The 113,917-nt window shown below is 56.6% G+C and carries 113 protein-coding genes and 5 pseudogenes (1 of these 118 cut by a window edge); 46 read left to right on the top strand and 72 right to left on the bottom strand.

The genetic code is table 11. The annotated features are described in order from the left end of the window. Nucleotides 1–708 precede the first annotated feature (708 nt). Nucleotides 709–1,134 carry a hypothetical protein gene (locus tag IGW04_RS10385; protein WP_194713009.1) on the bottom strand — a complete coding sequence of 142 codons (426 nt, stop codon included), beginning with the start codon at nt 1,132–1,134 and terminating at the stop codon, nt 709–711. A gap of 1,188 nt (nt 1,135–2,322) precedes the next feature. On the opposite strand from IGW04_RS10385, the gene IGW04_RS10390 reads away from it, so the two are divergent. From IGW04_RS10390 to IGW04_RS10405, 4 genes are all read left to right on the top strand, one after another. Next, nucleotides 2,323–4,431 (top strand): TonB-dependent receptor, encoded by a 2,109-nt coding sequence (locus IGW04_RS10390; RefSeq protein WP_194713010.1) that lies wholly within the window; start codon nt 2,323–2,325, stop codon nt 4,429–4,431. A gap of 22 nt (nt 4,432–4,453) precedes the next feature. Continuing rightward, nucleotides 4,454–5,182 carry a hypothetical protein gene (locus tag IGW04_RS10395; RefSeq protein ID WP_194713011.1) on the top strand — a complete coding sequence of 243 codons (729 nt, stop codon included), beginning with the start codon at nt 4,454–4,456 and terminating at the stop codon, nt 5,180–5,182. Between the two features lie 2 nt (nt 5,183–5,184). Next, complete coding sequence (locus IGW04_RS10400; protein WP_194713012.1) at nt 5,185–5,892, top strand: PepSY-associated TM helix domain-containing protein; 708 nt, start codon at nt 5,185–5,187, stop codon at nt 5,890–5,892. A gap of 1,021 nt (nt 5,893–6,913) precedes the next feature. Continuing rightward, nucleotides 6,914–8,593, top strand: a complete 1,680-nt coding sequence (locus tag IGW04_RS10405; RefSeq protein ID WP_194713013.1) for an L-lactate permease — start codon at nt 6,914–6,916, stop codon at nt 8,591–8,593. 164 nt (nt 8,594–8,757) lie between these two features. On the opposite strand, the gene bfr (IGW04_RS10410) is transcribed toward IGW04_RS10405, so the two are convergent. From bfr (IGW04_RS10410) to IGW04_RS25655, 3 genes and pseudogenes are all read right to left on the bottom strand, one after another. Then, nucleotides 8,758–9,237: a bacterioferritin gene (bfr, locus tag IGW04_RS10410; protein ID WP_194713014.1), complete on the bottom strand. Its 480-nt coding sequence runs from the start codon at nt 9,235–9,237 to the stop codon at nt 8,758–8,760. Nucleotides 9,238–9,252: 15 nt separating this feature from the next. After that, nucleotides 9,253–9,738, bottom strand: coding sequence for a bacterioferritin (bfr, locus tag IGW04_RS10415; RefSeq protein ID WP_194713015.1), 486 nt, complete (start codon nt 9,736–9,738; stop codon nt 9,253–9,255). A 127-nt stretch (nt 9,739–9,865) separates the two neighbouring features. Further along, a pseudogene (locus IGW04_RS25655) lies at nt 9,866–10,612 on the bottom strand (IS30 family transposase); the annotation flags it as partial. Between the two features lie 247 nt (nt 10,613–10,859). Between IGW04_RS25655 and IGW04_RS10420 the strand changes: the two are divergent. Next, the gene (locus IGW04_RS10420; protein WP_194713016.1) at nt 10,860–12,113 is read left to right on the top strand and encodes a PQQ-dependent sugar dehydrogenase; all 1,254 of its coding nucleotides are present in this window, start codon (nt 10,860–10,862) and stop codon (nt 12,111–12,113) included. After that, nucleotides 12,100–12,432 (top strand): c-type cytochrome, encoded by a 333-nt coding sequence (locus IGW04_RS10425; RefSeq protein WP_194713017.1) that lies wholly within the window; start codon nt 12,100–12,102, stop codon nt 12,430–12,432. The genes IGW04_RS10420 and IGW04_RS10425 overlap by 14 nt, the downstream gene beginning before the upstream one ends. Before the next feature lie 127 nt (nt 12,433–12,559). Here the strand turns inward: IGW04_RS10425 and IGW04_RS10430 are convergent. The 3 genes and pseudogenes from IGW04_RS10430 to merR form a co-directional block, all read right to left on the bottom strand. Continuing rightward, nucleotides 12,560–13,141, bottom strand: a pseudogene (locus IGW04_RS10430) (IS701 family transposase); the annotation flags it as partial. A gap of 54 nt (nt 13,142–13,195) precedes the next feature. Then, nucleotides 13,196–14,509, bottom strand: a complete 1,314-nt coding sequence (locus IGW04_RS10435; protein ID WP_407672095.1) for an IS701 family transposase — start codon at nt 14,507–14,509, stop codon at nt 13,196–13,198. A gap of 154 nt (nt 14,510–14,663) precedes the next feature. Next, nucleotides 14,664–15,062 (bottom strand): Hg(II)-responsive transcriptional regulator, encoded by a 399-nt coding sequence (gene merR, locus IGW04_RS10440; protein WP_194713020.1) that lies wholly within the window; start codon nt 15,060–15,062, stop codon nt 14,664–14,666. A gap of 77 nt (nt 15,063–15,139) precedes the next feature. Between merR and merT the strand changes: the two genes are divergently transcribed. From merT to IGW04_RS10490, 10 genes are all read left to right on the top strand, one after another. Beyond that, entirely contained in the window at nt 15,140–15,496 is a 357-nt protein-coding gene (gene merT, locus IGW04_RS10445; protein WP_194713021.1) for a mercuric ion transporter MerT, read from the top strand. 141 nt (nt 15,497–15,637) lie between these two features. Beyond that, entirely contained in the window at nt 15,638–15,931 is a 294-nt protein-coding gene (gene merP / locus IGW04_RS10450; RefSeq protein WP_194713022.1) for a mercury resistance system periplasmic binding protein MerP, read from the top strand. 1 nt (nt 15,932) lies between these two features. Then, on the top strand, nt 15,933–17,567 hold the full coding sequence (gene merA / locus IGW04_RS10455; protein WP_194713023.1) for a mercury(II) reductase: 1,635 nt from the start codon (nt 15,933–15,935) through the stop codon (nt 17,565–17,567). Between the two features lie 12 nt (nt 17,568–17,579). Next, a complete protein-coding gene (locus IGW04_RS10460; protein ID WP_228526989.1) occupies nt 17,580–18,227 on the top strand; it encodes a tetratricopeptide repeat protein in 648 nt (215 codons plus the stop codon). Between the two features lie 36 nt (nt 18,228–18,263). Further along, entirely contained in the window at nt 18,264–18,653 is a 390-nt protein-coding gene (locus IGW04_RS10465) for a MerC domain-containing protein (protein ID WP_194713024.1), read from the top strand. Nucleotides 18,654–18,726: 73 nt separating this feature from the next. Then, complete coding sequence (locus IGW04_RS10470; protein WP_194713025.1) at nt 18,727–18,963, top strand: hypothetical protein; 237 nt, start codon at nt 18,727–18,729, stop codon at nt 18,961–18,963. A gap of 135 nt (nt 18,964–19,098) precedes the next feature. Further along, nucleotides 19,099–20,445: a dihydrolipoyl dehydrogenase family protein gene (locus IGW04_RS10475; RefSeq protein WP_194713026.1), complete on the top strand. Its 1,347-nt coding sequence runs from the start codon at nt 19,099–19,101 to the stop codon at nt 20,443–20,445. A gap of 66 nt (nt 20,446–20,511) precedes the next feature. Continuing rightward, entirely contained in the window at nt 20,512–21,015 is a 504-nt protein-coding gene (locus tag IGW04_RS10480) for a protein-disulfide reductase DsbD N-terminal domain-containing protein (RefSeq protein WP_194713027.1), read from the top strand. Nucleotides 21,016–21,241: 226 nt separating this feature from the next. Beyond that, nucleotides 21,242–22,117, top strand: a complete 876-nt coding sequence (locus IGW04_RS10485; protein ID WP_194713028.1) for a tyrosine-type recombinase/integrase — start codon at nt 21,242–21,244, stop codon at nt 22,115–22,117. Nucleotides 22,118–22,126: 9 nt separating this feature from the next. Further along, a complete protein-coding gene (locus tag IGW04_RS10490; protein WP_194713029.1) occupies nt 22,127–23,320 on the top strand; it encodes an IS91 family transposase in 1,194 nt (397 codons plus the stop codon). A 497-nt stretch (nt 23,321–23,817) separates the two neighbouring features. Here IGW04_RS10490 and IGW04_RS25660 read toward each other — a convergent pair whose 3' ends face one another. From IGW04_RS25660 to IGW04_RS10500, 3 genes are read right to left on the bottom strand one after another with little or no spacing between them, the layout of a single operon-like run. Beyond that, the gene (locus tag IGW04_RS25660; RefSeq protein ID WP_228526990.1) at nt 23,818–24,393 is read right to left on the bottom strand and encodes a DinB/UmuC family translesion DNA polymerase; all 576 of its coding nucleotides are present in this window, start codon (nt 24,391–24,393) and stop codon (nt 23,818–23,820) included. A gap of 38 nt (nt 24,394–24,431) precedes the next feature. Beyond that, nucleotides 24,432–25,127, bottom strand: a complete 696-nt coding sequence (locus IGW04_RS25665) for a Y-family DNA polymerase (RefSeq protein WP_228526991.1) — start codon at nt 25,125–25,127, stop codon at nt 24,432–24,434. Continuing rightward, nucleotides 25,124–25,591 carry a LexA family protein gene (locus IGW04_RS10500; protein ID WP_228526992.1) on the bottom strand — a complete coding sequence of 156 codons (468 nt, stop codon included), beginning with the start codon at nt 25,589–25,591 and terminating at the stop codon, nt 25,124–25,126. The genes IGW04_RS25665 and IGW04_RS10500 overlap by 4 nt, the downstream gene beginning before the upstream one ends. 242 nt (nt 25,592–25,833) lie before the next feature. Here IGW04_RS10500 and IGW04_RS10505 point away from each other — a divergent pair, with 242 nt between their 5' ends. Then, complete coding sequence (locus IGW04_RS10505) at nt 25,834–26,349, top strand: M50 family metallopeptidase (protein ID WP_194713030.1); 516 nt, start codon at nt 25,834–25,836, stop codon at nt 26,347–26,349. Between the two features lie 132 nt (nt 26,350–26,481). Next, nucleotides 26,482–26,691, top strand: coding sequence for a hypothetical protein (locus IGW04_RS10510; RefSeq protein WP_194713031.1), 210 nt, complete (start codon nt 26,482–26,484; stop codon nt 26,689–26,691). A gap of 83 nt (nt 26,692–26,774) precedes the next feature. On the opposite strand, the gene IGW04_RS10515 is transcribed toward IGW04_RS10510, so the two are convergent. The 8 genes from IGW04_RS10515 to IGW04_RS25670 form a co-directional block, all read right to left on the bottom strand. Then, nucleotides 26,775–28,505, bottom strand: a complete 1,731-nt coding sequence (locus IGW04_RS10515; RefSeq protein WP_194713032.1) for a methyl-accepting chemotaxis protein — start codon at nt 28,503–28,505, stop codon at nt 26,775–26,777. Nucleotides 28,506–28,824: 319 nt separating this feature from the next. Beyond that, entirely contained in the window at nt 28,825–29,178 is a 354-nt protein-coding gene (locus IGW04_RS10520; protein ID WP_194713033.1) for a hypothetical protein, read from the bottom strand. Between the two features lie 152 nt (nt 29,179–29,330). Next, nucleotides 29,331–30,194, bottom strand: coding sequence for a hypothetical protein (locus IGW04_RS10525; protein ID WP_194713034.1), 864 nt, complete (start codon nt 30,192–30,194; stop codon nt 29,331–29,333). Nucleotides 30,195–30,271: 77 nt separating this feature from the next. Continuing rightward, the gene (locus IGW04_RS10530) at nt 30,272–31,708 is read right to left on the bottom strand and encodes an IS1182 family transposase (RefSeq protein WP_194713035.1); all 1,437 of its coding nucleotides are present in this window, start codon (nt 31,706–31,708) and stop codon (nt 30,272–30,274) included. A 75-nt stretch (nt 31,709–31,783) separates the two neighbouring features. Continuing rightward, nucleotides 31,784–32,785, bottom strand: a complete 1,002-nt coding sequence (locus IGW04_RS10535) for a phosphoadenosine phosphosulfate reductase domain-containing protein (protein ID WP_194713036.1) — start codon at nt 32,783–32,785, stop codon at nt 31,784–31,786. 166 nt (nt 32,786–32,951) lie between these two features. Beyond that, entirely contained in the window at nt 32,952–33,320 is a 369-nt protein-coding gene (locus IGW04_RS10540) for a hypothetical protein (protein WP_194713037.1), read from the bottom strand. Between the two features lie 106 nt (nt 33,321–33,426). Further along, the gene (locus IGW04_RS10545) at nt 33,427–34,980 is read right to left on the bottom strand and encodes a class I SAM-dependent methyltransferase (protein WP_228526993.1); all 1,554 of its coding nucleotides are present in this window, start codon (nt 34,978–34,980) and stop codon (nt 33,427–33,429) included. A 179-nt stretch (nt 34,981–35,159) separates the two neighbouring features. Next, entirely contained in the window at nt 35,160–35,807 is a 648-nt protein-coding gene (locus IGW04_RS25670) for a hypothetical protein (RefSeq protein ID WP_228526994.1), read from the bottom strand. Nucleotides 35,808–35,954: 147 nt separating this feature from the next. Between IGW04_RS25670 and IGW04_RS10555 the strand changes: the two genes are divergently transcribed. Beyond that, a complete protein-coding gene (locus tag IGW04_RS10555; protein WP_194713038.1) occupies nt 35,955–36,449 on the top strand; it encodes a hypothetical protein in 495 nt (164 codons plus the stop codon). Between the two features lie 30 nt (nt 36,450–36,479). Here the strand turns inward: IGW04_RS10555 and IGW04_RS10560 are convergent, their stop codons facing one another. The 4 genes from IGW04_RS10560 to IGW04_RS10575 all read right to left on the bottom strand — a co-directional run bounded on the left by IGW04_RS10560 (nt 36,480) and on the right by IGW04_RS10575 (nt 39,647). Beyond that, nucleotides 36,480–36,908: a response regulator gene (locus IGW04_RS10560; protein ID WP_228526995.1), complete on the bottom strand. Its 429-nt coding sequence runs from the start codon at nt 36,906–36,908 to the stop codon at nt 36,480–36,482. Between the two features lie 223 nt (nt 36,909–37,131). Next, nucleotides 37,132–37,572, bottom strand: coding sequence for a hypothetical protein (locus IGW04_RS25675; RefSeq protein WP_228526996.1), 441 nt, complete (start codon nt 37,570–37,572; stop codon nt 37,132–37,134). Nucleotides 37,573–37,715: 143 nt separating this feature from the next. Further along, on the bottom strand, nt 37,716–38,399 hold the full coding sequence (locus tag IGW04_RS10570; protein ID WP_194713040.1) for a DUF6884 domain-containing protein: 684 nt from the start codon (nt 38,397–38,399) through the stop codon (nt 37,716–37,718). Nucleotides 38,400–38,408: 9 nt separating this feature from the next. Further along, nucleotides 38,409–39,647, bottom strand: a complete 1,239-nt coding sequence (locus IGW04_RS10575; protein ID WP_194713041.1) for a hypothetical protein — start codon at nt 39,645–39,647, stop codon at nt 38,409–38,411. 325 nt (nt 39,648–39,972) lie between these two features. Between IGW04_RS10575 and IGW04_RS10580 the strand changes: the two genes are divergently transcribed. Beyond that, nucleotides 39,973–40,287 (top strand): hypothetical protein, encoded by a 315-nt coding sequence (locus IGW04_RS10580; protein WP_228526997.1) that lies wholly within the window; start codon nt 39,973–39,975, stop codon nt 40,285–40,287. Beyond that, nucleotides 40,284–41,189: a Mom family adenine methylcarbamoylation protein gene (locus IGW04_RS10585; RefSeq protein WP_194713042.1), complete on the top strand. Its 906-nt coding sequence runs from the start codon at nt 40,284–40,286 to the stop codon at nt 41,187–41,189. The genes IGW04_RS10580 and IGW04_RS10585 overlap by 4 nt, the downstream gene beginning before the upstream one ends. A gap of 659 nt (nt 41,190–41,848) precedes the next feature. On the opposite strand, the gene IGW04_RS10590 is transcribed toward IGW04_RS10585, so the two are convergent. From IGW04_RS10590 to IGW04_RS10615, 6 genes are all read right to left on the bottom strand, one after another. Then, on the bottom strand, nt 41,849–42,343 hold the full coding sequence (locus tag IGW04_RS10590) for a hypothetical protein (RefSeq protein ID WP_194713043.1): 495 nt from the start codon (nt 42,341–42,343) through the stop codon (nt 41,849–41,851). A gap of 192 nt (nt 42,344–42,535) precedes the next feature. Next, a complete protein-coding gene (locus IGW04_RS10595) occupies nt 42,536–43,384 on the bottom strand; it encodes a PRTRC system ThiF family protein (RefSeq protein WP_194713044.1) in 849 nt (282 codons plus the stop codon). After that, a complete protein-coding gene (locus IGW04_RS10600) occupies nt 43,384–43,986 on the bottom strand; it encodes a PRTRC system protein A (protein WP_194713045.1) in 603 nt (200 codons plus the stop codon). Before IGW04_RS10600 ends, IGW04_RS10595 begins: the two co-directional genes overlap by 1 nt. A 12-nt stretch (nt 43,987–43,998) precedes the next feature. Beyond that, complete coding sequence (locus IGW04_RS10605; RefSeq protein WP_194713046.1) at nt 43,999–44,712, bottom strand: PRTRC system protein B; 714 nt, start codon at nt 44,710–44,712, stop codon at nt 43,999–44,001. Between the two features lie 280 nt (nt 44,713–44,992). Next, on the bottom strand, nt 44,993–45,511 hold the full coding sequence (locus IGW04_RS10610) for a hypothetical protein (RefSeq protein ID WP_194713047.1): 519 nt from the start codon (nt 45,509–45,511) through the stop codon (nt 44,993–44,995). Nucleotides 45,512–45,590: 79 nt separating this feature from the next. After that, entirely contained in the window at nt 45,591–46,217 is a 627-nt protein-coding gene (locus IGW04_RS10615) for a hypothetical protein (RefSeq protein WP_194713048.1), read from the bottom strand. A 389-nt stretch (nt 46,218–46,606) separates the two neighbouring features. Here IGW04_RS10615 and IGW04_RS10620 point away from each other — a divergent pair, with 389 nt between their 5' ends. Further along, nucleotides 46,607–47,722, top strand: coding sequence for a nuclease-related domain-containing protein (locus IGW04_RS10620; protein WP_194713049.1), 1,116 nt, complete (start codon nt 46,607–46,609; stop codon nt 47,720–47,722). 96 nt (nt 47,723–47,818) lie between these two features. Here the strand turns inward: IGW04_RS10620 and IGW04_RS10625 are convergent, their stop codons facing one another. The 4 genes from IGW04_RS10625 to IGW04_RS10640 form a co-directional block, all read right to left on the bottom strand. Continuing rightward, a complete protein-coding gene (locus IGW04_RS10625; RefSeq protein WP_194713050.1) occupies nt 47,819–48,910 on the bottom strand; it encodes a PRTRC system protein F in 1,092 nt (363 codons plus the stop codon). Nucleotides 48,911–49,022: 112 nt separating this feature from the next. After that, nucleotides 49,023–49,232 (bottom strand): PRTRC system protein C, encoded by a 210-nt coding sequence (locus IGW04_RS10630; RefSeq protein WP_194713051.1) that lies wholly within the window; start codon nt 49,230–49,232, stop codon nt 49,023–49,025. An 18-nt stretch (nt 49,233–49,250) separates the two neighbouring features. Continuing rightward, nucleotides 49,251–49,703, bottom strand: a complete 453-nt coding sequence (locus IGW04_RS10635) for a PRTRC system protein E (RefSeq protein WP_194713052.1) — start codon at nt 49,701–49,703, stop codon at nt 49,251–49,253. A gap of 78 nt (nt 49,704–49,781) precedes the next feature. Continuing rightward, nucleotides 49,782–51,458: a PRTRC system ParB family protein gene (locus tag IGW04_RS10640; protein ID WP_194713053.1), complete on the bottom strand. Its 1,677-nt coding sequence runs from the start codon at nt 51,456–51,458 to the stop codon at nt 49,782–49,784. Between the two features lie 277 nt (nt 51,459–51,735). Here IGW04_RS10640 and IGW04_RS10645 point away from each other — a divergent pair, with 277 nt between their 5' ends. Further along, on the top strand, nt 51,736–52,023 hold the full coding sequence (locus tag IGW04_RS10645) for a hypothetical protein (RefSeq protein ID WP_194713054.1): 288 nt from the start codon (nt 51,736–51,738) through the stop codon (nt 52,021–52,023). Between the two features lie 245 nt (nt 52,024–52,268). Here IGW04_RS10645 and IGW04_RS10650 read toward each other — a convergent pair whose 3' ends face one another. The 4 genes from IGW04_RS10650 to IGW04_RS25680 form a co-directional block, all read right to left on the bottom strand. Continuing rightward, nucleotides 52,269–53,783, bottom strand: coding sequence for an ATP-binding response regulator (locus IGW04_RS10650; RefSeq protein ID WP_194713055.1), 1,515 nt, complete (start codon nt 53,781–53,783; stop codon nt 52,269–52,271). Nucleotides 53,784–53,947: 164 nt separating this feature from the next. Then, nucleotides 53,948–54,244: a hypothetical protein gene (locus IGW04_RS10655; protein ID WP_194713056.1), complete on the bottom strand. Its 297-nt coding sequence runs from the start codon at nt 54,242–54,244 to the stop codon at nt 53,948–53,950. A gap of 210 nt (nt 54,245–54,454) precedes the next feature. After that, a complete protein-coding gene (locus IGW04_RS10660) occupies nt 54,455–55,084 on the bottom strand; it encodes a vWA domain-containing protein (RefSeq protein WP_194713057.1) in 630 nt (209 codons plus the stop codon). Then, nucleotides 55,081–55,878 (bottom strand): J domain-containing protein, encoded by a 798-nt coding sequence (locus tag IGW04_RS25680; protein ID WP_323744841.1) that lies wholly within the window; start codon nt 55,876–55,878, stop codon nt 55,081–55,083. Before IGW04_RS25680 ends, IGW04_RS10660 begins: the two co-directional genes overlap by 4 nt. A 349-nt stretch (nt 55,879–56,227) precedes the next feature. Here IGW04_RS25680 and IGW04_RS10670 point away from each other — a divergent pair. The 6 genes and pseudogenes from IGW04_RS10670 to IGW04_RS10695 form a co-directional block, all read left to right on the top strand. Then, nucleotides 56,228–56,485, top strand: a pseudogene (locus IGW04_RS10670) (DUF3703 domain-containing protein); the annotation flags it as partial. Between the two features lie 365 nt (nt 56,486–56,850). After that, nucleotides 56,851–57,231: a hypothetical protein gene (locus IGW04_RS10675; RefSeq protein WP_194713058.1), complete on the top strand. Its 381-nt coding sequence runs from the start codon at nt 56,851–56,853 to the stop codon at nt 57,229–57,231. A gap of 70 nt (nt 57,232–57,301) precedes the next feature. After that, nucleotides 57,302–58,618, top strand: coding sequence for a TolC family protein (locus IGW04_RS10680; RefSeq protein WP_194713059.1), 1,317 nt, complete (start codon nt 57,302–57,304; stop codon nt 58,616–58,618). After that, nucleotides 58,615–60,153, top strand: a complete 1,539-nt coding sequence (locus IGW04_RS10685; RefSeq protein ID WP_194713060.1) for an efflux RND transporter periplasmic adaptor subunit — start codon at nt 58,615–58,617, stop codon at nt 60,151–60,153. The genes IGW04_RS10680 and IGW04_RS10685 overlap by 4 nt, the downstream gene beginning before the upstream one ends. Then, nucleotides 60,150–63,336 (top strand): annotated as a pseudogene (locus tag IGW04_RS10690) (efflux RND transporter permease subunit). Before IGW04_RS10685 ends, IGW04_RS10690 begins: the two are co-directional and overlap by 4 nt. Next, nucleotides 63,333–63,695, top strand: a complete 363-nt coding sequence (locus IGW04_RS10695; protein WP_194713061.1) for a copper-binding protein — start codon at nt 63,333–63,335, stop codon at nt 63,693–63,695. The pseudogene IGW04_RS10690 and the gene IGW04_RS10695 overlap by 4 nt, the downstream one beginning before the upstream one ends. Nucleotides 63,696–64,036: 341 nt before the next feature. Here the strand turns inward: IGW04_RS10695 and IGW04_RS26120 are convergent, their stop codons facing one another. The 7 genes from IGW04_RS26120 to IGW04_RS10725 form a co-directional block, all read right to left on the bottom strand. Next, the gene (locus IGW04_RS26120) at nt 64,037–64,243 is read right to left on the bottom strand and encodes a BPSL0761 family protein (protein WP_323744842.1); all 207 of its coding nucleotides are present in this window, start codon (nt 64,241–64,243) and stop codon (nt 64,037–64,039) included. A 19-nt stretch (nt 64,244–64,262) separates the two neighbouring features. Next, a complete protein-coding gene (locus tag IGW04_RS10700; RefSeq protein WP_194713062.1) occupies nt 64,263–64,553 on the bottom strand; it encodes a hypothetical protein in 291 nt (96 codons plus the stop codon). Nucleotides 64,554–64,907: 354 nt separating this feature from the next. Continuing rightward, on the bottom strand, nt 64,908–65,177 hold the full coding sequence (locus tag IGW04_RS10705; protein ID WP_194713063.1) for a hypothetical protein: 270 nt from the start codon (nt 65,175–65,177) through the stop codon (nt 64,908–64,910). Between the two features lie 149 nt (nt 65,178–65,326). Beyond that, nucleotides 65,327–65,599, bottom strand: coding sequence for a hypothetical protein (locus IGW04_RS10710; RefSeq protein ID WP_194713064.1), 273 nt, complete (start codon nt 65,597–65,599; stop codon nt 65,327–65,329). Between the two features lie 157 nt (nt 65,600–65,756). Then, nucleotides 65,757–66,134 carry a hypothetical protein gene (locus IGW04_RS10715; RefSeq protein WP_194713065.1) on the bottom strand — a complete coding sequence of 126 codons (378 nt, stop codon included), beginning with the start codon at nt 66,132–66,134 and terminating at the stop codon, nt 65,757–65,759. A gap of 205 nt (nt 66,135–66,339) precedes the next feature. Then, complete coding sequence (locus IGW04_RS10720; RefSeq protein WP_194713066.1) at nt 66,340–67,164, bottom strand: hypothetical protein; 825 nt, start codon at nt 67,162–67,164, stop codon at nt 66,340–66,342. A 174-nt stretch (nt 67,165–67,338) separates the two neighbouring features. Then, nucleotides 67,339–67,941: a hypothetical protein gene (locus IGW04_RS10725; protein ID WP_194713067.1), complete on the bottom strand. Its 603-nt coding sequence runs from the start codon at nt 67,939–67,941 to the stop codon at nt 67,339–67,341. Nucleotides 67,942–68,221: 280 nt separating this feature from the next. Here IGW04_RS10725 and IGW04_RS10730 point away from each other — a divergent pair, with 280 nt between their 5' ends. Then, on the top strand, nt 68,222–68,503 hold the full coding sequence (locus IGW04_RS10730) for an H-NS histone family protein (RefSeq protein ID WP_194713068.1): 282 nt from the start codon (nt 68,222–68,224) through the stop codon (nt 68,501–68,503). 22 nt (nt 68,504–68,525) lie between these two features. On the opposite strand, the gene IGW04_RS10735 is transcribed toward IGW04_RS10730, so the two are convergent. From IGW04_RS10735 to IGW04_RS10760, 7 genes are all read right to left on the bottom strand, one after another. Then, complete coding sequence (locus tag IGW04_RS10735) at nt 68,526–71,093, bottom strand: bifunctional diguanylate cyclase/phosphodiesterase (RefSeq protein WP_194713069.1); 2,568 nt, start codon at nt 71,091–71,093, stop codon at nt 68,526–68,528. A gap of 395 nt (nt 71,094–71,488) precedes the next feature. After that, nucleotides 71,489–73,237, bottom strand: a complete 1,749-nt coding sequence (locus IGW04_RS10740) for a methyl-accepting chemotaxis protein (RefSeq protein ID WP_194713070.1) — start codon at nt 73,235–73,237, stop codon at nt 71,489–71,491. Nucleotides 73,238–73,284: 47 nt separating this feature from the next. Then, entirely contained in the window at nt 73,285–73,761 is a 477-nt protein-coding gene (locus IGW04_RS10745) for a chemotaxis protein CheW (protein ID WP_194713071.1), read from the bottom strand. A gap of 546 nt (nt 73,762–74,307) precedes the next feature. Beyond that, entirely contained in the window at nt 74,308–75,819 is a 1,512-nt protein-coding gene (gene tnpC, locus IGW04_RS10750) for an IS66 family transposase (RefSeq protein ID WP_194713072.1), read from the bottom strand. 59 nt (nt 75,820–75,878) lie between these two features. Beyond that, entirely contained in the window at nt 75,879–76,214 is a 336-nt protein-coding gene (tnpB, locus tag IGW04_RS10755; RefSeq protein WP_194713073.1) for an IS66 family insertion sequence element accessory protein TnpB, read from the bottom strand. After that, complete coding sequence (locus tag IGW04_RS25695) at nt 76,211–76,516, bottom strand: transposase (RefSeq protein WP_323744845.1); 306 nt, start codon at nt 76,514–76,516, stop codon at nt 76,211–76,213. The genes tnpB (IGW04_RS10755) and IGW04_RS25695 overlap by 4 nt, the downstream gene beginning before the upstream one ends. Further along, nucleotides 76,422–78,107 carry a methyl-accepting chemotaxis protein gene (locus IGW04_RS10760; protein WP_323744843.1) on the bottom strand — a complete coding sequence of 562 codons (1,686 nt, stop codon included), beginning with the start codon at nt 78,105–78,107 and terminating at the stop codon, nt 76,422–76,424. Before IGW04_RS10760 ends, IGW04_RS25695 begins: the two co-directional genes overlap by 95 nt. Nucleotides 78,108–78,183: 76 nt before the next feature. Between IGW04_RS10760 and IGW04_RS10765 the strand changes: the two genes are divergently transcribed. Beyond that, nucleotides 78,184–79,065, top strand: coding sequence for an AraC family transcriptional regulator (locus IGW04_RS10765; RefSeq protein WP_194713074.1), 882 nt, complete (start codon nt 78,184–78,186; stop codon nt 79,063–79,065). 5 nt (nt 79,066–79,070) lie between these two features. Here IGW04_RS10765 and IGW04_RS10770 read toward each other — a convergent pair whose 3' ends face one another. Further along, complete coding sequence (locus IGW04_RS10770) at nt 79,071–79,952, bottom strand: hypothetical protein (RefSeq protein ID WP_194713075.1); 882 nt, start codon at nt 79,950–79,952, stop codon at nt 79,071–79,073. Nucleotides 79,953–80,213: 261 nt separating this feature from the next. On the opposite strand from IGW04_RS10770, the gene IGW04_RS10775 reads away from it, so the two are divergent. Then, nucleotides 80,214–80,774 (top strand): hypothetical protein, encoded by a 561-nt coding sequence (locus tag IGW04_RS10775; protein WP_194713076.1) that lies wholly within the window; start codon nt 80,214–80,216, stop codon nt 80,772–80,774. A 1,051-nt stretch (nt 80,775–81,825) separates the two neighbouring features. On the opposite strand, the gene tnpC (IGW04_RS10780) is transcribed toward IGW04_RS10775, so the two are convergent. The 3 genes from tnpC (IGW04_RS10780) to tnpA are packed head-to-tail and all read right to left on the bottom strand — an operon-like array spanning nt 81,826 to nt 84,082. Beyond that, the gene (gene tnpC, locus IGW04_RS10780; RefSeq protein WP_194713077.1) at nt 81,826–83,334 is read right to left on the bottom strand and encodes an IS66 family transposase; all 1,509 of its coding nucleotides are present in this window, start codon (nt 83,332–83,334) and stop codon (nt 81,826–81,828) included. Nucleotides 83,335–83,393: 59 nt separating this feature from the next. Further along, a complete protein-coding gene (gene tnpB, locus IGW04_RS10785) occupies nt 83,394–83,729 on the bottom strand; it encodes an IS66 family insertion sequence element accessory protein TnpB (RefSeq protein WP_194713078.1) in 336 nt (111 codons plus the stop codon). Next, the gene (tnpA, locus tag IGW04_RS10790) at nt 83,726–84,082 is read right to left on the bottom strand and encodes an IS66-like element accessory protein TnpA (protein ID WP_194713079.1); all 357 of its coding nucleotides are present in this window, start codon (nt 84,080–84,082) and stop codon (nt 83,726–83,728) included. Before tnpA ends, tnpB (IGW04_RS10785) begins: the two co-directional genes overlap by 4 nt. A gap of 839 nt (nt 84,083–84,921) precedes the next feature. Between tnpA and IGW04_RS10795 the strand changes: the two genes are divergently transcribed. Together IGW04_RS10795 and IGW04_RS10800 are read left to right on the top strand one after the other, a co-directional pair. Next, nucleotides 84,922–85,653: a response regulator transcription factor gene (locus tag IGW04_RS10795; protein ID WP_194713080.1), complete on the top strand. Its 732-nt coding sequence runs from the start codon at nt 84,922–84,924 to the stop codon at nt 85,651–85,653. Nucleotides 85,654–85,956: 303 nt separating this feature from the next. After that, the gene (locus IGW04_RS10800; RefSeq protein WP_194713081.1) at nt 85,957–87,252 is read left to right on the top strand and encodes a cation:proton antiporter; all 1,296 of its coding nucleotides are present in this window, start codon (nt 85,957–85,959) and stop codon (nt 87,250–87,252) included. 326 nt (nt 87,253–87,578) lie between these two features. On the opposite strand, the gene IGW04_RS10805 is transcribed toward IGW04_RS10800, so the two are convergent. Next, on the bottom strand, nt 87,579–87,830 hold the full coding sequence (locus tag IGW04_RS10805; RefSeq protein ID WP_194713082.1) for a hypothetical protein: 252 nt from the start codon (nt 87,828–87,830) through the stop codon (nt 87,579–87,581). A gap of 12 nt (nt 87,831–87,842) precedes the next feature. Continuing rightward, entirely contained in the window at nt 87,843–89,342 is a 1,500-nt protein-coding gene (locus IGW04_RS10810; RefSeq protein ID WP_194713083.1) for a DUF4331 domain-containing protein, read from the bottom strand. A gap of 470 nt (nt 89,343–89,812) precedes the next feature. Between IGW04_RS10810 and IGW04_RS10815 the strand changes: the two genes are divergently transcribed. Then, the gene (locus IGW04_RS10815; RefSeq protein WP_194713084.1) at nt 89,813–89,986 is read left to right on the top strand and encodes a hypothetical protein; all 174 of its coding nucleotides are present in this window, start codon (nt 89,813–89,815) and stop codon (nt 89,984–89,986) included. Between the two features lie 260 nt (nt 89,987–90,246). Then, nucleotides 90,247–91,317, top strand: a complete 1,071-nt coding sequence (locus IGW04_RS10820; RefSeq protein ID WP_194713085.1) for a flavodoxin family protein — start codon at nt 90,247–90,249, stop codon at nt 91,315–91,317. 43 nt (nt 91,318–91,360) lie between these two features. Here IGW04_RS10820 and IGW04_RS10825 read toward each other — a convergent pair whose 3' ends face one another. The 15 genes and pseudogenes from IGW04_RS10825 to IGW04_RS10895 form a co-directional block, all read right to left on the bottom strand. Beyond that, nucleotides 91,361–91,759 carry a hypothetical protein gene (locus IGW04_RS10825; protein ID WP_194713086.1) on the bottom strand — a complete coding sequence of 133 codons (399 nt, stop codon included), beginning with the start codon at nt 91,757–91,759 and terminating at the stop codon, nt 91,361–91,363. Between the two features lie 912 nt (nt 91,760–92,671). Beyond that, nucleotides 92,672–93,013: a hypothetical protein gene (locus IGW04_RS10830; protein ID WP_194713087.1), complete on the bottom strand. Its 342-nt coding sequence runs from the start codon at nt 93,011–93,013 to the stop codon at nt 92,672–92,674. A 177-nt stretch (nt 93,014–93,190) separates the two neighbouring features. Then, nucleotides 93,191–93,667, bottom strand: coding sequence for a hypothetical protein (locus tag IGW04_RS10835; RefSeq protein WP_194713088.1), 477 nt, complete (start codon nt 93,665–93,667; stop codon nt 93,191–93,193). Between the two features lie 171 nt (nt 93,668–93,838). Further along, complete coding sequence (locus IGW04_RS10840; RefSeq protein ID WP_194713089.1) at nt 93,839–94,984, bottom strand: hypothetical protein; 1,146 nt, start codon at nt 94,982–94,984, stop codon at nt 93,839–93,841. 90 nt (nt 94,985–95,074) lie between these two features. Beyond that, the gene (locus IGW04_RS10845) at nt 95,075–95,383 is read right to left on the bottom strand and encodes a helix-turn-helix domain-containing protein (RefSeq protein ID WP_194713090.1); all 309 of its coding nucleotides are present in this window, start codon (nt 95,381–95,383) and stop codon (nt 95,075–95,077) included. Nucleotides 95,384–95,412: 29 nt separating this feature from the next. After that, the gene (locus IGW04_RS10850) at nt 95,413–95,805 is read right to left on the bottom strand and encodes a hypothetical protein (RefSeq protein WP_194713091.1); all 393 of its coding nucleotides are present in this window, start codon (nt 95,803–95,805) and stop codon (nt 95,413–95,415) included. Continuing rightward, on the bottom strand, nt 95,802–95,993 hold the full coding sequence (locus IGW04_RS10855; RefSeq protein WP_194713092.1) for a hypothetical protein: 192 nt from the start codon (nt 95,991–95,993) through the stop codon (nt 95,802–95,804). Before IGW04_RS10855 ends, IGW04_RS10850 begins: the two co-directional genes overlap by 4 nt. Before the next feature lies 1 nt (nt 95,994). Further along, nucleotides 95,995–96,906 (bottom strand): annotated as a pseudogene (locus IGW04_RS10860) (recombination-associated protein RdgC). Nucleotides 96,907–97,059: 153 nt separating this feature from the next. Beyond that, nucleotides 97,060–97,608 (bottom strand): hypothetical protein, encoded by a 549-nt coding sequence (locus tag IGW04_RS10865; protein ID WP_194713093.1) that lies wholly within the window; start codon nt 97,606–97,608, stop codon nt 97,060–97,062. Between the two features lie 589 nt (nt 97,609–98,197). After that, nucleotides 98,198–98,476, bottom strand: coding sequence for a hypothetical protein (locus IGW04_RS10870; RefSeq protein ID WP_194713094.1), 279 nt, complete (start codon nt 98,474–98,476; stop codon nt 98,198–98,200). A 50-nt stretch (nt 98,477–98,526) separates the two neighbouring features. Continuing rightward, a complete protein-coding gene (locus tag IGW04_RS10875) occupies nt 98,527–98,745 on the bottom strand; it encodes a hypothetical protein (protein ID WP_194713095.1) in 219 nt (72 codons plus the stop codon). Further along, nucleotides 98,729–98,965, bottom strand: a complete 237-nt coding sequence (locus IGW04_RS10880; RefSeq protein WP_194713096.1) for a hypothetical protein — start codon at nt 98,963–98,965, stop codon at nt 98,729–98,731. The genes IGW04_RS10875 and IGW04_RS10880 overlap by 17 nt, the downstream gene beginning before the upstream one ends. Beyond that, nucleotides 98,962–99,306: a hypothetical protein gene (locus IGW04_RS10885; RefSeq protein ID WP_194713097.1), complete on the bottom strand. Its 345-nt coding sequence runs from the start codon at nt 99,304–99,306 to the stop codon at nt 98,962–98,964. Before IGW04_RS10885 ends, IGW04_RS10880 begins: the two co-directional genes overlap by 4 nt. After that, the gene (locus IGW04_RS10890) at nt 99,293–101,074 is read right to left on the bottom strand and encodes a UvrD-helicase domain-containing protein (RefSeq protein ID WP_194713098.1); all 1,782 of its coding nucleotides are present in this window, start codon (nt 101,072–101,074) and stop codon (nt 99,293–99,295) included. Before IGW04_RS10890 ends, IGW04_RS10885 begins: the two co-directional genes overlap by 14 nt. A gap of 2,472 nt (nt 101,075–103,546) precedes the next feature. Next, nucleotides 103,547–104,074: a hypothetical protein gene (locus IGW04_RS10895; RefSeq protein WP_194713099.1), complete on the bottom strand. Its 528-nt coding sequence runs from the start codon at nt 104,072–104,074 to the stop codon at nt 103,547–103,549. A 310-nt stretch (nt 104,075–104,384) separates the two neighbouring features. Here IGW04_RS10895 and IGW04_RS10900 point away from each other — a divergent pair, with 310 nt between their 5' ends. The 8 genes from IGW04_RS10900 to IGW04_RS10935 all read left to right on the top strand — a co-directional run bounded on the left by IGW04_RS10900 (nt 104,385) and on the right by IGW04_RS10935 (nt 111,362). Then, nucleotides 104,385–105,416, top strand: coding sequence for a ParM/StbA family protein (locus IGW04_RS10900; RefSeq protein WP_194713100.1), 1,032 nt, complete (start codon nt 104,385–104,387; stop codon nt 105,414–105,416). Between the two features lie 46 nt (nt 105,417–105,462). Next, nucleotides 105,463–105,810, top strand: a complete 348-nt coding sequence (locus IGW04_RS10905; protein ID WP_194713101.1) for a hypothetical protein — start codon at nt 105,463–105,465, stop codon at nt 105,808–105,810. A gap of 10 nt (nt 105,811–105,820) precedes the next feature. Continuing rightward, nucleotides 105,821–106,432, top strand: coding sequence for a hypothetical protein (locus IGW04_RS10910; protein ID WP_194713102.1), 612 nt, complete (start codon nt 105,821–105,823; stop codon nt 106,430–106,432). A 173-nt stretch (nt 106,433–106,605) separates the two neighbouring features. Beyond that, nucleotides 106,606–107,229 (top strand): phospholipase D family nuclease, encoded by a 624-nt coding sequence (locus tag IGW04_RS10915; protein ID WP_194713103.1) that lies wholly within the window; start codon nt 106,606–106,608, stop codon nt 107,227–107,229. Between the two features lie 144 nt (nt 107,230–107,373). Then, nucleotides 107,374–107,526 (top strand): hypothetical protein, encoded by a 153-nt coding sequence (locus IGW04_RS10920; protein WP_194713104.1) that lies wholly within the window; start codon nt 107,374–107,376, stop codon nt 107,524–107,526. 6 nt (nt 107,527–107,532) lie between these two features. After that, the gene (locus tag IGW04_RS10925) at nt 107,533–108,501 is read left to right on the top strand and encodes a DNA methyltransferase family protein (protein ID WP_194713105.1); all 969 of its coding nucleotides are present in this window, start codon (nt 107,533–107,535) and stop codon (nt 108,499–108,501) included. A gap of 162 nt (nt 108,502–108,663) precedes the next feature. After that, on the top strand, nt 108,664–109,656 hold the full coding sequence (locus tag IGW04_RS10930; RefSeq protein ID WP_194713106.1) for a lambda-exonuclease family protein: 993 nt from the start codon (nt 108,664–108,666) through the stop codon (nt 109,654–109,656). Nucleotides 109,657–109,778: 122 nt separating this feature from the next. Continuing rightward, the gene (locus IGW04_RS10935; RefSeq protein ID WP_194713107.1) at nt 109,779–111,362 is read left to right on the top strand and encodes an ATP-binding protein; all 1,584 of its coding nucleotides are present in this window, start codon (nt 109,779–109,781) and stop codon (nt 111,360–111,362) included. 101 nt (nt 111,363–111,463) lie between these two features. On the opposite strand, the gene IGW04_RS10940 is transcribed toward IGW04_RS10935, so the two are convergent. After that, nucleotides 111,464–111,685: a hypothetical protein gene (locus IGW04_RS10940; RefSeq protein ID WP_228527002.1), complete on the bottom strand. Its 222-nt coding sequence runs from the start codon at nt 111,683–111,685 to the stop codon at nt 111,464–111,466. Between the two features lie 224 nt (nt 111,686–111,909). Between IGW04_RS10940 and IGW04_RS10945 the strand changes: the two genes are divergently transcribed. After that, nucleotides 111,910–112,560, top strand: a complete 651-nt coding sequence (locus tag IGW04_RS10945; RefSeq protein WP_194713109.1) for a response regulator — start codon at nt 111,910–111,912, stop codon at nt 112,558–112,560. Between the two features lie 76 nt (nt 112,561–112,636). Then, nucleotides 112,637–113,917 carry the 5' portion of an ATP-binding protein gene (locus IGW04_RS10950; protein ID WP_194713110.1) on the top strand. It continues 585 nt past the right edge of the window, so only the first 1,281 of its 1,866 coding nucleotides appear in the window; it begins with the start codon at nt 112,637–112,639; its stop codon lies off the right edge, out of view.

The raw sequence follows: 113,917 nt of genomic DNA on the forward strand, positions 1-113,917 counted from the left end.
CCGTTAGACTGTCCATGAGCGCCTCCTGCTTCGTGGCGATTGATCGGTGTGCAAACCCAATCTTACGAAGCGCAACGGAGGCGCTCAATCATGTCTACAAAGAAAATCCTTATCCCGAACTGAGGTTGTATTAGGATGCTGACCTATTCGAAAATAGCAACGCTAAGCCAACCGTGTGGGTCACCACTTCAATGTTGGCAAAGCGGCGCAGGGTGGCGCGGTCATACAGCGCTTCCTCGCGCGTCAGCTCAACCAGATTGAATCAGTGTTGCAGGGAATGCGCCGCATGCGCTCCAGCCCGGTCGGCAGCCGCCCATTTTCCCTTCTAATGATAATGGCTCTGCGCCCCAAAGTGCGTAGCAGGGACGACCCGGTTTATCGTCTCCAAAAACGCATCGCGCCGGGTCGGTTTGCGATGCCGTTCAAAAACCTGATCTGCTGCCATTGCCAAAGTTTCCTGCTTCACCGTTAGCGGCCTCGGTCGTTGTTATTGCTCTTATCATGGCAATACGGTATCAACCGTACACGGATACAGCGAAGCGTTAAGCGCTTCGGGGGAGTGGCACTTGGAACAGCGCTGTTTCTCAATTGAAAGGGAATGTTACTGTAAAACTTACGACATCTCAGCCGGTTAATACTGAGCCTTATAAGCTTTGTTGGTACCGGCAGTTTACCTATTCGTCTTTGAGTTGCTCATCGGCGCAAACTTTATTGAACGCATAGTGCCGGGTGTAACTGCGTGGCAACGACCACTTCCCGGCCAAATGTATCAACCTCGATGTCACTAAAGTTACCGGTGAGAGAATCGATGATAGCTGCTTGGCACCCCCCATCAGAGGCGAGAACGTTCGCCACTTGGCCATGAAAAGCGCCATAGCTCACGACATTCCTGCCAGGCGCCAAACAGAACGCTGTATTTTCCTGTTTAGTTTGGAAGTTGTATAAACAGCCGGTGTCGTCAAAAAAGGCGAACAAATGTCCCGCACCGTCAATCACACGGTCACCTCCGCTGCTATTGGCCCAGACAATAAATTGAGGCGCCGCTACGCTAACTTCGGCAGCGCCAGAGCCCCCGCCACATCCGCTAACGACCAGGGCAATCACAGTGATAAAGGCAACGCTTAGGTTTTTCATGGTTTATCCCAGAAGTACTACGGCAGGTGAAAAAACAGCCAATTGCGCTTGGTAAAAGAATAACATCAGCGTGGTGGTATAGGTTGGTCATAAACAAGGTGTCGGAACTTCCTCAAACTTCACCCACCCTCCAAGCGGAGCAACAGATTCTGGCACTATGTCATGGCCGTATTGATCTTAGTCTTGCGACCTTCACTATGACTGCTGTAGGCAGTTCCTGTACTGTTTCATAAGTCACCAGTGGAGTCGCCCGTCCGGAGCGTTGATTTTGCAGTTCAGCGTATTCCGTGCTTTTATTAATTCGGGATTTCCATTTGCCGCAGCGCTGAGTTAGAACCATCGCCCTGCACCATGCCAGAACTATTAGGTAACTTGCGGTCAAGGATGAAGGGGCTCATTCTTCTGTGAAGACAACGCTGCTCATTGTTGCCTACTGTCTCAAGGTGGGCTTAGGATTGACGACCTCGGGCTACGGCAGCAGGCTGTTTTTGCACGCCCCTGTACAGAGGAAAATCTTGGCCTTGATATCGGAAGCAAGCAGTTAATGCATATCTGAACAAGCAGCGATATACTATAAAAAGTCGTTATTTATACCTGGGGTAAGTAATGACGAGATGCCAATGGTGCTGGTACACCATTGGCATCGCTTTGCTCTCCTTTGTGCTAGCCATTCTCTTGCACTTCCTCTTTCTGAACTTCAGCATCGAGCTAGTCTAATTTTTTGATTCCATTGATTACGCACGCCGCGCATTCATACCCACATTAGAGAATAAATGGCGAGGTCAAGTGTCAGCGACGGCGATCCTTCGCCTGGAAACAGAAACGTGAACTTGGGAGACTTGCTTCCCCTTTGCCATAAATTGCAGCCGCGCTGCCACAGCGTGGCTGCAGTTCTCAGCTATGCAGCAACGGCATATGAACCTGCAGAACCGTTGGCCACGACTTTAACGTCGATCCGAACCTGAAAAAACCAGGGTGTATTGCGAAAATGCAGTTTTGCCTTTTAACAAGCAGTAGCTCTTTGGTGCAGCTTGTTAAGAATCCATCAAAAACGATTGCGAATCATTCTCATTCGCAATACAATTCTGACATATTATAGATACATTCCAGTGGTTCACAATCTTTTGAAAGCCAGCCAGAGGATTAGCCCTTAGCCAGCCATCGCACCTCACCAAATAAGGGCTTTTTATGGTATTTACTAAAACCCGGCTGGCATGCCTGGTAGCGCTGGCTGTGCAGCAACTTTCAATTCACGCTCAAGCGCAAACCGCGTCTTCCGCAGAACTTCCGGAAATCAAGGTTCAGGGTGCACGCGAGTTGCCGCCGAGTTACAACGCACCCACTGCTACCACGGCTACCAAAGTGGAAGCCCCCTTGCGCGACATTCCGCAAACAGTCAATGTGGTGCCCCAGCAGTTGCTGCAGGATCAGGCCGTGCGCTCAATGGAGGGGGCATTGAAATGGGTGCCGGGCATTGGCCTGTCGCATGGCGACGGCCAGCGTGACCAAGTTACCATCCGCGGCTTCACGGCCATTGCCGACCAGTTCGTTGACGGATTGCGGGACGACGCACTCTATTTTCGCGACCTGTCCAATATCGAGCAGGTTGAAGTCATCAAGGGACCAGCTTCAGTCCTGTACGGACGTGGCTCATCTGGCGGGCTGATCAATCGCATTACAAAAAAGCCTGGCATCGACAAGACGGAAGTGGTGGCCACCGTTGGCAGCTGGAACCAGCGACGCGGGGAGTTTGATCTGGCCCGCAATTTCGGGGAAAGCGGTGTTTCCTTTCGGGTCACCGGTGCAGTCGAGCGCGCTGACAGCTACCGGGACCAGCAGTTTTTAAGGCGGGAAGCGCTGGCGCCTTCATTGATGTTCAAGTTCAGCTCGGATACCAGCCTGCTGCTGCAGGCGGACTATTTGTCAGACCGCCGGGTGACGGACTTCGGCATCCCGGCTTACCGCGGCCGGCCAGTTGATGTTCCCGCGCGCACCTACTATGGCGCAGCCAATGCAAGGAATACGGATTTCTCGGAGTCGAATGTCACCTCCCTGGGCTTCACGCTGAACCACCGCTTCAATGACCAGTTCTCCATCCGCAATGCCTTCCGCCGATATGACTATTCGCTGGACCGCAACAACACGCTGGTCGGTTCTGTCAACGAAGCGACGCTGCGCGCTTCCCTGAACCGCAGCAATGTCAAACGGGATGAAGACGGCTACTTCAACCAGACGGAACTCACGCAGAAACTGGACACGGCAGGGATAAAACACCAGATCCTGTATGGAGTCGAGCTGGGCAAACAAAACAAGGACCAGTTGTTCCGTACCCGAAACAACATCGCGACGGTGGCACTGTTCAGCCCGGTTCCTCCCGTCGTGCCATTCCGTGTTACTGCTGCGCCTTCGACCGATAACTTGGGCATCATGAAGACAGCCAGCTTCTATATGCAAGACTTGGTGACCGTCTCGGAGCAGTGGAAGGCATTGGCCGGCGTCCGTTATGACCGATTTGAGCAAGAAACGGATGAACGGCGGCCTGGACAGCGTGACCTGAATCGGACTGACCGGGCATGGAGCCCGCGCGTGGGCTTGGTCTATCAACCAACGCTGACCCAATCCTACTATGCGTCGGTGAGTAAATCGTTCCAGCCGTCTGGTGAAAGCTTTCCGTTGGCGTCCAACAATGCTGATATTGCGCCGGAAAAGACGACCAACCAGGAAATCGGTGCAAAGTTCGATCTGTTTGAAGGCAAAGCGTCGGCGACTGCATCGTTGTTCCGGCTGGAGCGCACCAATATCAAGGCAACCGACCCGGTCACCAACCGACTTATCCCGATCGGTGTGCAGCGCACCGATGGCCTGGAACTAACCTTCAGCGGCGAGTTGCCAAGCGGCTGGCAGATTTGGTCCGGCTATGCCTACCTTGACGCTGCTATTACGTCGTCCATCGCCAGGGATGCGGGCCAGCCTGTGGAAGGCAAGCGTGCCACGCTGACGCCCAAGCATACCGCCAACCTGTGGCTTACAAAGAACCTGGGGCACGGCTTGCGGGCTGGTGCGGGCGTCAATTATGTCGCCGACCGCTTTGCCAATCCCGGCAATACCGTTGTCTTGCCAAGCTATACGACGGTCGACGCAATGGTTGCCTACAGAGTCGCCAAATGGGATCTGCAGTTGAACATCAATAACTTGTTCAACCGCGATTACATCCTGTCCGGCCATGGAACGTCGCCCAACCTGAACCTTCCGGGCGCACCTCGTAATGTGCAGATGACCGCCCGCTACGCATTCTAACTGACCCGGGAGAATTATGCGTATGAAATCGATGGCAAGTATTGCAGCGGCAATTGTGTTGGTGTCTTCAACGAACGCCCATGCCCACTACCTTTGGATTGAAAAGGGCAGTACAGGGCATCGGCTGCATTTCGGTGAAGCGCAAATGCTTTTGAAGGAAAAAAGCCCCGGCCGACTCGATACTTTTCAGGAGCCCCGTGCCCTTGCCGCCGATTCAGGAAGCACAACATTCAATACCGTTCCGGTGACGCGCGTCGGAGACCATTTTGCGCTTCGGACAAAGCCGCATGCACGAGCCGTCGTGGTATCGGAAGAATCCATGCCGGTGCGCGACCTCACCAAAAACGGCTTGGGTGTTGCAAAAACAAATTACTACGCGCGCTATGCGCCGTCAGTTATCGTCAAGAGTGATGACTTTCATCTTCCCGTTGACGTCGCTACAGTCGGCAAGTCAGACGCCAGAGTGCTGACCATTCTCTACCGTGGGCAGCCAATCAAGGGAGCAAAGGTACAAGTAATTGCTCCGAATACATGGATGCAGGAGCATGAGGCGCAAGCCGACGGGACAGTGCAAATCAATACGCCATGGCGTGGCCAGTACGTCGTGCATGTTTTGCATGTGGACAAAACGCCGGGGGAGTACGGTGGCCAGAAGTACGATACGGTACGTAATCATTACACCCTAACGTTTGTGCAGGACAATGGGACTCGTGCTGGTCCGACAATCCCGCCCAAGCAGACGATGGAATAAGCATGCACATCAGTGCCGACCGAAGCGTCTCGGAGCAAGCCGTCACGCACTTGCTGAATAAGCCGTTGTTGCGGCCGCTAAAGCGGCAACGCAGCAGGCGGGCCATTTTTCTGACATGGCTGCGCAAAATTCATTTGTATGTAGGTTTATGGGGCGCTGTACTAGGCTTGCTATTCGGCGTTACCGGCATTCTGCTGAACCACCGGGCAATTCTGAAGATTCCGGTCGAAAAAACCGTGCAGCGGACGGCACAGCTTGCATTGCGGGAAAAGACGCTTAATTCTCCGGAGGAGATGGCTGCTTGGCTCAAGACCGAACTTCGTTTTTCGTCGGCGCAAGCGGTCCAAGTAAAACGTCAGCCTGCGCAAGAAGTAATTTGGGCAGACCGGCCGCTCATGCAACCGGAACGCTGGACAGTGGCTTTACATAGCCCGCACCGCGCTGTGACTGCGGAATACTTTGTCGGGAACCGTGTCATCAAACTGGAGCATTTAGACGCCACGCCTGTCGGTACCCTTACTCGTCTCCACATGTCGGTCGGCGTCAGCGCATTCTGGGTGCTGCTGGCAGATACGATTGCCGGCAGCCTGATCCTATTGTCGCTCACCGGCCTGCTGTTGTGGACACAATTGCACACTATACGTACGATCGCCGTGTCAACCACCATGGGGGCGCTCACTGCCGCGGTGTGGTTAACTTGGGCTATCTAATATGACCAGTGGACTGCCACCTCTGGGTAGCGCTCTAATAATTTCGGGTTGCCATGAGCGCTCCTGCGAAAAGTAGCTATTTCGCAGCAAAACTTGGTGCAGACGGTAGAAATTACCACTTGAAAGCACTGCTTGGTTCATTTAGGCATTCCTTATCGGAGATAGAAATTGAAAAGAGACCGTAATAAAAATACGGCCCCCCCAAAGACTATTCTTGTGCCATTAATCCTGACCTGCTTACTAGGTTGCGAAGAGTCTGCGCAACAGGAAAATGTGCGTTTTGCTAAGAATCGGGTTGACTTATGTATGGACTCCGTAAGAAAGGAGAGTAACGAAGAAGTCCAAAAACTAGTGAGTTCCGCATGTGAAATATTGCAGACTGAATTAGATAAATTAAAAAATGAAAATTGAAGAAAGAGCATTGCACTTTATATTTAAAGCCGCCGAGCTTATTCGTTTGTTAGAAAAATAAATACTAGCTGTGTATCCCATGCGGCGGTAAAGTTTTCCTTGGTTGATTCACCATCTGTGCCGTCACAAGCCCGGCATATGCGCGGCTTTCTAAGGCAAGGAATACGGGGAAAAGTGGCGATCCTAAGCAAAAAGCACGTTCGCTGGAACACATTTGATAACAATCTTCTAAAACTTGAATCTGGGTGAAAAATATTCATCTTTTTGATGATTAATCTTCATCGCTTTTTTAGTGCTCAGAGACAATTTATGCATTGCGCTTTAGCGAAGTTCCAGAAGACAATCGGTCCGCTATAAAACTGAAGCGTTTAAAATTGTTAGTTCACTATTGCCGCGCCTTACGAAACTAATGTTATAAGCATCCATGACACCTGCTTGACCATCGCGCATTTTGAGGCAGTATAAATCTGTAATTAGTCAGCTAAGGAATGGCTATACGATCAGCATCATTATACTGCGCTACTAATGACGCGATGGCTCATGTCAAACAGTAGCAGCACAATTCAGAAATTGGCGTCCGTTTGAATAAAAAAATTGAAGGAGACAATCGATGTGGCAGCAAGTATATGACCCCTTGGGCAGTTTTGCCCTGTCCACCATCGCGGCCGGCATACCGGTCGCGGTACTGCTGGCGGCGCTGGCGTTTTTCCATATGAAAGCCCATCTTGCTGCCGGCCTGGCGCTGCTGGTGGGTATCGGCATTGCCGGATTCGTGTTCGGCATGCCGGTGGCGATGGCAGGCAAGGCTGCTGGCTATGGCGTCGCAGCCGGTCTGTTTCCGATTGGCTGGATCGTACTGAACATCATCTTTCTTCATCGCCTGACAACCCTGAACGGTTACTTCAAGGCGCTGCAGAACAGCATCAGCGGGGTGACCGAAGACCGTCGCCTGCAGTTGCTGCTGGTTGCCTTCTGCTTCGGCGCCTTTTTTGAAGGCGCCGCCGGCTTCGGCACGCCGGTGGCAGTGACCGGCGCCATCCTGATCGGCCTGGGCTTCTCGCCGCTGGCTGCATCCGGCCTGGCACTGATCGCCAACACCGCACCCGTGGCCTATGGCGCGCTCGGCGCACCGGTGCTGGCGCTGTCGGCCGTGACCGGCCTGGACCTGCTGCAATTGTCCGCGATGATCGGCCGCCAGCTGCCGTTCTTCTCGGTGCTGGTGCCGTTCTGGCTGATCTGGGCCTTCGCCGGCTTCCGCGGCATGCGCGAAATCTGGCCAGCCATCCTGGTTGCCGGCGTTTCCTTCGCGGTCCCGCAATTCATCGTGTCGAACTATCACGGCCCGTGGCTGGTGGACGTGATCGCTTCCATCGTGTCGATGGGTACCCTGACGCTGTTCCTGAAAGTCTGGAAGCCGAAGAAAATCTGGACCTCCACCGCCATCGTCAATCGTCATGACACCTCGATGGACGACATCGCCGCCAGCGGCATGGCTGCCGGCGCCGTGGAAGCCGGCGGTGCTGCGCACATCAGCATGGTGCGCGCCTGGGCGCCGTGGGTAATCCTGTCGGTGTTCGTGTTCATCTGGGGTACGCCCGCGTTCAAGAAGATCATGGACGGCCTGTGGGCATGGAAATTCGCCATTCCCGGCCTCGATCAGATGGTTGTCAAGATGCCGCCTGTGGTCAGCAAGCCTTCGCCGGAAGCTGCGGTGTTCAACTTCAATGTGCTGTCGATGGCTGGTACCGGCATTCTGGTGTCGGCGCTGACCGCCGGCCTGATGATGGGCTACTCGTTCACCCGCCTGCTGAAGGAATATTGGGAAACCATCAAGCTGGTCCGTTATTCCCTGCTGACCATCTGCGCGATGTTCGGCGTTGGCTACTTGACCAAGTACTCCGGTCTGGATGCAACGCTAGGCCTGGCATTTGCCCATACCGGCATGTTCTATCCGATGTTCGGCACACTGCTTGGCTGGCTGGGCGTGGCGCTGACCGGTTCCGATACCGCCGCCAACGTGCTGTTCGGCAGCCTGCAGCGCACCACCGCCGAGCAGTTGGGCCTGCCGCCGGTACTGATGGCCGCCGCCAACAGCTCGGGCGGCGTGATGGGCAAGATGATCGACGCGCAATCCATCGTGGTAGCCTCCACCGCCACCAAGTGGTACGGCCATGAGGGCGATATCCTGCGCTATGTGTTCTTCCACTCAATCGCGCTGGCCATCCTGGTTGGCTTCCTGGTGACGCTGCAAGCGTATGTCGCGCCATTCACACACATGGTGATTCGTTAATCCGTTAGGCACAGTGGTCTGGAAAGACTGAACCGCCCCGGGGCGGTTCAGACCGGGGTATTACATGCAGCCGGCTTTCGCTGGGTTGCCGCGCGCACTTGGTGTGAGTCTGATACGCACGTTGCCGGCGCCACTCATGCGGCGTCGGCAAGATAAGTATCAGATCAGTCTTCCTTCTCGCCCATCTGCGATTGCAGGTAATTCTGCAGCCCAATGTCCTGCATCAGGCGTTCCTGGGTTTCCAGCCAGTCGATCGAATATTCGCAGTGTTCCAGCAGTTCTTCCAGCAGGTCGCGGGTCACGTAGTCCTGGGTGGATTCGCACAGCGCGATCGCCTGGGTCAGCACCGGATGGAAGCTGCGCTCGTATTGCAGGTCGCAATTGAGGCATTCGGCCGGGTCCTCGCCGATCAGCAGTTTGCCCAGGTCCTGCAGGTTGGGCAGGCCATCGAGGAACAGGATGCGCTCGATGAGCTTGTCGGCTTCCTTCATCACCCGGATCGACTGCTTGTATTCATACTTGTCCAGCCGCTCCAGTCCCCAGTTGCGGAACATGCGCGCATGCAGGAAGTACTGGTTGATCGCGGTGAGTTCGTTCTTGAGGACCTGGTTGAGTGTGCTCAGGACCTGAGGATTGCCTTTCATATTCTTTTCTCCTGTTTAAGTGGGGGAGGACGCATCCATCTGGCTCTGCTGATAATTCTGCAGGCCAACCAGTCTGATCAGTTCCATATGCTGTTCCAGCCAGTAGGCATGATCCATCTCGGTGTCTTCGAGCTGCACCAGAAGCATGTCGCGGGTCACGTAGTCCTTCACCCTCTCGCAGGCGGCGATTGCCTTCCTCAGTGCGTCGGCGACATGGTATTCCAGGTCGAGATCGGCCTGCAGCATGTCGGGTACGGTGCGGCCGATGTTGAGCGGGTCGCGCTTGCTGAGGTCGGGCGTGCCGTTGAGGAACAGGATGCGCTGGATCAGCGCGCGCGCATGCTGGCGTTCATGGTCGGACTCGTGCAGGCTCATGTCGGCCAGACGGTTCAGGCCGAGATGCCGGTAGATCTCGCCATGGATCAGGTATTGGTCGACCGCGGTGAGTTCGCCGGTGAGCAAACTGTTCAGGACACCAATAATTGCTGTATCACCCTGCATAACACTCTCCACCGTGAAATGACAACATTGACATGTTGCAGGCGATCCGGTAATCGGGCAACTTTGGCATTTTAAAGCTCTTAATGGAATAGGCGTATCCTTCCTGAAACGGCATTGAAGGTCGGATTCAACCGGTCATCGCAACACTAGATTGTCGAAAAGATTTTAGGTACTCGTCTAATGCTTCGGCCGGTGTCTTCCAGCCAACCGTTCCTGGGCTGGAATTCAATGTGTTAGCCCCGGCCTCGAGTTCTCGAGCGCTCCAACGAGACAGGGCTGTATCCTTCGGGAAGTATTGCCGCAGGAGGCCGTTCGTTTTCTCGTTCGTGCCGCGCTGCCATGGACTGTGCGGGTCGGTAAAAAACGCTGCATTCCGGACTCGACCGTAAAGCGGGCGTGGTCAGAGAGTTCTTTGCCACGATAACAAGGCGATACTGCCACTACCGGGCAGCATTTCAGCCACGGCCTTCGCGAGCGCGTTGGCCATTGGACGGGCTGTAGCCAGCCAGCGCAGGGCCATTCTTTGTTCTGGGAATCAGCCCGTAACCTGCCTCACGAGGCAGGTGAACAAGCATGGTGAATGGACTTAAGCGATCGAGCAGCCTTCTAGTCGCGGGCCGATCCAGGCGATGATCAGGTCATCCTCCCAATGTCCCGGCAAAGCGCGATCCTGCGCTTCAGAGGGCCGGTTAGAGATGATCACATCCTCGCTAACGTGCGCTCAGGCCTCCGCTTGTGCCCTGGGCTTAGCCGCGTGCAACGCCCGCCAGTGCGCACAGCTAACCAGTTAGCACTTGAACGCCACTAACTCTTGGATATACATGACGGAGTGAATGGTTTCGTGAAAAATGCGTAAGGATTTGTCATCCGGAAAGAGCGAGTGAGTATCTGCTGGGTTGCCCGTATCTGCATGCGTATTCTAGATCCACCATTTGAGAGGACATACAGCAGAATTTTTAGACGTTCAAGCCTCGGCCAGTTTTGTGGCTTGGCTGCGTTATCTGAAATAACAAATAGGAAGAGTTGATTTCCTTCAAACCTTGAACGAGAGAAACAGATTAGGCTTGCTTGCAGTAACGCATAACTTCAACAAAAATACCTAAAACTTTGATGGAGACAAGATGAACTTCAAGGGCCCTATCGTCGCTTCAGTCGTTGCATTTTCTGTACCGCTGGCCGCCATGTCGCAGGACAACATGAAGAAGCTGGAGAACTTCCAGTCCACCGGCGCCAATCTCAATATGGAGACCATTCCCCAGACGGGCGCCAAGGCCGAGGCAATCCGGAACAATCTGAAGAACGTCAAGCTGCCACCGGGCTTCAAGATCGACCTGTATGCCATCGTGCCCGACGCGCGCCACATGGCGGTTGGGCCGTCAACCGGCATCCTGTTCGTTGGCACCCGCAAGACCCAGGTCTGGGCCGTCACCGACCGTGCAAAATCGCGGGTTGCAGACGAAGTGAAACCGTTCTCGCCTTCCATCAGCATGAAGGTGCCCAACGGCGTGTGCTTCTCGCCGGACGGCATTCTGTATGTGGCCGAACATAACCGGGTGCTGGCATTCCCGGCCGCCGAGTTCTTCTATGAGGGGCCGGATGTGGCCGCGGCCACCGTGGTGCCGCAGGGGCAACTGATCCCGGTGGAAGAGGAAAGCTTCAATCACGGCGCTCGCACCTGCCGCATCGGCCCGGATAACAAGCTCTACATCACCATGGGCAATCCGTTCAATGTGCCGGCCAAGGACAAGCTGCCGATCTATGCGAAGACGGGCATGATGGGCATCCTGCGCATGGACCGGGACGGCAAGAACCGCGAGGTGTTTGCGCAGGGCGTGCGCAATTCCGTGGGCCTGGACTTCAATCCCAAGGACAAGACCCTCTGGTTCACCGACAACCAGGTTGACGGCATGGGCGACGACACGCCGCCGGGCGAGATCAATCGGGCGACCAAGGCCGCCCAGCACTTCGGCTTCCCCTGGTATGGCGGCGGCAAGGTCCGCACCGTGGAATACAAGGATGACAACCCGCCGGCCAACGTCGTCTTTCCGCAGGTCGAAACGGCCGCGCATGCAGCCGACCTTGGCATGACGTTCTACCGGGGCTCCATGTTCCCGGCCAAGTACCAGGGCGGCATCTTCAGCGCCCAGCATGGCTCGTGGAACCGCACCACGCCGGTCGGCGCCCGGGTGCTGTTCACCTCGCTGAAGGCTGACGGCACCGCCGACAAGACCGAAGTGTTTGCCGAAGGCTGGCTGACGCCAAACAAGGAGTACCTCGGTCGCCCGGTGGATGTGGCGATGCTGCCGGACGGATCGCTGCTTATTTCCGACGACTATGCCGGCGCGATTTACCGGGTGTCCTATGCGGCGCAATAAGCTGGCGCCTGTTGTGCTGCTGGCGGCCGTGTTTGCTGCCGCCAGCAGCCCGCTTCAGGCCGCGGACATGGCCGCCGCCAAGGGTAAGGCCGGCCAGTGCTTTGTCTGCCATGGCGCCGACGGCCTGGCCAAGGTGCCGGATGCGCCCAATCTGGCAGGTCAGAATGAAGGGTATCTGATCAAGGCGCTGAAGGACTACAAGTCGGGCAAGCGCGAGAATGAAATGATGAACGCCATGGCCAAGAACCTGTCCGATCAGGACATCGCGCTGGTGGCTGCCTACTTCAGCGGCATCGCGATCACGGTCAAAGCACCCTAAAGCGAGGCGCGTATTCAGTGTCTGCAAGCAATGCCGGCTGCGCATGCCGCATGGGGTCGTTCCGCACAGCCGGGCATCATCGCCATATCTTTATGATGTCCCGTAGCATTTGGAAGGCTTGAGACCGTTGCCCGTCATGGGACAGTACATAAGGCAAGCCGCGCCGTGTGAGGGTCAGCGTAAATTCGATATGGTCACCATAAAAGGTATCGGCCACGATGGCCTTGAACCGAATGCCAGCAGTCGGGGCGGACTCGATGAGCGTGATCGCCAGTTGGGGCTTTGTATGGAAGGCCGGATCTTGTTTACTCAGTTCGAAGCGGTCACCCTGCGTATAGGGCAGCGCATGCAATGGGTAGTAATGCTGCTCGTCGGCCCACAAGGTAGTTAGCCCAACAATGCCGTTGTCGAGTTTGCAGACCGAGTCCAGATATTGACGGCCGACATGATCGGTTGCCAATCCCTTCTTGCGGTCGCCGGTGTCGTCCGGCACCAGTACGCCCTTGTTATTGGGGGCGGTTGCCGGTTCATTGCGGATCAATTCCACCGTCCGCGCGGCAAGTGCACTGGCATCCCAGACCGAATCGGATAGAAAGAATTGGAGTTGCTGCACTTTGGCACTTTGCGCCTGCACCCATGGCTCTGCGCCGGCAATGGCCGTTAAGGTCTTCGGTCGGTCGCGTGGTAGCAATAGGCCGGCCAGGTAAGTAGCACTACTCTGCCATGTTATTCAAGCTGATGCAGGTGGATGGTGGCGCCGCAATCAGGACACCGAGCGCAAATGATGGGACGCAGCGCGGCGATAAGGGCGCGGCGTACTGCCGGTAGTGATGGCTGGGGTGGCGGCCCCGGTGTTTTGGATGCTGGTTTTTTCCCCCGCCTGTAAAGCACTGGTTAGACGTCTGTGCTGCAGATAGGTGAACGCAATCATCGTCAATAACGCATGATGGTGTAGTCCCAACCAGGATCTGCCTTCGTAATGGTCCAGCCCAAGTTCGTCCTTGAGTTGCTGATGCGCCTGCTCGCATGCCCAGCGTGCCTTGATTGCGCGTACCAGGGTCCTGCGCGGCGTGTTGGGCGGGTGGTTGGTAAAGTAATATTTGCGCTCGCCGCTGGAGCGCGCTTCGCACACCAGCCATGCAGCCTGCCCAGGAAGATGCTGCCCATGCGATATCAGATCACCATCAGCAACGCGCACCTGCACAGCAGCAAAGCGCGTGCTGAGCATGCCCTTGGTGCCGCGGCGCCAGGAACAGCGCCGCAGTGCCTTGGGGCCCAATGTTTCAATCATCTGCACGACCGATACGCTCGGCATCGAAGGTTTTGCATGCTTGGCTGGGCGCCCCACCGGAGGATTGGCGGGCATATCAAGCGCCACATCAGCCGGGTAGACCTTCTGTGTCGGCTGCACACCCACTGCCCAACGTAGCCCGCGCTGTGTCAGCCCGGCACGGAATTCTGCCGAACTGCCATAGCCGGCATCGGCCAGGACTGTGTCAAAGCGCACACCGTCCGCCAATGCAATATCGATCTGCGCCAGGGCAATATCGCCTTTGGTTTCAAACGAGATCGATTCGGGCACCTTGGTTTCTGCACGCCGCGCTTTATCCTGCGCCCAGTCTTTGGGCAAGTACAGCCGCAAGGCAATCGGTATCGGCACCTCCTGTTGCGCCAAAGTGAGCGAGACCAATACCTGGCAGTTCGCCTGCTTGCCGAGTACGCCGCAGTGCTGCCGCTTGACGCCGACCGAGTGCTTGCCCTGCTTGGGCAGCGCCGTGTCGTCCACGATCAGCACAGCGTCCTCGCCGCCTACCAGGGCGTCAGCCGTCTTACGCAGCACCTGTTCCAAAGGGGCAGTGGACCAGGGCGAAGTCGACACGAAGTGGTGGAGTTGCTGCGTCTGCCCAGGGCACACACGTTCGGCCATTGGCTCGACACTCTTGCGTGCCCCTGGACCTATAAGTCCTTGCAAGTATAAGGGTGCCCAGGAACGTTGCTCGGACCGCTGAAAAACCGCCAGGAATGGTTCAAGCCATTCCTGAAAATCCTCATTCCAATCGGCACTAATCGGAATCACGGTATCCATGAATATTCCTCCAGACCGGCATATCCAGAAATTCTACGCTTTGACATGGCGGAGTAGTGCTATCTAGTGTAATCGATGCCCAGCACACAAAGCTCAACGTAGCCGCGCTGCCGCCTACAGAGTGGCATGTGGTACGGCTTGGCGCTCAGCTATGGCTCAGCGACTCGATAATTGGGCAAGTCACTGCAGTCGGACCAACTTCACACTGTTTGACCAAGATTTTTAATGTCGTACGAATACGATTCAAGTCCTTGATTCTTTCTTCAACGAGTTGCAGCTTGAGCACTGCGGCGTCATGCGTCTGCTTGCATGCATTGGACTGCTGAAGAGCCAGTAATCCAATGACTTCCTCCAGGGAGAAGCCTAATGTTTGCGCCCGTTTGATAAACCGGACGCGCTCGATAGCGGCTTCATCGTAGTACCGGAAGCCTCCTAGTGCTTTGGGTGGTTCGGCCAGCAAACCGCGGCGCTGATAAAACCGGATGGTTTCCACATTCACTTCAGCAGCGGCAGCTACTTTGCCAATAGTAAGTTTATTTTCCATAACTTTTTCTAAAAGGATTGACTCCGTACTATGGTACGGCATCTATAGTATGGTCTCAAACCTTAATTTTGGACCCTATGGATACGGATAAGCTTACAAAAACGACATTGGTCAGCGGTGCGGTCGCTGCACTGGCGGCATCCGCCTGCTGCCTTGGTCCACTGGTGTTGGTTAGCCTAGGCGTTGGTGGTGCCTGGATAGCGAACTTGACCATGCTGGAGCCATTCAGGCCCATCTTTATCGGCATCGCCTTGCTATGTATGGTGCTCGCCTACCGCAAGATTTATCGAGGTCCAGCTGCCGATGACTGTGCCCCTGGTTCAGTCTGCGCTATGCCACAGACCAACACAAAGTACCGGGTACTGTTTTGGGGGGTGTCCCTGCTGGTCCTGGTCGCGTTGGCGTATCCGTATTTCGTCACCTTGCTCGATTGAGGATTACCCCATTTTGAAGTTTCGCTGGATTCTTGGCACGCTGGCAGCCGGCTCGCTTTTTTATGCTGCGATGCTCTTATTTCTGCTGTTCATGCCGCGCATAGGCTGCTGCCCCATCGTTTTTACTCATTAGGAGAAATCATGTTGAAATCCATTCGTATCCTCGCGCTGGTCCTGGCTGCAGCCGGAATGTCATCGACCGCCTTTGCCGCTGTGCAGACCGCAACGCTTGCTGTGCCAGGCATGAACTGTTCGTCATGCCCGATCACCGTCAAAAGGGCGCTGATGAAGGTGGACGGCGTACAGGAAGTCAAAACCAGCTTCGAGCAGCGTGAAGCAGTCGTTACCTTTGACGACAGCAAGACCTCGCTTGAAAAACTCAGCGCGGCATCGACGAATGCCGGTTACCCAGCGACCGTAAAGGCAGCAAACTAAAATGCAAACGCTCAATTTTAAAGTCACGGGCATGACCTGTGACCACTGCGCATCATCGCTGCAGGCAGCCTTGGCCACGGTGCAAGGCATTCACAATGCGGCGGTGTCCTATCCGGAGCGTCATGCGACGGTCGCCGTTGACGCTGGCATCGAAGCCGAGACCGTGATTCACGCAATCCGCGCTAAAGGATATGACGCCCAGCTGAAAGGTAAAACACCAACCGCTCACCCCGGCAAAGGCACGGGATTGAAAGTGGTCATCATTGGCAGCGGCTCGGGGGCGTTTGCCGCGGCATTGCGCGTGGCCGAAGGCGGTGCGATCGTGACGATTGTCGAGGCCGGTACCGTGGGCGGCACTTGCGTCAATGTCGGCTGCGTGCCGTCGAAAATCATGATTCGTGCCGCGCATATCGCCCATCAGCAGGCGCACCACCCATTTCCCGGCGTTCAAAAACATACACCGCAGATCGACCGCGCCGCCTTGGTCATGCAGCAGCAACGTCGTGTCGAGGAACTGCGCCGCGATAAATATGAATCGATTCTGGAATCGAATCCGGGCATCAGCTTGCTGCGCGGCCGAGCTCGCTTTATCGACGCACAGACACTGGAAGTGACGCAGGCCGATGGAACCGTCAAGCATGTTGCCGCAGACCGGATCCTGATTGCAACCGGCCGCTCCCCCAGCATTCCTGACACCCCGGGGTTGGCAGAGACACCCTACTGGACATCTACTACGGCACTCGTGGCAGAGCGGCTGCCCAAGCACCTTCTAGTGTACGGTGCGTCGGTCGTAGCCCTGGAGCTTGCTCAGGCATTCCTGCGGCTCGGTTCTCAGGTAACAGTAGTCGCCCGCTCTACCTTACTCTCTAAGGAAGACCCGGCCATCGGTACAGGGCTGCAGGCTGCGCTCGAAGCCGAAGGCATGCGCATTCTGACGCACACCCGCGTTACTAGCGCCCGCTATGACGGCAGCAATTTTCAACTGAATGTCGGCAGTGAGGTGCTCAGCGGTGACAACCTGCTGGTGGCAACTGGACGACAAGCCAATACTGCCGCACTGAACCTGCAGGCAGCGGGCGTGGCTGTGGATGCAAGCGGCGCAGTCGTTATCGATTCCCACATGCTTACATCGGTGCCGCATATCTATGCGGCTGGCGACTGCACGAATCAGCCGCAGTATGTGTATGTCGCTGCAGTTGCTGGAACCCGCGCCGCACGCAATATGCTGGGAGAAGATGCCGTGCTCGATTTGTCTGCCATGCCAAGCGTGGTGTTTACCGACCCGCAGGTCGCCACAGTGGGAGTCACTGAAGCAGAAGCCCAGGCGCAGCGGCTGGACGTGGATAGCCGCACGCTGTCCTTGGACAACGTGCCTCGGGCTTTGGCCAACTTCGACACGACCGGGTTTATCAAGCTCGTTGCCGATAAAAAGACCGGGCGCCTCCTTGGTGCACAAATCCTGGCAGCGGAAGCCGGCGAGATGATTCAGACCGCTGCGCTGGCGATTCGCAATGGAATGACCGTGCAAGAGCTAGGCGACCAGTTGTTCCCATACCTGACCATGGTCGAGGGCCTGAAGCTGTGCGCACAGACGTTTTTCAAGGACGTTAAGCAACTGTCGTGCTGTGCAGGCTAACGGGACGCTGTCATGAAACACATAAGTAAGCGCCGCGTTATCGCAGTCGCCGGCCGCACGGTTTTAGGTGCAGCCGTCGTCTTGTCGGGTTGGTTGATGCAGCCCGCTTATGCCTACGACTCAGTCAGGTTGGCTGCCGCATTGGACGGATTGAATGCCCAGACGTTTCCAGACTGGGAAAGGCAGGCGCGTGCAGGCGCCCCTGTCGCGCAGAACGTCGTAGGAATGGCGTACAAGTATGGCGACGTTGTACCGCAAAACCATGCGCGGTCATTGCACTGGTTTGAACAGGCTGCACAGCAAGGCGATGCGGACGCGCAGTTCAACCTCGGGCGGATCTATGGCAAGGCAACAGGCTCCGTCTATGGAAAGCAGCGGGCCGTACCACGCGATGATGCTACCGCCGCGTTTTGGTATCGCAAGGCGGCTGAGCAAAACTATCCACTGGCCCAGCTCAATCTGGGGCAGATGTATGCCGAGGGTGGCCCGTCTTTCCCGCGTGATTTAGGCCAGGCATATTTCTGGACGCAGCTCGGCGCCGTTGACGGTGACCAGGCTGCTGCAGCTCAGCTGGCCGGTTACCTGAGCGAGATGCGCCCAGCCGACAAGAGCCGCGCACAGCAGTTAGCGGCCGAATGGAAGCAGCGTCAGCCGCAGTAAAGCGGCATACCAACCGATTTTATCAAGGACAACTCAATGCCTTCCTTACCCAACCGACCATCATTTTGGCAACGCAATCTCGACAAGATTGGTATTGGCGGCGCCGCTTTTGCCGCCCTATGTTGCATCGGTTTACCTGCCTTGCTGTCCATCGTATCCGCCATTGGCCTTGGCTTTTTGGTCAACGACGCTGTTCTGCTACCTCTCTTAATTGCGTCATTGGCGATTGCGTTATGGGGACTGTACAGCGGCACCCGCCATCACCATCAGTGGCGTGCCTTTGCGATTGGAGTTGTGGGCGCGATATTGATGGGGCTGTCGATGTGGCGCGGCAACGGTACCTATGCCGCCTTCGGTATTGGAGCCTTGGTTCTGGCAAGTCTCTTGAACATCGTTTTGCGGGTGCGGTCAGCGCAACGTATCTAATCCTGGCGCGGGTGGCGTTGCAGAACAACCGCCCAGCGTGTCTCGCTGTACAACTAAGGAAAGGAAACATCTGATGGAAGATCAAGCAAAAAAATCATGGTCTATGGGCTTTATTTTATTTGCAGGATTGCATCTTCTCTGTTGCGGGCTGCCTCTTTTACTGCTGGCGGGCGTGTCCTTCAAATTCGTCTCGCCAATGTGGCCAGTTGCTGGTGTCGTCCTGGCTTTGCTTGGTATCGGCGGTTTTATCTGGTACGCCAAGCGCGGTTGTGCCACCTGTCCTCGTAATGGAGGCAGCATCAAGCAATGACGGTTGCAATTGTTCTTCGCCTATCATGAAATAAAGTTGCACATTTAACAGATCAATTCATGGTCATCGTTCGCGCCCTGTCATTCAAGAATGATGCATTGCCAGGGTTCTACACCACAGAATAGGAAAACTACTATGGCAAAGCAGTATGACTTAGTCGTCATCGGTGCCGGTACGGCTGCGATGACGGGAGCAATGCGGGTTCGCGCTGCGGGCAAGCAAGTGGCCGTGATCGACTATCGTCCTTTTGGTGGCACCTGCGCACTGCGCGGCTGTGATCCAAAGAAGATGCTTATCAGCGGCGCGGCGGCGGTCGACTATGCAAGACGAATGGCAACCCATGGTGTTGAAGGTAGTGTCGAAATCGCTTGGCCGGCATTAATGGCCTTCAAGCGTACCTTCACCGACCCTGTGCCCGAAAAGATGGAGCAGCGGTATCAAGATAAAGGAATCGACACCTTTCATGGCAAGGCGCGATTTACCGGCAGGAACACGCTAGAGGTTGCCGGAGAGATCCTTGAAGCCAAACATATCCTGATTGCCTCGGGTGCCGAGCCAGCCAAACTTGGCATTCCTGGAGAGGAGCACCTGATGGATAACGAAGGCTTCCTCGCATTGGAGACGCTGCCACAGCGCATTGTGCTAGTCGGGGGTGGCTACATTGCTGCCGAGTTTTCGCATATTGCATCCCGGGCGGGGGCAAAGGTAACGATTTTGCAGCATGGAGATCGCATCCTCAAAGAGTTCGATACCGATCTAGTAGGGTGGCTCATGGTGTCCTTTACTGCTTTGGGTATTGATGTCCGCACGAAGACTTCAGTCGAACGCATCGAAAAGGTCCTCAACGGCTACCAGGTTTTTTCCTCGAGCAGTGGGACGCAGTCAATGATTGAGGCAGACCTCGTCGTGCATGCAGCCGGGCGGGTGCCTGACTTTGAACCGCTCGACCTGGCCGCCGGTGGCGTGGAGGTGGACAACGGCAGACTGAAGCTCAATGAGTATCTGCAGAGTACGTCCAATCCATCGGTCTACGCGGCCGGTGATGCTGCCCGTATGGGCCCGCCGCTTACCCCGGTATCCAGCCATGATGCGAAGGTCGTTGCTGCGAACATCCTGAACGGAAATCAGAAGACACCTAACTACCAGGGTGTGCCAAGCGTCGCATTCACCATCCCGCCGATTGCATCAGTCGGCCTGACAGAAGCCAAAGCACGGGAAAAAGGCGTGAAGTTCCGGATGCAAAGCCAAAGTACGCCAACCTGGTTTACTGCCCGGCAGCAGGCCGAGCCGGTCTACGGATTCAAGGTGCTGGTGGACGAAGTTAGCGACCACATCCTCGGAGCGCACTTGGTTGGACCGCATGTGGACGAGGTCATCAATATATTTGCACTAGCTATGCGCCATGGTTTGACGACGAAAGACTTAAAGACCACCATGTTCGCCTATCCGACGGGAGCGTCCGATATCGGCTCTATGTTGTAAGTTCTATTGTGAAAAATCGCTTCAGCATCACGCGCACTAAGGCAACATTGTTTATGGGGAATAAATATGCTTAATATTCAGCGGTTATGCAGCATGGCGGGAGTCGTGCTGTTGTTCAGTATGCTGTCGCATAGCTATGCACAGCAGTCTTCGCCTAGCAGTTCCTCTAAAGGGTCGACCAGTCTTTTCGCCAGCAGCAAAGAGGAGGAACTGCTGGATCCAGACGTGGCGTTCAAACTCAAGATAAGTGTAAAAGGACCAACCACAATACTGGCTGAACTGACCCCGGCAACCGGGTATTACATGTACAAAGACCGGATTCACTTTGCGGTCAAAGATGCCAGTGGTGTCAAGATTAAAGCGGTGAAGCTTCCTGTAGGTGATATCAAGACAGACCAGTTCTTCGGCAAGATGGAGACCTACAAGAAACCGGTTCAAGCAGAGATCACAGTAGACTGGCCTAGCCAAGTCAAGAACTTTGCCTTGATAGCAAGTTATCAAGGATGTCATGAAAAGCTGGGGGTATGTTATGCGCCTATCGATAAGAGTGTCACTTTAACGCTGCCGTGATCATGGATGCAAACTGCAGCCATAGCCGAAGCAGCAATGACCGCTTACCGCTTCATGTCAGACATTGGACAACCATGGATGAGGGACTGCAAAGGGTCGGAGGACTAAACCGCTCGCGCGGTAGGAGGCTGCGCGCCGGCGCCGGTGGTTGAGATAGAAGCACAGCGTGGCTGTTTCCTATGCTGGGAACGAGGCAATCCGCCTCGTTTCCGACAGGAGCAGAGCCATGACCCCCTCGACTCAAGCCATTTCGCCGCTGCGCCAGCGCATGATCGACGACATGCGGATGCGCAAACTCTCCCCCAAGACCCAGACTCACTACCTTCGCGCCGTACGGCAATTTGCCGGCTATCTGGGGCGGTCGCCTGACACGGCCACCGTCGAGGATTTGCGGCGCTATCAATTGCACCTGGTCGACCATGGCGTCTCGCCGATCTCGCTCAATGCGGCGATCACGGGACTGAAGTTCTTCTTCACCATCACGGCCGACCAGGCCGGGCTGATGGCCAGGATGCAGCCGGTGCGGGTGCCGCGGACTCTGCCGGTGGTACTCAGCCGTGAGGAAGTGGGCCGTCTGATCGTTGCCGCCGGCAACCTCAAGCATCAGACGGCACTCTCGGTCGCCTACGGTGCCGGGTTGCGCGCCAGCGAAGTCATTTCACTCAAGGTCAGTGACATCGACAGTCAGCGCATGACCCTGCGCATCGAACAGGGCAAGGGCCACAAGGATCGCTATGCGATGCTGCCGCCGGTGCTGCTCGAGCGCCTGCGCGTTTGGTGGCGCGTGGCCCGCGCACAGGGCAAGATGCTTGATGCCGGCTGGCTGTTTCCCGGCATGAACCCGATCGAGCCGCTCACTACCCGTCAGCTCAACCGCGCTATCCATGCCGCTGCAGAAGCTGCCCGGATCGACAAGCGGGTCTCGATGCACACGCTACGCCACAGTTTTGCAACGCACCTGCTGGAGCAGAAGGTCGATATCCGTGTCATCCAGGTCCTGCTTGGGCACAAGAAGCTCGAGACCACGGCGCTGTATGCCCAGGTCGCCACCGACATTCTGCGCGAAGTCGTCAGTCCGCTGGAGGCCGTGCGGCCCGGATAGGGCCCGGCCATGGGAGCGCCTGGCCTAGAGGTCGCGGATATCTTCCGCGTCCACGGGCCGGCCTGGCGCCAGGATCAGCACGCTCACCTGAGCCTGGGTCAGCGCAAGGTCATGTCGGCCATCGAACAGTGCCGCACCGCGGCGCTGGGCGGCCATGTGCTGCGCTGTGACGCCTGCGAGCAGGTCGAGATCGCCTACAACTCCTGCCGCAACCGGCACTGCCCGAAGTGCCAGGCCACTGCCGCACGGCGCTGGCTCGAAGCCCGTCAGGCCGACTTGCTGCCGGTGGCGTATTACCACGTGGTGTTCACCTTGCCGGCCCCGATCGGCGCGATTGCCTATGCCAACAAGGCGGTGATGTACGGCCTGCTGTTCGATATTGCTGCCGAAACCCTGCGCACCATTGCCGCCGATCCGCGGCACCTGGGTGCACAGATCGGTGCCACCCTGGTGCTGCACACCTGGGGCTCGGCGCTGACGCACCATCCCCACGTCCATGGCATCGTCCCCGGCGGCGGGCTGTCGTCGGACGCGGAGCGTTGGGTCGCCTGCAGGCCGGGCTTCTTCCTGCCGGTGCGCGTGCTCTCGCGGCTGTTCCGCAGGCGCTTCCTTGAGGAACTCGGCCGGGCGCATGACAGCGGCCAGCTGCAGTTCTTCGGTGAACACGCCGCGCTGGCCGATGCGGCGGCCTTCGCCGACTGGCTCGCGCCGCTGCGCCAGTGCGAGTGGGTGGTCTATGCCAAACGCCCGTTCGCCGGGCCGGCGGCGGTACTGGCCTATCTGTCGCGCTATACGCATCGGGTGGCCATTTCCAATGGCCGACTGGTTGCCATGGACGAGCACGGCGTCACGTTCCGCTGGAAGGATTACCGCGCCAAGGGCAAGACGCGTAACAAGACCATGACGCTGGAGGCGCATGAGTTCATGCGCCGGTTCCTTCTCCACGTCCTGCCTGGGGGCTTTCACCGCATTCGTCACTACGGCCTGTTTGCCAATGCCGGACGCCGGGCGAACCTTGCGCGGGTGCGCGCGTTGCTGGGATGCGAAGCGTCCGAGGCCACACAAGCGCCGCAGGCGGCGCCGGCTGAATCAATCCGGCCGACATTCGTCTGCCCGTGCTGCGGTGGAGCGATGCGCATCATCGAGACCTTCCTGTGCCACCAGCCGATCCGTGCGCAAGCCCGGTCGCGAGGTCCGCCATGACCGAAGGCATCTGTTCCTGCCCAACCCGCTCGTTGCTGCTTCATCGGCTACCGTCGATAGGGCAAGGCGTTGCCGTACGCCGCGAAAGCACCGTTTCCGGCCGCGCCCAGCGCCAAATAATGCAGCGGCGTCATTCAGTCACCGGACATGGGTGTGATCGCGCTGCGCAATGTGCCTGCCGGATCGTCGCGCTCAACCCGACTCCGCGCATCCAAACCCCATAACGACCGCCGCTAACCCGACCGTGCCGGAGCATTCCGCGGTTTCCTCCCCCGAGGGTTGTACGACGCCTGCCCGCTCGGCTTCGCTGTGCCTCGCCCGTCCTACGTTAAGGGCAGGCATCGTACAACCCTAAACAACAGCCGGCATCCGCAGATGCTCTTGCTATGACCGGTAGCCGCCCGCTAGCAGACCTTACTGAAGATACCAATGGTCCGGGTCCGAAATCGAAAGGGTCGCTAATAACGAATTCGACATGCAAGGGAAAACCGATCCTGTCAGTTTGCTATCGCCTTCGGCAATTCCGTCCACCTGGTCGTGAAGCACTGGGACTTGTTTTCGGCGCGTGCTATCCAGCGCTGCGCAGTCCCCGCGGCAGCCACCTTTACCGTGTCGCGGCCAAAACGGGTGTTGAGCCCATCGAGAACCGACATGATGACCGCCGAATGCCTTGTGTTCTCTTCTACCGCGTCAAATAGGGACCGTTGGATTGTGCCGGCCGGCGATATGTCGAGCAGCATCACGCCACACTTCTTGTATAGAAATCCATTCTTGAAAATCGCACTCAAACCCATCGCCGCAGCAGAGGCAAGCTCGCGCGTGTCCGATGTGGGGTAAGGCAAGGGGATAGTGACGGCATTGCTGTACTGCGGATCGTTTGGACGAAACTGGTTTGTGTGGATGAAAACCTGCAGCACCCCGCACACGGAATGCTGCGCACGGAGCTTCTCTGCCGCCCGGCTTACGTAGGTCGCCAAAGCCTCCATCAGTTCCTCTTGTGTGGCAACCGTCGCGCCGAAGCTCTTCGATGAGATGAATTGCTTTTTGGCGGGCGCCACTTCCTTAAGGTCCATACAGGGAGTACCTTGCAGCTCAGTGACCGTACGCTCCATCACGACCGAGAAATGCGCTCGGATCGTCTTTGGCGAAGTACGGCGCAAATCCTGAACCGTATGGATGCCCATGCCATGCAGCTTCTCTGCAATACGACGTCCAACCCCCAAACCTCGCCGACATCGATGGAAGACAGAAGGAGGTCGAGGTCGGCAGGGGGGTAGGCGGTCAGGTCAAATACACCGCCGAACTGGGGATTCTTCTTTGCGATGTGGTTCGACAATTTGGCCAGGGTGCGGGTCGGCGCCATGCCGACACATACCGGGATGCCGGTCCATTGCCTGACACGCATTCTGATGGCCTTTCCCATGGCAGTAAAACTCGGCCATAGAAGCCGCATTTGATCGACGCGCAGGAAGGACTCGTCAATGCTGTATACCTCATAGTCCGGCGAGAACTGGCTGAGTACTTGCACGACCCGGGCGCTCATATCGCCATAAAGCGTGTAATTGCTGGAGAGGCCAACAAGCCGATGCCGGCGTACCAGATCCTGCAACTGAAACCATGGCGTGCCCATCTTGACGCCTAAATCCTTCGCCTCCTGGCTGCGCGCTACGGCACATCCGTCGTTGTTGGAAAGTACGACAAGCGGGCGGCCTTCCAGGCGGGGATTAAAAACACGCTCACAGCTGCAGTAGTAATTGTTGCAGTCGACAAGCGCATAAAGTGCTCCGCTTGTGCGTTGCGTGGTCATGTCAGCTTGCGAACGACGCCAACGACTACCCCAAAGACAATCAGCTCTTCAGCCTCTCCCAACAGAATCGTCTGATACAAATGATTTTCCGGACGCAGTTCGATGCCATCCGAGGTGATATGCACCCGCTTGACGGTGTGTTCCCCGTTGAGGATGGCGACGATGATGTCGCCACTTTTGGCTTCGACCGCCCGATCGACGACAATCTTGTCGCCATCAAAAATCCCGGCGTTTTTCATCGAGTCGCCGCAGACGTCGAAAATGAATGTTGCAGCCCGATGCTTGACCAGGTACTCATGCAAGTCCAGACCGCTTTCGCAATAGTCTGCCGCTAGCGACGGAAAACCGGCCGGGCATTTGACCCTGAAGGCCGGAATCATTGAGTAACCGGTGGGCTTCAGAGGCCAGATAACAGGCACGAGCGTATGCAGCTCGGCCAGATTGACGAGATCGCGATTGGACATTGAGTTTGGGAAACAACTGTACTTTTGTCCAGTATAGGGAGCCAAAGTGTTTCCCGCAAGGCGCGATGTTGCTTCCTATTGATCTGTTACTACTGCCGAACACGAAAAGACACATTAATCTCGGGAAATAAAGTTGTTTCTCCTATAGTATGTTGCTAATCGTATAACGCTCACGCAAACCGAGGATGGCCGTGCACGATCATGAAGAGAATGCCTGGAGCGTCTGAGAGGGTCGGGAAAAAATGATGATTTTGAAATTGGTATTGGGCTTGGCGCTGATCTGGTTCATCCTTACCTTCCTCCTGGTCATCCATGAGTACGGGCATGCGTGGGTCATGCGTCGGCTTGGCATGCGGGTCGACAAGGTCGTCATTGGTGCGGGGCCGCTTCTTTTCGCAACCGCACAAGAAGAAATCCGCCTGCTGCCTTTCATCGGCATGGCCATCAGCGACGACTATGCGAAGGCTTCGGTGCGGGACCGGGCGATTGCCGCGGCCGCCGGACCGGCATCCTCCCTTCTTCTCGGCCTGTTGCTGCTGCTGGCCAACTGGATCGTGCCTTCCTGGGCGACGCTGATCGCCGCCAAAGGCTCGTTCCTGCTGGCCGCGATCAACATGATCCCGCTGCCGCCATTCGACGGTTTCACCGTCGTGGAAGCGTTTCTGGCCAGGCGCGGCGTGCAGATCAATGAGGGCCAGCGGCGCCAGCTTTTCACAATCGGCATTGGCACCATGGTTGTACTGACTCTGGTGCTGTAACCCCCTAGCAAGTACGAACCACGCAAACAGACAAGGCTGTCAGCATTGCGCTGACGATCAGTTCTGCTATCTTTGCCTGCTCCATTAACTTTGCATCCCCGTTCGCCATAGCGCGAACGCTCTTTCCTATCCATGGCAACCGAAACTGTTAGCGAACAGGCAAAGCGGCTGGCGCGTGAATGGACCCCTTTCAATCTTCGCGCCAACAAGAAAATTCTCGACGCCTGGGGCGACCCGGCCGAACCGCCCGTTCTGGTCCGGGAAATCCATGCCGAGATCTCCCGGGCCGATCCAGTCAAGGGGCAGCGGTTCTACCGGGAGTTTCTTCGTCCGTTTGATTAACCGACGAAGCGCGCAATATAAAGCCCTCGTATCCATGTCGGACCGAGGGCTTTGCATTGAGGAGGCCAGCGACTGGCCAGAAGTTAGAACTCTTCCCAATCCCCGCCAGACGTTGCCGGCGCAATGGCCTGCTTCGGGCGCGAGACCGGGGCTGCTACCGCCCGTCCCGAGGACGGCGTGATGCGGACGGCCGAGGCAGTCGGCTCCACTCTGCGCGGCGCCAGCCGGGCTGTCGAGGCCAGGACCGGGCCACCGACCACTGCATTCTGCTGTCCAGCGTTAAGCTTGAACGCCGAAACGGTTTTGACGAGGCTGCTGGCCTGGTCACGCATGCTTTCAGCCGCCGCCGCAGCTTCCTCGACCAGTGCAGCATTCTGTTGCGTTGCTTCGTCCATTAACGCGACTGCCTGGTTCACCTGTTCGATACCCATGCTCTGCTCCTGGCTGGCGGCAGTGATTTCGGCCATGATGTCGGTGACCCGTTTGACGCTTTCCACCACTTCATCCATCGTTGCGCCGGCCTGATCGACCAGTTTGGTACCGACGTTCACATTGGTGACCGACGTATCGATCAGGCCCTTGATTTCTTTTGCCGCGGCCGCGCTGCGCTGCGCCAGACTACGCACTTCCGAGGCAACCACGGCGAAGCCACGTCCCTGCTCGCCAGCACGCGCGGCTTCCACGGCCGCATTCAATGCCAGGATGTTGGTCTGAAAGGCGATGCCGTCGATGACAGAAATAATATCGACGATCTTCTTTGACGAAGCATCGATTGCGCCCATTGTCTCCACAACCTGCGCCACAGCAGCGCCGCCGCGTAACGCAATGTCGGACGCCACGACCACAAGCTGGTTGGCCTGGCGCGCGTTGTCGGCATTCTGCTTGACGGTCGACGTCAATTCTTCCATGGAAGCGGCAGTTTCCTCCAGCGAGCTTGCCTGTTGCTCGGTGCGGGAAGACAGGTCCTGGTTTCCAGAAGAAATCTGTCCGGAAGCGGTGGCAATGGCATCGGTGCCGGTTCGTACTTCGCTGACGATCAGGGTCAGCTTGTCGCGCATCGCCTTGATCGCAGCCATGAGGCTGTGTTCGTCGCCAGCGCGAAGCGGAATGTCTGTCGTGAGATCGCCGGTAGCAATCCGTGCTGCCGCCTCTGCAGCATGGCTTGGCTCACCGCCGATGGCGCGTTCAACACTGCGAAGGATCGACCAGCTAATGGCGGCCAAGGCGACACCAATTGCGAACAGCAGCCCGATTGACTTCAACAGATCGGTTTTGAATACCGCGTCGAGATCATCCATATAGACGCCGGTCATGAACGTCCAGTCCCATGGTTTATAGGTGCTGTTGTACGCCAGCTTGGATATCGGTTCCTTTTCGCCCGGCTTGGCCCACAGATACGTGGTGAATCCGCCGCCCGCTTGCGTGGCCTTCAGCGCATCGAGGTAGACCGCCGTGCCGTTTGGGTCCTTGAAGGTCGCCACAGCCGTACCAATCAGCTCGTTCTTGATCGGATGCATCAGCACTGTCTGGGAATCGATGACCGTGAAATAGCCGCTGGTGCCATAACGCAGAGCCTTGATCCGGGCGAGCGCCTGTTTTTTCGCATCATCGACGGCGATTTTTCCGGAAGTCGCCAGTTCACCGTACTCCTTCGCAATCGATACTGCCATGTCGGATACCGCGATCAACTGCGCTTTGCGTTCATCGAGGCGCATCGTGCGAGTCTGAAATATATTGACGCTCATTACAGCGAGAAGGCAAAGCAAGCTCAGGCACAGTGGCAAGAAGAGCTTTTGGCGGAAAGTGAGCTTCATTCGTTACATCCTGGGTGGAGATAGGACTTCAGTTAATTTTGTACGCAAATTCAGCGAAACGGCTGTGTAAGTCCGCCGGTTCAACTTTGGCAATATATGGACACTACTTTCAACCGGAGGAGGAATTGAGTGAGCATGCTTGTGAAATAACGCACGCTGCGCAGAGCCATGCGCCAATCTGCATTCGACTTCCTACTGCACCTGGAAGTCACTTCCAGCAGGAAATTTCTTTCTGATACCCCCTGTCGGGATGCCCTTATATCGACACGTGATCAGAATTCTTTAAACGATTTTTCCTCGTCTTCGGGACCGGGAAGGGTTAGACAATCGGTGCTGCATTCATGTGACTGTCGACTACGTTGCGCAGAATGGCGACGAACTTCGCCAGTTCCTCTTCGGAGCGCCCAGTGATGGAAAAGCCGGGGTAGACGGCCCCCCGGCTGCCGCTGCTTGAAGGCAGATGGCGCAGTTCGTGGCCCGCGCTTTTGATCAGCACCTCGGCAGACGCTGCCAACGAAGTGGGGGTGATGTAGAAGTGGTCGTTCTGGACCTTGCCGATCCGGGGCGTGCCGAACTTTGCCCTGAACTCCGGCCGCCTGTCGAAAACGGCCACCCACTTCTCGCGCACCTCGGTCTCGAACTGCGCCTGACTCAATACATGAATGATATCCATCGATGCCCAGAAAGTTGACCATAGGAAAGCATGCGCAGTGTAGCAGCCGATCCTGTGGCAATGCTATCGGGCCGGTAAAAGGAAGAAAGTGGTTGTTTTGCCACGACAAAAAGAAACGCCCTGATCGAAATGATCAGGGCGCGGGTACGACATTAAGCAGCGAGTGGTAGCTCCGTTTGTGCGGAGTGCGTCGTCGCCTTGTTGGCCCATACTTTCCGGGCCGCTTCGGGCAGCTGGTTGAAAGGGATTGCCTTTTCCAGCAGAGCTTTGATGTCATAGTCCAGGGTTGCGCCCAGACGGTCCTTGAACGCCGTGCGTTTCAGCACTTCGTCATGTTTTGCTACCTGGGCATGGGACAGCGTGATGACCCCATACTGCACATAGAACTTGTAGGCCTGTGTGATACCTCCCCTGTTATAGGAAGCGTCATACATGGCCAGCATGTTCTCCAGCTCGAAGTCGAGAAGCATTGCCGCGGATTCCTGATCGACCGTGAACGACTGTTCGGTCTCCAGATCCCACGCCGCTGTTCCGTCCTTCAGGATGCGCAGGTCCGGCGTACAGCCGCTTCCTTCGGTCAGCGCTTCGACATAAGCATCCCGCATCCCCGTCCAGGCAGAGTCAGGGGCACTGGTGTCCCAGTCCTTGCCCACATGCAGGAACTTCGCATCAGGCATAGGCGTTTCCTTGAACGGTACGACATCGGGAATGTCGAACCGTATGCCCTTGTCGTAGATCGAGCGGTAATCGTCCCAAATGGCAAAGGGACGGGCTATGCCGTTCAGGCTTTGTAATGCATCGATGGCAATCATCATTTCCAGAGGAAGCAGCGTGAACTTCCTCTTCTCCCCGGCACGACGGGCTCGCACCCCCTCATCATGGTCTAGCTGCAGCATATACCGGGTGATATTGCGGATCTCACGCGGATGCAGCGTATCGGGTTGAATGATGATGTGGCCTTCTTCGATCGTGCGACCGACCCAGGCCGTGTAAAAACGGCATCCACAAGGGTGCATGCGTCGATAGCAAGAATTGGTTGTCGATTCAGATGGTTCTGTGGATAGAGAAGCAGCGTGTTGCTGCCGAAGGCCCGTCAGGCCTTGGCCGGTATCATCATTAACTCATTGCCCATGATGCTGAGGAGCCGCTTAAAGTTATAAGCAAGTACATGCAGGCTCATTTCCGTGCTGACCCCGGCAAGGGTCTTTGTCAGGAAATGCGTGGCACCCATCCATGATTTGAGGGTGCCAAAGGGATGCTCCACCGTTTGCCGTCGCAAACGCATTTGCTCAGGGGCTTTGCTGAGCCGTTCCTGCATGGCGTCTATGACGGCTTCATGCTCCCAGCGTCTAATGCGGCGCTCCGGGCCGGTTGTACAGTCGGGCTTGAGCAGGCAGCCTCTACACGCCGGCGTCGCGTACACATTCATGATCAAACCTTTGTCCAATGTGTCGAAGCGGCGGGTCATTGTATGCCCGGCCGGACAGCGGTACTCGTCCCGGTCTGGCATGTAGACGAAGTCTTGCTTGCCGAAGCGGCCGTCCGCCTTGGCGCCTGATGTGAGGGGCTTCGGAACGTAGGTAGCGACGCCAGCCTGGTCACAGGCGAGGATTTCTTCACCGCTGAAATACCCACGGTCTGCAACGACAGCCAACTTCTCAATACCAGTCGCTTCCCGAGCTTGTTCAGACATGTTCGCCAACTGGCTCCTGTCATTGCCGATGTTGGTGACTTCATGAGCGACGATGAGGTGATGTGTGGTATCGACTGCAGTCTGCACGTTGTAGCCGACCATTCCCGTGCCACGGCCGCTGGTGGCCATGGAGCGGGCATCGGGATCGGTTAGAGATATCTGCCCATCAGGCGCATCCGGAAGGCGTGCCTCAACCTCCTTCAGCGCTTGCATTTGTTCTTTGAGCAGGGTGATCTTGTCTTGCAGTCGGACCGTCTTTGCCGGCGCCTCTGCTGGCTCCGTGCGGTCGATTGTGTCCAGCATGCTGAGGTAGCGCTCGATACTCTCCTCGATCTGCTGCAGGCGTGCCTGCACCTTTGCCTTGGTAAAGTTCCGGTCACGGTTATTGACGGCCTTGAACTTGCTGCCATCAATCGCTACGAGCTGCTGCGTGAACAGGTTCAGATTACGGCACAACAGCACAAACTGCCGACAGACGTTGCGTATGCCGACGCCATTATCCTTGCGAAAGTTGGCAATCGTCTTGAAGTCCGGTGTCAGCCGACCCGTCAGCCACATCAGTTCAATGTTGCGCTGGGCTTCGCGTTCCAGGCGGCGACTCGATTGAATGCGGTTCAGGTAGCCATAAATGTAGAGCTTCAACAGGTCGGCAGGATGGTAGGCAGGACGACCAGTGTCTGCAGGCGTCACACCTTCAAACCCGAGTGTCGCCAGGTCCAGTTCATCGACAAAGACATCAATTACCCTCACTGGGTTCTCGTCTGTCACATAGTCATCCAACTGCGCAGGAAGCAAAATGCCTTGCGCCCGATCGCTGCCTTGGATGAAGCGCTTCATTGGCCACCTCGACACTAGTGAAAGACATCAGTGTGACAGCCCACGGCACAATTCGTTTACTAAAAGCCCGCGTTTTTACACACCCTGGGCCCAATGCCGCCTGCTCCAGTCCTTCTCGATAGCGCGCAGATAGCTGTTCAGGCGATTCAAGCCACGTAAGTACTCGTAACGGGGTTCCAGTGCGATCATGGCTGCCAGCGACATGTCTTCGGCCTTCAAACAGGGAAAACATCCATGCCTGGCGCCACAGCCGCCCTTCTTCTGCTTGCCTTCATAGATACTCTGCGCCACCACCGCACACGACGTTCCCGCCGAGTGCGCATAGATGCGAAGCGTTTCCTTGAAGTCCGAGTACGACTGGCGCAGGCCGGAACTGCACTCGCCCAGATACTCGAATACATCATCTTCCGACCAATAACTCACTGGGCAAAGAACAAGCTCTCCATCCTTGTTGCGTACCGGCGTTTCGGCCCTTGCGCCATTCTGCTTCATCCGCGCTGCCCTGACTTCGGACTCTTGGATGCGCATGCCCAGGCAGGTAACCGGCTCGGGCATTCCCTTCTCTGCAATCGTGCGAAACAGCTTCTTCCGATAAGATTTCTGTGGGGAAATTTTAAGATCAACGGTACAGTCATTTCCCCCTGATGCCCAGCTTGGAATGCCCCGCCCTGACAAGATTTTGACCTGGAAGGTGGAGAGCAGCGGCGGCGTGACGAACTTCCCAAAAAAACGGATGCCGTGCTCTTTTGCGTACGCATGGAGCTTGCCCATTTCCTTCTTGGCCATGGCATGAACTTCAGGATTTTCCACTAAGGTGTCGGCCGATGTCGCTACCACCAGTGGCTTGCCACCGGCCGCGGCGAAGTCCCTTGCGGCATTCATGACGATGGACATGACAGCTGAACTGTCCTTTCCAAAACTTGTTGCGATCACGATGGGCCGGCCTTCTTCGAACAGGTCCATGATGACCCCGGTAGCTGACGCCACCCGGTCATCGAGCGACATGGTGATGTCTTCCATGCGGAAGAGTTGAAGCGTTTGATACTTTGCTGCGTGACTGACTGCGTTGGTATGCATGATCTCTCCTTTGAAAGAAGGCGTTGGTTGCCTTGACAGGAGGGAAATGACTTACACGGCGACGGAAGAAAGGGTGATCAGAAAAACGAAAAGCCGGGCGCGACATGAAAGTCGGCCCGGCCTGCTTACATAGCAATTCAACCACAAGGGAAAGCCCTCGATATTGCTAATCTTGTTGGACAGTGACGAACTCAACCTCCACCATTTCGTCCGCGCCGAAGCTGTCCGGCCCGTTCGGGTCTGATCCGATCGATGCCATTTGTGCATGTGTGGCCGATACCTTCACGAAGTCTTCGCCGCATTGCGGGTCAAAGAACGTGCCGTCGATTGTCACCCGGCAGAAAGGGATCGTTGTCTTCTGGCGGGGAACCACTGCCACCGGGGTATATGCCGCCGCCTTGTCAAACCCTTTCAATAGATTTGCATCAGGGATGGCACTGCTCGTAGGTACGTTTTGCATCAAAAAATCTCCTGTAGAAGTTAAACCACGTTGGCGTGTATTGAAGATGCCAAACGACGTTCTATAAGCTGGCATGCGTTGCTCCGGAAGCGTAAAGAAAAATCCCCGGCCTCTAAAGAGAACCGGGGATGGGTGAGTTAAGAAATGACCTGGCAAGGAAAGGCGTGGAAGCCCTGCCCTGTTAGTCTCGCGTCAGCACAAGGATCACGACAGCGACCTGTGTGCCTTCGAAGCGGTTGTCGAAGACTTCGCTCCATTCGTGTGTCCAGCCTTCCATCAGCGTCTTGTTGCGACGGCTGGCCGGAAGAATGGCGACGATCTTGCCTCCATCAGCTAACAGCGTTGATGCTTTCCTGACGTGCTCAGCATCTCTGCCTTCGCTAAAGGGTGGGTTGAGGCAGATACGGTCGAACTTCGTTGGTGGATTCCACCGCAAAAAGTCCTCGCATACCGTGTTGTACCCCTTGCTCTCCAGGACCTTGCAATGCAGTTTCGAGATCTCCACACAGGTCGTGCGGTCCTTCGGCAAGTGCTCGGCGATGCTGCCAAGGCCTGCGCTGGGTTCCAGCACCGTGTCGTTCTCGCCAATGGCAGCCAGTTCGGCCACCATCGACGCCAGGCATGCCGGCGTTGGGTAGAACTGATGGGTTTTCTGGTCGGGAATCCGGCCGGTCCGCATCAACTCTTCCAGCACCGCCTGGATCGGATAGTCGAAGGACCATTCGCGCATGCTGGCGCTTGGCACACCGCCCAGATACTGCAGAACCGCTACCGTGCGATGGTTTGCCTTGACGTCGTTGCTCCAGAAAGACAGAACCTGCCCTGTCCGGTCAACCCGGCCCCGCGACAATTCTGCCAAAACTTCAAACGGCACCAGGTCATGCACCATCGTGAAGTCCTTTGGCGCCCGTGGCGGTTTCGTTCGGAACTTGCTCGGGATAGCGGTCGGATGCAGCCACGCCAGGACCTGGTTGAGGCGGTAGGCGATGTCGGGATGCACTTCGAGGTGCGCCGTGCCTTTCATATACAGCCGCATGCGAAACGCACCACCATCGAAGCTCTTCCATTCCCCGTACTGGCCGTTGCGGTACATGTTTCTCAAGTCCTCGTCCGTCACGTTGCCAAAAGGCGCATCCCGACCCATGAATTTCGCCATAACTACGCGAAGGTCATGAATGTAGTTTGCCCGGTCGTAGTTCAAGGTGCCGTATGAGGTTCGCAGGTACGCGACTATCATCCGCTTTCCGAAGCCCTCCGGCGCGTTGGTCACATGCTCGCCCGACAAGGCACGAAACAGGCCATCGACGCGCTCGGCAAAGAACTGCGAGCGCTGGGCCAGCAGATCGCCAATGGTCGACTTGACCGAGTCCGGCTCAAACGCCGGCGTCTTATGGCTGCGGATCTGCTCGTTCCATGCATTGCGTTTTTCTGCAGGCATGGTTTCGAGGACATCGGTCAGTGACATTGCCCGCGCCCAGAAGCTCGCATCGAGCGCGCGGACAGCCGGCTCGATAGCAAACAGACTGGCTGCACTGATGCTGCTGATCTGCTGCTCAACCTGTGCGCCGCACATGAAAAACCGCATGACGCCGCCGGTTTCGTTGGCGACATAGGCAGCAATGCGCTCCAGATCAGCGCGGTTCTTGCGATACTCGGATAGAAGCGCATCGATCGGGGTAAAGACGGACAGCTGGTTTTGTTGGCCGGAAAACAGCTCGGGTTCATTCATGTTCATGCTTTTCTCCTGAAGGTGAGGATTTATGTGAAGTGGGAATCACGGCGCCGGCGCTTGCCGGAATTTGCGTTGCAGGAGGAAATGCAGAACAGGAATCAGGAAGGCACGATCGAAGCGGCAAAGAAAAAGCCCGCGTCGATCCTCGAAGAGGAAAGCGCGGGCTGTGGTGGGTTAGTCGGTTATGGCTGTGCAACAAGTGCGTTCCCCAGTGCAAACTCGGCCCTGGCAGCGGCATCCCGGGAGGCAAACGTATAGTCGCCGGGTTCGCCGAGTTCATTACGCCGGCTGTCGCAAGCGATTCGCCACTTCTTGTCAGGATAGTTATTGGTCACGCAGCCACATGCGCCGCTTGGGTAACGAACGTTGTCGACGTACCAGCCGCCATGACGCCAGCGGGAGTACACCGGCATCCATTCCTGCTTGTCGTCGGTACCAGGCGTACTGACCGGGGTCGCGTTGTGGTTCATGTGTTCGTAGGCGGCGCGAACTGCGTCGTCACGGATCGGGTGATCTTCGGATGCGAAGTCATCCTTCTCAAAGTAGTAGCCCATCAGGTCAGAACGCAGGATTTTGTAGTCCTCAGCCCTTGTCTGTCGCTCCATCGTCTCGACGGAAACTTCAGTGATGGCGCATGAGACGGAAGTCCCGGTCACGGCATCGCCCGGCTCGGATTCGGCCAGGTAGGTGCGAAGCGTTGCGAGTGCCGATTGACGTTCTTCCAACTTGATGCTTTCCGCCTCGTTGACTGGAATGGCTGCGACCTGTCCAAGATAGCGAGCGCTCATGTCGAGAAGAATAGCGATAGCATTACGGATAGTTGACTGCATGTTAAAAGTCCTTGTGAAGTTGGATAACGATATGAGCCCTTGCAGACACCAGGGTATTGACCGTGCCTTCAGTGATGGCGCACAAGGAAATGCAAGGAGTTGGCAGGATCGATAGGCACAGGGCGCAGCACCAAGGGGAAATGCAAAATGCGAAGTTGGACAGGGATAGAAATTGCAGCGGAACGTGAACGTCTGGAGCGCGAGGCCGCATCGATCCTGGGGCACATGCTGTTCGAGTACTCCAGGCTGGATATGGATTTGGGTTTGATGCTGGTATGGGCTGACGATGGCAAAAGGCTGGAGAAGTTAACCACCGAGCACAACGAGTCAAATTTCTACTATAAGCTCCGTTTCCTCGAAAAAGAGGCCTCGATCAAATATGCGAATTCGCCCGATGCACTGACGGCTCATGCAGGCTGGCTCGTAGATGCGCATAAAGTACGGGAGTGTCGAAACAAACTTGTTCATGGCCGCTGGGGGATCGAACCGACCAGACGGCAGGTTGTCAACGTCGTGGGATTGCCGACCTCACCGGAACAAACTGCCTACCCTTACACAATCCGAGACCTTCAAGCCGAACTGGATGGCATCAAGGCCTTGCGCGCCAGTTTGGACGCCCTTAGAAAGGCTTGGCCCATCTAGATGTGATGCCACTTTCTTTACGGAGCTGCGCTATCTAGCCAACGAGGCATCGTCTTTGCTCCCGGCCATGATTTTGATGACCTCGGGAGAAAATTCTGAAACGGATAATGGTTTAACCAGGTATTTGGATATGCCCAACAGGTTGCTCCGGTAGACATCCTCCTGTGACCTGGATGCGCTGAGAATGAAGACAGGGATTTCAACAAGCATGGGGGTGCTGCGTATGTGTTTCAGGACTTCAAAACCATCGGTATTGGGCAGCTTCAGGTCCAAGACAATCAGCGATGGGTTTCCAGTCGCCCTTTTTGCATACCGGCCTTCGCAGGCAAGGTATTCCAATGCTTCCTGACCATCTTGTACGACATCGATTGGCCCAGCAAACCCACATTGCTTGAGGACTTTCTGTGTCACATAACTTGCAATGTGGTCGTCTTCAATAAGTAGCAGATGACAGGGCATTTGCTATTTTAACATTATTTTCTTCCCATCAACATAACTGAGTTCGTGGCAATGTTCTGCTTCATTCATCACCGCCGAAGGGTAAGTATTGGCCGAACCCAGATTTGCACCACGATTTTCAACGAAGGCTTCGAGTAACTTCGCTGCATGAAAAAAGAATCGCCCACGATCCGAGGTCGTGGGCGATGGACTACGTTTATGGGCTATGGTACCTCGTGAACGATTATTGGATATATCCTGCTGCGCGAGAGTATCCTGCGTCGCCTGGGCCGAGGTAGATCAGCTCGACGTCTTCCGCGAGACACTGGCCGCCGGCGAAAGTAAACCGCTCGCCTGCCTGGATGGCTTTGACCGCATCTGCCCACTTCTTGAAGACGACAAATCCCCACTTTTCACCCTCCTTCATGGCGAAGCGTGAGAACTGTACTGCGCGCTTGAACTTGATGACCGCGTGCATCATGTCGGCCTCTGTCGTGCGTTGGGACCAGTCGGCCACGACCAGGTCAGCGGCGTCCTCTACCGGAATGACCAGTTGGGCATAGCCGGCGTAGTCCACGAAATGAATCATGTCCATGATCCAGCCTTGACGCGGCGTGCCATAGAACGTGCCGCTGGCCTGAACGCCGTTTGCTTCGATTTCTGCGACGGTATATTGCGTTTTCATACATTCCCTTTTGAGTAGGCAAATTGAGAGGTTTCCGGACGGGCCGGGTTAGCAGTTACCCATTGAAATGCGCAACACCGGCATGCAAGCGGGCAGGCCAAAGAAAAGCCCCCGATCCGGAAAAGATCGGGGGCGATACTGGGTTAGAAAAGTAGCCCAGCGTGTGCCGGCGCCAGTGGTTGCACGAACGCCTGCCGAATCGCTTCAGCGGGTCCGAGACGGACGTTTTCCAGTATTCGGGCGGCGATACTGCCCTTCAGATTGGTCATTGCCGCACCAAACTGCCCGGTGTGGCTTTGCTCGAGCAGCACCAGCTGGAACGCCGGCGAAAACCGTTTGACGGACCCCTTGCCGCACAGTGCCCATGTTGGCGAGTGCAGCTGCGTGACAGAGTCAAACTCGCACGCCTGCAGGTAACGATCGCCCAGAAGAATCAGGGTCATATCCGATGGCGCATCCAGAACTTCAAGGACGCTTTCCTGGATACCCAGCATGGTTGCCCATGCATGGCTTTCCTTCTTCTTCATCGTGTTGAACGTCATTTCGTAGGGAGCGATCAACTGCCCCTCTTCCACGACGCCATATCCGGCGCTCAGAATCGATATGCTGACCTTTGCGCCTTGTTCCCTGGCTGACTGAACGCCCCTCATCAAGCGGACATGCTGCTCGCCGGCGTACAGCATCCCTGCAGGCCGCATGCATTCGGCCAGTTCCGCTTCTCGGCTCCGAACATGGCTTTCGCCTTTTGCAAAGTCCTCCTGAGTGAGCTGGTTTGGGACCGAGACTGTCTTGAAACCGGTGCAGGAAGTGATGATGGAAATCTTCATCGTTCCTCCCTACGCGGCCAGTGCCAGCTCGTCAGCCTCGACGGCGCTGTCTTCGAACACGGTGGCAACTGCAACTGCCCTCATGCGCGCCGACAAGGCCTTCAATGCGGCTTCGCCAAACACCTGATTTAAGCCACAGGTCCAAAGCAAGCCCCATTCCGGATCGACCTCCTCGATGAGTTCCTTCAGACCTTCGTCGCCGGTCCGGTGCTGCCTGACCCATTCCTTCAGCCGTTTGGCATCGGTGACCCCATAGAAGCCCGCGATCGCCTTGACGTAGCGCTCCGACATCCAGCCTTGCCCGCACACCACTTCGGAAATCATCTCGGTCTGGTCGAATGATCCATCCCAAGCCTGATCCGAATGCGCTTCGATCAGCCTGGCATGCTCATGACTGATCGAAGGGGTGTTACTTCTGAGCTGGTTTGCGTCACAACTGACCTGGGCGCCGGGACAGTTTTCCAGGAAAGCGTATGCGATTTTGAACAAGGGCAGCCCCATCGAAGCGCGGCCCAGGATATGAAATCGCCTGAAGCCGCGGATCGTTGCGACGTCAGACAAAGACATCGCCGCTGCTGCGCTTGGAATGCCGAGGGTGATCTCCCGGGTACCAAGGATGCCTGCAACCTTGTCAGCCGTTACGCCGGCTGGCGTCAGCCCCTTTTGCAGCGGGATGATGATGCTGACATTAGCACCGACATAACCAAGGATCTTGCTGCGATGTTCCTGCAGCAGCGCCAGCGACCATTCTGGATGCGCCAACACGTCCGGCATGACCAGATGCAGGTTATGGAGACAGGCGGTCGGTGTCCCTTCCACCAGTTCGTCATAGACGGCAAACACCTTCTGGAAGTCGGCAAGCGGTGTCTCTGCTTTCCCTTCCTTCCACTTGGCGAACCGTCCGTAGGCGCCGCTGTCGACGAAGACTTTTCCTCCGCGTGACAAGTAGCTTTTCAGCAGATCCATGACGCGTGGCCGGACGAGGTCCGCAACGACGCCCACATCCTTTCCCGCCATGGTCAATCCCAAGGCATCAAAGTAAGCGCTTCCGCCCGAATGAAACGTCGCACTGAAGCGCTCGGGACTGATGGAGTCGTTCAGGGCAAACAGGCCGCCCGTGATGACCGGGATGGTTTTCTGCAAGCGCAACGGCACTGCCTTTACTCTGACTCGTTTACTGTCTTCCGACGGTGCGCCGAACATATCCGTTTGCACGTTTATGGTCGCTACTGACTGCATTCCCTTCATGTGTTTCTCCCTGGTCTGGTATGCCCTTGCGAGGGGCGTTCATTGAGCTGATTGCCAAAGCCTGTTTTCCGGTTTCCCGGAGTCGGCCTGGTGCTAGTGATGAGTCACACAGGAATGGAAATGCAGGATGCTGTCAGGGGGCGACAATTTCTTTGCGCAAGGAGACGCTGGTCCAGCCGCACCTGGAGCGCCGGGAGGCACGGTGCGAACGAGAGAAATGCCTAATAACAGTTGTCGCTTAATACCAAACGTATTCATATTGACTGTGTTTGTATTATCGATATACTGAACGCCTCCTTAACTGCATTCAACGGCGTTACTCTCAATGGGCTACCTTAATCCTCTGCTGGACCTTCCTTCTGCAAAAGCACTGCTCGATCGCCCTTTGGATGAGCGGCTGGCTCTTGCAGCGATCTTCCGCGACCTTCGCACGCAAGCGAACGTCGAAGCGGAAAGGTCTTGGGCCAAACGCAAGGGTCCGATGGCGGCTTACTGGCGTTCGGTGTCTACTTATGCGCGGCACACGGCGCACGCTCTTAGCCAATCGAATCCCGCTGCCATTCCTGTGCAAACCACCCGGCCTGCTGAATCGGCGGACAGCCATTGCACATCCGATGCGGCCGCGGAGATCTTCCAATGAATGCCGGTTTCCCCTACGGCCCTGCACAGGCATGCCAGCGCTGGACAAAACGCCGCGTGAGTTTCAGGCCAGCCGGGGAGCTGTTCAACCCGGACAGGCATGAGGTCGTCCTGTTGAATGACACCGACGCGAAGGCGTTCTGTGCCGAGCACCACTACGCTGGAACACTGCCGCCCGCCAGATTGCGTGTCGGCCTCATGCGCAAGATGGCATTTAGCCCGGATGCCCTTGTCGGCCTCGCCGTGTTTAGCGTCCCCATGAAAAATGCAGTGCTGGAAAAGTACCTCAAGGCGGACATGGAAACCGGTGCGGAGCTGGGCCGCTTCGTGTGCACGGAGGCGGTCGAAGGCAATGGCGAATCATGGCTTATCCGCGCGGCCTGCCGCCTGCTGCAAAGGGAAACCAAAATACGGTCCATCGTGAGCTATTGCGATCCGCTGCCACGCACGGATGAGTTCGGCCGCATCACAAAATATGGCCATGTCGGGACAATCTACCAAGCTTCTTCGGCGAAGTTTCTTGGCCGCTCGTCCCCGCGCACGTTGGTTCTTTCGCGCAGTGGGCAAGTGATTAGTGAACGGGCATTGTCAAAGATTCGGGCGGGTGAAAGCGGTGCTGCCTATGCGTATCGCCAGTTGCTGGCCGCCGGCGCACCGGAAAGGGAATGGGGCGAAGAACCGGGCGACTACGTTCGCCGCGCGCTCAGTTCGGGGGCCTTCACCAAATTCCGCCATCCTGGTAATTATGTGTACGGCATAGGATGCGGGAACAAGCTGGAACGCCGTCTTGCCAGTTCACGCCTGGGACCAGGCCTGCCCTATCCCAAGGCTGAGCTGGTATCCATCGCATCACGCAACGACTGGGTACCTTCAAACATGGACTTCAACGTGTTTGCCGCCTAGATCAGGGATTCGCATCTCACTCCGGTCCTGTTACTTGCTTCTCAAGGACAGAAACACCACCACGGCGAAAAACCCGCCGATGAGCAGCAGTATGTAGTCGAGCGGACTCATGATTTCTCCTAATGGATGCATGAGACCTAGTTTAGTCCAAAGACATTTGACTCGCAGAAAAGAAAAAGCCTACCTTTGCGAAAAGGTAGGCTTTGGTATTGCGCTTATAGCGTGTGCTGGCAAGGAGCCAGATTACTTCCCTCTGAGTTTGAAGTAGACGGGAATCAGAAAAAACACGCCAATGCCAATCAGCATATAGTCAAGGGGGCTCATGAGTTCTCCTGTCGGTCGTTGTCAGTGCCGCTTTCGGTGGACACTTCAGTGCTATCTATCGAACACATTGTAACCAAGATAAGTCCCAAAGACACTACCTTCAGTGCATTCGGCCAGTGATTCAAATCGTTTGTAACAATCAAAGCAGCATTGCCGAGTAGTAACGCCCCAGCTGTTCTTCCTGCCGCCATGAAGTTATCAACGCTAAGGTTGTACTTTCGTTTTGGTTGTGACGCCATTAATTTCCCGTTGCGGTTCTAAGTTGCTTAAGATGCAATAAAGCCGGTTTCTCGACGTGTCATTGCAGGCCGGAAATGCCACACACAAGCCGATAATTACGTCGACTGTCGAGGAACGGCAGGGTGCTGGTTAGCCGTTGTAACAGGCCGGATACCTTGCGGCGTGTTGTCTTTCACGATCTGGACAATCTCGTTTCGATACCGGACAGGAAGGACGGCTAAGGCCAGTGCCGCGGCGGACGCCGGATGGCGTTCTGCCTGGTCGACCACGAAACACCATGCCTCGAAGTCGTTTTGAAACACGGCGACCTCATCGCATCGCTGCAGGTCCGGCCGGCCATCCACATCAAAAATGTCCCAGCCTTCCCGGACCGCATCCTCGGCAAACACATTGCGCCAGGCACGGCGAGCTTCCTCTCCGGCCGCCTGATCTGCTTGCTCTGCCGTGGCATAGCCGCCCTCGCTGACGACGCCGGCTGCGTTGCGCCAGTAGAAATACGCTTTGCCGGATTCCGGCGGGTTCGACAGGATCGACCATCCCTTTATGCTACATGGATGCTCTGTCGGTTCCGCAGTCAGTACTGTTGTCACTACTCTCTCCTTTGTTGAATGAAATTCCCTTTGCAGGGGTTAAGGTGCGAGGAGAGATGTCGAACATCGAACACGATGGAAAAGCGTTAATAAACTTTTCCCGATCAGAGGAACGGCAAAGAAAAAACCCTCAGTCGAAAAATCGAACTGAGGGCGTGGGGTTTAGTTAGACCGAGAGAGCTGGCTGAGCAATTACGCCGCAACCGGCTGCTCCTGCGGCTTCTTTTTGGCGCGTGAGGCCCTTGGCTTCTTTACCGGCGCGGGTGCCGAGGGAACGACATAGCCGAACCGCTTCCAGACCTCTTCGCTGACCTGCAGGGGGGAAGTTCTCCCCGACTTCAGGTTCACAAAGATGCCGTGGCAGGCGATCTGTCCATGCTGGAAAAGCTCCGTCAGGATATTGCAGGCAAACATCGCCACCGAGGTGTTGATGAACAGCGACTGCTTTTCGAGTGCGTCAGCCAGAGAGCAGCTGGGCACGTCGTCTGTGGCGTCCTGGGTAGGATCGATCAGTTCCGGGTACAGGTCCGCAGCGTGTGGCAGCCGCGGCACTTTGCGTTCCTTGGCGATCTGTGGGCAGACCTCGCCCAGCACCACCTGACCGTCGCCGAGACGATTGCCGCAATCGAGCCAATACTGCACCCGGTTGCGTTGCGCCGCCTGCAAAATTGCCAGACGTGCCTTGCGGTTGTCCACGCAGCCAATGACGATCTGCGCTTTCAGCACGCTGTTGCTATCTATCCGCTCTACCCGACTCGACCAGTTCAACTGGAAAGCCAGGTTGATGCGATTGATGATCGTTGCCGCCTTTGCCGAACCGATATCGCCCGGATAGAACGACTGCCGGCCGACGTTGGCTTCGCTGACGGTATCGTCATCCCAGAGCGTGACATGCAAGCCGCCAGGATGGCCGAGTGCGATCAACGCCAGATGCAGCCGCACCAGGTTGTTCATCAACTGCGACCCGGTGCCGCCGGCGCCGATGACGGCAACCTGTACCTGCCTGTTGAGAAGCTGGGGATGGATTTGATGGATTGCCATTATTGTCCCTCCCACTTGTTGCCCATGTCGATGTACAGGCCATTGGCGCACAGGCGAAACCTGCACTCGATGTCGCCATCGAGCTTGCCAAACACGCCAGCGACCTTGAACTCGCCACGGTCATCACGGTTGTCTTCGGAAGAGAAGAATGCCGGGAGGCGACCATGGGAATGCAGGTCGACCACCAGGTGCTCGTTGTCAGCCAGCGCGGGCCGGTTAAACGCCACCGATGCGTTGGACACGGACGTTGGGACCATCTTGACCAGCTTGCACTGGTCGGTCTCATCGTTCCAGATGATCCAGGCAGCACATTCGAGCGGACAGACGTCACGGGCGAAAGAGATGAACTCCTCGACCAGACGGCCCGGCACTTTCTGCACCTGCACCACGGGCTCGACCGCGCCGTAAGGCATGGCAACCTGCGCCTGCTTCGCCAGATTCCAGCGAAGATAAAGCCATGCCCTGCGTGCTTCCAGCCAGAGGCCGTCAGCCGCTGCAAGGAAGCGGTGGCCATGACGCGCCATTGGGACAAAGGGTTCATGGCGAGGCACCATGACAGTCGGTGTGGCTGACTGCAAAACAGCATCGATACGGTTAAGCATGGTTAGCATTCCTTATTGGAGTTTATGGATTAATTTTTGGGCGGTGACATTCGTGCTCACCAGGACTTCATTGGGAAAAGTGGTGAACTTCCCGTCGAGCATGTCGCGCCAGAAGGCAAAGCAGCCGTGTTCCCAGAGGACCAACTGGTTCAGTCCGTGGATGTTGGGATGGGTAAAAGCACTTTCGAAGAAGGCCTTCGTCCATGCATCCGGGTTGGTGACGGCTTCCTTGGTTGGCGTGCGCGTGGAGCCGGTACAGATAGCGCCACCGGACCAGACGTTGAAGTACGGCGAAACGTACAGGGCCGTGTCAGCCGTTGGACGTTTGTTCTCTGCGAGCGCAAAGACATACCAGCTTGCCCCCTTCACCACGAACAGCAGCGCGGGATGCGGCACGATGGCTGCGCGCTTTCCCAGTTCCTTGCATTTGAAAGCAATGCGCCGGGACTTGGCTTCTTCCCACCACACCATGCAGTCGTCGGTTAGTGCGATGACGTTCGGGTGCAGCAGTTCGAGCGGCTTGCGCACGGCTTCCTTGACGCATTCCAGCATGTCGAGCAGGCCGGCCTTGGTCGCGCCGCGCCCTTCGCCAATGACTGGACCGGCAGCGGTCTGGACCACGGCATTGATCGTGACCAGGTCGACGCTGTCCGGGTTGGCCCCGTACATCAGAATGGCATGCTGCAGTGAATAGGACGGGGTGGACTGATACAGGTTGACGTTCATGGAAACCTTTCAAAAAGAGGCATTGAGGAGTTCCGCAGGGAGCGCGGATTGGCTATGTGCTGGAGATATGTCGAACGCCGGGAAATAAGCAGGAATACGGGAAATGCCCTTCGGTTGCGCAGCGCAAAAATGTTCATCCTGACAATTTGTTACAACCCGGATAGAACCTTAGGCGGAAGGAGGGACTCAATTGAGGGTGCTTCTGATGAGTACGCAGCTTCAAGAAACACCAACGAACTACAAGGAGAAAATCCATGCGACGCAAAACCGAACGATTCTCTTACCTGATCGCGGCCTTTATCACCGCAGCCTCCGCAACGGCATTTGCCCAGACCAGCACGACGCTGGGCACAGGTGGCAGCACGGCCGGCAACGGCAGCGCCAGCTCCACGCTAGGCACCGGCGCAAGCACCGCGGGTGGTGGCAATTCCGGCAGTTCCAGCACGCTTGGCACAGGCGCAAGTTCGGCCGGCAACGGCTCGACCGGATCAGCGATTGGCACTGGCGGCAGTAATGCTGGTAGCGACCTTTCCTCGGGCAGTTCCAGCACCGTGGGCACTGGCGCAAGCTCCGCAGGCAATGGCTCGACCGGATCGGCCATTGGCACTGGCGGCAGTTCTGCCGGTCGCGACCGTTCCTCGGGCAGTTCCAGCACTCTGGGCACCGGCGCAAGCTCGGCTGGCAACGGTTCGACCGGATCGGCCGTTGGCACTGGCGGCAGCAGCGCAGGCAGGGGATCGACTGGATCGACCGTTGGCACGGGAGGCAGCACCGCAGGGGCCGGTTCCTCGGGGTCCACGGTTGGAACCGGAGGCAGTTCGGCCGGTTATTCCCGCGATAGCGGCGGCATGAACCCGCGTACTTCCGGATCGTCCGCATCAGGCACCACTGCCTCCGGCAGCGCCATGATGGATGACGATCGCGGCGGCAGAAAGGGCCACAAGGAGCACAAGGAGCACAAGGAACACAACGGGAAAAACTGCCCGCCGGGCCTGGAAAAACAGGGCCGCTGCTAACGGCTTGTCGCGTGTTCCGATAGCCTCATCGCCGATGGGGCATTTATGACATGAATCTGCGCCGCACAACGGAAGCTTTCCGTGTGCGGCACAAGGAGAACGAATGATGAAGACCAGACTTGGCATGAGCCTGCTCGCCGGCGCCATGGCGCTTGCGGCTTCTACGACCCTGTACGCGCAGGGAGCCACCTCGGGCAGTACCAGCACCACTGACAGCAGCGGCTTTGCTGCAGGCCGCCATGCGGATGGCGGTACCGGCGTTCGCAAGGCACAGAGCAGCAGCACGACCAGCACGAGCGGCGTGAGTACAGGCGGCTCCAGCAGCGCCGCCGGCAGTTCCAGCACATCCGGCAGCGGCGGCAGCGCAACCGCTGGCAGCGGCGTCAGCGCCTCGACGCTAGGTACGGGCGGCTCGTCGGCCGGAACGCAGAACAGCACGGGCGGCACGGCCACCAGCGCAACCGGCACCGGCAGCAGCGCGACTGCCACGGGCCCTAGCGGCAGGAGCACTTCGAGTTCGTCGGGCAGCAGCGCGGACCCTGCGCCAGGCGCGTCCGGGTATGCGCACGATAAAGCGCATTCCTCGACGCACGGCAAAGACGCTGCACCCGGCCAGCGAATGAAGTAGGCACAGACAGGCTAGGACGGTTCCTAGTCTTCGAGAACGCTCATCACTCTCATCTCTGCACCATGCAGAAATGAAAAGCCCTCAGCAGGACCGGCGCAGGAGGATGGTGCTGTGGCCGACTTGCGCCGAAAAGCAGGATGGCAGAAATTCCAATGAATACCTGTTCAGGCAGATCAGTTCAGACCACGAATTGTTACAATAGAGAAACTTTTATTTGTGGTGCTGTCAAACTGAATGTAGGAGCAAGTGGATGATTTGCAAAAACGCGGACAGCAAAGCCGAGGCCATTGCTACCCTGGAGAGCCTCCTTGCGCGCGCTACCCCTGACAAAAAAGCATTGATAGACCGTGAGTTGCGCATGATGCGCGCCGGCGTAAAAGGGGAGCAGGAGGCTGCATACCTGATCGATTTCCAACTCAAAGAAAGTAAGAACACTGCCGTCGTCCATGATTTGCGAGTGCAGCTTGGTGATGGCCGCGTCGCCCAGATTGACCATTTGCTGATTCATCGGACGCTTCGCTTCTACATCCTGGAGACCAAGCATTTCTCTCATGGTGTAAAGATCACCGATGAAGGCGAATTCCTGCGCTGGAACGACTGGAAGAAGACCTATGAAGGTATACCATCGCCGATCGAGCAAAATGAGCGTCATGCGGCGGTGCTACGTACGCTACTGAGCAAGCTTGGCCTCGGAGAACCAAAGATCGAGTCGATGATTCTGATCGCGCCCCAGGCGCGCATTGACCGTTCCAAGCGGTTCGATAGCGCCAGAGTCGTCAAAGCTGACCAGTTTTTGACCGCGATGCAAAAGAATCTCGACAATACCAACATCTTTGGCCTGCTCGGCGGTCTGGCAAAGGCGTCGTTTTCTGAATCGATCGGTGACATCGCGAAAAAGCTCATCCGCTTGCATCGGCCAATTACCATTGATTATGCGGCCAAGTTTGGCATGGCCAGCAGTTCGAGCGTTCCGGTTACCCCGCCCCTCTCTGCAACCCAATTCGGCCATTCCACACTGGCTCCGGCACCTGCCGCTGCCCAAGTAGCGTCAGCCCCAAGTGTCGCCGGTATGGAGGCACAGTTCGGCCAGTCGGCATCGCCGCTGCCGAACACGACGCCTGCGGCGCAGACTCCAGCCGTTTCCCCAACCGGTTCCTGTCGCAAATGCCAGGGTATGGACGTCTCGGTCCAGTATGGCAAATACGGTTATTACTTTAGATGCGCCAGCTGTGACGGCAATACGCCGATCAAGCTCGATTGCGGCAAGGAAGGACATAAGGAACGGTTGCGCAAAGACGGCCTGCGGTTTTACCGGGAATGTGCGGATTGCCAGAGCAGCGCAATGTTCTTTACCAATCGACAGTAAGCAGAAAGAAAAAAAAGCCCTCAGTTCGGAAACTGAGGGCTTGGTTGGAGTTGAAGAAGAATGCCGGGGCAGGCGTCGCAGGTAGCGCGGCGCCGGCTAGCATCCATGGCGGTAATTGCCGTTACTGAGTTGCAGAAGTAGCGTCTCGATCGTTTTGACCAGCCTGAAGCCGTCCAGGATCCCTTTCCACCATTCCCCAAACGCCTCGGTATCGTCCTGGTAGACGAGCTCAAGATGCGAGGACTGCGTGTAGTTGTCGCTGCAGTTGTTAGCCATCTGGAAGAAGTCATCCAGAATCATCCCCATCTGATCCTCGGAACTGAAGCGGATGACTGCCAGGGTGTAGACCGGTTCGTGTTCGCTGTAGCTGAACTCGCCCAGCTTGTGCGACCCATCCTTGTAGGCTTCGGCAAGCGCCAGCGTTGATTGCAACACCTCCTTTGCCCAATCCGGCGTCGACACCTTGTTGATGATGTCTTCCACCTGCAGCGGCGTGAGTTTCAGTTGCGGGCAACCTGCCCACTTCGGCACCCCTTCCAGCAGCGTTTCCTTGGTCGGCAGGCCTTCGAAGTTCGGGTCTTCCTCTTCGTCGTCCCCGTTTTCGCCCTGCTCGCCTCGTTCGTCAAAGTAGTACATGAACGGAACGTTTTCGAACACATGGTTGAACGTGAACAGGAGCATGCTCGCGTACCCGGCCCATTGCAATGCGGCGCATACCGTTTCTCCCAGCCCTGGACACAGTGCTTCCAGTGCCAGGATGCGTTCGCCGATGAAGACGGTTGGAATGGCGCCGGTATCGACCGTGAAGTGGAATCGGCTGCCGGCCGGTTTCGCTTCATGATCCTCCCGCATTTCCGCATACTCCTGTATATCGCCGTCGTTGATATCGACCGACAGCTCGAACAGGGTCGGCTCGCCAAGAACTTCATCAATCCCGCGGCTGACCGCTTTCTTGATCACGCCCTCGATGGTTTCATCGGCAAGCAGATCGTCTTCCCGAATCACCCCGATACGCCCCAACTGGCTGGCCAGCAGGACGATCGACGCATGGGTGGCCTGAGTGAAGCAATCGGGCACCTGCGGGGCGATCTTGGGGAGGCTTAGAAGAAAGGGGGCAGAAACTGCGGTGCTGGCTGCAGGACCGGCCCCTTGTTGGATGCCAAAACTGTTTTCGTAGCCTTTGAACATAGTGTCATTTCCTTCTGGTCAAATGAAAAAAGGGGGGAAGAATTTCCCCCCTTCGCGTTGTTGGCATCGTCAAGCTTCTGACGAACCCAAGCATCGATGGGGGTCATGTTGCTTACCCTTTGGCGCCGGCCGTCTTGACGAACTTGTAGAGGAGCTTGTCGCCCTTGTCTTCAGGTCCTTCCACGGTGGCGTTGGTCAGTTCGGGAAACGTGGCACTGTAGATGTCACGCACTTCGTCGACGCTGAGGTTGTTACCCGGGCAGGGAAGCTCGGTACCGTTGTAGGCAAAAACCCGGGCCAGACTTTGAACTTGCAGAGCCATTTCGATTTCCTTGGTTGATTAAGCAAAAATGTTGATTGCGGATTGGCCAACATCGGGCGTTGCTGCGGGAGCGCCGTCGTTGCTGGTGCTGCCCGTGGTGCTTTGGCCCTGGTCATCATCGTCGTCGCTGGAAGGCGCCGGCGAGGATGCGGTGCTGAGCTTGCCTGCTTTCTTGATGGCGGCGGTTGCCTTGGATGCGAATTCCTTGCGGCCCGCTTCCAGGACTGCCTTGGTGGCTTCCACTTGTTCCACGACCGAAAGACGCGCGGTCGAGAACTGCGTGAGCGCCTCCACGAAGCCGGCATCAAGTTCCTCGGCAGTGCCGGTGAGCTTCAACGGCTGCGCCAGGGCTGCGGAATCGCCAGCGGTAGGCTTGGGCATCACGACCACGGTCAGGTTGTTGCCTTGTCCGGTAATGCTCATGGACAGGGACGGGCTTTGGGACAGCAGCTGCTGGAGTGCGACGAACATGGAATTTCCTTTGAAGTGGATGGCGCCCGAACGGGCATTGGGAGAAAAGAGGAGAACGGCGGATGCCGTTCCCGGTTGTTACTTCGCGTATTGCATCGAGCGGGGGACGAGTCCCTTGTACTCGAAGCCGTCGACCTTCAGCAGTGCCTTGATGATGTCGTCTTTCTTCTGGCCGAGGATTTTGGAGAATTGCTTTCCAAGCTTGGCTTTGAGTCCGATTTCTTCACACAGCACTTCGATCTCGCTCTTGGTGAGCAGGTCCAGAAACTCGGCGTTCAACTGCCAGTGAGCCTTCAGGTCCAGTTCCAGGAACTGCATGATTTCGATCAGGCGACGTTCTTCGATGGCGTCCATGGCGGAGGTGGTAATCCCCATGGTCATCATCTTGCGATAGTCCTCGGTGAGTTTCCCCGCCGCGTCGATCGCCTTGGTCAGCCCGGTTCCGGTAAAGGTTGCGTTGGTGCCGGACAGCTTGCCCAGTCCTTCGGCGAGCTTGCCGCTGTTGACGTGCCGGAATTCACCGGTCGCCGCCATCGACAACATGACCAGCAGGTTTTTCTCGGGGTTCTGCATCAGCTCCTTCTTAGTGAAGGTGCGCCATTGCTTGACCCGATATTCCTTGACGCGCGTGGAGTCCTGCACCGTGACCGGTGCCGTCGTCTTCGTCGTTGTCGTGGTTGCCGCCTTCGCCGTGGTGCCCGAAGGCTTGGCGCCGGTTGTCGGTTGGGTTTCCTTTGCAGGAGCCGCCGCCGCCTTTTCCGCGCTGATGCGCTTGGCCAACATCTTGCTGTTGCAGGCTGTATCGAAGCACTGGTTCTTGTACATCTTCCCCATGGCGTCCGGTATGGCGCTGACTGCGGCACCGTAGTTCTTGCAGGCGCGGCAGGCATTGGCCTGTTCTTCGCCCACGCCGGTCGCACCTTCTGCCACCAGCTTGATGATCGTGTACTGATCACCTGGTCGAACGATCCTGACTTCAGGGAATTCATCGGCAAGCGACTCCTTCCTCTTCACCAGTTCGGCTTCTGTCTTTTCGGTGTAACAAGCGCCGTTGGTACAGGAGCCGGTTCCAACCGCTTCGCCGAAGAGCGCCTGCTGGTTGTCCGAGTTGTGCCGGCAGCCAGCGCAATCGGTTTTGTCGAAGATCGCCGCAGCCATGCTCTTGGAGATGCTTTGCAGCTGCTGCTTGACCGCGCCGACCGTCAGGTTGTGCTCCAGGATGGCCGACAGCGCCTTGTCCTGAACCGCCTTTTCAGCCGCCGCGAGCAACTCGGCATGACCCAGTTGGATCTTGCGTTCGTTGAGTGCGGTGCGAACCGCTTCCGAACAGTTGGTCAGCGCCAGGCGCTTGACCAGCGTCGCACGCGACCAGCCCAGACGCTTTGCTGCCTCGTCATGGTCACCGGCACAGCTTCCCAACACGCGGGCGGCTGCGACAGCTTCCTCGGTCGGCGACATCTGTGCGCGCTGCACGTTTTCAATCAGGGAGACTTCGTCGGCCTCGGCGTCGGTCATATCCTTGACCAGCACCGGGATTTCATAGTCGTCGCCCTTCACTTTCTTTGCAGCGCGATAGCGGCGTTCGCCAGCCACCAGTTGATAAGCATCCCCGAAAGGACGAATCAAAATGGGCTGGATCACACCTTGCGATGCCACCGAAGCTTCGAGTTCCGCCATTTCTGCCGGGTCGAAGTAGGTGCGGGGATTACGGCCCATGGAAATACGGCCGAGGGACATCAGGGATGGGTGAGTCATTTCAATTCTCCAATCAGTAGTCATTAATGAACAAATACGGTTACCAGCTAATGCCGATTTCTACCTTGCTCATGGGGATGCACTACACGCGGTGATAACCGGGCAGGAAAAGGACTGGCTGATTGGTGCTTCGGGAAAGCTCAGGGTGTTCAACGCGCAGCGGCGGATGGTGAAGCGATGCATCTGCTGCAAGCGCATCTGTTTGCGTCCTGACAACTTCAATGCGCATTAAATGTTTAACATTTAGCAATGTCTACCTATTGATACGGAATGAGTCATGGACCAGAACCGCCCAGTCGAGACGCAGCCGGGATACGACCCTGACAGGTTGCTTGATGCAATGCTAGAAAAACTTCAGTTGAAGAATGACGCGGCCCTGTGCAGGGCACTCGAGGTCGCGCCGCCGGTGATCAGCAAGATCCGGCATCGCCGCTTGCCTGTGGGCGCTTCGCTGTTAATCCGCATGCATGAGGTGACGGATATGTCGGTGGCTCAGTTGCGTGAAATACTGGGGGATCGCCGGCAGAAGTACCGGCTCAGTGATGTGCAGGGCAAGCCAAAATAAGCCTAGGGCATCGCGAAATAAGTAGTGGCTGGTAAGTTATAGATTGCGTGTGCTCGCGTCAGATAAGGTGCAGTGGCTTGGACTTCATCTGACAGCTAGTGTCAGATTTGATCAGGACTTCGATCTGACCAATAGACCTTGGCCCGGTTTATTTTCCCAAGGTTTGTTAGAAAAATGAATTAAAGAAACTCGTGCCGCGAAATTCCCAAGTTCAGCCAAAAAAACGGACATAGAAAATTAATCTATTAGCGAGTTGTCGAAATCTTGCCAAGCACTTCTGCGAGGTGTGTAATATTTACTGGCTTAGCGAAATGGTAGTGGAACCCGGCTTTTTTGGCGAGTTGACTATCGTCGTTTCTTGCATATCCAGTGATCGCAATGAACTTCGCGTTTGAAGCGTGCGGTAATAAGCGTAACAGCCGAAGCAGTTCGTAGCCATCGACTTCGGGCAATCCAATGTCGAGCAGGTACACGTCAAAATCATCAGCATGCGCCAAGTCGAGTGCCTGTTTTGCATGGTAGGCGACGGCAACAGTATGGCCCTCTTGTTCAAGCAGGCTAGCCAATCCCTGTGCGGCGTCGCGGTTGTCGTCGACGATTAAAAGGTGCAGGGATTGAAGGCCTGCCGATTGCTCCGCTGAGGGGTGATCGGTTGGCGCAGGAACAGTTATAGGCCTCTGCGATACGACTGCCTTCTTCCAATGCGGCAGTCGGATGGTAAAGGTGCTGCCTTGGCCCAGCCCTTCACTGTAAGCAGTGACAGTACCACTATGCAAAAGAATGACCTTTTCCACCAACGCCAATCCAAGACCTAGCCCGCCTTCCGCTCGGTCTGAATTTCTTTTGGCCTGCACGAACGGCTCGAACACATGCGGCAACAACTCACGGCTTAGCCCCTTTCCGTTATCCTTGACCCGCAATTCGACATGGCCTGCGTCGATGCGTAGGGTTACGGTAATGAGACCACCTGCAGGTGTGTACTTGGCAGCATTGCCCAGCAAGTTCGCTACGGTTTGTACTAAACGCGTATGGTCGCCGCAGACGCATGCCGGTTCACCAGAGGTTTCGAGAATTAATTGATGCGCCTTCACATCAAACATGCATTGCGTTTGGTCGATTGCGCCATGCAAGATCTCATTCATATCGACCGGCTGCTTATCGATAATAACCAGGCCGCGAGTGAGTCGTGAGACATCGAGCAAGTCATCCACCAGCTCGGTCATGTGCTTGACCTGTCGCATGATGACGTCACTCGCCGCAGACAAGCGTCGCCCATCGAGTTGGGTGAACTTCAGTAATTGCCCAGCCGTACTAATGCCGGCGAGCGGATTTCTTAGCTCATGCGCGAGCATCGCAAGAAATTCATCCTTCCGTTCATTTTCTACCTGTAGCTGCTGCGCCTGCTGTTCTGCCTTGAGCTGTAGGTCCCTAAGCCTTTTCCCAAGCAGGCTCAAAACTAATCCTATACACAAAAAGGTGATGACAATGACAGCGCCGGCACTGTCTTCAATCCGGAAGCTGTAATAGGGGGAAATGAACAGATAAACGCTGATCATCGCACTGGTCACGGTGGCAAAAATGGCAGGCCCAAAGCCACCATAAGATGCGGCTATCACCACTGGGATGGTAAACAGGACAACCGGAATTGAGCTACCGAGTATTGGGTCAAGCCCATAACGCAGCGCCGCAGCGAGGATAACCCCTATCAATGCAATGAGATAGTGCTTCAAAACAATGCCACGCTTCAGTTGGTTTGACATGCTAGTGGCAAGATTGGTGTAGAAGATTGTCAAAAAATTACGAATAGCGTATCAGCGTTCCTGAGTGTCGACAAATATCATCGCTTTTGGAGTCCTGCCAGTTAAGCTCCACGTTAAAACGCACGTAACCTATATGGCTTGACTGTCTCACCGGGGAATACTCATCAACCTTCCTTCGGCTTGCCTTGTACCAGGCTGATCCGGTACTTCTGGCGCCGGTCACCCATCAGGTTACGCAGTTCGCGCACTGGCAGGCCAGACACCTCATGCATGCGGATAAGCAGCGCTGCGCCGACCGGCAATCGCCGGTGCCGGATCTTGCTTAGCAAGGGCGGCGCTATTTCCAGCAAACGTGCCAGGGCCGCGTCATTCTTTAATTCGAGCCTCTCAATAAGCGCGTTGAGCAGATTGTCGGGGTTATAGTTGACAGGATTTGGCTGTGCAGGCGAAGTTTGTTCCATTGGAGGGATAACAGCGGCTCTGAAAGAACCAAATAATATCCCATAGGCAACTTATGAGGCCAAATACTCATCCCGGCTGTATCCTTTGCGCCTCAAGCGACAAAGGGGAGCAGGCGGCGCGCGCGCCGGGTAGTTGTCCCTTTTTCGCCTCCATAGGCTAGAACGGCCACGGCTTCCAGAGTGTCGCGCAAGTCGCCGGGCTTGGCCCCTTTAGAAATCCAGGCATGCGCCGCCCGTACGACGGGCGATCTCTTCAAAGACGTCCCTGGCTTTCTGGTCGCCTGTCGAGGCATCGTGAAAGAGGATGGCCCGGACACCGCGCAGACGAAGCGCGTCGGCCTGTTCAAGGGCCGCGGCAGGCGCTTCCTCGAAACAGTCGCCGATGTAGAGCAGCATCTTGAAGCCGGCGTGGGTGCGCACTTGTTCCATCAGGTTCACCAGCGCGGTCCCGCCTGCCTGGCAGTGCACTGCCGCAGCCTGATCGCGGAACAGGCGCGCATCTGACGAAAATCCGGTGAACGTGTGGACCCGGCCGCCACCATGGACAGCCAGGGCGACATCCAGTTGTCCCGGCAAAGCGGTAAACAGCGCATCGGTGACCTCGCGTGCCGTGTCCCAGGCGGGCTCTCTGGAGGCAGTTGCATCGAACGCAAACACCAGCCGCGGCCGCTGCTGCGGCGCGATCGCAGCGGTCAGCAGGTCAGCGCGTCGGAGACCATCGGCCAGCAGCCTGGCCGGCGTCGCGGCCCGGATAAGGTCCAGTGCCTTGCTTTTCTTTCCGGCGCCAGAGGACTTTCCCACGCGGGCCGGCAGCTTCGGGGAATCGTTCGCGTCAGTCATGCAGTTTCTCCCCGTTCCTGGCGAATCGTGCGATAGGCGGCTGCGGCTACGCGGGCAAACCAGTCGCTGACATTGGCTAGATCCGGATGGACCCATTGCATGATGCGCCTGTATGACTTGACGATGTCGTCCATAGGCGCGTCACGCGGCACGCCGAGGACTTCATAAGGATCTGGCGTAGCGCCCTCGCCGCTCCCGCCCGCAGCCGCATAGGAGGCGCCCTGCTCGCGCCAGTCCGGCGCTGCCGCATCGATATCGAGCCCCTGTGTGCGCAAGGCGCCGAGGATCTCGATCAGCAGTAGGAGGCCAAGCTCCGCCAGATCGGTGCCGCCGCGCACGCCCATGAAGTCCTTTTTCAGTCGCCCGATGACTTCATTGCTTTTATTGACTTCGACCAGGATGAAGTCGCCCTCTTCACCGGCGCTTGGCGGCCTGCCCGGAGGACGGCGGCAGTCGCTGTCCGGATCAACGCCCAGCCAGCTGCAGGCCTGTCGCATGATCAGCCGCTCGACTTCCTGCGACACACTCGACACCGGGCGCAGTCCCGCGGGCCTGGCATCCTCGATGAGGTATCCATTTGCCGCCTCGATGCACTGCCAGAGTGCTTCCGCGCGCTGCAGGTCGGACTCCCACTGTTGCACGGCGAGCTTGGAAATCCAGGTATAGGCGTCAGCCACGCTGCCGCGCATGCCGGCAGCCAGCTTGAACGCCACTTCGCTGAGGGCAACGGTCGTTGCTTTTTCAACCAGTACAAAAGGACCCCTGTCGGACACCACTTTTCCGCCCAAGGCCATGCTGCTCTTTGCCTATCGGAACGGTGACTCCAACATGCGGGCCGTATGGCTCTGCACTCGCAATGACATGATTGGAAACGCAGCAGTGCTCTTAGCAGCCCTTGGCGTATTAGGAGCCGGCTCTGTTTGGCCAGACATTGTCGTGGCGGCTGTGATGGGCGTCTTGGGTGTAACTGCAGCCCGCTCTGTAATTGCGCACGCGCGCAGCGAGATGCAAGCAGCTCCGGCGCCAGTGACAATCGAACTGAAACGGAGGTGAATCATGACTCCTGCACTGAAGGATGCCTTTGAACGCGAAATGACCGAGGCCCGGCGTCTCTATCGGGACGGCTAGCTAGACCAAGCATACAAGCACCTGGAAACCGCCCACGTTCTTGGCCAACGTCATGTCATACCCCATGTCCGTTTGCACTGGCTGATGCTGAAAATCGGCCGGCGCCGGCGTTCCATGGCCGAGGTCTTTGGTCAGGCAATCCGCATTGTCTTCGGCGCGCTGGGTTCCGCCGTCGGCGTGGTCCCGACCGGCAACACCGGCGGCACGAATATCAGCATGTTCAAGCGCGTGCCTATCGCACCGGCCATTGCACGCAAGCTCGACGGCGAGTAGCTTCACGCGATAGCCTTGAAATTCCGCGCTAGCTAGCCATCATGCCCCGGCACATTCCCATCATCGAGGAGAGTAGCCCATGGAGCGAGGAGCCACCCATCATGGCACCGTGCATAGAAAGCATGCCTACCCCGCCTAGCACTACTAGCGCTCCTATCACGGCTAGCGTGATGACCACTATCCGTACTGCCCCTGACCGCATGTCCATTTCCACACTCCTCCGCTTGCCTTGGTTTGGCAGCAAATTCGTTAGGAGGTTCGCTTCCACTAGGTGGCTGCTTGACCTTCCTACCGGAGGAAGGCGTAGAGTATGGGCCGGTTTATAATGTTCTCTACACTATGCACGTTTGAAATTTCCGTAGCCCATGCGCAATCTCTTTCCATCTCTCTGTCGGCTGATAGCCTGCTTCCTGGTCATGACTGTCCTGACCTACGGAATCGCAATGGCTGCCTACGCGTGCCCTCAGCTCGCGCCGGCGCCGGTGGAAGAAATGGTCATGGAAGGGATGCCCTGCGCTGAAATGGACAAGAAAGAACCTGTCCTTTGCGCGGAGGAGCAATCCGGCGTCCAGTTGGCGCTCGAGCACCTGGCCACGACGTCGGCGCTGGGCCCGCTTACCATTACCTCTGTCATACCGGCACCGTCGCCGGTCGTCCCGCCTGTCCTCGCTGCCGCGCAGGGCAACGTTCCTCTTGAGTCTGGAACGGACCCGCCATACCTCCAGACACTGCGACTTCGCATTTAACCTGAGCTTCTGCTGATTCACCGGCCGGCACCTTGCCGTGGCCGGTACACGTCCCATCACAGGAGAATTCATGTTTTTTAGCGTAAAAGCGTCGCCGGCGTCCAATGGCCGCGTGCGCCACCTCTACCACTTGGGCGCCCTCGTGGCGATTGCCATCATTCCGGCGTTCAGCCACGCTCAAAGCTCGGTCCTTACCCTGGACCAAGCGCTTCAACTGGGCGTCCAGCGCTCTGCCTCCAGCCAGGCAGCCGTGGCCTCCGTGCAGGCGAGTCGGGAAATGGCTGCAAAGGCCGACCAGTTGCCTGACCCAATGCTGAAATTCGGCATCGACAACGTGCCGGTCAACGGGCCGGATAAGTTCAGCCTGAGTCGGGACTTCATGACTATGCGCCGCGTGGGCATTGAACAGCAGTGGGTATCCGCCGACAAGCGCACCGCCCGGGCTGAACGTGGCCAACGTGCAGTTGATGCCGAAGAAGCCAGTTACTTGACCAACGTTGCCAAAGTCAGGGAAGAGACGGCCGTTGCCTGGATAAACCTGTTCTTTGCTCAGCGTTCCCTCGCATTACTCAAGGCTTTGGAGTATGAAACGAACCAGGACCTGACGACTGGTCAGGCGGCGCTGCGAGGCGCGAAAACTGGCGCTGCCGATGTCCTTCAAGCCCAGCTGGCTTTGTCGCAGGCGCAGGACCGCACCCGGAAAGGCGAGCAGATGCTCAAAAGTGCCAGGACGGCATTGTCCCGCTGGGTGGCCGTACCCGTGGAGTCCGTGACTGGCTCCCTGCCACCATTGACCTCCCATGTCCCAAATCTGCCGGTCGACGAGTTGGAGAAATACCACCCGATGCTGTTGAGCGCACGTCGCGCCATCACCCTTGCTGATGCAGACACCGCTGTCGCCACGAGAGAACGCAGTCCCGATTGGAGCTTTGAAGCTGGCTATGCGCAGCGGGGCAGCCAGTATTCCAACATGGTCTCAGTCGGCGTGACCATCCCGCTGCCGGTGAACCGGGCACAGCGGCAGGACCGCGATATCGCCGAAAAGTCGGCACTCGGCACCAAAGCCCGGATGCAGTATGAAGAGGCCCTACGCGAGCTGCGGGCAGAAATTCAAGACCAATCCCTGACCCTGTCCAGCCTCCAGGAGCGGGGGGCACAGCTGAAAAAGGAGCTTCTGCCCGCGGCGAACCAGCAGGTCGAGTTGGCCATGGCGGCATACCGGTCGGGTACGGGCAGCTTGGCGGCAGTATTCAATGCAAAACGGATGGCCTTGGACGCCCAGATGCAAGTGCTGGACGTTGAAAAGGAAGCGGCTACCACTTGGGCCAAGCTCGAATACCACGTCATTCCACACAGTCAAGTCGCCACAGGGAGAGCTGAGCAATGAAATCGAATTTCGCATTGAAAGGGCTGGCCTTGGCTCTCGCCGGCGCAGGACTGGCATACGGCGGCTACTGGGCAGGAACTCATCAGCAGGCTCCTGCAACCATGACTTCTACCCCAGCGCCCATTGCCGCGACTGGCGACAAGGTTGACCCAAAGACAGGACGGGCGGTGCTCTACTGGCACGACCCTATGGTGCCTGGGCAAAAATTCGACAAACCGGGACGGTCTCCCTTCATGGACATGGACCTGGTCCCGGTATACGCCGACGAAGCATCTGCAGAGGGCGGCGTAAAAGTCAGCTCAACCCTGCAGCAAAATCTGGGCATTCGCTTCGCCACTGTTCGCAAAGAAGAAACGCGAGAGTCGTTCGACGTGGTTGGCACGACTCAGTTCGACGAAAGCATCTCTGAAGTCGTTCAAAGCCGAGTGACCGGCTACATCGACCGGCTTTATGCTCGCGCGCCCATGCAGCGCGTCAAGCGCGGGGAGCCGGTGGCCTCGCTGTTTGTGCCTGACTGGATTGGCCCCCAGGAGGAATACCTGGCGCTCAAGCGGTCAGGCAACGAGACGCTTGCCGCGGCGGCTCGCCAGCGGATGCAGGCACTTTCAATTCCGTCCGGTCTGATTGCGCAGACGGAGCGTACCGGGCAGGCGCAGAGCCACCTGACGCTGACGTCGCCAGTCACCGGCGTCATCACTGAGTTGGCGGTGCGTGAGGGCGCAATGGTGTCCCCTGGTATGACCGTGGCCAAGGTCGCCGGCCTGAACAAGGTCTGGCTGGTTGCGGAAGTGCCGGAAGCCCTGGCCAGTTCAGCACGGGCTGGAATGTCGGTAGAAGCGGCGCCCGCCGGCGACACAAATCGGAAGTACACCGGTAAGGTGCGCGAAATTCTGCCTGGCGTCAGCACGACCACGCGGACTGTGCAGGCCCGCCTTGAGCTAGACAACCGGGACGGCAGCCTCACGCCGGGAATGCTCATGCGCGTCCGCCTCGGCGCCGACAAGTCGGTTACCCGGCTGCTGGTGCCGACTGAGGCTGTCATCGCTACCGGAAAGCGGTCGGTAGTCCTAGTCGCCGGCGACCATAACAGCATGCAGCCGGTCACCGTCACAACCGGTCGTGACATCGGGGACGATACCGAAGTCCTGAGCGGGTTGGAGGAAGGCCAAAAGGTCGTCGCTTCAGGGCAGTTCCTGATTGATTCAGAAGCCAGCCTCAAGGGCGTCCTCCCGAAGTTAGCCAGCGCAGCGCGAGCACAGGGAAGTTCGGTTTCAGAGCCAACCTCCACAAGCATGTCACCGGTCTACCGCGGTGTCGGCAAGGTCGAGAAGGTGTCCCCGAAAAGTCTCACCTTTTCCCATAAGCCGATTCCCGAGTTGAAATGGCCGGCGATGACCATGGACTTTGCCAAGCCCAGTCCGGACGCGTTTCCCCACGCCCAAGTGGGCCAAGAATTCGAGTTCTCGTTCAAGGAAGGAAAAGATGGCAGCTACCTGCTCGAAACCGTCACACCAGCCGGCGGAGGCAGGAAATGATTGCCCGGATTATTCGAGCGTCCATTGCCAACCGGTTCTGGGTGCTGCTGGCGGCGGTCGCTATCCTGATATTTGGTGCGCGAGCGGCACTTACCGTACCCGTCGACTTTTTGCCGGAGCTTGGAGAGACGCAGGTCATAATCCGGGCGCCGTTCCCCGGCAAATCTCCCCAACTCATAGAGGACCAGGTCACCTACCCGTTGACGACCGCCCTGTTGTCAGTCCCGGGAGTGAAAACGGTTCGAGGGTACTCGTTTTTTGGAGACTCCTTTGTCTACGTAATTTTCCAGGACGATGTTGACCTGTATTGGGCACGGTCCAGGGTGCTGGAATACCTAAGCCAAGTACAAAGCCGGCTGCCACAGGGCGTGCGTGCCGAGTTGGGTCCGGACGGAACCGGGCTAGGCTGGGTCTACGAATACGCTCTGGTTGACCGCACTGGCCAACATGACCTGAGCCAGCTGCGCGCGCTGAATGACTGGTTTCTGAAGTACGAGCTCAAGACCGTTCCGAACGTCGCGGAGGTCGCTAGTATCGGCGGCATGGTCAGGCAGTACCAGGTCGTGCTTGACCCGGATAAGCTGCGGGTCTTCGGCATATCCCACGCCAAAGTGCTGGAAGCACTGGGCAAAGCCAACCAGGAGACTGGCGGCTCGGTTGTCGAAATGGCGGAAACTGAGTACATGGTCCGCTCCCGCGGCTACTTGCGCACTTTGGAGGACTTCCGCAGTGTGCTCCTGAGCACCAGTGGCGCCGGGACGCCGATCACCCTGCGAGACGTTGCCACAGTCCGTCTCGGTCCAGAAATGCGCCGTGGCATTGCCGAACTGAATGGTCAAGGCGAGGTCGCCGGCGGCGTAGTGGTCATGCGCTCTGGGAAAAACGCACTGGAGACCATCGAAGGAGTCAGAGAACGCCTGGAGACGCTAAAAGGCTCGCTTCCCAAGGGCGTTGAAGTCGTGCCGACCTATGACCGGTCGAACCTGATAAACGCCGCCATACACAACCTCAGCAGCAAACTCGTCGAGGAGTTCATCGCAGTCGCCGCCGTCTGCGCCCTGTTTCTGTTCCACTTCCGCAGCTCGCTGGTTGCAATCGTGTCGCTGCCGGTCGCCGTCCTTACCGCTTTTATCGTGATGCGCTATCAGGGCATCAATGCGAATGTCATGTCACTTGCCGGAATAGCAATTGCAATCGGTGCTGCGACGGACGCGTCCGTCGTGCTGGTAGAGAGCGCCCACAAGCACCTGGAAGCCTATGCCCATGCTCACCCGAACCGAAAAATAACGGATAAAGAGCGGTGGGAGATAGTCACGGCAGCCTCAGTGGAAGTAGGGCCTGCCTTGTTCTTTTCGCTACTTATCGTCGCGCTATCGTTCATTCCGGTATTCGCCTTGCAAGGAGAGGAAGTTGTTTGCCGGGCTGGCCTACACCAAGACGTATGCCCTAGCAGCAGCCGCTGGCTTAGCCGTTACCCTGGTTCCTGTGCTAATGGGCTATTTCATCCGCGGGCGGATACCCACCGAGGCGTCGAACCCTGTCAATCGAGGGCTCATTTGGGCATACCGGCCACTACTTGAGGCCAGCATTCGGCATCCATGGTGGACGATTGGTGTGGCTATGGTCGCGCTGGCACTGACCATCATTCCGGTCTCTCAGCTAGGGGGTGAATTCATGCCGGCACTCGATGAGGGAGACCTGCTCTACATGCCGTCGGCGCTCCCGGGCCTCTCTGCGTCTAAAGCCGGCGAGCTTCTGCAGCAGACTGACCGGCTCATCAAGACGGTGCCTGAGGTGGCCACGGTGTTTGGTAAGGCCGGGCGTGCGGAGTCGGCAACAGACCCAGCGCCAATGGAAATGTTCGAGACGACCATCCAGTTCAAGCCACGCGACCAATGGCGCCCGGGGATGACGCCGGAGAAGCTGGTTGAGGAACTGGACCGTGTTGTGAAGGTGCCTGGGCTTGCGAATGTTTTTATTCCGCCAATAAAAAATCGTATCGGAATGGTCTCCACCGGAATTAAAACCCCAGTTGGCGTGAAGGTGACTGGCGCGGAGTTGGCGCAGATTGACCAGATTGCCTCTCAAGTAGAAAAGGCAGTTAAAAACGTACCCGGCGTCACATCCGCTCTGGCAGAGCGGCTCAGCGGCGGCCGGTACATCGATGTCGATGTTGACCGGGCACGGGCAGCACGGTACGGCCTCGCGGTCGCGGATGTGCAGTCGGTCGTCTCGTCGGCAATTGGCGGTGAGAACGTTGGCGAGGTCATTGACGGCCGCCAGCGCTTCCCTATCAACGTGCGCTATCCGCAGGCGTACCGGGATTCGGTGCAGTCGTTACGCGAATTTCCTGTCGTGACCGACAAGGGCGCCCAGATTCGCCTGAGCGATGTGGCCAATATCACTGTCACCGATGGGCCGCCGATGATTCGAAGCGAAAATGCCCGGCTCTCCGGAGTAGTCTATGTCGATGTGCGTGGCACCGACTTGCGCTCGGCGGTCAATGCCATGCAGGCCGCCGTTGCCAAAGAAGTGAAGCTGCCTCCTGGATATTCAATCGCATGGTCGGGTCAATTCGAAAGCATGGAGCGCGCGGCTGAGAGACTGCAAACCGTCATTCCGTTGACGCTAGTGGTCATCTTTCTTCTCCTCTATCTGGCATTCCGGTCTGTGCCTGAAGCCGCCTTGCTCATGCTGACCGTGCCCTTTGCGCTTGTCGGGGGCTTCTGGTTCATCTGGCTCCTAGGCCATGCGGTATCGGTCGCCACAGCCGTTGGCTTCATCGCGCTTGCCGGCCTGGCTGCAGAGTTTGGCGTGGTTATGTTGGTCTATTTGAGGAATTCTCTTCAGCACCGATTGGACGCCGGGCGACCGTTGACCAAGGAACTGATTCTGGAAGCGATACGGGAAGGTGCCGTGCAGCGTGTCCGCCCGAAAGCCATGACAGTGGCCGTCATTCTGGCTGGGCTCATCCCACTGATGGTGGGGCAAGCCGCAGGCCATGAAGCCATGGGAAGACTTGCGGCGCCCATGGTTGGAGGCATGCTCACCGCGCCTCTGCTTTCTCTGTTCGTCATCCCGGCGGCTTGGCGCCTTCTCCAAGAATTCAAGCTGCGTCAAGCGACTCGCCACGCAGCGACCCACCCTGAATTACAACCACAGCCTGAAGGAGTAGAACTATGAAACACCGTTTTTTAAGAGCCGCTGTCGTCCTCGGATTCGCCGTATTTGCCCTCAACGCTCAGGCCCAACAAAGTCATAAAGACATGGAGATGAGCGGCATGAACATGGACTCGCCGAAGCCTGCAAGCCTGGCCATGAATGAGGCAGTAGTACAAGCGATCGATACGGCCGGGAAATCTGTGACAATCAAGCACGGCCAGCTGAAGAGCAAGACGGTCGAGATGCCGCCGATGACAATGACTTTTCCCGTAGAAAACGCGTCTTTGCTTTCGACGGTCAAAACTGGTGACAAGGTCAAAGTGGCTGTTGACAATGTAAAAGACCAGCCGACGGTTACGTCGCTGACCGTGCAGAAGTAGTCTCCCAACTACTCGAGTGTAGGAGGCATCCGTTTATAAACAGATGCCTATACTTGCTTTGGCTTTTTCGAATTTGTTTTTTAGGGAAATTTCGAATGCGTACGATGAGAAAACGCTCGCAGTTATGCACTCGCACGGCAAATCAAGAAGACCAGGTAATCCGCGTCGCTGCAGCGCGCAAAATGCACGACGAAATGGCTTCGCGTGCCGCTGATACGAAGAGTCACGAAGTCGTGCCCAAGGTTTTCAGCTCCATGACAAGGGAAGAAATTATTGCGACAATTCTCGGCAGAGCTTAACTGACGGACCCTTCGCCACCTAGCATCAGTTGGAAATACCCCCTAACCGTCCGGTGGCCCAAACCAGTTTGGAATGGCACCGTGAGCCAAGCTCATGTCTCCAGTGCCGGGGTAGTGGCGAAGCAACGTGACCGCCTGCTGCCGCACGGCTTCTGGCACGCCAGGCGTTCGAGTGGGATGATGTGCCAGCGCGCACAGAAATTCGCGGGTCTTGAGTACGGCGCGGGTGCGTTCGAATGGAGTGGTCATTGCGAGGTCCTTGTCGTGTTTAAGGGATAGGCCGTACGTCGAGTGCCGAGTTAGGGTTGAAGGCAGGCGCGTAGGTAGCCAGCACCTTGGCGTATTCAACGAGGATACGTCTGCGCTCGGCTTCGGTAAGTTTGACGTCAAGAGTGATGCTGACTGAATTTACAATGCCGTCGCCAAGGACATAAGTGTCGTAAGTCCGCCAAGCATGCTGGCGCTTCAGGGCAGCTTGGCTTGCCAAGAAGGTAATCGCCATAACGACCGCGACAATCCCAAGGCTAACGAAAGTCTGGTGCCAAAACTGCTCCCGCATCTGCCTCTCCTATCGGACCGCCGGCCGCCAAGACTGCACTGAAGCTTGGACGTGGTCTGCCAAAAATCCCAGCACCCTGTTTTCCTTAATTTTAAGGATGTTGGCAAAAATTTAATACGAACGGAATTGTTTTAGTTTTGTGCATTGCAGCAACATATCGTCCAAACCTTTGATTTAAAAGGTTTTGGGCCATCTGCTTATTAACACCCGACCGAAAAAGAAAGCCCCCGCTTTCAGGGGAAAGCGAGGGCTGCAGAAGCAAGTTAGGTGGCTTGGGCTGGTGAGACATAGCAGTGCATTCGTGCAGGAAAAAAGAACGTCCCTGAGCGGCCAAAGCGGCACCTAGGGACGAACTCACTTGCAAAGCTTCGCCATCTGCGCATGAACTTCCGTGAGGCTCCAGCGAAATGCGCCGGGATTGCTCATGTCGATGTTCACACGCTTCTGTGGCTCCGCCAGCCAGGCTTCCTGTGCGTTGGCACACTTGACGGTGTCCTGCGGCGGCCTGGGGTCATTCCTCCAGTCCCGGTACTGCGTATCCGCTTCCCACGCAACGGCCAGACCCATCGGGACGGCTGCAAGGACGGCGACACACAGCATGGCAACTACTGGCGAACGTTTCATCGAATAATTCCTTTCTGAGATGGTGTATTGGATTGAGTTGATCAAGCCTTCCTATATGCACCACACGAAATGACAATCGCACCATCCTCCAGCATACAAAAAGACCCGGCACTCAATGAGTAGCCGGGTCGGGTAAGGCAGTCCTGAAGTCACTGCGTCATGGGTTCATGTTGCAACTGGTTGCGCTGATGCACCCTGCGAAAAACTTCCACGGTCTCGCCGGTGCGCGCCTGCCTGATGTCATAGTTCGACTCGATCATGTCCGAGAATTGCTCGAAGCTGCCCCGTTTGAACTGCATGAAGGGACCTGATGCCCTGACAAGATGGCCAAAATCCTGAACCGCGAGGCGAACGACCTGCCCTTCCTCGTCCGTGCCCAGAAACTCGTTAACGCCGATGGTATGTGCATGCGATACGATCATGATGTGCTCCCTGTTGAGTTACATTGATTTTCGGGACAGCCCCGGCATACCGTGCAGAGGAGAGATGCATCACATCCATACACAAGCGCACAAACCGTTTGGGCAAGAAAAAACCCTTGGCGCATGGCACAGGGGTCGGCGGGTTGGTGGCACGGGTTCAGAAAAGTTCTTTTTGTCCCTTGTGCGGATCGGCCGCGGTTGGTTGCTGTACAGGCGTTTGTGCTTGGGGCGAAGCGCGAGCAGCTTCGTCGTCATCCGGCAGATCGGGGAACGACTGCCACGCTTCCTGAGCGGCCCCGTTTTCCTCAAGGTCTGCAACTGGGACCAGCACGTCGTCATGCGCCATATCTTCGGCTGAGCGATCGGGCATGAAGGTACCTGCCGGTCCATTGGTAAAGAGTGCCCACAGCAAGGGAAACAAAACGAAGGTGCACGACACGAAGATGACATAAGCCCAAATGTCCTGGTTGTGCTTCATGAGCCACCACGCGCCGTAATACACCGCTGAAAAAAGAGTTAACAGGAAGATTTTCATAATGTGAATTCCATGTAAGGGGCGAAGTTTCCGCCTTTGTGTTTACGTCCCGAAAGGATGAGACTTGATGTCCGGGATATGTGCCACATGAAAATAGAACGCTGCTAACTTGGTGCCCGCTTGGCCGCTGATATCCAGGCGGCCTGTTTCGTCGGGAAAAGAACACTCCTTGTCGCATAGAGACGACAAGGAGTAGGAACAACGGTTAAGCCAACGAAGACGTGCTTTTCAAACCTGTGCAGACAGATCGGGAAAGTGCAGTCCTGATCACCGCAGCGACCTGTGTGGCCAAGGCGTGGATATCATCAGCGTATAAGAACGACGCCGACTGGTCCAGCAGGCTTTTGCTCATGCCGGCAAACGGCTTGCCCTGCTCAATCCAAAGCATTACGCGGTGCTGATCGTCACCAAACACCTCGGTTTTGCCATTTCTTTGCAAGGTTCGCCGTTGCCAAAAGTACCGGACCTCAATGCCGAACTGGTGGACGTCTTGCTCATTTGCCAGCGTGCGGCCAATGAAGAAGGACGCACCGTTAAGCGTGGAACGAAGCGGATCGCCAGCATTCCACCGTAGCGCCCTTTCTGCCTGTTTCCAGGCATGGCCGGCAGGACAGACAACCAGATCGCGGAGCGAAGCATCCATCTCGGAAAAGCACTGCTCGATATAGGCGTTGAACTGCTGGTGGTCGAGCGGCACATTGCGTGGGTCGGCGGCCTGCTGGCTGCCAACCATGGCGAAGACATCGGGAAATCGCGCTGCCACTTGCGGATAGTCGGCCAGTACGGCAGCCGACGGCATGTCGGCCTTCATCCATTCCGGAGCGTCAGGAGAGTTTGCGTAGAGGGCATTGTTGACTTCGCGCTCATGCACCTGCGCCAGCGCCGTTTCCAGGCTCCCGTCCGCAAAGCCGAGGCTGCAGCCGTGAAGGAATATCTCCCAGTTGCGGCCGTGATTGAGAAGCTGTACTGCCGTTGCTGCCTGGGCGAAATCGCCAAAAGACATTTGCTGCGCGGGGACTGCTGCTGACATGAAAAGCTCCTTGAAGAACGGCCATTTCGGCCGGGATGAACAGGTTTATGGAATTCGCCGTGGTGTGGCGGTTTTGATGTCCAAGGAGATGCTTCACACCAGAACGCAAGAGCGGGAATACCCGGCAGTAGAAAGACAAACGGCCCTCGAAGAATCGAGAGCCGGTGAACTACGTTAAATGCGGAAATTGGAAAGGATTTCGATTTCTGCCGGGCAGGCGCCTATTGCACCGATTAGGCGTTCGTTTAGCGGACGAACGCCAATCGGTCTGATGGGATGGCAATTTAAACTGATGATCCAGCCAATTCCCCTCCTCCCGGTTTCAGGAATAGAAAACCGGCACCAGTCGCCGAATTGAACGACTGCCCCTTTGCGATCAAGAACAGGTGGCAAAAGCGCGGCCGGATCAACGTCATTGCATCGCCATGATTTCGCCTCTCTCAATGCCAGAAGTGTGCTGCGTTCAATGACGTTTTCAATTTTGGCCTGGGCCTCGATGATGATTCGTTCGATTTCGACAGAATGATTCCATGTGATGCGCTGACCGAGTGCGACGTGGCCAAACGTTGCGAACTGAATCGTTCCGGACGAGGGGGCACGAACGTTGAACGCCCCAATCGAGGAAAACGCTCCGAGGCCTGCCTCAACCATCTCGAATGCTACGGCGGTGTGCTGAGGTTCCGTGGCCAGCGTAACGGCGACAGGCAAATCCAGCCCGCCGACCTCGTGGTCTTCGTTGTGATCTTTAATGTGGATGATTTCTGCTGAAAATGCCATGCAATTCTCCTTGTGATGGTATGGAGATATGCACCACGTCAAAAGATATGCGTACTGCCATCGCCAGCAATTAATATCCGCGAAAGGCAAACTATAATGAAATTATGACAACTTCTTAAGCAGATGCTTAAAACGTTTCGATGTATTTACAAACGGTTTAACAAAGACGATTTTGAACAATGAGTCGGATGGATTGCTTTTAATCGCAAGCGCATATGTTATAACCTGCCCTCCCCTATGCAATACAGGGGCTTTTTATAACGGCGAGAAAGGAATCACTATGGCAAGTTTGAAAGAAATTCAGGCGCAGATCGAACAACTCCAGCAGCAGGCTGCGGCGCAACGCGAACAGGAATTGTCTGGGGCCATTCAGCAAATTCGTGGCCTCATGCAGGAATATGGCATTACCGTAGATGACTTGCAGCCGAAAGGCAAAAAAGGCGCGGCAAAGAAATCCGGCACCGTGCAATTCCGCAATCCCGAGACTGGCGACACCTGGAGCGGCCGTGGCCGTATGCCGAATTGGCTGGCTGGCCAGGACAAGGAAAAATTTCGGTTGTGATGCCGGAAGGTCGCTGTGTCACCTATGTGACCCGCTCTGCCTCAGGGAAAAGGTAACGCTTTTCCAACAGCCGCCTTACCTGAGCGGCTGGTACCGGCCGGGATATGTAATAGCCCTGTACCTCGTCGCAGGACAGGGCCTGAAGTGCCGCCAGCTGCTCGGCCGTTTCCACACCCTCGGCCACAACACGCATGTCCAGCGCATGCGCCATCGAGACGATCGCCTCGAAAAGTGCGGCATCCGCGGGGCTGTTGAGCATCTGCGACGTGAAGGCGCGGTCGACCTTCAGCCCATCCATGTCCAGTCGCTTTAACTGCGCCAGGCACGAGTAGCCGGTGCCGAAGTCGTCCACGTACAGTTTGATCCCCATCTTCTGGATGGCTTCCAGTTCTGCCACCGCCTGTCCGTCTTCGGCGATCGTGGCGGACTCGGTAATTTCCACTTCAATCAGACTGGCATCCAGACCGTTGCCCGCCAAGGCGCTATCCAGAATGGCGTTCACGGTGCCGGCGTCGATCTGTTGTGCCGCGACATTGACTGAAACCGGTACGACATCCAATCCTTCTTCCTTCCACAGCGCCAGCTGCATGCAGGCCATGCGGATCACTTCCTCGCCCAGCGCCACGATCAGCCCGGCTTTTTCGGCCATCGGAATGAACTCGACCGGCGGTATCAGGCCTCGTTCCGGGTGATTCCAGCGCACCAGGGCTTCCATGCTGGTGATCTCTCCGGTGTCGCCCCGAACCCTTGGCTGATAGTGCAGCACCAGTTCACCGCGCCCGATCCCGCGCTTCAACTCGGCCTGTCGTGTCAGCTGCATGAACAGGTGGCGCTCCATGTTCGGCTCGAAGAGGCAATACATGCCTTTTCCATTGTCCTTGGCCGCATACATGGCCATATCGGCTTGCCTCAACAACGTTTCGGGATCACTCCCGTGCTCCGGAAACAGACTGATTCCTACTGAGGCCTGCAGAACGTGTTTGCGCTCGCCATTGGCAAGCGCAAACGGCGACCGAAGGGCCTGTATCACCCGCTCGGCCACGGCCAGCACCTCTTCTCGGGTCTGGGCCGATTCGACAACGATGGTGAACTCATCACCGCCAAGGCGGGCAATCCTGTCCTGCGGTCGAATGACGCCTTTCAGGCGCAGGGCGGCGGCTTTGAGCAACTCGTCGCCGGCGGCATGGCCGAGTGTGTCGTTAATGTTCTTGAAGTCGTCCAGATCCACGAACAGGACGGCCAGTATCATGTCTGTGGATCGGGCAGAGTCGACCGCGCCAGGCAGATGATTCATCAGCCAGTGCCGGTTGGGCAGCGAAGTCACCGGGTCGGCATTGGCCATCACAACCAGCGCCTCCTGATGGCTTTTGCTTTCGGTAATATCCCGTAATGTCACGGCCAGTCCCGCGCTGGAGCGAACAATGCGCAGGTAGAGCCATTGGGGTGCACGGGCACCCTCCTGCGATATCTGCACCTCGTCTTCCAGAAAGCCGGTTTTCAACGCTTTGTGCAGGTAGGCCATCATGCGCGGCTGTGCCGTTTTCGAAATGGCTTCGACCACCGTCCTGCCGACCAGCGCTTCCCGGGACAGACCCTTGTATATGGCGCCGCGCTCGTTGCAGTCCTCGATCAGGAAATCAGTGATCTCCCTGTTTTTTCCTTGAAGCGGCCTGAGCATGTAAAAGCCTTCTTTGGCACTCTCGGTAGCAATGCGATAGGCCTCATTGACTTCGCGGTTATATTGGGCCTTCGACACCTTGCTTAACATGTGGCGGGTACCAACTATGGCAATGCCAAGCAATATCAGGGTACCGGCAGCGGCCAGTCCAAGTAATTCATGCCTCCTTGGTTCGTAGTTGGCCAGAAGGGATGCCTCTGCCACGCCCACGACTGCCATGATTGGGTAGCTCGACGCGGTATTCCAGGCGACGATGCGACCCTTTTTGTCGCGATATTGGTCTGCCGACCGATACCGCACGCCGGCGGGGGCTTCAGGCGGCCGCTTTTCAAGAAGGTTCGGAACCTTGTACTGAATCCCCTTCTTCGTCTTGGAGACCAAAAAATCCCCATCTGCGCTGCGAAAAGAGACGAAATCTCCCTCGCCAAAATCGGCTTCATCAATAAACGCGGCAAGGAAAACGGGCTCGATGGCGACCACCATGACGCCGGCAAAAGCCCCATCTGGGGCGTTAAGTCTGCGCGAAAGGAGAATGACATCACGCTCAACCAGAATACTGTGCATTACCTTGGAAATAACCAAAGCTGTGCTGGGGCTGGCCGCATGGCTTTTGAAATAGTCCCGGGTAGCGATTCCCTTTGTCGATTTGATTTGCGGACTGGTTGTCGTGACCGGCCTGCCATCCGGACCGAACAGCGTGACGGAAATCTGCGCCGCTTTGGGTACCAGGCCAGCTTCTTTCTGTTTTTCCAAATTCAGCCGACCGTTATTCTCCTGCCACTGAAACTGCAGACTCTGCATGATGTAGTCAAGATGGCCGATCGTCCGCTCGATCAGTTCGGCCTGCATGCGGGCATTGGTTACCGCTGTCTGCTGGGCGAGTTCCCGCGACTGCTTCTTTTCCTGCTGCATGGTTGTCCATGCCCAGAGCCATATTCCGACAATGAGCAGGCCACAAGCCACTGGCCATACGACCATAGCCTTGGCATTTTCACGGTAAAACCTGAATGTATGGGAGGGGGGTAGACGCGCGGAAATTGTGGTCATAGGGCTTGGCTAGCAAGGATGCATGCGGGAATTTGCTAGGAACAACAGGTTTAGCAATCGGGCCCTATAGGCATGATATGCCAGAGAAAGTATAGAACGGAAATTATCTCAATCTTACTTTAGTTGCAAAAATGAAAGAAATACCTTGATCGACCACGTTTGCCGTGGCGCGAAAACAATAGTAAAAAGCAACGCTTTGCTAAGGGCAGTTTAGGGCAACAGCAACCTGCCGGGCCGCTTCGACCCGGCTTTCATACCGATTAGAACTGTTCCCAGTCGCCGGCTGCGGACGTCTGCGTATCCAGCGCACGAGTCTGGCGTGGCTGTGCCGCCGTGGACCGGCCCGAGGTTGGCAATGCCGGACGCATCGGCTTTAATTCTGGCGCAGTGACTCGCTTAAGAGATGCCATTTTCTGGGGCGCAGGCGCGATTGGCTGACTCTGCACCGTGCCATCGAGCTGGAACACGCTGACCGACTGCGCAAGCGATCCAGCTTGTTCCTGCAGCGAATCGGCAGCGGCTGCAGCTTCTTCCACCAGCGCCGCATTCTGCTGGGTCACTTGGTCCATCTGTGCAATGGCTTGATTGACCTGCTCGATACCTGCGCTTTGCTCCTGGCTGGCCGACGTGATCTCGCCCATGATATCGGTCATACGCTTGACGCTGGTGACGACTTCCTCCATCGTCGTGCCTGCTTCGCCGACCAGTTTCGTGCCAGCCTCGACCTTTTCAACCGAGTCATCGATCAGACCCTTGATTTCTTTGGCCGCGGCGGCGCTGCGCTGCGCCAGACTGCGTACTTCGGTCGCAACCACGGCAAAGCCCCTGCCCTGTTCACCGGCCCGCGCAGCTTCGACTGCCGCATTCAATGCAAGGATATTCGTCTGGAAGGCAATGCCGTCGATCACCCCGATGATATCGACGATCTTTTTGGCTGATGCATTGATCGAATCCATCGTGCTGACCACTTCGGAGACCACGGCACCGCCCTTGATGGCCACATCGGATGCGGACAGCGCGAGCTGGTTTGCTTGCCGCGCATTGTCGGCGTTCTGCCTGACCGTGGAGGTCAGTTCTTCCATGGAAGCCGCAGTTTCTTCCAGCGAGCTGGCCTGCTCTTCCGTACGTGAAGACAAATCGAGATTGCCCGCTGCAATCTGCCGTGATGCCGTGGCGATGGTATCGGTGCCCCCGCGCACTTCGCCCACGATCGTCACCAGGCTTGCATTCATTTCTTTCAACGCTTGCAGCAACTGCCCGGTTTCGTCAGTGCTGGTAACAGAGATATGGCTGGTCAGGTCGCCGGCCGCCACTGTCTTTGCAACGCGCACTGCCTCATTGATCGGCTGGGTAATGCTTCTTGTAATCAGCCACGCGATTAGTGCCCCCAAGGCAACCGCAACCACGCTAATGGCAATCATCAGGTTGCGGGCGCCTTCGTAAGTCCTGTCTGCTTCTGCCGCCGCATCATCGTTGAGCTTATTCTCGAAATCGATCAGTTCCGCCAGTTGCGCCAGCAGCTTGCGTTGTACCGGACGTACATCGCTAATCAACACAGCGGTTGCTTCCTCACTTTTATTGGCCAATCCCAGTTCCACGACCTTGCTCATCGATGGCTTTAGCGCCCGGTCGATTTCATGAACCTTGGCCAGCATGGATTTTTCCTGCTCGGTCGTGCCGGAAAGCGTGCTGAACATCTTGTCGAGCTTCGCATACGCCTCAACAAACTTCTGCTCCTCCTTTGCAATCCGCTCAACTTCTGGACGCATTTCCTCGTCTTTGGTCAGAAGAGCGACATTTCGGATGGCTATCCCACGCTCATAAATAGTGGCGCGCATAACCAATGCTAGCTTTGATTCGACGTTGTTGACGTCGGTAATTTCTCTGAGATTTCCCTGGATCTTCCCCATGCGCTGGAGGCCAAGGACTGCGACGAACGTAAGAAACACCAAGAGGGTTGCAAAGCCAAGGCCCAAGCGAAGGCCGATACGCAGATTCGATATTTTCACAATTTTTCCAGTGGAAGCGAAAGCACAGATAAGTGGATGTAAGCTGCTCACGCAGCCATTTTGTCGAAAAGGCCCATCTCGCTCGAAGACAGCAACTGGTCGATATCGAGCAGAATCAGCATGCGATCATCGACAGTACCGATACCCATCAGGTAGTCGGTGTCAACAGCAGACCCCATCTCCGGAGCCGGGCGTACTTGATCTTCTTGCAGGGTTACCACGTCCGATACGCCGTCGACCACCATGCCTATGACGCGGTTGCGAATGTTGAGAATCACGACAACGGTAAAATCATCGTATGCTGGCACACCGGTATTGAAACGAATACGCATGTCGATGATCGGAACGATGACGCCACGCAGGTTGACCACGCCTTTGACAAAGTCAGGCGCATTGGCGATGCGGGTCACGTTTTCGTAGGTACGCAGCTCCTGGACCTTCAGGATGCTGATGCCATATTCTTCGGTGCCAAGTCTGAAGTTCAATACTTCACAGGGATAAGTCAGGGGCGATACGGAATACATTTGCAGATTTCCTTGATGACGGTGCAATGAGGGTGCCTTGCGGCGCGCAATACGGGACAAAGTAGGGCTTCGCAAGGTTTACGGCATTTCCAAGTGGAAATGTAGGTATGGCAGCTCAATGGCCGGTTAGGAACTCAACCGACCTGCTGTGCCAACCGACTAAAACTCTTCCCAACTTCCAGCGTCGCGAGTGGTCGATTCCTGATTCCTGGCGCGCGTGTGCGACAAGGTCCGTCTGGCTACTGCGGCTGGCTTTCGATCGACGATCAGCGAAGGCGCGGGGGCACAGACTGGCTTGCTTACCGGGGCAGAAAGGGAAGTTAGCCCTTCCCCTCCAAGCCGGAAGATGCTGACTGCCTGGGTCAACGATCCCGTATCGTCCCGCAGCGAGGCTGCTGCCGCTGCCGCCTGCTCCACCAGTGCCGCGTTCTGCTGGGTGACCTGGTCCATCTGGCCGATTGCCTGATTCACCTGCTCGATGCCGGCGCTCTGCGTAAGCGCCCAGTCATCTCGTCTTGACGAAACCTCTTGGGGTAGATGGACGAATTAGGCAGGCGTCCATCGATGCGGGAGCAAGTCGCTGATACGGCTGGCCGGTAGCGTCGGCAAGCGCTCCAGGACGTCCTTCATGTAGGCGTGCACGTCGTGGCCATTCAGTCGCGCCGAGTGCAACAGAGTCATCACCGCGGCAGCACGCTGCCCCGCCCGCAGGCTACCGGCAAATAGCCAATTCTTTTTGCCAAGCGCAATTGGCCTGATCTGGTTCTCTACCCAGTTGTTATCGATCGGTACCGCACCATCGTCCAGATAGTGCGTCAATGGACCCCAGCGGCCCAGGCTGTAATCGATCGCTTTGGCTGTCGCACTGCCGTCCGGTACGCGCTGCCGTTGTGCCAGCAGCCAGGCATGCAAGGTATCGGCCGCTGGCTTGCCGAGTTGCTGCCTGGTCGCTCGCCTGGCGTCAATGTCGAACTCCTGTACTTGGCGTTCAACGTCGTACAGCACCCCGAACAGCTTCAGTGCTTCTTCGGCGATCTGGCTCTGGTGATTGGCATACAGCTCGTGGAACTTGCGGCGGGCATGCGCCATGCAGCCAGCTTCCATCATGCCTTGCCGGAACAGCGCTTTGTACGCCACATAGTCATCACAGACCAGCGTGCCGCGCCAGTCGCCAAGGAAGTCGCCGGCATGGCGGCCAGCGCGCGATTCGGCGAAGTCGAATACGACTGCCTTCATGGTGCTCATGCTGGTGCTGCAGTAACTCCACAGGTAGGCCCGATGCGTCTTGCCATTGCCCGGCTTGAGCATCGCCACTGGCGTCTCGTCGGCATGCAGGACGGGCTGCGCCAGCAGTTCCTGACGCAGTGCATCTACCAGCGGCTGTAGCTGTACACCGCAGACGCCGACCCACTGAGCCAAGGTCGAGTCCGGGATGGCCAGTCCGGCGCGCCCAAAGATGCCGCTTTGCCGGTATAAGGGCAGATGATCCTGATATTTGGCCACCAGTACATGAGCTAGCAGGCCCGCCGTCGGGATGCCCTTGTCGATGATCTGCGGCGGCACCGGCGCCTGCACCAGCGTTTCGCATTGCCGGCAGACCCATTTACCACGGATGTGACGCTCCACCGTAAAGACGCCGGGCTGGTAGTCGAGCTTCTCCGCCACGTCCTCGCCGATGCGCTGCAGCTGGCAGCCGCAACCGCAGGTGGTGGAATCCGGATCGTGGCGTATTTCCTTGCGCGGCAGCGCGGCCGGCAACGGTGCGCGCTTGGGCTGCCGCTTCCTGTCCTCATCATTGGCCGGCTTGGTCGGCGCGAGTTGTTCGATCTCGGCGGTCAGGGCTTCGATGTCGGTATCGAGGGTCTCAAACAGCATGCGCTGCTGCTCGCCGCTATAGGCTTCGCTGGAAGCGGCAAACTTGAGCCGCTTGAGGATGGCCATCTCGTGCGTGAGCTTGTCGATCAGCGCCTGCTTGCCACGCATCTCCTCCATCAGCCGGCTGGCGAGCTGGCGCAGTTGGTCGGCGTCGAGGGTGGACAGGTCGGGTGCAGAAGTCATGGGCGGCAGTGTGCCAGAACAACTGCCGTATCGGAACAGAAACAGTATACGTACGGGCGTTAGACCACTGCAATGGCGTGGTCAGTGGCCAGCGTCTTCCATGGCAGGCCGGTAACCAGTGCCTGCAACTGCTCGGCGTTGAGCGCTACGGTGGCAATTGGCGCCCCCTCGGTCCAGACGAAGCGGCCGCGATTGAGCCGGCGGGCGGCCAGCCAGATCCCCAAGCCGTCATACACCAGGACCTTTATGCGCGTGCCGCTCTTGTTCGCAAACAGATAGGCATGGTGTGGGCGGGCGGCGCCGAACACCTTCACGACGCGTGCCAGGGCAGTGTCCGTGCCGGCCCGCATATCCAGCGGTTCGCCGGCCAGCCAGATGGCATCAATGCGAATCACCGCAGTACCTCGCGCAGCCATGCTGCGCACTCGGCCGCAGATGCCATCGGCCAGCTGACCGTGGCGATCACTGGACCGCGGCGCAATTCAATGCGTAGTTCCGTAACCTCAGAGGTCAAGGCGGCAGCCTGCAAGGGCACGGGAACGAAGGAGACATGGGGCGCCGTCACAGCGGTGTCCTGGCGTTCGGACGCCCGGGCACGCCACTTATGCACCAGGTTGGCATTGACGCCATGTGCCATGGCGACAGCGGCAATCGATGCGCCCGGCCGTTCGCATTCTGCGAGAATCTGCGCCTTCAGGCTTGCGCCATGGCGGCGCCGACGTACTGTCGTCGAGATTGGTTCTGTCATGAGGTGTCCACTTAAGAAGATAGGTGGACACGATCATCCCTAATATGCCGCGCCTGTCACAAGGTGAGTTCGCTAGGCGCTTACCGCTCTGCTCCTGCGATGCCACCAGGATTTCTCCCATGATGGCGGTCACCCGCTTGACGCTGTCGACGATTTCTTCCATCGTCGCACCCGCTTCTGTCACCAGCTTGCTGCCTGTGCCGATCTGCTCGACCGAATCACTGATCAGGGACTTGATTTCCTTGGCCGCGGCGGCCGACTTCTGCGCCAGGCTGCGCACTTCGGTTGCCACCACAGCGAAGCCCCGGCCCTGTTCCCCGGCTCGTGCCGCCTCGACGGCGGCGTTGAGCGCGAGGATATTGGTCTGGAACGCGATTCCATCGATCACGCCAATGATGTCGGCAATCTTTTGCGCCGACTGGTTGATCGAGCCCATGGTGCCCACCACCTGGTTCATGACCGAACCGCCCCTGATGGCGACCTCCGAAGCGGCAATTGCCACGGCATTCCCATCGCGGGCATTGTCCGCATTCTGCTTGACCGTCGCGGTCAATTCTTCCATCGACGAGGCGGTCTCTTCCAGCGAGGACGCCTGCTGCTCGGTACGGGAGGACAGGTCCATGTTGCCGGATGCGATTTCGCCAGAGGCGGTCGTGATAGCCTCAGTACCGTTACGCACTTGCGCCACAATGGCTGCAAGACTGTCGCGCATTTCCTTCATCGCCGCCATGACGCTGGATTTGTCATCGCCGCTGGTAGCAATGCTGACCGTCAGATCGCCCTGCGCCACGCGGCGCGCAATGCCGGCCACCTCACCTGGTTCGCCACCCAGTTGCCTGAGCAGCCCACGTGTAATCAGGACACCGACGATCACGGCGACCAGCAGCGCCAGCGCCGCGACCGTCATGATGATGTTCACCGACTCGCTGACGGCCGCTTCTGCGGCGCGGCTTTGGTTATCGACGTTGCGCTGGACCGACTTGAGAACGACATCGATGTCGGCGACGATCTGGCGACGCAGCGGCGAACATTCCTTGACCAGAAACTCGCCATATTCCTGCATCTTGCCCGCACTGCGGTACTGGCGTGGACGCTTCAATTCCTCCGCCATCGCCAGCAAGCCCTTCTTTGCCTTTTCGAAGTCGGCATCCCCTTTGAACGCTGGTGCCATTGCGCCAAGCGCGTCGAGATAAATCGCCTTTTGCTGGTCAAGGATGTCAAGTTCCTTGTTCGCGTCCGTATCGCTGGTAAAGATGAAGGCATTTCGAGCAGCCATGCCAGTCTGATCTAAGGCTTCCCGCGCACTGTAGAGCTGCTCCAGCTTCTCAGCGCGGATTTTGTTTTGTGATTCAACCACCGCTTCAACGCCGTACATGCGCGAGAGCGCAAAGGCGGCGAGGACGACAATGAGCAGTGCCATCGCGCCAAATCCAAGCGCGAGCTTGGTACTGATTTTCAGACTTGAGAGTCTTTGCATTTTTTGAATGAAAAGGTTGGCAGTGCTCTTCCAAGAAGAGGACCATGAATATTGATGGACCAAATAAATTTCCAGTTAGTAATACTTACGACGCAATCGTTACCTACTTGAGCTATTATTGGAGCAGTTAGTCCAAAGAATGTACCAATTCATCCAAATGAACGATGAGCTTCTAATTTCACTTCTGTCCCGCTTCAACTTCGCAGCGGAGACCTTTTTCTCGGGCGGCTTTTGCGGTGCAAATGAGTTCAGCGAGAACCAGAAAGTCAGCCACCTGCATTTCGTGCGGCGCGGCCCCGTCACCATGGAACATGACGACGGCTCGACGATCGTGGCCGCGGACCCGACGATCATTTTTTATCCACGGCCCTACAATCACCGCCTGATCGTGGCACCCGGCACCGAAGCCGAACTTGTCTGCGCTAATGTCCAGTTCAAGGAAGCTGAACGCAATCCGTTTGCCCAGTCACTCCCGGATTACCTGGCTATCCCACTGGCAGAGATCGATGGCATTGCTGAGATCGTTGAGCTGTTGTTTGCCCGCGCAGCCACGCAGTCCTTTGGCAAGCGCTTCATGATGGACAAACTCAGTGACATCCTCGTCTTCGAGGTAATTCGGCATGCCATGGAAACCGAACAACTGAAAGCCGGGGTCCTGGCCGGCTTCGCAGATGCCGGCATTGCCAAGGTACTGACGTTGATTCACGAGAACCCGGCGGCGGAATGGCAGGTTGGTACTTTGGCGACCGAAGCATCAATGTCACGCAGCAAATTTGCAAAGAAGTTTCATGACCTAATCGGCATCAGCCCGGCTGCCTATATTGCCGACTGGCGGCTGGACCTTGCGGAAAATCTTCTGCGCCAGGGCCAGCCAGTCAAGTCAGTTGCCAGAGCGGTTGGCTATGGCACGCCGCAGTCCTTTGCCAGGGTGTTCATGGAACGGCGGGGCCAGACGCCAACACAGTGGGCCGCGCGTATGAAAAAACCCGACTCTCCAGAAATGGAAGAGTCGGGTCGGTAGAAAGGTTACTCCCGGGGTGCGGCAAGCACCCCGGCGGCGTCTACAAAACCGCGTTCCTTCAGAAAGGCAGCGACCTCAGCTGGTGCCGGTTGGGTTTCATACAGTGCATTGAGCAAGGACGTCAACTCATTCAGGCCTTTTTGCGCATGTGGCGACCCGTCGTAGATCACGAGCTTTCCTACAGCGGTTTGCCCGGCACCTTCCCACTTTACGAGTAGCCGGCCTGGCGCAGCACCGTCGACCGTACCGTGAACTGCGGACGTTACCTGATCAATCGCCTGCCCAACCGACACTCCCATAGCAGCAGGATCGTCAGGGAAGTCAGATGACAAAAGCAGGAAGCTCTTTTCATTAGCTTTCTGGCCTAACGGGTCATCGTCTTCCGTTTCCGGGAATTTGACGCTATCCCATGTCCAGCCGCCGCCGATTTCGTAGACTTCTACCGCCTCACCCTCGCAGGTGATTGTATGGGGCCGATAGTCTTCCGGATCCTCCCCCACGAACTGCAGGGTAATGATGCCGGTCGCCTCGTTATAGGACAGATCCGGCATGAGCGACACGATTTTCAGGGCCGTCTCCTTGTCGAAGCGGGGCATGCCCCAGCCGTTCCAGGCGCTGCCGTCGCTGAAGCATGGAAGCACCACGTCTTCAGCAAGGAATTCCGCCGTTACCGTGCCGCGGCGCATGACAAGCGCCGGCGCCACAACATACCGACTGGCGAAATCCTCCGCGGATAGGAGCCGTTGAAAACCACCTCCCTGTGGCCAGATCGCAATCCGGCCATCGTCCTCGGTAGAGACCTCGTAGAGGCCACCATGTTCCTTGTGCCTATAGAGGATGCGCGCCTGAGGATGTTCTGCCTTGTTGTTGCCATGTTGGTCGTTCATGTGTTTCTCCATCGTTGAAATGAGTAATCCGCTGTCGCGGGTTTGCCTTACTCATGGAGATGGCGAACATGGAATACCAGGCAATGGGAAACGGGCCAACTGAACTCGAATGTTTCCACAAAAAAGAAAAACCCCCGGCATCAGAAGATGCGCGGGGCGAGTAGAGGTTAAAAAACGTGGTCCAAAAGACCTTTATGCAGCCGCGATGTCATCCGGTGCCTGCTCGCGGACGGCGCGTAGCACCTTGATCCATTCCTTGCAATGTCGCACGGCGCATGGGCGGGCCATGAAAGCATAGCTGCCCCTATTCCGATTTTTGAAACAGCGCAGTACGCCGGCTTCCGCATGCTTGGCACGAAGTGCAGCATTCATGAACATAGACTGATTCCTTTTCTCCACAAGTTGGCTCCGCTGAGCCGTTCGCTTGCCTTGTGTGATGAAGAACATTCGTCAGTAATGCGCCGCGCGAAAGAGATCGATCCCGCAGGCGGAGGCGGTCAGAATTACTGCAATTTCCGAGTCAGAGTTGCAATTAAATCATCAGAGTTAGTGCAATTTGCTCTTGGTGCCGCGGCGATGCCGGCAAATTTAGGGCCGACCATGTGGTTGGCCCTTTCTTCTGACCCGGGAGAAGTGGTGACGACGGCGTCCGCTTTGGCAGCACAAACGATCAAAATGATCGGATCTCGATATGCTGCAGATCGGCCAATACCAGTCTTTCAAATGTTTAGTTTCTCCGTCCGCTTCAACGTTGAAAGCAGACATGATCTTGCCCTGTATAACCGGACACGGTCTAGCGCTTGGTTTGCGTTATTTTTCTAAGCTTGACGCACCAGTCCTTTCTGTATATGTCAGGGGATTTCCATTTCAAAGCCGAATGAGGATGGGACTCCATTGAAGTGTTCAGATACGTCCTGCAATTCACATAGAACGGCAGCGGCCGTATTGCAGGCCATCTGGTTGACGTAGTCGCTTGAGCGAGTTGACGTACCCTTTCAGCCATACCATTGGACTGAGGACTGCAAACTGGCGTATGACCCACCGTGTGCAAATTTTTCAATGTGCCTTTAGCTCAGTACGGTTGAGTCAATAACTATGCCGTAATAGGCAGTTACAAAATAGTTGTTTATTTTTAACATTTTTAAGAGCACAATTGTTCTTGCAATAAAGTTCCGACAGAGCACAAGTTCGCTCGAGTATTTACCGTCGTGGTTCATAGCCAAGGCGGTTTTTTTTACCTGAGTCCGTTATGGGATTGGTATAAAAATGCGGCGTGACATTCATCAGCGTAGGGCCTATGCTGCGCAGCGAGCAGTAATAGCCGTTGATAGAGCCAGCCGCTTGGTCTCAGCAGGTTCAGGCGTAGATAGAGAAGTGGCTTTTCGTTGGATGAAGTTGTGGATGGCTTTCGCAGCTTCCCGCCCGATAAGCAATCCCGCTAATGCTACTGCTAAAGCTGCCTAGGCATATGCGTAAGAAGGTCCGATACACGACTTCGTATAGGCCACATAGACTCTAGAAGCATGCCGGCCGCGTAGGTAGGATACGTATAGTAGATACCTACCGCCGGTTGTCAGGGGTTTTCTTGGCCAAGCACTAGCCGACTAATCCCTTGAGCACACTCCATCGCAGACGAGTGCTCTGTCCCACTCTCACAAGCAACTGCAAAACCAATCTTGTCCCACTGTGGCCAATTGCATTGGCTTTCGTCAACCTTTGGGGGAGAGCACGTTGGATTGAACGACCCTACGCCAAGGTACCAAAAGCAATTGTATGACTCGCTGCCCATATTGGTGAGACGCGCTGCCACTTGGTAGACGCGTAAGCGCCCGGTCATCTCATCTTGACGGGGCTCTGAAGGTAGATGGAGGAATTAAGCGGGCGTCCAGCGATGCGGGAGCAAGTCGCTGATGCGGCTGGCCGGGAGTGTCGGCAAGCGCTCCAGGACATCCTTCATGTAGGCGTGCACGTCGTGGCCATTCAGTCGCGCCGAGTGCAACAGAGTCATCACCGCGGCAGCACGCTGCCCGGCACGCAGGCTCCCGGCAAATAGCCAATTCTTCTTGCCAAGCGCAATCGGCCTGATCTGGTTCTCTACCCAGTTGTTATCAATCGGCACCGCACCATCGTCCAGATAGTGCGTCAGTGGACCCCAGCGTCCCAGGCTGTAGTCGATCGCTTTGGCCGTCGCACTGCCGTCCGGTACGCGCTGCCGTTGTGCCAGCAGCCAGGCATGCAAGGTATCGGCCGCCGGCTTGCCGAGCTGCTGCCTTATCGCTCGCCTGGCATCAATGTCGAGCCCCTGCACCTGGCGTTCGACGTCGTACAGCACGCCGAACAACTTCAAGGCTTCTTCGGCAATCTGGCTCTGGTGATTGGCATACAGCTCGTGGAACTTGCGGCGGGCATGCGCCATGCAGCCAGCTTCCATCATGCCTTGCCGGAACAACGCTTTGTACGCTACGTAGTTGTCACAGACCAGCGTGCCGCGCCAGTCGCCAAGGAAGTCGCCGGCATGGCGGCCAGCGCGCGATTCGGCAAAGTCGAACACGACTGCCTTCATGGTGCTCATGCTGGTGCTGCAGTAACTCCACAGGTAGGCCCGATGCGTCTTGCCATTGCCCGGCTTGAGCATGGCTACTGGCGTCTCGTCGGCATGCAAGACGGGCTGTGCCAGCAGTTCCTGACGGAGTGCATCGACCAGCGGCTGCAGCTGCACACCGCATACGCCAACCCACTGAGCCAAGGTCGAGTCCGGGATGGCCAGTCCGGCGCGCCCAAAGATGCCGCTTTGCCGGTACAAGGGCAAATGATCCTGGTATTTGGCCACCAGTACATGGGCCAGTAGGCCCGCCGTCGGGATGCCCTTGTCGATGATCTGCGGCGGCACCGGCGCCTGCACTAGCGTTTCGCATTGCCGGCAGACCCATTTGCCGCGGATGTGGCGCTCCACCGTAAAGACGCCGGGCTGGTAGTCGAGCTTCTCCGCCACGTCCTCGCCGATGCGCTGCAGCTGGCAGCCGCAAGTGCAGGTGGTGGAATCCGGATCGTGGCGTATTTCCTTGCGCGGCAGCGCGGCCGGCAACGGTGCGCGCTTGGGCTGCTTCTTACCATCGTCCTCGGCTGGTTTGGTCGGCGCAAGTTGCTCGATCTCGGCGGTCAGGGCTTCGATGTCGGTATCGAGAGTCTCAAACAGCATGCGCTGCTGCTCGCCGCTATAGGCTTCGCTGGAAGCGACGAACTTGAGCCGCTTGAGGATGGCCATCTCGTGCGTGAGCTTGTCGATCAGTGCCTGCTTGCCACGCATTTCTTCCATCAGCCGGCTGGCGAGCTGGCGCAGTTCGTCGGCGTCGAGGGTGGACAGGTCGGGTGCAGAAGTCATGCGCGGCAGTGTGCCAGAACAACTGCCGTATCGGAACAGAAACAGTATACGTACGGGCGTTAGACCACTGCAATGGCGTGGTCAGTGGCAAGCGTCTTCCATGGCAGGCCGGTGACCAGTGCCTGTAACTGCTCGGCGTTGAGCGCTACGGTGGCAATTGGCGCCCCCTCGGTCCAGACGAAGCGGCCGCGATTGAGGCGGCGGGCGGCCAGCCAGATCCCCAAGCCGTCATACACCAGGACCTTCATGCGCGTGCCGCTCTTGTTCGCAAACAGATAGGCATGGTGTGGGCGAGCGGCGCCAAACACCTTCACCACGCGTGCCAGGGCAGTGTCCGTGCCGGCCCGCATATCCAGCGGTTCGCCGGCCAGCCAGATGGCATCAATGCGAATCACCGCAGTACCTCGCGCAGCCATGCTGCGCACTCGGCCGCAGATGCCATCGGCCAGCTGACCGTGGCGGTCACTGGACCGCGGCGCAATTCAATGCGTAGTTCCGTAACCTCAGAGGCAATGCCGGCCGCCTGTAAGGGCACAGGAACGAAGGACACATCTGGGACCATCATAGTGATGTCCTGGCGTTTGGCCGCCCGGGCACGCCACTTATGTACCAGGTTAGCATTGACGCCATGTGCCATGGCGACGGCGGCAATCGATGCGCCTGGTCGTTCGCATTCTGCGAGAATCTGCGCCTTCATGGCTGCGCCGTAGCGGCGCCGACGCACTGTCGTCAAGATCGGTTCTGTCATGAGGTGTCCACTTATTAGGTGGACACCATCATCCCTAATATGCCGCGCCTGTCACAAGGTGAGTTCGCTAGGCGCTTACGTAGACGCGCCGGTCACGCAGGGAAAAGTGCAAGGGGCACCACTGCCGCAAGATGTTGCAAAAGTTGCAACAATCTAATACATTACCATTGTTTATGAGAGATCGCATCAGTGGTCCAATGCAGGTCATACAGGGAGGTGGATATGCAACCGCACCGCGATAGTTTTCAACGGAAGGTATCTGCAATGCGCCGAATGGTCATAGCGCTGGACCGACAAGCTCAGGCTGATTCCATCACCGAAAAAGAACTGGCCAAGCGATGGGTTTCGTTGTGGGGAGCCATCGCCGGAGTGCGCCGGTTCCCGCTAGAAAAGCCGGGCCGAGCCGTCTACAAGAGGCGTTGGATAATTCAACCACGACGAAAGCTGACTCTAACTTGGTGAGATTAACTGACTGGCTCGGTTTTTATGCTACTGGGACCGCGCCAGAGCCAGTAGGCGCTGCGTGGCCACCAAGGACAAAGAAAGTCATGGCCAAAGCCCGGCAAGTCACCGTGGGCGTCTATTCTGTTGTTGCTGAAACGGACTTGAGACGACCATGCAATAATGCATTCCGGCAATCTCGGAAGTTTTCCCGTCTTGATACTTGTATTAATACTCGGTGAGCGTTCACGTATTACCTCACCATCTTGCGGGAAACACAGCTTCTGCCGCCTAGCGTCGTGAAATGAAAATTGTTACAAAATGTAATTTACTTTACCCTGTGAAAGGTTGACAATAATTCATCTTTCCTGAACGCATTCAAGATGCCCGCGCCCACTATGAAAATTGCCATACTCGATTTCGACCTGAGCGAAGGTAAGTCTATATGCGAGGTCTTCGGGAACATCGGGCATGAGTGTGACCAGGCTGCCTCCAGCATAGAACTGCTGAAGAAACTGCGTCATCAGCCCTTTGATGCTTTGGTCATCGGTCTAAAGCGCCCGGAAGAAGAACGGGATTTCGTCAAGGCAGTGCGCAAACAGGTGTCCGCAGCAATACCAATTCTGTTTATTACCGGTTCTGCAAACGAGGATGACGTCATTGCCACCCTGGACGCCGGCGCTGATGATTACATGTTCAGGCCGACCCGGCGCAGGGACCTTATTACGAGGGTATTAGTGCTGTTGCGTCGAGCCTATCCATCCCAAGCGGACGACGAAAAACTCGAAATTGGGCCCTACGTTTTCGAGCCGCGCCGGGGCCGACTTACTGTCATGGGCAAGCCAGTGGACGTAACAAGAAAAGAGTTCGATCTTGCACTTCTATTTCTGCGTAACGTTGGCCAGCCGCTATCGCGGAGCCTCATTGTAGAAACGGTTTGGGGAGGAAACCTGCCGGGAATATCGCGCACCATGGACACCCATGTATCACGGGTACGTAACAAGCTGAGCTTGATCCCAAGCCGCAACTATCGCCTTTCCCCTGTATACGGCTATGGTTACCGTTTAGACGAGATCAAGGCAAATAATGATACCGGGCAGACCAACGGCCATTCTGAACGCAATAGGTAATGTCGCACTGGCGGTCCGGTTGCGCTCAGCAAAACGCTCGCCCTTGGTGTTTCGATAGATAACCGCATTTTGGATCTCGAAAAGGTAAGCATTTCGGGTATGGCCCACAGTAAAAGGCTTAACGTCTCCCCGGTTGTATTTCAGAAGGTTGTAGTAGATGTGCGGCAACCAAAATGGCCGCTTCCTACTGCATTGCAGTCTTTCTGATGAATGGGCTTTATGATCGATCGTGGATAACATCAAACAGTGACATATCTGGCCTGACACGTTCTGTCAGATCAAGTTGGAACCACTCACTTTACGATGACGACTGCCCACTGGTTTTTGCTGATTGGCGTCCTCATGCTTGCGCGTGGATTAGCCGCAACGGCCATCACGCGTCTGCCGGTTTCCTCGGCCATGTTCTACCTCACCGTCGGCCTTGTGCTCGGGCCAACCTTTTTTCATATCTTTACATTTGATCCACTGAAGCAATCTTCCACCCTGGAAGTCGCCACCGAAATTGCGGTTCTCATTTCATTATTTTCTGCCGGTGTCAAAATGCCGGTGCCTGTTACGATAAAGCGATGGGCCGCACCAGTCCGCCTTGCTTGGGTCTCCATGACGATTACGGTGTTCATGGTAGCGGCGTTTTGCTATTTCGCATTTCACCTCCCATTGGGAGCCGGCATCTTGCTGGGTGGGATTCTCGCCCCGACAGATCCGGTATTGGCTACAGACGTGCAGATCCGGCGCGCAGGTGACAGCGACGAACTGCGTTGTATGCTCACATGTGAAGCTGGCATGAATGACGGTAGTGCGTTTCCCTTCGTTATGTTGGGGCTTGGTATGCTCGGGTTGCACGAAATCGGCTCGTTCGGGAAAACGTGGATGCTCGTTGACGTGGTTTGGGCCACCATTGGCGCCATTCTAATCGGCGTGGTGAGTGGCGCGGCACTGGCTAGAGTTGGTTGGATGCTGCGGTGCACCGATCCCAAACATGACGTGCTCGACGATCTGGTAGGGCTAGGTCTTATTGCCGTCGTCTACGGTCTGTGCGTTTCTTTTAAAACATGGGGGTTTTTAGGAGTCTTTTTCGCCGGTGTAGCACTTCGCCATACTGAATTGGTTCTCGCTGGAGCACCGCGCGACAAAACAGGTATTCTTGAGTCAGACATGTCCAAGTCAGACGCGGCAAAGGAAGACCCGGAGCATCATGCACCACTAACAGTAAGTGCCGAGGCACTGGTATTCAAAGAGCATCTGGAACGACTCTCCGAATTAATGCTGGTTTTGCTGGTGGGCGGAATGATCTATCTCGGCCAGTGGAGCTGGCGTGCGGTAGGGTTGGCGGCGTTCCTGTTCTTCGTAGCTCGACCGTTAAGCGTTTTCATTGGCCTGGCCGGCACCCAGACCTCGCTCCGACTGCGCGCCATCACCGGCTGGTTTGGTGTACGCGGAATCGGCTCAGTCTATTACCTCATGTACGCGATTCAGCATGGCCTGCCAGAAAACTTGGCGCGGGAGATGGCATCGCTCACGCTTACTGCCATCATGCTATCAGTCTACATACATGGCATTAGCACCAAGCCAATACTGGCGCGTTTCTGGCGGGATTAAGCCTCATCATGGAAACGGCAAGCAGATGCGTTGGAAGATTCGTGCCCTGAAGCCAGCTTCCGCTGATTGTCGCATTCCAGACCTTCGAGAACTCAGTCGTGGATAGCTGGTTTGGGTCGTTCTGTGCTGGCCGGTGAAAGATAGCAGCCGGCCAGAAGCGGAAGTTGATGACCCATTACTGTATGTCTGCTTACCAACCAGAGGCAAACGCTAATTTTGTTCGGTGCGCCGTATTTTTTTCCGTGCTGTTGTGTAGACCAGGCAACTTTGCTGCGGAATGGATAACGCTGATGGTTCTCCATTCCGCACATTTTGCACAGCTAGGGTTAAAGCTCCGCAGCGGGTTCAATTGTCTCCGGCGTAGTAACCGCAATCGAGGTAATGTCGACTGGCTCGGTTGTTTCCGAACTGGATGCAATCACCGACTGAACCTTGGCAAAGAAAGCATCCGATGCCCCGGCGCTGCTACCTGAGTTATTGCCGGACTGATTATCGTTCGAATCACTACCGCCGCAAGCTGTCAAGACAAGCAAGAACAGCAGGGCCGATACGGAATGGAGGATTTTTTTACTGGTCATAATGGGTCTCCATTACTTATTGAAGTTGCCTGGGAGCGGTGCGCTGAGATACGGGAAAGTTTGCAGATAATCCGCTGCTGTCTTGCGCACCCCATCTGTCAGGGCCAGTCCACCGGCGGGCGCATCCGCCGGCTTGCAGCCAACTTGCAATGTGTCAGTAGGCCCAGTAAGCACGCATAGTGCCCCCATTGCAACGCGCAGTGACAGGTCAGTTACGTCGTCTGCCGGACGGCGACCATTTGGAAAGCCTGCCTTATCGCCGCCAGCCACTCCCAGCGGATTCTGGGATGTAGCAGCGACCGGCGCAATTGATGTGTTCAACCGCATCATCTCCGATGCTGTAACGGATTTCGGCTGGTTCAAGCCACTGATTCCCTTCAGGAATACAGTGACAAGGTCAGTGCGCGGGAAATTTGTCGGTGCCTTGGCACTCGGGAACAGAGTTTCAACCAGCTTCGGCAAGACCGGATTCGTTACATAGTTGATGAACTGGCCGTCGTCCTTTGGCTTGGAGGCGTTGAAGCGATCCTTGTCGTCTATTCCAATTACTACTTCATTGACCAACGGCATACCAATGCGTGAGATTTGGGTCCAGGCGCCGCCTTCCTTGGTCGCGTTATTTAAACCGGAGCCAGGAGTTGGATTCAACAATCGGCCCTGACGCATGCTTGCTGTCGTGTAGCCACCAATTACCGGGTCACCTGCTGTCGTCGCAAGACAGGCAATCGGCACTTCCATGGCAATGGTACTGATATTCTTTTGTTCCAGGTCATTCTTATTGCCGGCGTTTTCGGGTCCAAGCGGGTTCAGATTGAACAAGTCAAAAATTTTACCGACGGCTATATAGAAAGGTTCCTTGCGCTGTCCAACGAAGACACGGCCATTGCCGCAACCGGGAATCGCGACCGTGTAAATATGCTGGTTCGCATACGCGTCATACCCGGCTGGAAAGGTCTTTTCACCTATGTTGTCAACCGGCTTATCAAACTCAGTCCCCCCAGCAGTATTGGCCAGGCGCGTACGGGTTCCTGAGCGACGATCGCCTCGAACAATGTCGATCGTGTAGGTTTCCCTAACATTGAGTGCGGCGTCGTTGGGCGCAGATATCGGACCGGAATTAATAAGGGGAATAAGCACCTGCTTATCGCCTACCGGCAGGGCTGTACGCTTGGACGTGTTCTTAAAACGGAACTGAAATGTGATGTCTTCCTGCGCATCGCCATTGCTGTCGATATGAATTTCGTACAGCGCATTTTGATCAAACTGGTAAAAATTAGGGCCACCCTGAGGGTCCTGAAACGGAATGTAGTTAGCCAACAATGTGACATAGTCCTGGCGTCCTGCCTCATAGCTGCGAAACATGTAGAAATCGGTTCCATCGACCTTTGGTGCATTCGTCAGAAACGGTGCTTCGCGATGGCTGGATGCACCAGCGGGTAGGGGAAAAGCACCTACGATGGCGGCAAACAGAACTGAGCTCTTCAACAATGACACGGCTACTCTACGACGCATGGCTGTCTCCTCAAGGACGTTGAAACCAGGAATGATTTTTCAAGCTTAACCAGAAAGCTGAAGACGGAGTGTAGAAACAAAAGTGATGTGCATTGTGGAACATGTCATCTTTTATTGCGCGTTTCGTAGTTCGGACAGTCAAAGACAGAGATGTGCTCTGGCATACCCTATGCCATACCCGAATAGTCGGCACAATTACTGCTTTTCGACAAGTGTTGTAACAGCGGCTGATCTGTATCTTTCATCTCATGTCTTGGACTAAGCGTCGGCGAAAAATATAAGTTTGCACAATGGTTGAGTTCCTGCTTACACGCTTTGGGACACACGGCTTATCACGACGATTTCTTTGATGGTGTAGCTGAAATAGTTGAAAACTCGGAACTCAATTGAATGTCTTTCATCAAATCTTCTAAAGCCATAGAGCGCGTGCGCTTTAGTCCACTTTAACTTAATTTCTCAAGGAGAATATTGTGCCGCAGGGTGATAAATCAGCTTATACAGAGAAGCAGAAACGCCAAGCCGAGCATATTGAAGAGGGATATGAGAAACGCGGCGTGCCGGAAAAGGAGGCAGAGCGGCGCGCTTGGGCAACCGAGAACAAGATTTCCGGTGGCGGCAAAAAATCTGGATCCGGAAAACGGTAACGCTGTGTATGTCATCTATAACCACTGCATAAGCTTTCTGGCCCAGAGATTGCAAATCAACGTCGCGGTCCGCTAAGCCGAACCAAGTTCAAAGAACGCTTCATGAAGGTAGTCAGCCGCTCGCAGAATATGTGTGGTATATGCCTTGTTCCGAGCGTATTGACGTGCGGTCGATCAGGCTGCGCCGCGCGTTATCTATGCGCAGGCAAATTGCATTGGCCTCCCAATTTTATTCGCTTTGACTCCGAGTTGACAAAACCATGACAAAACCGCGCAAAGGCCAGTTTGGCGAGATGCTCAGCCGTGATGAATTCCGTTCCCGCTTTCAAGGTTCCTTCGGACATCCCGCATTCGAAAAAGTTGGCGGGGCGCTGGCGCAAGTGGAAGAGGTGGCATGGGACGCCTATATCAACGAGAAAAAGCTCGCCCGCACAGAAAAGGCAGGTGCTGAATTTTCTGATCCCGATTATGAGCTCTCCGTTGAATGGAAACAGACCAGAGATCGCTTGCTCGCCGCCGAGGCGACGCAAAAGGATGCCGGCACGCGTTCGCGAGTGTTGCTGATCTGCGGCTCAGATCGCAATGACGGTACTTGCCCAGGCGAGATGTCCAAGACCTTCAGGCTGACGCAGATTGCCCGTGAGGTTCTGGAAGCGGAAGGCATCGAGGCGGATGTCTTAGACCTGAGTCGCCTGATTTCCGATTACGACTGGCATATCCACCCGTGCAAGGGCTGCGTATCGACTGCCATGCCGCTGTGCCACTGGCCATGCAGCTGTTATCCGAACCACGGCCTTCGCCAGACGAATGACTGGATGGGGGAGATCTATGAAAGATGGGTAGCTGCGCATGGCATCATCATCTTCACACCGGTGTACTGGTATCAATCTCCCAGCGCGCTGAAGCTGATGATCGACCGCCTGGTTTGCGCCGATGGCGGCAATCCCGATCCGACCACCACTTCGGGCAAGAACGCCGAAATGGCAAAGGACTTGGAACTGGCCGGATGGGCATATCCCAAGCACCTGGCAGGCCGCACCTATGGTCTCGTCGTACATGGCGACGTTGCCGGGATCGAAGGCACGCGCAGGGCGCTTTCCGACTGGCTCGACTGGATGGGCCTGATTGACGCCGGTACCCAGGCGCGCCTGGACCGATTTATCGGCTATTACCAGTCCTATGCGAAGAGCCATGAGGTGCTGGATCGCGACGAAGCTGTGCAGGAGGAAGTGCGCAACGTAGCGCGCACGGTGCTTGAAGCCGTTGCCGAATTGAGGGCAGGCCGCTTGTCCATGCCTGACCGCGCACTGTCCCGTCCTCGTCCTAAGTAGGCTAGATAACAAGCTGACCTAGGCCGTAGAGGCGATTAACCGGCTAGCCCCGATAACCCACCCACGTCGGAGGGTGCTGCAGTATCCAACTTTGTTTATAACGTTGTTTCTTGAAAACGCTTACATCAAGCAGGTCGTTGTAACTACGCGGCCCCATTTGCTGGTCGTCCATGGTCGCTATTTCAATATCGAAAAGCGGTGGGACGAGGTCACGCGCAAAAAGGATGGTCATTGTACTGAGCAGTCGAGCCTTGCGTACATCCTTGCCTGCGCAGACGTATTTTTCAACAATCAAGTTTCCAGCACGGCATATCCCTTTCCTGATTTCTTCTGAAGACAGGATCGTACCGTCGCGGTACATACATCGCATCGTAAATAGCATGTCATGATGACCTTCCAGCTCATAAGGGGTTCTGCGTTGCAGGCGAATGTGCTTGTTCATGCGCATATTTACGTTGCCCCATCTAGACCAACGTAGCTCAGGTTTAAAGTACGTGCGAAATCCGTGCGCAAGGTCGAGAACCGTCATCAAGCATATCGGTCTTCCAAGACCATTGACGATTTAGACTCAGCAACGATGAGCAACGTAACAAGCCTTATGCTGAAGAGACTTATCCGCAAGATAGAGATGCACGAATGTTGCATTTATGCCATTAACTGTAAGCTAAAAGCACTTGCGGAGAAGAACGCTACCCAGAATGGGCCCTACGCAACATTGCTTGAGAGACGCGACTTTCTACAGGACTCACTCGACGTACTTCAAAAGTGCCTAATCGACTTTCGCAAACGTCTTCACTAAATGCATTCTGCAAATCCTTGTTAGGCTCCCCCAACTAGGCAATGCCACGATGGTCACCGTGTCCGTGCCCGGCATCTTGTGAAGCGCCACGTCAATTCCACAATAGAATAATAATGTCCCCTTATTGTTTATAGAGCGGACGTTCATGTGATATCTGCCAGTGTCTGCAACGGGTCGACAGCCGGCATCCGCAGATGCTCTTGCTATGACCGGTAGCCGCCCGCTAGCAGACCTTACTGAAGATACCAGTGGTCCGGGGACGAAATCATAAGGGTCGCCCAGACGGTTGCTCCTGCTTCTCCAGGGTCGGTATCTCTCAAGACACTCATTGCAACAACTACGGCTCGGGAGTAGGCAAACTGCATTAACTCTGACGTCCCGAGAGGCTTTACGTTGAAGCCGAGATTCCTAAGCCGTTGGTTTATATCCTCTCGCGGTTGCAATAACTCTGGCGGCCTCCGGCAGGACAAAAAAAACACCGCAGGCGATTGCTCGCCGCGGTGCTTCTCTACCTACTACTCGCCGAGCGCGATCAGCGAGGCCGGCATCATGCCATTACTTGTGCTCTTTGTGAACCTTCGCGCCAGCGTCGATCTGGGCTTCAGCCACATCCTTCTTGGCAGCCAGGATCTTTTTGTCGGCCTTGGCCTGTGCATCCGCCTTGGTTTTTACAGCCTTGGCATCGGCCTTTGTGTCGGTCACAGCCTGATCCGCCACGGCCTTATTGATCTTTTCGGTCGCCTTGATTTCAGCCTTTTCGACTTTCGCAGCAGCTTTCACATCGCTCTTGGTGGCCAGCTCGCTTTTGGCGGCCGGTTCCGTGACCACAGCAGGTGCCTGGGCAAAGGCAACACCAGAGAACAGGGTAGCGGCGATCAGAGCAGACAGTTTTTTCATGTGGACCTCAGTGGTTGTTGAACAGTCGAAGTGCAACGACTTGCTGCGTTCTTCTAGCCAGCACGATAGCGAACTCTAACTTCGGTGGGTGTAAGCAATTGTATGAACTGACCGGAACATGTAACCAATATCGAAAAAGAAAAAAGCCCGGTCCAAGAATGGAACCGGGCTGTATGGTTAATGGCTTGTGGCAGGGACAGTCGCCGCATGGGTTGAGACAGCCGCCTTGATCTGCGCCGCTCGCTCCGCATCCTGATGCTTGGCAAAGAACTCGACAATCGCATCATTGATCCAGGCGCGGCAGGCGTCAGGCGCCGGCATCGAACCTGTTGCGGTAACGGTCTGGGCGATCCAGAGGCCAAACGGCGCAGCCACTTCGTATTCCAGCACGCCGGGATACTCCAGATCGTCGCCGCATGCACTGGCAACTGCGTTGATGGCGTCCACCAGGTAGGGCACGAAGCCCATGACCTCCCAGACCAGTTCGACGCAGCCGCCGTTCCATGCGGTCAGGACGGCGTCGTAGTCCTTGTCATGCATGCCTTCCATGATGAAGGCAGAGTACATCGCAATCATGTGCGGATCGCGTTGTGGCGTGGGCGTGCCGGGGATGAGGCGTTGGGATACGGCGAGGCTCGATGGGATTGTTTTCATTTCGTTCTCCTGAAAGGTTGGTTCTCGAAAGCCGAGAGAGGCGGAAAGTCCGCTGGACACTTGCGGAGAGAAATGACCAGCATGCTTGTCTACGCCGCAAAAGAAAAAGGCCCATTTCCGAAGAATTGAGCCTTGGCATACTGGAGAACCCCGAGAGGTTCAGAAGTACGATTACTTGGTTGTGAAGGTCCAGGTCTTGCCGACCGGGTTTTGCTTGACCGAGCCGACAAAGGTAACTTTATAGGTGGTGCCAGCGTCGAGCGGGCTCGTTGGCAGCAGAACGATGTTGCCGGAACCATTGATGTGCGCATCCGAGGTCAGTTTTGCACCCATCGACAGCACACCAGGTGCAGTCAGGATACGAGCATCGACCGCAGCACCGTCGCTTACCCGCGTCATCGTGTAGCTGATGACGCCTACTTCGGTCGGTGCCAGTGTTTCGGCGCCTTGCGAGTACAGGTTGACCAGTACCGGACGGCCCACGCCGGTGCCTACGCCAATATCGGCCGCAGGCGTTGGCAGTTCCAACTGGTTGAAGAACGTGGTTTCCACGCCCGTCTGGCCAGATGAAGGCGTTACCGACACCGAACCTGCTTTTGGCAGTTGCGGTTTCATGTCATTGGCTGCGTCATGGCCAAGAACGATAACGCAGGTCTTGCCCGGTGTGACCGAAATGCCGACTTCGCGATACCAGTTCACCAGGGAGATCAGGTGATAAACCGAGTTGAACAGGTTCTTCGCGCAATCGCCCGCTGGGGTATTGACGGTCACGTTTTCAGTGACTGTACCCGTGTACTGGGCAAAGATGGCACGATCTGCAGGAGCCTGGCCGGTAAAGCCGAACAGCGCCGGGTCCTGGTAGTGCGGTCCAAGAATGCCGTTGAACGTGGAATTGATATAGGTCCCATTCTTGTACAGCTCGTTCTTCACAAAAAAGAAGTCATGGTTCATTGCTGCAAAATCGAGCTTCAGGCTTTGCTGCAGCAGACCCACGCCCATTGCACCGCGCATATCATTCAGCGCCTTGAAAATTGCCGCTTCTTCGAGGGTCGGAGCATACTGCGCATCCGGCACCGACGTTACCGGATCGACCACCGTGGTCGAGGCAAGGATCGTCGTCTGTGGAATGTTGTTGCCACTGCCCGTGCCGGCATTGGTGGTGATATTGCCGCCGGGTGTCGCGCTCGTCGACGAGGTGCCGCTGTCACTGCCACCGCCACCGCCACCGCAACCTGCCAGTGCCAGACCTGCGATCAATGCGACGAGAATTGCTTGCTTCTTCATGGTGAAATTTCCTGCCTTGGTGGTGTTAAACATGATGTGCTTTCTTGATGAGTTAAAAAGGATTCCAGACCTTGCGATTACATCTGGCTTCTGGAGATGAATGACAGTAATTTGTAAGGCGGCTCAGTGTTCGGCCTGGGGTCCTACCTGGCGTGCGGCCGCAATATCTTCGACAAAGAGCGCCAGCGCCTCAAAAGGCAGGCCGTATCCCTTGCAGACCTGCACGATCGTGCTGAACTTCGGGTCGCGGATCTTGCCCGCTTCGAGCTTGCTCAGCACCGGCAGTGAGAGGTCGCTGCGGCGTTTGATGTCGCTGATGGTCAGCGGTCGGCCTGATGCGCCGCATTGGGACAGGCGGGTCTTTTTCAGGAACTCGCCCAGCGAAGGCGGCGCAATGGTGGCGTTGCAATGAGTGTCGGCTTGGGTTTGCATGGTGTTGTGTTAACCGTTCAGAAAAGAGATCAGGCGCGGCTCGCGCCCTGGATGTGTGCAATGGCGCGATTGGCATGGCCAGCGCACAGAATCATGTCCCTGAGATATTCCTCGGGGGTGGCATAACTGGCTTCATGCGCCATTCCGCCGATACCGTACTGGCGCCCAATCTCGTAGCCATGCACGGGGCTATGGGGGGGAAATTCCTCCACTGGGAATGGCTCAAAGAAGTGGAACCGGTACTCGCCGGGATAGCCGTCGGTTGGTTCCCCACAGTAAGCATTGAAGGTGACGAACCACGGCCGCAGCGAGGTGAGCACGGCGGGATGCTTTTCGATGAGCATGTGGACCGTATAGGTTTCGTCAGCGGCGGGCCAGCGAAGCGATTCCACCGAATCGTTTTGAGGACTGGAAAAGCTCATGCTGCGTACTCCGACGTGGCGCGGCGCAGTTCCCGCGCATCATTGGCTTCCTCGATCAGGCGGCGGTTGTGGCGCTGCTGCTTCTTGATCTGCTCGAACTGCTGCCGGGTCATGGGCGGCGTGGTCATCAGTGCCTTGTTGGAGGCCGGGTGATCCATTTCACGATGCTGGCTTAGCTGGTTTTTCATCTCAGGCCGCCAGTTCATCCTGGACCTCGCCGCCCAGGGCGTCGATCAGTCCGTTAATCAGGCTGTTGAGTTCCCCGGTCATCAGGGCCCAGTCCGAGTCGAACACTTCGTCCGAACCTTTCGGGGTCGGATCGGCATGGTTCTTCAGCACCTCCAGCGGCCGGATCCGCTTGATGGTGGTATTGCCAGACAGGACAAAGGAAATCTTGCCGTTCCAGGTCATGGCCAGATTCAGGCACTGCTTGCCGGCGACGATGTGATTGCGCACATCCTGCGCATCCAGCGAGTGGCGGGTGTATTTGACGGTAGCCTTGCCTTCGCTCATCGACTGCAGTTCGGCCTCGTTGTCGACTGTGAAGGCGCCGGGCGCTTCGTCTTCGGACAACCATTCGGTCATGGCGCTGGTGGTGGAGCGGCAAAGACGCAGGCTGGAGACCGGAAGCTGCTCGACGGCCTTGACCAGGTACTTGAAGACGAGTTCTGCCTTGGCTGGCGTGGAGGCATCGATGCCGATCCAGCCGTTGACCGGATCAATCTAGACCTGGATGGCGGACCGCACCGGGAAGGCCTTCGGCAGCAGGTCGTCGATGACCTCTTCCTTGATTTCCTTGAGCTGCTTCTTGCCGGGCTTGAAGCCTTGCTGGTTTTCCAGTTCGGTCGCTTTTTCCTTGACCTTCTGCTTGATGGTCTGCCCCGGCAGATTCTTTTTCTCGATGGCCAGTGAAATGAGGAACTGGCGATTGAAGGCATAAACCAGTTGCCCGTCATCGCGTGGGCTGATCCAGCCAATCGACTCAGACTGCAGGCCGCTGCACGGCTGGAACGCCTGCGTGGCCAGCAGGCCGGCCAGCTTTGCCGCTGACATGTCCCAATGTGGCCGTAGCCGCAGTAACTGAAGGTTCTTGAACCACATGCTCGCTCCCTTGCTTTGAAGATACATAACAGACGCCCATAATACGCAACGTATTTATATGAAGCAAGAAATAATGTATCTTTTGTGAAATAATTTTGCGGGGAGCCGGCCTAGAGCAAAGGCCGGTTGTTCTTGGCGACGAAGTACGGGGAATTAGCGGGAGAAAAGCCAAGCGCCGTCTGGCTGCTTGACGACTTCGTGGTCGGCCTTGACGGTTTCGCCGCTGTCGTCAGCGAGATAGACGACTTCGAATGCCAGGGCATTTAACGCCTGCATCTTCCAGCCGTGGATGCGCGCGACGCTCAGACATGCCGCCTTGTTGTGGTACGGCGTGTAGGACATCGGCAGCAAGCCGGCAAAGTCGCGGCCAGGCGCTGTGTAGACCCGTGTACCAGCTGCTGAATTGCATGCACGCTTCTCCAGTACCGTCTTAATCGTAGGCGAAGCTTCCCGGAGCGACGCGGCGATACGCTTGTCGCCCTGCTGACCCTGGAGCGCCTGCAGGAGGCTTGCCTGTTGTTCGACACTCATCTGCGGGGCGATCGATACGGGGCGTGTCTGCAATGCGCCAGCCGGAGCGCCAGAAACGGCAGCCAGAGTATTGTTCAGACCGGTCAGTCCCTGGTTGACGTCCTGGAGCGTGGTGGCGCAACCGGCAAGGCCGAGAGCGGCGATCAGGGGAACAAGAATACGGGATAGCATGGAAGTCCTTTAGGTGAGAGGGATAGCAGTGGAAGATCCTGGGTTCTGCAGGGATTACTGGGCGCAAGGGCGTGGCTCGCTGACGAACTGCCAGCGGACCTGTTGAGCCTGAAGTGACGTTAGCGGAACGGTGGTATCGCCAACGCCAATGATTCCTTCGTCATACACCGTGCGCATATGCACACTATCGTCCCGGACCGCCTGGATGATGAAAACGCGTAGTCCTAAATGAGGATGCTTTTCTGCCCAAGTCTGGCCAGGACGTACCTGATGCTGTGTGCTTGTACTCATTAATGCTCCGACAAATTGAATTCAATGGGCACAAGGCAACGCCAATGCACCGTATACAACGCAACGTTATTGCGGCATAACAAGGGAGAATAATACCCATTGGATTTCTTATGAGCAAGAGAAATGTTTCCTCTCAGCCTCTTTTGTGGTCGACCTTCCCTTCGCATAAATGAAAAAGGCCCCGGAGTTCGGGGCCGTGATTCGATGTGGAGCGCATTACAAAATTGGATTGTGCAATCCAACTGCTTGCTTACTTGCACATCTGCTTTTGATTGGAATGCACAATCCAAATTGGGCGTTAGTTACGTAAGCGGCTGGAGTTCAGGTTGCCATAGACGCTGTTTATATTTGCGTTCTTAAGGGCGACGCACTTTGGTTCCTCTTCCTGCCGGGCGGTACCAAGCCGCTTGCAGAATTCGCTGGTCTCGGTCTTGAACTTCGCGTCCGCCTGCAGCTGCTTCTCGAACTTGATTTCCTGCTGCACGAATTCTTCGTTGGACATGGCAGCCAGAGCGGAGGCGCTGGCCAGCGACAGGGTGGCGCAGATCAGCGCGGCGAACGTGTGGGACATCTTCATGGGGTTTCTTTCGTCGTTTAAAAACTGTGCCGCAGCACAGGGGTTAGTATTCAAGCTTGTTTGGCTCGCCTGTATGCGACCATCACGCCGGCAGCGCCTGCCACCGACACCAGTGAACTGCCCCAGACCAGCGGCATGCGCCATTGCTCCAGGCTGGCCGGCGCAAAGGGGATGAGGGTCAGGACCGTTATGCCGGCATTGAGGCCATGCAGACTCCATTTCGTCAGCGCGGTCTTTTGCGCCAGCATTGTTCTAAGCGTCGTAATCACTTCTTTTTTCCTTGTTCGGTTCTTCTTTGCCTGGAGCGTGAGGCCGGCGCGGCAAGGTGATGTGCTGTCCGAAAAACCAGACGAACACCAGTGGCCAGCCGATGAAGGTAGCCAGCGCCAGCAGTGCCGCATAAAGCCACTGGGGGTGCCTGGCCAGCCAGATCACGCCGGCGGTGGCTACACCCATGACGACAATGTTCAGCGTTCGTAAAGGACTCATTGCACGCCGTCCCGCTGCGCCTTGGCTTTCACAGGGCGCGCGAGGGCTTCCTTCGGTTCATGGGGATGCGTCACTTTGAGCCCGCGTTCGACCAGCGTGCGGATCTCGGCCATGACGCGGCGCCCGACCAGCCGGGATGCGCCGATCCGCGCCAGTTCCTCGGTGCGCTGGCCTTCCACATCGATAGCCCAGATGCGAAGCTGCGCCCGCGCGGCCGGCACCGATCCCCGTATGAGCGTGAAGACGTGGTACAGGTCCGGGTCGACCGAGATCGATGTACGCTTCTTTCGGCCATCGACCGTCTTGGGATAGACGATCCGGACAAAATCATCCTTGGCCATTCTGCCTCTTCTTGAAATGTGCCTGGAAAGCGCCCATGACGGCCGCGTTCTTTTCCCAGTAGTGAAGGCAAAGCCGGGTTTCGAGGATCATCTTGACGGCGCTGGCGACGATATCTTCTACCGGGACGCCCAGCTCTTTGGCGATTAACTGCTCGTCCAACCGGGAGGTGCGAACGATAAATTTCTCGATGGCGGTTTCCCGGATGAAGTGCGGGTCAGGAGCAACCGGCGCCTGAATACCTGCTTTTGCCGCATGAATGACTTCCTCTGCTTCCTTCAATGCGACTGGCGGCGCACCGGCCGGCACCGGCGTTCCAACCTGCAACGGATGCCCGGCAAGGTGCGTTTTCCACAAATCCAGGAAGCTGCGCATATTCTGGTTGATTTCCAGAGCGGTGATGGCGCGAGTCATGCCGACATAGAGCATGTTGACTTCCTGCTCCATTTCATCGCCGCTCATGTCGCGGAACTTGCCATGCTCGTCCAGCAATTCTTCGAAGTCATTCTCCATCACGACCTGATCGAATTCCAGCCCTTTTGCCCGGTGGACCGTCATCACCAGCACATCGGCCTCGTCGCGGTTTGCGCAGTTTTGTGCCCGCACATTGGCGACCAGGCCCGGCAGGTTGTGCCCGTAATCTTTCACCGCGCTCATGAGCGACATGATTTCCTTGTCGTCCACTGCGTGAGCGTAGGCTTCCAGCTCGTCCAGATCCTCAAAGGCGCGGAAGAACGGATCGGTGATCGCGCCAGGCGTCTTGTTCCAGATCTGGAAAACATCGAGCAGCTTGCCCAGCGGGTAAGTATCGATCCCCCCGACGAAATGCACCTTCTTGGTGTTGAGCAGGGCAACCGCGTTGGCAAACACCTTCGCGTTCGTGCGGCAGATAATGGCGTACTGCCGGGTACGATCCGCCCGCGCATGGGTCAGTTCTGCCACGCCGCGGCCGATGATGCTGCGCTCCTCTTTCTTGAAGCACTTGAGCAGGTGGTTCGACACAGTGGCCACGCCGCGGCCGAAGCGGAAGCTGTGCGTCAGGGAATGACGCTCAGGCTCCCCTTCGATCATTTCAAAGGCATGCATCGCATGCCGAAAACCGTAGATCGACTGGTGACGATCGCCTACCAGCACCTTCTTGCATTTCTGATTGACATAGATAGCCGCCGTACAGGGATTGGCATCCTGAAATTCGTCAAACAGGATCGCCTGATATTTCGCTGACAGGTCCGGGTTGGAGAGCTGGAACAGTTTCAGGTAACCGTCATGCGGCATGCGCAACTGGGTGTTGTCGACATTCTTGACCTCCTCCCACAATGCAGTGGCCTTCTCCAGCACAAGGGCGCGACTCGCAACAGGCACCTCGGGCGGCACATGGTCGACGAGGATGGTGCGATCAGCCGAGGCGATGAAGCGGTCAATGGTGCTTACCAGGTACGTCGCGGCCAGGACCGGAATGCTGTAGAACCGCATGACGTCATTGGGACGCAGCATGCCGGTCTTATGGGCATACAGGCGGCCGGTATAGGGGAACGCAAGGGAATGGGTGGTCTTGCACTGGACGTTCGGCGGAAACTTGGCCTGCGCTTCCATCTGGATCGCCTTGTTGAAAGCGACATACAGCATTCGTTCGTAGGGCCGCGCCAGCGCGTACTGGACCAGGGTGAAAGTCTTGCTGGCGCCGGCGGAGGCTTCGACAACCAGATACGGGGCGTTGCTCTTGACGATGCCGCGCTGTTCGGTCGTCAGGGTGATGGTGCTTTCTTCCATGCTTTTTTTTCCTCGCCCCTTATATGAGGCCTTACTTGTTCAGTCCCCCCGCACTGGCATTCGGCCGGGGATCACGGCAGCTGTGCACACGATGAACTTCCTTCAGTGCGGCACAACCATTTGTGTCTACTATACCATCTGTATTTCCTATCATCAACAATTATTAGGGCTACGTGTTATGGAGCGCTGCGCGCCTGCACAACAGTTTATGCCTTGGGCCAGCCTATAAATGCGGTGCATAGAGATACACTTCCTTACAGGGCTTGATCGTCACACGAGGACGGATGCACAACGATTTATGCTTAGGCGGTAGCGCGTATACCTGTTCTGCCGACACAAGTATTTATGCCGTTGACGGGTGCCATATAGCTTCGCCGGCACAAGCATTTATGCCGGGTGGCGAGTGTAAACCTCAGCTCGGGGAATTGGTGTCTCCGAGGCGGGTACAGGGGAAGAAAGGCAAAGGATGCCCGTACCGGCTCATCCTCATTGTCCGGTTGAGTGAGAGAAGCTGGATAGCCCGGTCAACAGGCTGGTGAAAGGCAAGGCGCAGGCGGAGTCAGTACATCCCGCACGGGAACGGTTATTCATGTTCACAAGCCTCGGCCATGAGAAAGGACAAGAGCAAGGGCGAGTCCCAACCATCATGTTCAAACGGCTCGGCCAAGGGTCAAGGTGCGAAGAAGCGCCAGTTTCAGCCCTCATGTTCAAACGGCTTGGTCAAGAGGCAAGGAAAGAGCAACCGCCCATCCCGGCCATTGTGTTCACACAGCCCATCCCTGCCTTCATGTTCAAACGGCTCGCCCAGGAGGCAAAGAAAGAGCAAGCACCCATCCCGGCCCTTGTGTTCACACAGCCCATCCCTGCCACGACCTCCCGCAAACCACGCCGGTCGCATCATGGGTCCGCCCTTCAACCTACTGATGGTGGAACATGGAAGCACTTTGCAAATGGCGCCGCCGTTTACGCACTTGAACAACGATCACTCCAAACCGATGCCCTCCCCCTCCCGCTGTTGAAAAGACGCCAGTCGCGGACAGGACCGAGCCAAAGGCATACCGAACAAAGAAAGGGGGGCAAGCGGGGCCATGCTTGCGCCGGATGAAAAAGACAGCAGTCCGCGTTGATCGGTAGGCGGGGCGGGCCAGGCCAGGACCTTATGACACAGGTGTGCCTGTCAGCGCAGGTGAAACGCAGTTGAACCTGGTGAGCGATCGAGGAAGTGCCGGGGTACCCTGGACCGGGTACGGGGCCAAAGCCTTTTGACACTGGTCAGCCGGGTAGCGCAGGTGAAACGCAGTTGAACCTGGTGAACGATGGAGGAAGGGGCGCCGTTGCTCGGGGCTGGCTTGGTATCAGGTGCGGGGAGGCTTCGCGGCGAGGATTCCGGGGCAACTAGCCGGAGCAGGCAGGGTCTGGGCCGGATGGTCGAGGCAGTCGAAGCGGTCAATGCAACCGGGCCGGTCGTTCGTGCCGTCAGAGGAAAAAGAAGAGAGAGAGAAAAGAGAGGGCCCCCGCGGATACCCGGATCGGGTCGAACTCGGGGCCAACCGGGGCAGTCAAGATCCGCCATGTGCAAAAGAAGCCTAATCCTGTCTGCGCCGCATGGACAAGTGCCGACCCGACTGACCGAACAAAAGGAAAGCTGGTGCCGCACGACGGACAAGAGCCACGCTGGTCTTCGCTTCTATCCACTCAATCGCCTGTCCTCGCTTCAGGAACAAGCAAAGCCGACCCGGAGCCGCGCGCCGCTGCAGCGCCAGCCCAGAGCAAGGGCTTTTGACACGGGTCAGGGTGTTGAGCGGATGGTGAAACGAAGTTGAACCGGGAGCGAGGAGGAAGACGGGCGGTGGCCGGTAGCCCACGACAGGGGCCGGAACGGGGTGGCCAAGGCAGGCTCGGACGGATGGTCGACCTGGTCGGCAGTCTTCACGGCCGGGAAGTTCGCTTGCGTGCGCAAGTAGGCAAGACAACCAAGATGACCAAGATGAAAAAGGAAGCAAGCCGCGCAAAGCCCTGCAGCCTGCCTGCGCCAACCCTGGACAAGTAGCGGTCCCCGGAAAAGCCGACCAGCACTTGCGCCGCATGGACAAGTTGCCCCACTGCGCATCCAGCACAAGCAAGTTCCCGGGAGGATGAGTCGCCCATCGACACTTCCCTCTCCCCTCTCTTGATCCCCTCGGACGGCACTCACCGGCAATGCAACGGCCACTTCACCGGGCAAAGAAAGAAAGGGGGACGCCGGTCGATCGGCAGAAGGAGGCAGGCACGACTCAGCAGGAGCCAGAAAAGTCTCGGACCTTTTGACACGGGTCAGATTGACCAGGCCGGCCAGGAGGCAAGCCAGTCAGTCTCGGAAGTCAGCCGGTCATGGCCATTTTGATACGGGTCAGGAGGACTGCCAGGTCTAGGAGCCAGACCCGGCCGGGAAGTTGTGAAAGGGGAAAGAGGAAGGAAAGGACTTAGTGGAAGTCAGTCGTCGTCTTCAGGCTCCATTTCGAGCAAGACGGGAGAGGAAAGCTCCGGCTCAGAGTCGGGACTATCTGTTCGGTTCTCCAAGGCTTCGAGCAGGCCGTCGAGATCCGCGTTCATTAATTCAAGTGACTCTTGATTCGACGTACTTAGCGCTTCAGCCTTCTTGAAGTTTTGAATCGTTTCCAGCGCCCGGGCACGCAGCACAAAAAGTCGCTTCGTCATTCGCATGAGATCTTTGACAACGGGAGAGTCTGCCCGCCACTCGTGAGATGTTTTCACAACAAGAACGAGTGATTCCAAACCTACGCGCTCTGCTCGCCATAGACCAGGGCGGACATATAGCCATTTCGCTACGGTGGGGACCATCTTCCCACGGCTTTTCCACCAATGAATTCGTAACTTGCCGCTCTTCCGAGGCTGCAATTTGCTCAGCGCTGAATCGATTTTTGAGAGCTGAATATCGACTTGAATCACCAGTTCAGCCAGGGTGCTGGCCACGTCACGGCTTTGGGAGACGAGGGCCATGATTTCATCAAGGTTAGGGGGGGTGTGCAACGCCATAGTTTAAGTAAGGGTTAGGGGGTGTGTGCAACGATCAGAAATCCAACGAGTTTGGTTATAAGTTTTCTCAGGATTGTCAGTCCACGTATTGTAATATAAAATTAAGTATGTATCTTGTAGACAAACAACATGTATTTGTACCAAATAGCAATTAGCAAGTCGTATGTCCACAAGGTCAAAGCCCATCCGATGTGCAGATCAACCGCATGAACCGGCACTTGATCTTGCCGAATTAGTGAGTCCTTCTCGTATAACTTATCCATAGGAATTTCTAATGTACGAACAAACCCTCATCGGCCTTGATATCGGCCGAAGCGCCGTAAAGGTTGTTGCGTCAGCCCACCACAACCAGTACCAGGTGACTTATCCTGCGCTGGTTTGCCAGGGCATTGAACTGACCGACGAGAACTCCATCCGCGCGGCTGAACCTGAAACGGTGATCGTCGAAGGTCGCAAGTACTTCACCGGCGACACCGCACGTCTGCAAGGCGGCGTGACTGCATCCATTGGTCTCTCGAATGACTGGACCGAAACACTGGAATACCAGGCGTTGGTGTTGTCTGCCCTGAAGCGGCTGAAGCGTATAGGTGTGCCGGGACTGGAAACTGCTTACGTGGTGGTCGGGACCCCCGCCGCCCTATATAGCAAGCAGCGTGATCGACTGGAGGAAATTACCCGAAAGGCGATGCCGAACGCTGACGTGAAAGCGTTATCCCAGCCGATGGGTGCGTTTCTGTCCTTCCTCCTGAGCGCCAATGGCCTTCCCGTTTCTGAAAATTTTGCTGACGAGATTGGTCGTAAGAAGTCGTGGGCGGTGATCGAAGTGGGGCATTTCACGACCGACTTCCTTTTGATGAAGGAAGGGGTACATATCGACCGCAAGTCCGACTCTTGCGAAGGTGTGTTTATGGCGGCAGAACAGCTCGCTCGCATCCTGGCGGCAAAAAGCATTGATGCTTCACCTGTAGCGTGTGAAGAAGCATTGCGTACCAAGAAAATCCGCCATTTCGGCGTCAAGGATGTCGCTTCGGAAGTCGCAGAAGCCGCAAACTTTATCGTGGCGAAGATCATGGCAAAAACAAACGCACTACTTGCCGCGGAAGCTGCCACTGTGGACGGAATACTTTTGGCCGGCGGGGGAGCACCGATTATCTATGACAGTCTGGTAGCGCAATGGCCCCATATTGTCCTGCTGCCCGAACCGCGGATGGCTGTTGCCGAAGGTTTTTGCCGGTTCGGAAAAGGCCAGCTTCTCAAACGCGCTGCATCCATAACAGCCAAACAAAAGGTGGTAGTCAATGGCTAGGATCATTCGTCAATACGACCCGAGCGAACCGCAGAGGCGCATAACAATGGAAATCAAGGAAGAGAATTGCCCTGGTTTTCTTGAATTTCTCTCTCAGCTTCCTTACGGCCACGAATCTTCGTTACTCCGTGCAGTTACCTATCAGTGGTTCCTTGAGCATCAAGGCAATTTGGACCAGGCCATTGCGAACGCACTTTGCGGCCTTGGCGGACGCCCTGACAACAGGCTCCCCAAAGGAGTACAGCGGGAAGTATTGAATTTGCGTCAGACAGTTGCAAAGAAAAAGCATCAGGCAGTCAAAGCGCGGCCCGTATCGCCGGCGCCACGGGTGAAGCGTTCAACCACCCAGACGTCGCCCGGCAAAAAGAGCGCGGCACGCACAGGCAAATTTTAAGGAGTGATCCATGGCGCGGTACATCAAACAGTTCGACCCCGAAGAAACGCACCGGCGAATTGCTGTGGACATTCAAGAAGCGCACTGCCCTGGCTTGCTGGAGTTTCTGTCGACTTTGCCGTTTGGCTACGAAGGACCAGGCCTGCGTGCCATCGTTTATCAATGGTTCCTGGCGCGCGAGGCAGAGGGTACGCTACACGACGCGTTCGAATCTGTTGTAAGCGGCCCGGGCGGACTTTCAGGCACTCGTCAGCTTAAAAAGAAAGCTCAAACAACACGTCGGCCATCGACAAGACCGTTAGCCCAGCCAGCCAAACCCAAGCGCGCGCTGCGCGCTACTCAAGAAGAAACGACACCCGCCGTTTCGTCAACGAGGGATGCCGCTGGCGAACCAGAGCCTTCGCAGTCCGTGGACGTGCCCAGCGTTGGCCAGTCGCTACCGCCCCCTCGGGAACCTGCCGTCCTACAGCAACCAACTGATATAGCCATTTCACCTCCCTCAAGCGTCCATGCGGAATCTCCTTCCGTAACGCCTATTGGGGAAGAAGGCCCAGTAGATCCCGACAAGATCACCCCATTACAGTATCAAATGCTGATGGGGCTGGACACGATGTTTGAATAAGTATGAATACCATTGTGCGGCTCGGGTGCTCCTCGAGCCGTACGTTTGATGCCAGTTTCATGCATGCTCCCTAGCCGTTAAATCTGAATAAATTACAACTTCGCTATACCTGATCCCCGCCCCTTCTTGCACGGTGGCCTTTTCATTCAAACGACATCCACTCTCTAAATCCAGTGAAAACTATTCAGTTCAGCCTGTTGGCAGCGCTGGTTGCTGCCTCCATTTCTCATGCAAATGACTTCTCATTAAAACGTGCGGATGAAGTCCTCCGCTCCTTCGCAGGCAGTCGACCGGTTGCAGCGCCTGCTGGCCAGCAGATCGAAGTGGGTTTCTCGCCTAACCAAGGCGCTGAAGAAGTGGTCCTCAAGGTGATCAATTCGTCAACGAAGTCGCTTCGCGTCGCTGCCTATTCCTTCACATCGGCGCCCGTCGTCTCCGCCCTGCTTGCCGCTCACAAGCGCGGCGTAGAAGTCGCCGCCATTGTCGACTACCGGAATAATTTCGTCGAAGGCTGCGGCGATCGCGGCGCCTGCAAGGGTAAGCATGCCGTTGCTACGTTGGCAAACGCCGGTATCCCGGTGCGGGTGATCGACAAGTACGCGATTTTTCACCACAAATTTGTCCTTTCGGACGGCAAGCACATGGAGCTTGGCAGCTTCAATTACTCGGCAAGTGCAGCGACCCGGAATGCCGAGAATGCCATGGCGATCTGGAACAATCCCGAGGTCGTTGCTACCTACGCGGCAAAATGGAATGCCTACTGGTCCGAAGCCAGGCAGCCGCCTCTCGACTACTGATCTAACAGTCTCACCCTCCCCGGTTCCATCAGCGGACCGGGATATCTCCCCAAGTATCCCCCCTCTCTTATCTTCTGGCGTATCTCATACCTCCCCTGTCAGGCCACCGCAAGCGGCCTTATTTCAACCTGTCAGGAGAAGCAAATGGAAGTGCGTCAACTGGAACTCGAAGCATTGTGGGCCGCGCAGCCGGTCAAAAAGTTCAATCCCGATGAGTACAACGGATACGTCAACTCAACGACCTACTGGACCTGTATGTATCTGCAGCAGGAATCGTCGATCTATCATCAAATATAAAATTTCGTGGGAGCGAACCGTCAGGTATGCCCGACGCGCCTGTCCGCAAAATTCAAGGTCAAGCGCGTCCGGGAAGATAGCGATCAGAGCGAGGGGGTTCGGGGAAATGTGATCTGGATTCCGAGCTGGTCTGAGGGGGAAGTAAGCTGGGAAGAAGTCGCAGCGTCGTATGCGGATTGCCTGGTGGAGTCACATCAGCCCGTTCCAGAGGATGTATCGGCGCCAGCCCGTCAGGTCGCCGATCTTTCCCTGATCGAGTTGTTCGCGGAGGCCACCACCGATGGCAACATCGTCCGGTTTCCTCGCAAGCTGGATGCGGCTGACTACCGGCGTGTCGATGCGGCGCTGACGGCGCTGGGCGGCACCTGGAACCGAAAAGTCACGGGCCACGTCTTTGGAAAAGATCCCACGGATCTGATCGAAGGGGTCATCAAGACAGGCACCTACGGCCGCCCGGAACGAACTGAGAACTTCGGGTTTTTCCCAACGCCGTCGGCGCTGGCCAAGGCGCTGGTCGAAGAAGCACAACTGGAGCCGGGCATGACGGTGCTGGAGCCGAGTGCCGGGATAGGTAACATCGCAATCGAAGCCTCGGCAATCGTCGGTGCACATAACGTTCTCGTCGTGGAACTGCAGGCATGCAATATCGATGTCCTCAAGGGTCTGGGGTTTTCTCCGGTCCAGACAGACTTCCTGTTCTTTCAATCGGAGGATGGGTTCGATCGGGTCCTAATGAATCCGCCATTTTCGCGTCAGGCCGATATCGATCATGTGCTGCACGCATGGTCGATGGTCAGGGAAGGCGGTCGGCTGGTTGCCATCATGGCAGCAAGTGTCACCTTCCGCAACAACGCCAAGTCCGTCGCGTTCCGCAATCTGGTCGAACGTCATGGCCGGATGTGGGATAACCCGGATGGCTCCTTCAAGAGCGTCGGCACCCAAGTTCGAACCGTCACCGTCGTTCTCGACAAATAACCAACCCGCGCCTCATCCCTTCAAGGATGGGGCGCTTTTCTTTTTCCTTTTCTTCTCCCTTTCCCCGATTACCAATGGGCGTTCGACATTTCACAGGTACCAGGCTTTCGCGGAGCTTGGCCGCTTTCTGCGGATTCAACCTATAGGAGAACATCAATGACAATGCGCATCATCACCGGGCCGGAATCCATTCAGGGTTCCGCTGAATGGCTCGCGTGGCGGCAAAAAGGCCTCGGGGCTTCCGAGGCGCCGATCATCATGGGGAAGTCGCACTACATGACGCCGTACACCCTGTTCAAGCTTAAAACCGGGATCATGCCGGCGCCCAAGCCTAACCCTGCCCAGCTGCGCGGACATGCACTCGAGCCAAAAGCCCGGATCGCCTATCAGCAGCTGACCGGCAATGTGGTCGTCCCAACGACTGCGGAGTACGTCGAAGTTCCCATCCTCCGGGCGTCGCTTGACGGCATGAGCTTTCACGAAGACATGATCGTCGAAATCAAATGTCCTGGGGCGGAAGCGCACCAGTCAGCCTTGAACGGCGTGGTTCCGGCATGCTTTGCAGATCAGTGCCAGCAGCAGTTGCTGGTGACCGGTTTGCCGAAAATGCACTACTACTCGTTTGACGGAGAAAAAGGCGTGCTTCTCGATGTCGTTCGGAATGAGGCCCGTATCCTGGAAATCATCACGGCCGCCAACGCATTCTGGGATCACGTCATGTCCAGGACCTGGTCGACAGACGAATGGGCTGCCGCCGCAGCGGAATGGATCATGGCCTCACAAGCCGTGGAACATGCTGAAGAAATGGAAAAACAGGCGCGCGCCATACTGGTGAGCATGCTGCCGGGCGATCAAACCAAGCGTGAAGGCAGTGGCGTGTCCGTGACCAGGGTGACCCGCAAGGGCGCTGTGGATTACGATGCGCTGCTCAAAGCCAAGGGGGTCGGCATTGCTGATGCGGATCTGGAGTCGTACCGTAAAGGCAGTTCCGAGTCCATCAAGGTATCGGTGCTGAAAGAAGCAAAGGCATCGCCGGCACCGGTTGCCGCACTGGCATCGCTCAAGGCAGCAACACCGCCCATGTCCCCTTCTTCCGTCAAACCGGCTGTCACGGCCACGCAACCAGAAGACGAAGGGTTCATCTTAACTGTGTAGCACCGACGCCACCGCTCGAATTCGAGAGGTGGCGTTTTTCTTTCCATTTCCTTGTCATTCATCTCCTAGCACGAAGACACCGCAAGTGCCTTTGCCCTTTCTTTTTTACTCAGGAGATTTTAATGAATGCTGTTTCCCTGCAAGTCAATGTGCCAAACCTGGTTCGCAACATGCGTTTTTCGTTTTCCAACTCGGTCAACGTGCTGTCTGAAATGATGCAGAATGCCCGCCGCGCTGGCGCCACGATGGTCCAGTTCTCCTATTCGGAGGATGGGACGCTGGTGGTGGTCGACAATGGCAAAGGTATCGATGACTTCCAGAAGCTGCTTACCCTCTCCGAGTCGGGATGGGATGCAGAACTGGTGGCCAGAGAGCATGCCTTCGGGCAGGGCTTCTTCAGTGCGCTGCATAGTGGGAAGCATGTCACCGTCGAGTCGCGCGGCCGCAGGATCGCCTTCGAAACCGAAGCTGTTCTGCGCTTCGCCAGTATTGCCGAAGAACCGTCCGACTTCATTGGCGGCACCCGCATCACGCTGCAAGGCATGACGCTGCCGAAAAAGAACGTGGTCGATGCGCTGACCCGCTTTGCCAAGGGTTTTCCCATCGAGGTCACGCTCGACGGTGTGCAGGTCGCGCGCAAGCACGCCCTGTCTGCACTGGCAACGCTGGAGACAGCCGTTGGCCATATCCATCTGCGCGGCTATCACGACAGCAAACCGCAACTCACCAGCGGGATCGAGGTCTATCTGCAGGGACTGCCCATCTACAATTCGGGCTTTTCCTGGGAGGACCGGAACATCGTCCACCTGGATGCGACGCAGTTTGACGCACGCATGCCAGACAGGTCGCAGCTGATCGACGAAAAGGAGGCAGTACAGTGCATCCAGAACGTCGTGCGCATCGAACAGGAGAAAATCCTGGAGGCACACAAGGCGGAAATGGGTTGCGAAGCCTTCGCGGAGAAATACTGGCATGTACTGCCGCAACTCGGCCTGTCCGAGATGCTGCTGGATATTCCGTATTTGCCAATGTCGGCGCTGGAGTATGCTCCTGAGCCGGTGCTCAACAGGGATTGTCTATTCCGGTCGCCTGTTGTGGCCGGCATTACCCGGGAGTCTGTGGAGTCGGGAGAGAACGTCCTCTGTCTGGGATCGCCAAGCGAAGAAACGATACCGGTACACATGCTGGCGTATAAAAAGCGCTGGATGGTGGTGTCGAGTCTCCCTGCTGGCCACTGGGCGGATCAACACCAGGTGGATCTGGAGGAAAACGCCGAAAAGGTCGTCGTTACCCTCAACGGTGATGAAGGCACGATGCAGATGTTTCAGGGCATGTATATCGATGCCAGGGTGCGTTTCTGCGACAGTGTGACCTTAACGCTTGATCAGCACGCCGTGACGTTCGATGACGAAGCGGTTTTCTGCGCATTTGGCGAAGTCGCTGTACCAGCCAAAGCCAGCGGCTGGAACGCGGTCATGCAGGCCAGTTCCTATGTGGGCGACAACGACCAGTTCGAGGAAGACGATCGGGACACGGACGATCAACACTTCCAGGCACTTGTCACGCTGCACCGCACGAAGGACCTCGGCACCGCTGTCAAAATGCTGTTGTCACAAGGCGGGGTGCATCGGTTCGATGCGCTGCGAGGTCATTCTTTTAACGTCATCGTCGATGACACTGGCAATCTGACGGTCACGTCAGTCTAGCCAGCCCTGAAGTAGCAAGCCCACCATGTTTTCATGGTGGGCTTTTTTTCGTCTGATATGGCACGCGCGCCATCGGCCCCGGCTTGAAGCACTGCTCAGCCTTAGATTGCTGCTGCAGTGGTATCGACCAGGCGCTCGTAATTCGGGATGACTTTGCGCACATCGTCCAGCGAGGTCGCGTTCTGCATTTCCAGGAAAAGGCTGGCCAGCACGATCTCGGCGCGACCTTCCGGATATGACAACAGTGCCTGCTTCAGCTTGCGTGCCGATGGCGTTGCCTGCCCACCAATTTTCGAGACATCAGCGTAGCCCAGCATGTCCAAACCCATTTCCACTGCAGTATTTGCAACAACCATGATGTTTCCCCAAAAAATGTGTGTGTTTCGTGTGCGGTTACCGTTGTTTCTTCCGCGGTAACGAATAACGACATTTTGCCCACGGGAAACATATGCCACAATATGTCTTTCGGCATATGCCGAAAGTAACTAACTGGAAATAGATTCGCTCCATACCACCTTTAGTTACAGTCTGTCGAATCGGGTACGCCATGACGATCCTTATTATTGATGATCACCCCATGCTGGCGGCTGGACTGAAGTCCATGCTTGAGCATCACATCCCCGACTATGATTATTTGACCTGCACGAACCTTACTGCTGCCAGGGCCATCCTGTTCGCCAAGGATGGTCCGGCGGTCGCCCTGGTCATTTGTGATCTAGGCTTGGGCGCGGAAAACGGCGCGGAACTGCTCACCTGCATGCAGGCATTTTCAGGGCCCAGAATTCCGGTCCTGATGATCTCCGGATTGGTGGAGCAGGCAGCCGTCAATTCCTGCAGGGGGCTGGGTGCAAAAGGCTATGTCTCAAAGACTGACAACACCGACGTGCTGATCGAGGCGATCCACACCGTTCTCGCTGGCGGCGAAGTCTTTCCTTCCTGGGACAACAATTGCACATCCCACTTTCTGGATCGTGCATTGAAGCTGACAGATCGTCAGCGTGCGGTGATGGATCTGGCGATCGCCGCGCTGTCCAACAAGGAAATCGCCCGTGAGCTCAACATCACGGACGGCACGGTCAAGAATTATCTGCGACAGATTTACGGCTTTTTGAATGTAAAGAACCGCACCGACTTCGGAGCACAGGCTACCAAATGCGGCTATATCCCACGCACGTTTCCAACCACTCACCGCGTCTGACCTGTCTTTTCTTCGCCAGTTTCCAGCAGTTCTGTTTCCTGTCTGCGGAAACTGGCGGATCTGAATGATCCCTCCCATGTCTACTTCCATCCTGAACTCACCAGGTGTGCGCCGTCTTGACTTCAATCTGCTGGTCGGTTTGCCGCAAATGCTCCTGTCGTGCGGCACGGCCACGGTTGGTACTCTGTTCATTTTCTGGGTAACCCAAGCCTACGCCAAACCGTCTGCTACGAATTGTCTCTCCGTGGTTTCCTGGCTATGGGTTGCCGCCAGCTTTACGCTAATCGTTGTTCGCAACTTGATATATGCAAAGCTCAAAAACACCCTCACGGGCACCGATTCCGGCCTGAGCGGAGTGACGCTTTCCCCCGTCCAGAAGCCGCTAATAGAAGGCCAGCATGTTAATTTTGGCCAGGCAATTCCCCAACGTGCCGCGGCCGCGATTGCCTCGGGTCTGATCTGGGGCGCTGCAGGCCTGCTGTTCTTCAATGAGGTCAGCGATGAAGGACAACATTTCCTCCTGCTCGCGTTGGTTACGCTGACCTTCACCAGCATGCCGTCGCTGTATGCATCCCCGTGGGGGTTCCTGGCCCTCTGGGCGCCAGCATGGCTTCCGAACATACTCTTTCATTTTTCAGGCGACCATGCAAACGTGTATCTCGTTGCTGCATTGGTCACCCTGATGGCTGGCATGACGGTCTCCAAGGGCATTCGCATGGCACTGAGCCAGATGATGAAGCGACACAACATCTGGATCGACCAGGTGATGGCATCGAAGCACCAGGCGATCGAGACCGAAGCCATCGCCAAGGCGACGAAAGAGATGGCATATCAGCACAAGATGTTCCTGCTGGGTGCTGGCCACGACCTGGCGCAGCCGATTCACACGATGCTCAATTGTCTCGGCAGCTTTGAAAAGAGGATTGAAGACATGGAGCGCTTTGGCGGCCCGCTCAATTCGATGCGCACCGCCGCATCCGTACTGCAGCGGCTGTGCAAGGACATCATTCAGCTCGAACAGATTAATTCTGGGCTGCACAAGGCCGAATGCAAACCGCTTTCACTGCAGGTGATGTTTGAAAAAGTGATCGACCAGACCCTGCACCTTTCAAGATGTAAATATTTGACCGTGTGGAGCCGGGGGACGAATGCCGTTGTCAGGACGGACCCGTTCCTTCTGGAGCGAATCCTGCGTAACCTGGTGGAAAATGCAATCCGCTATACCCCGGCAGAAGGGAAAGTCATGTTGGTCGCGCGCAGCGCTGGAGACGCCATCAATATAGAAGTGTGGGACTCGGGCGCCGGCATCTCGCCGGCCACCCAGCAGCGGCTCTTCGAGGTTTTCGAGCGAGGTGAC

Source organism: Noviherbaspirillum soli, from assembly GCF_015352955.1.
GTDB classification, from domain to species: Bacteria; Pseudomonadota; Gammaproteobacteria; order Burkholderiales; family Burkholderiaceae_D; genus Noviherbaspirillum_A; species Noviherbaspirillum_A soli.

Coding starts and splice junctions, on each gene's coding strand:
- IGW04_RS10705 (WP_194713063.1), bottom strand. CDS start 65,177: ATGAAACGTTCGCCAGTAGTTGCCATGCTGTGTGTCGCCGTCCTTGCA.
- IGW04_RS10835 (WP_194713088.1), bottom strand. CDS start 93,667: ATGAAAACAATCCCATCGAGCCTCGCCGTATCCCAACGCCTCATCCCC.
- IGW04_RS10540 (WP_194713037.1), bottom strand. CDS start 33,320: ATGCCAGCTTATAGAACGTCGTTTGGCATCTTCAATACACGCCAACGT.
- IGW04_RS10505 (WP_194713030.1), top strand. CDS start 25,834: ATGATGATTTTGAAATTGGTATTGGGCTTGGCGCTGATCTGGTTCATC.
- merR (WP_194713020.1), bottom strand. CDS start 15,062: ATGGAAAATAAACTTACTATTGGCAAAGTAGCTGCCGCTGCTGAAGTG.
- IGW04_RS10625 (WP_194713050.1), bottom strand. CDS start 48,910: ATGTTCAAAGGCTACGAAAACAGTTTTGGCATCCAACAAGGGGCCGGT.
- IGW04_RS10735 (WP_194713069.1), bottom strand. CDS start 71,093: ATGCAGCAGGAAAAGAAGCAGTCGCGGGAACTCGCCCAGCAGACAGCG.
- IGW04_RS10865 (WP_194713093.1), bottom strand. CDS start 97,608: ATGCTATCCCGTATTCTTGTTCCCCTGATCGCCGCTCTCGGCCTTGCC.
- IGW04_RS25675 (WP_228526996.1), bottom strand. CDS start 37,572: ATGAAAACGCAATATACCGTCGCAGAAATCGAAGCAAACGGCGTTCAG.
- IGW04_RS10675 (WP_194713058.1), top strand. CDS start 56,851: ATGCGCAATCTCTTTCCATCTCTCTGTCGGCTGATAGCCTGCTTCCTG.
- IGW04_RS25680 (WP_323744841.1), bottom strand. CDS start 55,878: ATGGCCTTGGGCGGAAAAGTGGTGTCCGACAGGGGTCCTTTTGTACTG.
- IGW04_RS10840 (WP_194713089.1), bottom strand. CDS start 94,984: ATGTTTAACACCACCAAGGCAGGAAATTTCACCATGAAGAAGCAAGCA.
- IGW04_RS10720 (WP_194713066.1), bottom strand. CDS start 67,164: ATGTCAGCAGCAGTCCCCGCGCAGCAAATGTCTTTTGGCGATTTCGCC.
- IGW04_RS10900 (WP_194713100.1), top strand. CDS start 104,385: ATGTACGAACAAACCCTCATCGGCCTTGATATCGGCCGAAGCGCCGTA.
- IGW04_RS10470 (WP_194713025.1), top strand. CDS start 18,727: ATGGAAGATCAAGCAAAAAAATCATGGTCTATGGGCTTTATTTTATTT.
- IGW04_RS10870 (WP_194713094.1), bottom strand. CDS start 98,476: ATGAAGATGTCCCACACGTTCGCCGCGCTGATCTGCGCCACCCTGTCG.
- tnpC (WP_194713072.1), bottom strand. CDS start 75,819: ATGACTTCTGCACCCGACCTGTCCACCCTCGACGCCGACCAACTGCGC.
- IGW04_RS10655 (WP_194713056.1), bottom strand. CDS start 54,244: ATGGAACAAACTTCGCCTGCACAGCCAAATCCTGTCAACTATAACCCC.
- IGW04_RS10890 (WP_194713098.1), bottom strand. CDS start 101,074: ATGGAAGAAAGCACCATCACCCTGACGACCGAACAGCGCGGCATCGTC.
- IGW04_RS10930 (WP_194713106.1), top strand. CDS start 108,664: ATGCGCATCATCACCGGGCCGGAATCCATTCAGGGTTCCGCTGAATGG.
- IGW04_RS10385 (WP_194713009.1), bottom strand. CDS start 1,134: ATGAAAAACCTAAGCGTTGCCTTTATCACTGTGATTGCCCTGGTCGTT.
- IGW04_RS10730 (WP_194713068.1), top strand. CDS start 68,222: ATGGCAAGTTTGAAAGAAATTCAGGCGCAGATCGAACAACTCCAGCAG.
- IGW04_RS10795 (WP_194713080.1), top strand. CDS start 84,922: ATGAAAATTGCCATACTCGATTTCGACCTGAGCGAAGGTAAGTCTATA.
- IGW04_RS10935 (WP_194713107.1), top strand. CDS start 109,779: ATGAATGCTGTTTCCCTGCAAGTCAATGTGCCAAACCTGGTTCGCAAC.
- IGW04_RS10845 (WP_194713090.1), bottom strand. CDS start 95,383: ATGCAAACCCAAGCCGACACTCATTGCAACGCCACCATTGCGCCGCCT.
- IGW04_RS10530 (WP_194713035.1), bottom strand. CDS start 31,708: ATGAAGCGCTTCATCCAAGGCAGCGATCGGGCGCAAGGCATTTTGCTT.
- IGW04_RS10405 (WP_194713013.1), top strand. CDS start 6,914: ATGTGGCAGCAAGTATATGACCCCTTGGGCAGTTTTGCCCTGTCCACC.
- IGW04_RS10580 (WP_228526997.1), top strand. CDS start 39,973: ATGGGCTACCTTAATCCTCTGCTGGACCTTCCTTCTGCAAAAGCACTG.
- IGW04_RS10850 (WP_194713091.1), bottom strand. CDS start 95,805: ATGAGCTTTTCCAGTCCTCAAAACGATTCGGTGGAATCGCTTCGCTGG.
- IGW04_RS10820 (WP_194713085.1), top strand. CDS start 90,247: ATGACAAAACCGCGCAAAGGCCAGTTTGGCGAGATGCTCAGCCGTGAT.
- IGW04_RS10575 (WP_194713041.1), bottom strand. CDS start 39,647: ATGAAGGGAATGCAGTCAGTAGCGACCATAAACGTGCAAACGGATATG.
- IGW04_RS10400 (WP_194713012.1), top strand. CDS start 5,185: ATGCACATCAGTGCCGACCGAAGCGTCTCGGAGCAAGCCGTCACGCAC.
- IGW04_RS10880 (WP_194713096.1), bottom strand. CDS start 98,965: ATGAGTCCTTTACGAACGCTGAACATTGTCGTCATGGGTGTAGCCACC.
- IGW04_RS10420 (WP_194713016.1), top strand. CDS start 10,860: ATGAACTTCAAGGGCCCTATCGTCGCTTCAGTCGTTGCATTTTCTGTA.
- merT (WP_194713021.1), top strand. CDS start 15,140: ATGGATACGGATAAGCTTACAAAAACGACATTGGTCAGCGGTGCGGTC.
- IGW04_RS10910 (WP_194713102.1), top strand. CDS start 105,821: ATGGCGCGGTACATCAAACAGTTCGACCCCGAAGAAACGCACCGGCGA.
- IGW04_RS10490 (WP_194713029.1), top strand. CDS start 22,127: ATGGGAGCGCCTGGCCTAGAGGTCGCGGATATCTTCCGCGTCCACGGG.
- IGW04_RS25665 (WP_228526991.1), bottom strand. CDS start 25,127: ATGACCACGCAACGCACAAGCGGAGCACTTTATGCGCTTGTCGACTGC.
- merA (WP_194713023.1), top strand. CDS start 15,933: ATGCAAACGCTCAATTTTAAAGTCACGGGCATGACCTGTGACCACTGC.
- IGW04_RS10640 (WP_194713053.1), bottom strand. CDS start 51,458: ATGACTCACCCATCCCTGATGTCCCTCGGCCGTATTTCCATGGGCCGT.
- IGW04_RS10945 (WP_194713109.1), top strand. CDS start 111,910: ATGACGATCCTTATTATTGATGATCACCCCATGCTGGCGGCTGGACTG.
- IGW04_RS10695 (WP_194713061.1), top strand. CDS start 63,333: ATGAAACACCGTTTTTTAAGAGCCGCTGTCGTCCTCGGATTCGCCGTA.
- IGW04_RS10775 (WP_194713076.1), top strand. CDS start 80,214: ATGTCGCACGGCGCATGGGCGGGCCATGAAAGCATAGCTGCCCCTATT.
- IGW04_RS10645 (WP_194713054.1), top strand. CDS start 51,736: ATGGACCAGAACCGCCCAGTCGAGACGCAGCCGGGATACGACCCTGAC.
- tnpC (WP_194713077.1), bottom strand. CDS start 83,334: ATGACTTCTGCACCCGACCTGTCCACCCTCGACGCCGACGAACTGCGC.
- IGW04_RS10650 (WP_194713055.1), bottom strand. CDS start 53,783: ATGTCAAACCAACTGAAGCGTGGCATTGTTTTGAAGCACTATCTCATT.
- IGW04_RS10465 (WP_194713024.1), top strand. CDS start 18,264: ATGCCTTCCTTACCCAACCGACCATCATTTTGGCAACGCAATCTCGAC.
- IGW04_RS10830 (WP_194713087.1), bottom strand. CDS start 93,013: ATGAAAAAACTGTCTGCTCTGATCGCCGCTACCCTGTTCTCTGGTGTT.
- IGW04_RS10800 (WP_194713081.1), top strand. CDS start 85,957: ATGACGACTGCCCACTGGTTTTTGCTGATTGGCGTCCTCATGCTTGCG.
- IGW04_RS10885 (WP_194713097.1), bottom strand. CDS start 99,306: ATGGCCAAGGATGATTTTGTCCGGATCGTCTATCCCAAGACGGTCGAT.
- IGW04_RS10560 (WP_228526995.1), bottom strand. CDS start 36,908: ATGCCCTGTCATCTGCTACTTATTGAAGACGACCACATTGCAAGTTAT.
- IGW04_RS10500 (WP_228526992.1), bottom strand. CDS start 25,591: ATGTCCAATCGCGATCTCGTCAATCTGGCCGAGCTGCATACGCTCGTG.
- IGW04_RS10425 (WP_194713017.1), top strand. CDS start 12,100: ATGCGGCGCAATAAGCTGGCGCCTGTTGTGCTGCTGGCGGCCGTGTTT.
- IGW04_RS10555 (WP_194713038.1), top strand. CDS start 35,955: ATGCGAAGTTGGACAGGGATAGAAATTGCAGCGGAACGTGAACGTCTG.
- IGW04_RS10600 (WP_194713045.1), bottom strand. CDS start 43,986: ATGCTTAACCGTATCGATGCTGTTTTGCAGTCAGCCACACCGACTGTC.
- IGW04_RS10680 (WP_194713059.1), top strand. CDS start 57,302: ATGTTTTTTAGCGTAAAAGCGTCGCCGGCGTCCAATGGCCGCGTGCGC.
- IGW04_RS10920 (WP_194713104.1), top strand. CDS start 107,374: ATGGAAGTGCGTCAACTGGAACTCGAAGCATTGTGGGCCGCGCAGCCG.
- bfr (WP_194713015.1), bottom strand. CDS start 9,738: ATGCAGGGTGATACAGCAATTATTGGTGTCCTGAACAGTTTGCTCACC.
- IGW04_RS10905 (WP_194713101.1), top strand. CDS start 105,463: ATGGAAATCAAGGAAGAGAATTGCCCTGGTTTTCTTGAATTTCTCTCT.
- IGW04_RS10810 (WP_194713083.1), bottom strand. CDS start 89,342: ATGCGTCGTAGAGTAGCCGTGTCATTGTTGAAGAGCTCAGTTCTGTTT.
- IGW04_RS10770 (WP_194713075.1), bottom strand. CDS start 79,952: ATGAACGACCAACATGGCAACAACAAGGCAGAACATCCTCAGGCGCGC.
- IGW04_RS10520 (WP_194713033.1), bottom strand. CDS start 29,178: ATGGATATCATTCATGTATTGAGTCAGGCGCAGTTCGAGACCGAGGTG.
- IGW04_RS10395 (WP_194713011.1), top strand. CDS start 4,454: ATGAAATCGATGGCAAGTATTGCAGCGGCAATTGTGTTGGTGTCTTCA.
- IGW04_RS10595 (WP_194713044.1), bottom strand. CDS start 43,384: ATGGCAATCCATCAAATCCATCCCCAGCTTCTCAACAGGCAGGTACAG.
- IGW04_RS10710 (WP_194713064.1), bottom strand. CDS start 65,599: ATGATCGTATCGCATGCACATACCATCGGCGTTAACGAGTTTCTGGGC.
- IGW04_RS10805 (WP_194713082.1), bottom strand. CDS start 87,830: ATGACCAGTAAAAAAATCCTCCATTCCGTATCGGCCCTGCTGTTCTTG.
- IGW04_RS10475 (WP_194713026.1), top strand. CDS start 19,099: ATGGCAAAGCAGTATGACTTAGTCGTCATCGGTGCCGGTACGGCTGCG.
- IGW04_RS10545 (WP_228526993.1), bottom strand. CDS start 34,980: ATGAACATGAATGAACCCGAGCTGTTTTCCGGCCAACAAAACCAGCTG.
- IGW04_RS10635 (WP_194713052.1), bottom strand. CDS start 49,703: ATGTTCGTCGCACTCCAGCAGCTGCTGTCCCAAAGCCCGTCCCTGTCC.
- merP (WP_194713022.1), top strand. CDS start 15,638: ATGTTGAAATCCATTCGTATCCTCGCGCTGGTCCTGGCTGCAGCCGGA.
- IGW04_RS10460 (WP_228526989.1), top strand. CDS start 17,580: ATGAAACACATAAGTAAGCGCCGCGTTATCGCAGTCGCCGGCCGCACG.
- IGW04_RS10570 (WP_194713040.1), bottom strand. CDS start 38,399: ATGAAGATTTCCATCATCACTTCCTGCACCGGTTTCAAGACAGTCTCG.
- IGW04_RS10605 (WP_194713046.1), bottom strand. CDS start 44,712: ATGAACGTCAACCTGTATCAGTCCACCCCGTCCTATTCACTGCAGCAT.
- IGW04_RS10745 (WP_194713071.1), bottom strand. CDS start 73,761: ATGTATTCCGTATCGCCCCTGACTTATCCCTGTGAAGTATTGAACTTC.
- IGW04_RS10485 (WP_194713028.1), top strand. CDS start 21,242: ATGACCCCCTCGACTCAAGCCATTTCGCCGCTGCGCCAGCGCATGATC.
- IGW04_RS10630 (WP_194713051.1), bottom strand. CDS start 49,232: ATGGCTCTGCAAGTTCAAAGTCTGGCCCGGGTTTTTGCCTACAACGGT.
- tnpA (WP_194713079.1), bottom strand. CDS start 84,082: ATGACAGAACCGATCTTGACGACAGTGCGTCGGCGCCGCTACGGCGCA.
- IGW04_RS10685 (WP_194713060.1), top strand. CDS start 58,615: ATGAAATCGAATTTCGCATTGAAAGGGCTGGCCTTGGCTCTCGCCGGC.
- bfr (WP_194713014.1), bottom strand. CDS start 9,237: ATGAAAGGCAATCCTCAGGTCCTGAGCACACTCAACCAGGTCCTCAAG.
- IGW04_RS10525 (WP_194713034.1), bottom strand. CDS start 30,194: ATGCACCCTTGTGGATGCCGTTTTTACACGGCCTGGGTCGGTCGCACG.
- IGW04_RS10510 (WP_194713031.1), top strand. CDS start 26,482: ATGGCAACCGAAACTGTTAGCGAACAGGCAAAGCGGCTGGCGCGTGAA.
- IGW04_RS10765 (WP_194713074.1), top strand. CDS start 78,184: ATGTACCAATTCATCCAAATGAACGATGAGCTTCTAATTTCACTTCTG.
- IGW04_RS10825 (WP_194713086.1), bottom strand. CDS start 91,759: ATGAACAAGCACATTCGCCTGCAACGCAGAACCCCTTATGAGCTGGAA.
- IGW04_RS10725 (WP_194713067.1), bottom strand. CDS start 67,941: ATGGCATTTTCAGCAGAAATCATCCACATTAAAGATCACAACGAAGAC.
- IGW04_RS10390 (WP_194713010.1), top strand. CDS start 2,323: ATGGTATTTACTAAAACCCGGCTGGCATGCCTGGTAGCGCTGGCTGTG.
- IGW04_RS25670 (WP_228526994.1), bottom strand. CDS start 35,807: ATGCAGTCAACTATCCGTAATGCTATCGCTATTCTTCTCGACATGAGC.
- IGW04_RS10480 (WP_194713027.1), top strand. CDS start 20,512: ATGCTTAATATTCAGCGGTTATGCAGCATGGCGGGAGTCGTGCTGTTG.
- IGW04_RS26120 (WP_323744842.1), bottom strand. CDS start 64,243: ATGACCACTCCATTCGAACGCACCCGCGCCGTACTCAAGACCCGCGAA.
- IGW04_RS10585 (WP_194713042.1), top strand. CDS start 40,284: ATGAATGCCGGTTTCCCCTACGGCCCTGCACAGGCATGCCAGCGCTGG.
- IGW04_RS10855 (WP_194713092.1), bottom strand. CDS start 95,993: ATGAAAAACCAGCTAAGCCAGCATCGTGAAATGGATCACCCGGCCTCC.
- IGW04_RS10660 (WP_194713057.1), bottom strand. CDS start 55,084: ATGACTGACGCGAACGATTCCCCGAAGCTGCCGGCCCGCGTGGGAAAG.
- IGW04_RS10515 (WP_194713032.1), bottom strand. CDS start 28,505: ATGAAGCTCACTTTCCGCCAAAAGCTCTTCTTGCCACTGTGCCTGAGC.
- IGW04_RS10895 (WP_194713099.1), bottom strand. CDS start 104,074: ATGGCCCTCGTCTCCCAAAGCCGTGACGTGGCCAGCACCCTGGCTGAA.
- IGW04_RS10620 (WP_194713049.1), top strand. CDS start 46,607: ATGATTTGCAAAAACGCGGACAGCAAAGCCGAGGCCATTGCTACCCTG.
- IGW04_RS10700 (WP_194713062.1), bottom strand. CDS start 64,553: ATGCGGGAGCAGTTTTGGCACCAGACTTTCGTTAGCCTTGGGATTGTC.
- IGW04_RS25660 (WP_228526990.1), bottom strand. CDS start 24,393: ATGGACCTTAAGGAAGTGGCGCCCGCCAAAAAGCAATTCATCTCATCG.
- IGW04_RS10535 (WP_194713036.1), bottom strand. CDS start 32,785: ATGCATACCAACGCAGTCAGTCACGCAGCAAAGTATCAAACGCTTCAA.
- IGW04_RS10715 (WP_194713065.1), bottom strand. CDS start 66,134: ATGAAAATCTTCCTGTTAACTCTTTTTTCAGCGGTGTATTACGGCGCG.